Genomic DNA, 115,343 nt, shown 5'->3' with positions numbered 1-115,343 from the left:
ACAACGCGAGGTATTAAAGAAAATGGACAAAGATCCCGAAAAGAGAAATGAAAGTGAAGACTATTCGAGGGAATCACTTTTAGCCCAACAGGAGCAAAAGAGTGACTAGAAATTCGTAAAGCGAAACGGTGATTGACTCCTATGCGCTTCTAGATGCTATACAATTATGTTGTCCATAATAAACCAGAATATACCCCGTAACCTTGTCTGTATCGGCAGGCGATGCTATGGGGTATATTCTTGTTCAAATTGATTCGAAAGCTACTGTGACATCAATTCTCAAAGCATTGCCTTTGCTTCCAAAAGCCTTGATTGATTTCATTCTCTACGTTTAGCGTAATTAAAAAAGCTACAATCACAACTATAACAATAGCGATTGTGAGTCTCACGCAACACGTTGAATTAGGCTTGTGATCTTAAACAAACGATCCCAATTATTGAACAAATTCATGATTAATTAAAAAAAATGGTATAGCTGGTGGTATTCCTGCTTCGGGCAGAAGAAATATGAAAATCGTAAAAAGAATTAATATAAATGAGAATAATAATGTAAAATAAGGTGTGATACAAATTCTTTCTCCAATAATTGATAAAATTGATAGAATAAATCCCCCCACAGATAGGAAAACACATAATAAAAATGCGTACCACTCACTATAGTTCGCTATTCTGGTTAAACCAGTTGATAGAAATAAGATAATATAAACGGATACGAGCACGATACCTATAACTGAAAGCAATCGTGCATTTCTTTTCTTCAAACAAAACACCTCACTTTTATCCACTCTGCTCATCAATCTTGCTTTTTTGTTGAATAACGGATCAGTAGACCCTTTATTTAAATCAAATGTTTTTCTAAGTTGAATTAATTCTTATGGAGACTTAATTATATTGCTTTTTTTCTATATTAATTTAGGAAAACTAGTGCTCTTAATAAAATAGTCGCGTCCGTAACGGTTCTTGCCATTTATCCTGCCGTATCTTGAGAATAGGTGAAAGGGATTATACCGGTCCGGCTAATCAATCCAACGGGTGGTTTAATACCTACCACAAGAATTTGTAACCGCAGGGCTTAGAATAGAAGCATCTGTTTCAGTGCCTACAGACAATACTGTGAAATTAGCAGCAACTGCCACAGCTGAACCTAAATTTAAACCACCAACATAAGGTTGGACATCACCAAAAGGATTTAATACTTGGCTCCCTCTGGAACTATAGCCTCCCACATTGTATTTGACATCCCGTTAGCTAGTTCTGTCAAATTAGCCTTGCCTAAGTTTACAACTGCACCCGCGTCACGGAGCTTTTCAACAAGGAATGCATCATTTACTAATATGATTCTCTAATGCCTGTGTTCCTGCACTTGTATGCATTGAAGCATTTGTTTCAATACTGTCTTTAAGAACAACGGGTATACCGTGTAAAGGACCCTCTAACACCATTCGCCTTTCGTTCATGATCTAATGCTTCAGCAATGAATATTGAATCAGGATTTATTTTAAGAATAGAATTTATTTTCGGACCATCTTGGTCATACCTTGCTATTCTGTGAAGATAATACATAACCAACTCTTTGGAGTGTATTTCTCTGTTTTCATATGCTAGACATATTTTTCTAGTATGTATAACCGCATATAAAGATAACCATCCTCCATATCGTCTGTTATTTCAAAGCCTATGTTGCTCCAAAACTTTTGTGCGGTTATATTTTCTAATTTAACTGGTAAGGAAATCCTACTTGCATTGTATTCTTTCCACAAATATTCAACACAGAGCCTAGCCGCTGCTGATCCATAGCCTCTTTTTTGAAAACGGCTATCTATCATAAAATTTATGATTTGGGGGTTGTTTTCGCCAATATACATTAAAACATAACCCACCATCACATTATCAGCATAAATTGCAAAGGGGCGTGAGTCATTATAAAACACCCACGCTTCGGCTAAAGACAACGCTACAGAGTCTACAAAGTCCGCATTGGTATCAGCTGTATGCAAGTTTAAACACTCTTCATAATTGTCCTGATTAATTGTTCTTAACTCCACCAAAAACTATCACCTTCCAAACATAGTTAAGAATGTTTACACACAGGTTGTCTACTCTATTTTATCAAAGTGGATAATCTTCTAAGTTAGCGATTACATTCGCAAGACTGACAAAGAGTTCCCTTTGCTCAGTTCGTTTCCAGTCCTTTTCGACTTCAGCCATTAACCACATTACTTCGTCTAGAAAAACGTGTAATACGATAGCCTCCCATTGTGCACTCTCTTCTTCGGATGGCGTTTGATGTTTGAGATAGCCTGATAAAAAAAGGTTCCATTCATCCGAAGTAAATACTCTATTTGGCGCTGAAGCTAGTTCATTATGAAACAGTAGCATGACCAATGCCAAGTCAAATGCACGTGGGATCCATTTAGCATTATCCGGATCAATCAAAACAGGTCTTTTTTCTTTATAAATTAAGTTATTCGCTTTAAAATCATGTGGGGTATCGATCCAGGAGATAGTACTATTCCTAATAGAAACTTGGTTCTCCACTGCACGATTTAAAAGTGTTTTCAATTGAAGAGTGTCAATATTCACATGATAGAACTCGACGAACTTTTCTATTTCTTTTATATGCTCCTCCACTTCTTGATAATTAAAATCAAAAACATCATATTCTTCTAGTTGAAACCTATTCTCTATTGTCGATGAAGAATGGATCAGACCTAGCAGTTCTCCAGCTTGTATAATCTGTTCGTCTGATCCTTCATAGGCAACTCCCTCAATAAAAGGATAACAAACAAAACATTCGTCTTCGATTTGCTGAGGGTTATTGAAACTCAATTTGACTGGCGTTACGATGTCTATACTGCTTCTTTCGAGGTAAGTAATATATTGTACAAGGTTGAGTGCTCTTTCTATAGGAAACTGAGTTCTTTTTACGATGTAGTGATCTATCTTATAAACTGGAGAAAATGGATAAATACTCTTTTGTTCTGTTTCTATGTTAAAACCGAATCGTTTTAAAATGGGTATGCTACTCATACATGACTCTCCTTGTTTGAAGGACATTCCACTAACGAAAGAAGTCGTTTCTCTATCATTTTTCCCACTCGCTTAAATACATATTTTTTGTTATATTTCTGGGGTTATCGATTTTACAGATGAATTCCAAGCTATTTCCATCAGGGTCATTAAAATGAATTTTAGCGTGCCCAACTCCACCATTAGGCATGACAAACGGTTCGATGGGTTCAAAACCAAAGGCTTTCCTAGGCTTGATGCCCTTTTTGGTTAGCCAGTTTACGGAGTCTTTGAGACTTTCCAATGAAACCTCGAAAGCTATATGTCTAATTGAGGGATGATATTCTATTTCGACTTTATCTGAATTCCATAATCCCAACCAGCTTTTATCTTTTTCAATCCATAAAAATGCTAATCTTTCTTCAATTTTATGATCAAGTATCAATCCTAGACTTTCGTAAAATTGGATAGCCCTATTTAAATCACTTACCGGAAGGTGTGCTTCGTATAAACCTTTAATCAATGCAAAAAACCTCCTACAGTTTATTAGATATCTAGGTCTCATACATAGATCATTGATGCAGAAAATACTGCCGATTTTAGAAGGCCAATATATTACTTACTGCTAATATCTTCATGAATCAAATCATCAATTAGTTAGACAAAGTATACGGCCTTCTCTCTACCTCGAAATTCTTGAATGATGAAGCCTCTGGAATAATAATCTTAGGCTTCAGTTAGTTCAATAACATATCTACTGGCAAATCATTGCTTTTGAACTTGCTAATTAGGATTTCAATATTCTCTTGATTCTCTTTTTCAGTAGGCACTGCTTTTATAAGTTCATGTGGTGTATAGATAGCACCGCCTTTTACAATAAAGAAAATATCTTTTGAATTTGAAATCAGCTCAATCGGATTGCTGTTTAAAATGACTAAATCAGCTATTGTCCCCTCATTTATCCTACCTAAATCTTTTCGGTTCAAAGCATCTGCTGAAATAATTGTTGCTGCTTTTATTGCTTCAAATTCTGTGAATCCACTTTCAACAAATAATTCAAGTTCTCTGTGTAGCGCCATACCAGGGTATGTAAAAATGCCCGCAGGCGTATCAGTCCCACAAACCACCGTTCCTCCTAGGCTATGATAGGTTTTGGCTATAATTTTAATGAGCTTATGTTGAATACCAAATTTTTTCTCTACTTGACCCGATTTTAAAATGTTTTGCCATTGATTGAGTAACCCTATGTTCTCTTCAACTTTATCAGTTACGATATGATTAATACGCCATGCATTGTCACCTAAGTACGCCTGATCGTAAATCGTAATTGTAGGACAAATTTTCACATCATATTTGAATAATTCTTCACAGATTTGTTCGATATTTTCAAAATTAAAATTATTCCAATCAATTCTATCCCAATTTACGTCATCAGCCTGCATTGACCATTCAGGGTGAAGCATCTGCAAAATCCCTGATGCGTGCTCATTCCAACTTACACCTATTTTGGCAGCTTCGACTGCATTTACTTCCGAGGAATAAATTAAATCACAGCTAACTACTTTGTTTGCCATTCTTGCTTCGTCGCAAACGGCTTCCATTACGTTTGGTTTTAACCATCCATACACTTTTATTAAGTCTGCACCTAATTGCACTTGCCTTCTCACTTCGTTTCGAGCAATCTCGGTGTCGTCAGTATTGAAATTATATGGGCTAGTAGGACCCCATAATCCTGGAGGACCATCAATCATTCTATCTGCTGAGATAACACGTGGAGTCTTAGCTGCGTTGTCAGCATTCATCATATCTTCTAATTCAAATATACTCCCAGCCATATTTCTCACAGTCGTAACGCCTGCTGCAGTAAATAAATGTGCAAAGCTTTCTTTAATATGAACATGCATATCTATTAATCCTGGAAGAATCCATTTGTTCTCACAGTCAATAATTTGTGTGTCGGATGGGCAATCCATAATGCTAGGTCTAATACATTTGATTAAGCCATCTTCAATCAATACATCATTTTTCGAGATGCTTTCCGTATCTACGTGTATAACATTCGCTTTTTTTAATAAAATCCGCATATATAGGCCTCCTCCCTCTATCTAAAAAACTTCAAATGGAAATTATTGCTTTTCATTTCAAGAATGTCGCCCTTTTTGTGCATATTTTCCCGAACTACCGGGCTCAATCGCTTAATAATGGATGCACTTCTTATCCTTTCTTTGCACCCTTAGTTTAATAATTACTTTTACAAGACTATGTAACCACTATTTCTGGTTCTTAAATTCTTCTTCTATTTCCTTTTCAATTTCTTCATCACTAACTGTAACAACTTGATCTTTCATACCATAATTCGTTCTTATTAACTGACCAACCTGTGACTTATCAATTCCATCCTTTACTGCCGTGAAAATTACTACGTACAAAATAAATAAACCAATAATCCATAGTAAAATACTTCCCCATAACATTGGATATTACCTCCAATTAATTATTTCAATAAGGCCACATTAAACTGTATCTGTTTGAAAATAGTCCAAACCCATATGTTATACAACATATTATGGGATAAATATGCAATCATATCATTTGAATCCTCTTTTTGGACCATTCTTAAAATTAAGCTATTCGTTTCAATAATTGGGAAATCCCTTTTCACTATGAATTTCCCCATTCTTAAGTTTGATAGTGTACAAGAAATGATTTAACTGATGTGTTATGTAAGTAAATTGGGTCCTTCTTTAATCAATTAAAAGGGAAATTAAGCTTTATGGAAATACCAAAACGTTCATGCAACCAACCTAACTTTTGATTGAATCACTTACGAGCTATGTCGTTCACTTCAAACAGTTTCAATAGATTTTCTGGAACAAGACGAAGCTCTCCTGAACGAAACGTCTGTATAGGCAGACGCATCACTTTAAATAGTTCCCCGTTGTCTTCAATGCCTTCAAAAGTACTCGCTTTGTTGAACGAGTTATCGGTGAAAGATGCATCATAGACCCTTACAATCTCGTGACCTATATTTCCGTTGAAGCTGAATATATTTTCTAGCGTTCCTAAGTATGCAAGATCCGTAATAGACGTATCGAGTTCTTCTTTCATTTCCCTTATAAGTGCTTCTTCACTGCTTTCACCGAATTCGATTCCTCCACCAATTGGCCGGTAAAAGTAATCCTCTTTCAATGGATCATAACCTTCTGCGACAAGGATGGTATCCTCCTGTTGGAAAACACAAATAACCAGCGGCCGTATAATTCCTTCTCTCATTTCAATCCTCCCAATCACGTATCCATATTTTTTAGGTATACTTTACCTGTCTCATGACAAAATTCCAATTACATATATAACTCTTATAAAACTAGTAGTACTAGCTATTCAATTTAGTCAGTTATCCGTAATAAATCAAGAAAATACTCCAATGTATTGCCAACTTACTAACATCCGTGAGTCAATTCTGTAACATTGTCCTCCAAATTGCAGAAAGGATGTACATTGGAGATACGACAATTTTCTTGAGGTGCCTAATTATGAATAAAAAACGCTTATCCTGGGTGGATGGAGCAAAAGGATTTTTAATGATCCTTGTCGTTATTGGTCATTATCCCGGACAGCTTGATTTCCCACTCGTTAAGTATATCTATTGGTTTCACATGCCAGCTTTCTTTATTTTAAGTGGTTTATTTTTTAAACCTGTTATTGAAAAGGGCTTAATGAAACATATGATTCATAAAAGATTTATGCAATTGATAGTCCCTTATTTGTTTTTTTTAGGCAGCATTACACTCATCCGTTATGGGATTGAGCTTAGTTCTGGCAATAAAGATTTTTCCTGGTATGTAAACGATTTTTGGACACTTGTAGTCGGAGGTCGATTTGCACGTGGTGCGTACGGTGTTTTCTGGTTTGTCACTACGCTTTTCTTTACGTATTTGTTCTTCTTATGGATGACAAAATACTTTAGCCGCACGAAACAAATCATTATTTTGGCAATCTGTTATAGTATTGCCCATTATGAAAGTTTTTTTGCGATGAGCGTCATTGGAGGAAAACCTGACATTGCGTCTCAAACAGTCCCAATGATTTGGAACATCGATGTTGTGCTTATGGCAGTTATCTACTTTTCGCTAGGTTATTATTTAAAGAGTATTTGGATGTACGTTTCGAGAAGATGGTTAATCATTGGATTAATAGGTAGTATAACAGCCATTTCACTCAATACGAATCATGTAATTGACTACCATTTAAGTATGAAATTTTTACGCTATGATCATTTCATTTTAGATTTAATTATTCCACTTTCATTTACACTCGTATTAGTTGGCGTATTCCAGCTCATTGCTGCTGGACTGTCGGTAAAATGGTTGCACAAAATCGAGAAGCACTCCTTAACGATTATGTACTTGCACATCTTTACAGATATTTTGCTAAACGATTACTTCACATATGGCATTGTTGGCTTCACCGCATTCGGTTTGGTTGTTCCAATCATTTTTTCAATCATCATACAAAAATTTTTACCGTACGGAAAGTTGCTCCTTGGCGGATTTTCACAAAAAAAGCCCTCTACCAATCCAACGATTACCCAATAAACTCCATTTCAGTGTGCGATTTATAAAAGTACCTGTGTTCAAACTTTCATGGATGTTTAAACAATCATGTTTGGTTCTCTACCAGGTACTCTTCACACGAATACATTTTAAAAATCCACATAAAAAGGATGGGTATTTTCGTCTAAACAAGATTCAATTCTCTGTCTAAAGTTCGTAATTGTTACCATTTCCAATGCTTTCTTTACTGGGAAAAATCCTACCTCCAAACTCTCTGGACTCGTCGTAGGCTGCCCTCCGATCACTTTCCCCAAAAATAGGGTGTTACAAATGGATCGTTCTACATTCTGAAAGATTCCACAAAACTTGATAATCTCTATATCAATACCAGATTCCTCTTTTGTTTCTCGGATTGCTGCGTCCTTCAATGATTCGCCCTCTTCAACCTGACCACCGGGCATCTCCCACCCTCTTCGTGGTCCTTTTATTAACAAAAGCTCATTTTTGTCGTTTAAGACAATCGTGGCTGCTGAAACAATATGTTTTGGTGGTGTCATGCACTCCTCCCCTTCTTCAAATTAATGACAAAGATACTTAAAGAATCATTAAAATGAACTTTTTGTCCCTTTGCTTTCAAACCAATTCAATGCCCGTTCTTCCATTTCCTTTACGAAAGGTTTCTTCGCTTTACTGTATAACGCTGTATCGTCATATTGATCAGCTAAGCGTTCTTTGAAACATGTATAGCGTTTAACTTCGTCGGGATGAGTCCTTAAATAATCACGGAACACCAGATGGCGTCTAATTTGAGAATGATTATACGGATAAACATGAATATGATGGGTTCTATCATCTCCCCCTTTTCGGAATAACCGTCTGCCTGGTATCCCCCATTCACCAGCAACATCATACCCAAGTAGCTGCAACTGTGTGTTGAATAGGTCAATTTTTTCGATATCTTTAACGAGGCACATCATATCAATTACAGGCTTTGCCTTCATGACTGGAACAGCTGTACTGCCGAAATGTTCAAATTTAACGACTTCATCTCCAAAAATGCATGTTAAAAATTCAGCTTCATCTTCGAACATTTGAGCCCAATTCTCATCATACTCTGAGAGCCTAACTTTCAAATGATCGCCCCCTTCCTTAAACTCCGTATTCAAAAGTAAATTCAATTTCAAACCCAATCTGGCTAGTTCTTAATGAAACACTCTTATTCGGTAAGCGCTTCCCGTTAATAGAACAAAAATGAGAAGTGTTTTATAAATTTTTACTTAATATTTCCCCAGGTAAACCGTCTATCTCACAAACCTTTTGAGATATGAAACCAAGGTTACTTAATATTTTCCTAGAAGGGATATTCTCTGGGTCAATGATAGCTGTAAGGAACTTTATATCTAATGGTTTTGCCATCTCTACTAACTTTTTTGCTGTCGCAGAACCGTAACCTTGACCCCAATACTCAGGTAGCAACATGTATCCTATTTCTGCTTCACTACTTTTATCTTCACTTAACGTCAAATGCCCAAGACCAACGAATGTCTCGTCCAAATAATCAAAGATTTTATACGAACCAAATTCATCATGCTTTTCATTGCGAGTTATTAGTTTTTGGAAGCTTATTTTAGCTTCGTTATAAAGGAAAGCACGCTCAGTTATTTGCGCCATAATATCGTCATTCGATACAAGACTATAATACTTATCAAAATCAACTTCTTGAAATTTCAATAATCGTATTTCCATTTCTACCCCCAACTGTATCAATCCATTAGTCAAATCATTCAAAAAGACGGATTGACGCGCAGCACAAATCATTTGCCATACTAAGTTTATAATTGAAAAACCTGTAGCTCTGCTTGTGCAATTGCCTTATCATATATAACTAATAGCTATTACAATAAAAGCAAAAGTGAAGAAAACACCTCTTATTATAAGAGAGCGCCTTACATATAATTCATCTACTTCAATGAAACCGATATTGTATTAATTGGTCATCGACTCCTAAGTACTCCTCATTACCTAGTCTACCTATCTCTATGAATCCTATCTTTTCTAGCATTTTCCTAGATCGAATATTACCTTCATGTGTTTCTGCATTAAAAATGGTAATCCCAAATTTTTCAGAAGCATACTTCATCATACAGAGGATGGACTCGGTCCCGATTCCTCTCCCCCATACATTGCGTTCTCCTATGGCGATGCCTATTTCAGCTTCATTATTTTGAATATGAGCCAAATCCACATATCCAACCAATTGATCTCCCAGTAGGATTCCCCTACGAATAGAATCTTCAAATTCATGATTTACACAATGAAGCCACCATCTATATATTTCATTTTCAGTTCTATTTTTCTCCCATCCATTCGCTTCACAAAAAGTATCGTCTTTACTCCACTTCAAAACAGTTTCATAATCGTCTTCATGTATGTTCCTGATTTTTATAGGATGCATGATGCTTTTTTTATTATTCATTTCAACCTCCTATTTACTGCTATGGCCAGTAAATTATTCATACCTCAGATTTCTTGCAAAAGACTGATAGCGTATAAGTATATACAACGAACAGGTTAAGATTTATCAATAACAACAAAACGTACATTTTGCTCCGTGGTTTGACAACACGATGCGTTCTATTATTATTGTATAGGCTTAAGATTTACTCATCGGATTCTTTCAAAGTAATCTTTTTTTTCGAATATTGCTGTTGTACTTCAACAAATTTTTCTTTTTTAAACTCCGCCGCCAGCATTTTGTGCATGTCAGCTATCAAATATAAACCTCGGAGCATGGAACCAATAAAAATTACTGCAATTAGCCAGCCTCCGACCTCCAGACCAAAAATTAAGGTGGTTAGCCCCATGATGATCATCGTTAATACAATCGTACCGACTAAAGCCATCCCTTTGCCTCCTCGCCTAATCTTTTCATCTACATCGAACCTGCTTACGCAAATTGTCATTATAAATGAATGCCCCCATTGCTTGATTGGGTCATTGTGGGGGGGCTAGCCTAAAGAACTTTCAATAGTGGATATTCTGCAGGTTTAGATTTTCAAAAGTACTGTATCATTTAGGTTCAGCGTGCAGTTAACAAAAAAGAGGATCTTTAGACAATTCTATCCAAAGAGACACAACAACGCAATTTAATTTTTCAATAATTCTTAACCTTGTGATTAGCCCCTCGTCGATGTGCTATTGGGTCATATTGATCAATGAAAATACTATTTTTAAGCTTATAGTGTACACTCATATACATGAAATGAATTACCTTCGCCATAACCATTCGTAACTTCATGAAGTACAAACTTATTAATCCTATTAGATTTCAGAATGTTTTCGAACTCTCCTGGTTCATAAAGTCGAATGGGAAAATCCATAGTTTCAGATTTCTCTATTTGCCCATTAATAACTAATTGATAGTTCAACTTAGTGTTTTGAATCCTAGTTGCCATGTCATAATGGACTTTCTTATATTCAACAATTTCATGGTTATCAACGGATTGTCTATTCGTTTCAAGCCAATCAGGAATCTCTTCCACCGGCCCTTTGCGAGTCATTATAGTTAAAAGAATCTTCCCACCTTCTTTTAATACAGATCTCATGTTATATAGACTCGGCTTCACTAATTCATCTGGTAACAGTGAAAAAGAACCAAAGGGTATCAGGATCAAATCATAATTCGTTTCACTTCTGAATTCTTCAATTTTACCTTGAGAAATTTTGGGTTCAAGATCTAACTTTTGACCTTTTTTTCTACATAATCTAAGCATTTCATCTGAAATATCAAAGCCCTCAATGTTGATACCTTTTTCCATAAAAGGGATAAGCATTCTACCATTTCCACACATAGGTTCTAACACGTTCATATTCTTATCTTTCACAAAGGATAGATAAAACTCAAGCTCTTTCCCACTTGCTATAGACTTATCGATTTCATAAATTCGCGTGCAAAGTTCTCCATAATACTCATTCAACGGAATGCGCCCCCATACTTTTTAAATGCTTCGTATACCATGTTCACTAATAACTGCATTAATCTTATACTTCCTTCTCGACGATTTGTCTCAAACGGGTGAAAGCTGACCATCCCATGTTCCCCTTTCTTGCTTCTCTCAATTATGAGCCACTTATCATTTTTCCGTATTGCACCTTCACCATTCACAATTCAAAGTTCCTCCAGAATAATTATTTGCGCTATTACTACAAAAAACGTACCTATGACTTCTCACATTTAGAAAGCACACTTAAAACGCGCTGACAAGCATCCATTTTTGTTGTTGGATCTTCTTGAACATTTGTGTTGTCGGTTGTGAAAATTGTCATTAAATGATTAGGACGGTTCATCATAGTGTCTCAATTGTTCAACCACGTTTCTGTTCCCTTGTTCTATCGCCAATTCCATTGCAGTTTTTCCGTTATCTTTCGTTGCATGTACAGAAGCTCCATGTTGAATAAGAAGACTAATCAGTTCGGTATTATCTTCATGAAACGCAGCTGTATGAAGAGCTGTATGCCCATTGCTATCAAATATAGTTGTTGTAGCTCCAGTGTTTAGAAGAAGTTCAATAACTTCTAAACTTCGTGCTCCTGCAATTGCTGCATGAAGAGCAGTATTTGAGGGGATATACTCTATCTTAGAATGGGAAACGGCATCGATGTCTGCATGATGATTTAAAAGAACTTGAACAATACTTTTATCGCCAAAATGTGATGAAAACCCTAGCGGAGTTAAACCTTGTTCGTTTTCTATATTTGCAAAATGTGGGGAGGAAATAAGAGCCTTTTCTAATGCAACAGCATCACCTGACTCGATAAATTGAAATACATCAGTTACTTTTGAACTCACGATAAAACCCCTCCAGTAGTATTTTCATATTTATTCCATTTCTTCATACAAACCATTTACCTTTTTGCATAGCTTAATTTGGACTTATTAAAGTGCAGCCGCTAGAAAATCAAATATTATTAGCAAAAGGGGAGAAAATGCTATTTCCTTATCTTGCTTAGTTCTTCAACTATTTCAGGAAAAGTAGATAATTGATCACTTTGTGAAATGGATTGATAAGCTTCTGCATATTTCTTTTCTTTTATCAATTCATTGTAGTAAGAAATTTCATCTATCCACTTCTGATGGAATTTCCCGTCTTTCCGATTCTCTTTTTTGACTAACTCCAATGCTTTTTCCGCAGCATTTACAGCCTCTTGAGAGTCAATAACGGTTAGTAAATAGGAGAGGTACATGTAATTATTTGGATTATCCGGTTCAATGCTAGTGACTATTTGCCTAGCACTGATGGCTTCATCCCATCTTTTTTGCTTTTCTAGCATTAAAGCATATTGGTGCCATGCTAGCGGCTCACGTGGATGCTTCTTGAGAATCTTTTTATAGTACTCCTCAGCTTTTTTGAAATCAGACTCTTGCATGAGGATACGCGCTTCATCTAAATCTTCTTCCACTGAATGAATACTTGTAATGTTAAGTGTCTTTGGATCTAACCCTGTAAGTTGTTTAAAGGATTCATCAAACGTACCAGTTACTTTTGTATTTAAAACAATGTCTGACAAAATAATGGAATCGTCAGCGCTTCCTATAACATATTCAATTGTTTTTCCTGCAAAGTAATAGACATCAGATTGCGTTGCAGCGTCCTTCCATTCTTGAAGACTTTGTAAGTGGTCAAACGTTAAATCAGGGCTAACGTTTCCAGGGAATTTTAATTCCTTTCCTACTTGATTACCGATGTATTCGCTGATGCCTTCATGATACCAAGCAGGGACATCGTCAAACTTTATTTCCTTGTCGACTAAAAACATGTCCATCAAATAGTGACCATATTCATGACCAAAGATTCCCGACAAAGAAGGTTCATCACCATTTATATCCATTGGTTGCTCATATAAGATGGCTCTATTATCCATTCCAGTATACGATCCGGCCTCCCTTTCCCCTGCAGACGGTCTTGCTTGTATGTATTCATCATAGGTAGGCAAAATAATCACTTCTAGATTCTTCGTTTTAGGTAATTGATATCCGAAGATTTCTAGTTCGAGTTGTTCAATATCACCCATTTTGCTGATCATGTCATGGACTTTGTCCTCCGCATTCGGTGGATATTTAAATGTAATATTTCGTCTCTTTAATTCAGGATAGTCTTTTATAAGTTGTTGAATTTCCTTTTCGTTAACATCGGTCTTACCCAAGACGATATTCATTTTATCAAGCGGAGACAACGCCCCTAATTCATCAATTATGGCAACGTTAACTATCCATAATACCCCCAAAAGCGCACTAGTTATTACCAAGTATAAGGATTTTAATGAAAGTTGTAGTAAGCCGTTCCAATTATAAAACTTAGCCTGGTTCTTAATAAAGCTGATTAGTGCAAAAATAAATGATGTAAACAAGGTAATTAATCCTAGAATCAAAACAATCGTTCCCCATAGTTTGCTTGATAATAGAAAGACGACAACCAGCAAGATCGCTGTGAATAGTAAACCTATTAATGTAAAGAAGATATATTTAACGACTCGCAATTCGTGTTCCCCCAAGTTGACCCGAGAATATTGAAAAAAGAGCTACAAGTAATTTACATAACAGAGTCCAATATTATTGGTCTGGAATCTTTAGACACACCATTAGTGGGTATGCGAACTGGTTACAATTACTTCATACTTATCGTCTACAGTGATCTTCTCCTCATTTGCTAGTGTGATTTCAAGAGGAAAAATAGCGGAAATCTTATCTGAAAAAATCCACTTTCGCCCTGGTTGAACTAATAACACAAAAACTTCGTCTGTAGGATCGCCCATGAAATTAAGAGAAGTTGCACTTAATGGATCGTTGTCGCGTTCTTTTATACCCAACGCCATCAATTGACTTCCAACTTTAATTACATCAGGAACGGTGAGACTAATTTCACTAATATTTAGAATGCTTTTAGGGGAAAAAGGTTCGTCACTGGTGTCAGATGTAGAATGTCTAGCAATGAATTCTACAACATTACCAGATGGGTCATTAAAATAGAGCGAACGTGCTGATAAATGTGGGAAGTCTGCTTCGTCTGCTCCATCTTCTCTATTTAAACTAACTTTACCTTTAACCCATGACTTCGCTTCATTGAATTTGTTTCTCTGTATATTAAAGGCAAAGTGGTAATACGGATTAACTTTTGCATTTACATGTGTAAACTCCAATATACTTGAACCGACTGCGATACAAAACTTGTTTTCGGTGTCATCAACTAAATCTAACCCAAGTGTACCCGTATAAAAGCGTTTCATTTCATCGATGTTGGTGGTGTGTAATGTGACTTGTTTTATTTCCATTATTTCTCCTCCAATACTTTCTCTGAAGTTATGTCTGTCTTACAAACTCCGTCACTCCCCTCGAGTTTAATCCAATATTGATTTTTTTGTAAGTAAATTCCTTTCAGATGTGATTTACAGTTTAGATAATACCTCATCAGGATCATTCCATTCGTAAATCAGAAGGGTCAAATCAGTACCTGCTATCGTGGTCTTTTTAGATTGGAAAAGAATCGCACCATAATACTCATAGAAAAACCGTGTTTTATTCTCTTCTAATACTTCTACAAAAATTCTATGGACACCTAACTCCTCAAATTGAAGGAAAAGATGTTTCAATAATTGTTTACCTACGCCCATTTTTTGATAGTCTTCAAGAAGATAAATAGAGGTTATGTCACCAGAATTCTCAATAGCACTACCATATTTTTTACTGCAATCTGCAAATCCTATGATTTCTTTTTGATTATTTTCTGCGACAAAGATGTAGTTCGCCTCTTTAGATATGTTGCGAATCCACAAATCTGTTCGTTGGTCATAGGACAATGTTTCTAAAAACTCGTCTGGAATAATGTTTTTATAAGTGGATTTCCAACTATCAACGTGGACTTTCGCTATACCCTTCGCATCGGCTAAAGAAGCTCTTCTAATGTTCACTAAATCCCTCCAAAGATAAATTTCATTTTGGATAATTTAAGAGTGTAGCTCCTCCCATTGACTCAAATGAATTTTTTCAGATTGATCTATTTCTTTTGATAGTCTAGTGATAAGCTCCAGACTATTCCCATCGGGGTCATCAAAATAAATCATTGCGTGAGCTTGGTTCGGTACGACGATAGGTTCATGTGTTCCTTTATTAAACTCGTCCTTCACTTTTATTCCTCGTTCTTTTAACCATATCCTTGCGTTCTTAAGATCTTCTAAGTCTACAAGAAATGCTATATGCCTTAGTGAAACATGATAAGGAAGTCTTGATTCGGTACCTTCCCATAAGCCAATCCAACTTTTTCCTTCCTCAATCCAAAAAAAAGCTACTTTTTCATATCTTTTATATAAGGTCAGCCCCAGCTTTGTATAAAAATCAATGGATTGTTGTAAGTTACTAACAGGTAAATGCGCTTCATATAGACCCTTTATCATTGAATACCTCCAGTACATAAAATTCTATGTAATAGTCCTTTTCTTTAGGATACTTGCATCCTTGATTAGAGAGAACTTATTATAAATGGTGTAAGAAAAAGTAAAAATGCTAATGCTATAAGTGATAATGACACAGCACGTGTAAGCTTTTCTTTTCCTTTTCCGTTATACCATCCAGAAAACTGTAACTTGTTTCTGTATAGAACAAAGAATAATACAAGAATTGCTATTGCACCCATCCATATGAATTCAGGATCTACTTGATTCACAGAATAGATATTCTTTACTATTGCCCAACCCAAACTACCAAACAGTAGTAGGATTATGAATATGCGAAGTAGTTCTAATGATGCCCTCATTTTCATACTCCATTCTCTTTAAGTTTAAACTTTACTTGTACGTGTACTTTGGAATTAGGCTAGGATCATAAGGATGAACGAATAGTTAAAAAGCGTGATCATTTTTTAGTCTATGGTTAAATTGTTCCAGTAAGGAATTCAAATCTTCAGGGGTTGCGTGATTCATTGTTTGTACTTGAGTTAATGACTTCCAATAAGCATCCGCAATTAGATTATCTGGATACTGAATACCACTGTTCGAGCCAACCTTTTCCGCGCTAAAATAATATGTTTTCACTTTAATACCTTTACTAGTTGTTTCTTTAACTAGTAATGGTTCGGTAGAATTACAAATTCCATTCAAACCATCTTCCGTGACCATCCGTATCACCAATCGTATTTTTATATTCCAGACCATTCATATAGTAATCGACATGGAGTTGTCGATCCCACATGTTGTTGTAAATATGAAAAACGTCTCGTTTACTGCCGATCTTTGCTATCTTTTCTAATAGTTCATGCTTGGTTTCATTTGGAATTTGGTTTGCAACGTGTGTATGGAAAATACAAATCGTGGAATCTGTAGGAAGTGAATCTACTACGTCTGAAAGTAAAAGTACTCCATCGCCTTCCACTAGTTTTACTGGATTTTCCTTCAAGCATTCCGCAGCCTTGTCGAATAACTCCAATCGTTCCTGATGCTCGGGCCAAATGAGTGACTTTAACCATAAATAGTCTTCCGAATCAGATAGATTGCTTATATTGAGGTCTAGTCCGATTTTAGATGCAATGGGAGGGCTTTCAGAAAGCACTAACGGAAAGTGATCCCCTTTAACTTCCGAAGTAATATGAACCTTCGCATCTTTGTTTCCAAACGTTTCCCCGGTTCCGTACGAATAGCTATAGTGATCCCATAACAGCTGAAGACCCGCACTAGTTCCAATTTCAATAAGTGACAAAGGGTTTTCCACTTTGTTGTAGATCCAGGAAAAAACAGGGTAAAGGTAGCCACATCTTTTCACTTCATTTGTTTGAACCAACCTGTTTTCTAAAATTGGAATGATCTCTTCGCGATTGCTTTCACAGAAATCTTTAAAATATTCGAAGGTCGCGTTGTCTATTTTCTTTGGTGGATTTGTAACACTTCTATAATAGTCTTTTAATGGATGAATAGATCCTTTTAATAGCAGATAATGAACAGCGCCGAATAAAAGGTTAGGCACTGGCTGCCCCTTTGGAACTGCTAAGCATAAATCGAGCAGTTCAGCGTCTTCTGCAATCTTCATTGATAAAAACTCATACAGTTCACTGGAGCCCTTACATTCCATGTTTGCGAAATTCATAAAGCTTGTAGATACTTGAGAAAACTCCACTACTTTACCTCCTCTTCTGCGCTTCTTAAACGATTCCTACATTGCCAACCTAAATATCTAGCCAACGCTCTGTACAAATTACCTCTTTCGAATCTGCATCCAATTTAACCTTTTTCCCGATGGCTAAGGGATGCATGGGGTGAGTATGACATGTGTCGAATTCAGCTAAAATCGGTATCGGTAGACCATCCAGCTGTTCCAGCAATAAATCCAAAGGTAGTTTACCTGTCCCTAAATCATCATATAATTCATGTTTGCCCAAAATGATGCCAGCAACTTTTTCGAAGACCCCGTGTACTTTCAGCATGGCTAAGTTCTTTTCCACAATAGATGCCGTTTTCGTACAGTCTTCGATTAGTAAAATATCCCCTTGCCTGATCTCAGGGAAATATGAGGACCCAAGAAAGCCGTACATCGTGTTCAGATTTCCTCCAATAAGACGGCCTTCAGCTATACCACTATGACCCGTCACCCATTTGTTTGGATATAACTTTTTTTCTGTCGTCTTCTCTAACCAGTTGACCGGTTCATCTGACCAATATTCAGGCATAGGTACTTCATAAGGAACGACAGCTTCATGCATAAAATACTGTTCAAAATAATGATAGGTCTCATTGACAAGCGGATCGAATTCACCAAATGAAGGAACTAAAGCAGGACCATAATACGTTGGGATGCCTGTTTTTGCATAAAGTGAGAGTAATATCGCCGTTGTATCCGAGTAGCCAACTACAAGTTTCGGGTTTTGTTCATAAGCATCATAGTCAATATAGGGCAACATGCTGTTTGAATTGGTTCCACCAATTGTCGACATGATCATCGTGACATTCGGATCTCTCAGCAGCTCATTCAGTTCCTCTGCTCGCTCTTTAGGTGTGCCTGAACGGTACCCCTCGGCTTTCCCTGTTAAACTTCCCTCTTTCACAATGAATCCTTTCGATTCCAAAAACGCTTTTGCTCGTTTATAGCGTGGTTCCGCATTAACTGTTGCGGGTGATGATGGGGAAAAAATACCGATTGTATCCCCTCGTTTTAATCGTTTCATTTCCAGTACCCCTTTCTTTACATGTCGTTCATCTTATCTGCGATGGTCCGTAAGATCTGATTTTTCTCTTTCTGCAATTTAATGAAGGTGACTAAAAACCAGATGATGAACACAAATGGCACTAAGTAAAAAAGTAATGAAAGGATTGGGAGCAACGAAATAATCATACTCATTTCCATAAGAATGCCTACTTTCTAATTTATATTCACTCAAATACTCTGTCCTATGTATGAAGAAACGAGAACCAATTCACCGAATGTTAACTCTTTTGTTCCGGATAATTATACCATATTTCTACCTTATGTCACTTTGCGGATGGAAAATTCTGAAACTTCTTGTGCGTAATTTCATGCTAACTCCTTCTACTTTCTACACTAGTGAAAAAGAGCTGCAGATTACCATTTGTAATGCTGTGTTTATGTAGCGTTCATGTTGAGGGATTACACTAAGGGTATTCAATCACGGAGGTGTTGACCATGCAAATGGCGTGGAAAGAAGTTAAAAAAAGTAAAATGAAATTCCTGATACTCGGTTCGATCATCTTTTTGGTCAGTTTCTTGACCTTCATTATCTCAGGGCTTGCCAACGGGCTGTCTGAGGATAACGCAGCGCTCATCAAAAACGTACCAAACGGGCAGTTCTATTTGAATGAAGATGCAAAACAAACGTACAACCTTTCAAAAATCGATGTCGATCAACAAGACAAATTGCTCGCAGACTACAAAGGTGCAACTGCACTGTCTATCCAAATGGGATTTGTCAACGACGCTGATGACAAACAGCATAGTGTCGCGTTTGTGACATCTACTGATAGTGAGTTATTTCCGAATGTCAAAGACAATGAAGTCGTGTTAGACGCTTCCTTAAAAGACGATGGCATCAAAGTCGGAGATGTATTGACGAATAACCAATTCAGTGGAGCGTTCAAAGTTGCTGGATTCGCTGAAAAACAAACATATAGCCACGCACCTGTTGCGTTCATCAGCATGAAAAACTATCAAGAAATTTACCGCGTCATGGAAATGCAGACGGTTTTCATCCCAGGATCGGATAGTCCAGATTCCGTCAAGGGACTTGAATCATTCAATAACAAAGAATTCTTAAATACGATTCCGAGCTATGGCGCGGAACAAATGTCACTGAATATGATCATTTGGTTCCTCGTTGTCATCAGTGGTATGCTGTTTGCGATTTTCTTCTATATGATGAACGTTCAGAAAATCGGGTTGTATGGTATTTTGAAAGCAATTGGCGTAAAAACGAGCTCGCTGTTCAGCATGATGTGGTACCAAATGCTACTCATTACAGTCGTTTCACTCGTATTATCCGTTGGACTCAGCCAGTTATTTAGCTTGGTAGCACCTGCAGGCATGCCATTTAGCTTGCCGATTGAAACTACATTGCTTCTGTCCGTTGTATTCCTAGTCATTGGATTCATAGGAGCAACCATTTCCGGATTCCAAATCAAAAAAGTGGAGCCGTTGCAGGCAATCCAACAAGGAGAGATGTAAGATGGCGATTTTTACAATTGATGATGTGGAGAAAACATTCAAAAGTGGTGATGTCAGTGAGAAGATTTTAAAGGGCGTCGATCTTGAGTTGAACGAAGGCGAAATCACAGCCCTCGTTGGTCCATCTGGATCTGGTAAGTCGACTATTTTGACGATCGCTGCTGGACTGCAGAAAGCATCTGGCGGGCAAGTTCTCTTTGAAGGTCATGATATGACGCAAATGAGCCAAGAAGAAATTCGCAAAATCCGATCAAGCGAATTCGGATTTGTGTTCCAATCCTCGCACCTAGTCCCTTTTTTGACCGTGGAGGATCAGTTGTTGCTCATGCTAGATGTAGCAGAAACGAAGTTAAACAAAAAGCAGCAAAAGCAAGAAGTCGCTCAAGTATTGGAACTCGTAGGAATGGCACATCGTAAAGAAGCCTATCCTTCCTCCCTTTCTGGTGGCGAAAAACAACGTGTCGCCATTGCACGCGCGATCATTCATAAACCGAAAATGTTATTTGCAGATGAACCAACAGCGAGTCTCGACTCCAAACGTTCCAAGGAAGTGATGGAGATCATCCGTAACTTAACGAAAACACTTAAAATCACCACACTTATGGTCACGCATGACGAAGAAATGCTTCCTTATGCAGACCGAATTGTAACGATGAAAGATGGTTTGATTGATTAAATGAGTAAACCCCTTGTCCGTACGTTCAGGACGAGGGGTTTTTGGGTAGAATAGAAGTGAGAGCAAGAACGAGCAAAATCATACTACCTTCGACAAATATATGATAGTATGGCTTGCGTTATTTAAACGAATAGGAGGCCAACCAATGCGCAATATCTTCACAATTTTTAAGCGGGATGTGCGCAACATCTCGACAAACTGGGTCGCTGCTGTATTAATTGGCGGCTTGATTTTTTTGCCTTCATTATATGCATGGCTCAATATTTATGCTTCTTCAGATCCTTATGGCAGGACCGATAAATTGCCCGTTGCTGTTGTGAATGAAGACAAGGGAGCAGATGTGCAGGAGAAGCATATTGACACGGGTGCGGAAATTGTCTCCACACTCAAGAAAAATCCGTCCATGGAATGGCACTTCGTATCTCGAAAAGAAGCGATGGATGGAGTTGAGTATGGCGACTATTTTGCCGTCATGGTATTACCAGAGAACTTATCGGAACAACTTGCGTCAGTTGTCTCCGGCGATCCTCAAAAAGCAGAAATCGATTACTTTGTGAACGAAAAACTAAACTCCATCGCACCGAAAATCACTGAAAAAGGTGCCTCGGTAATTGTCGACAAGGTTAGTAGTCAATTCGTTTCCACTGTAAACGGTGTCATCTTTGAAATGCTCAACAAATTGGGGCTTGAATTGGAACAAGACTTACCAGACGTTCAAAGATTCGAAAACTATGTGTTTGAAGCCGAAAAAAGTTTGCCTGAAATATATGACCTTCTCAATAGGGGGTTAGGCGATGCGACAGATGCTCAAGCCATCATTCACGAAGCGCAAGGGAAGTTGCCCGAAGCGAAACAGATCACGAACGATGGTCTTGGTCAAATCAATCGAACCGTTAGTTATCTGGACCAAGCTGAACAGAAGTTAAACGAAATGTCCCCGAAAATTAAAGCCGATTTGAAAAAAGTTACTGATATTTCTAATGAAGCAAATGACTTTTTGAAACAGTTACAAGGCGTTCAGTTGGATTTCACGGAACTCGATGAGGCGAAAAAATCATTGGACGAACGGACATCAGCAAGTATTGAACGTGTCGATGGCGTCAAGCAAGATCTTGTTCGATTGAAGGAATTAGTGCAGCAGAACCCAGCACCGAACGAAACACCTTCACCTGGTGTGGATGATGATAGCGGACAACAACCGATCCCTTCCCTTCCACCGGCTAACCTTTCAGGTAATCTGGATGATGCGATTACAAAAACAGACAATCTGAAGAAGTTGTTACAAGAAGCACAGACGAATGCTCGTACAGTGAACAGCGTCGTTTCAGGCAAAGCGGAGGAATTGGACCAGGCAGTGGACGATTTACAAAAAATCGCCGGAAATACATCCGTTGAATTGGATGCGTTCATGAAAGAATATGTGAATACGATTGAACCGACTGTAAAAAAAGAAATCGCAACGGCAAAAGGTACGCTCGGGCAAGCGAAAGGACTTCTTACAGAAATTCAATCCACTCTTCCAAAAGTGCAAACGATTCTTGGTAACTCAGACAAGGAGTTAACGGAGGGAAAAGAGACCATTCAAAAGGCTGTGACCGAGTATCCTTACGTCTCTGAAAAAGTGAATCAGTTAGCGGAGAAAATTCGAAGTATTCAAGGTGAAACAGATATTAACAAGGTGATTCAATTGCTGCAGAATGATCCGAAAGCTGAAAAAACGTTCTTTGAAGAGCCGATCCAATTAAAAGAAAATCGATTGTACTCCATTGAAAATTATGGAACTGGCATGACACCGTTCTATACGGTACTCTCTCTTTGGGTGGGATGTCTCCTTCTCATTTCCTTACTGTCCACAGATGTACATGGAGAGGAGTTCACCACACGACAAGTCTATTTCGGACGGCTTCTAACATTTGGTTTGATTGGCTTACTGCAAATGCTCATCGTCGTTTTGGGGGATTTGTTGTTGCTAGATGTCCATATCCGTGAACCGTTTTGGTTTGTTGTGTTCGGAGTAATCATTAGCATTGTATTCATGTCAATTGTCTATACACTTGTTTCTGTATTTGGGGACGTTGGTAAAGCCATGGCGATTGTCATGCTCGTATTGCAAATAGCAGGGTCTGGTGGAACGTATCCGGTTGTCCTGTTACCCGACTTCTTTGGGATGATCAATCCTTTCTTACCCTTTACGTATGCAATTGACATCATGCGTGAGGCGGTTGGCGGTATCGTTTGGGAACGAGTGGCAAAAGACTTAACATTCCTAGCATGCTGTTCGATCGCATTTATCCTGTTTGGTGCACTGCTTAAAGAACGCATTAATAAAGGTACCAATAAACTCTTGAAAAAATCGAAAGAAGCTGGGATCTTCCATTAATTCGAAAAAAGCACTTCAGCCCTGTCACTTTGACAGCTGAAGTGCTTTTTGTATGGTCATATCTCATTTTTCAAATTTGAAGAAGGTGCCTAACACTGCCCCAAAGATTGCATGCCCCATTAACCAGTATAGAAGCGACAAACCATCCGTAATCTCGGGTGTGCGTTCGGATAACGCTGTTGTTGGGAATAATGCTAGCCCAATGACGACACTACCTACCGTACAAATCGTAATTGCACGTTGTTTCCAAGATGGTCTCAAATAGTACATCAGATAAAAACCAAGAGCAACCGCAACCGAGATGACAAGGTGAAAGAGTATTTCAATCCATTCTGGGAACCCGATATCCCCTACTCTAGGTATGTAATCGACATTCAGCAAGAACGTATATACTTTCTCACCGGTTGCAGACTCAATCCATTTAAATAGGAACGTTAGAATGAGTCCCCCAATCAGACCGTAGCCAGCTACCCAGAGAAGCCGCTTCAAGTGGACCCCTCTTTCTTTCCTTTGATGAGCGCATAGGCTTCAAGCGCGCGTGCTCGAGCTGCGGCATGGTCAACAATGGGCAACGGATAGGTGTCACCAAGAACAACCCCCGCTTCAGCTAAAGTTTCTTCAGGTGCCCGATGTGGTTCATGAAGAAATGAATCGGGAAGTGCGTCTAATTCAGGGACCCATCTCCGAATATAAGCCCCATTTTTATCGAATTTCTTACTTTGCATCGTGGGGTTGAATATTCTGAAATACGGTGCTGCATCAAATCCAGAGCCCGCTACCCACTGCCACCCTAACGTATTGTTTGCAACGTCATAGTCAACGAGCGTTTCGCGAAACCACTCCGATCCGATACGCCAATCAATGAGCAAGTGTTTGATGAGGAACGATGCGACGACCATTCGGACTCGGTTATGGATCGTACCGGTCTCCCATAATTCCCGCATTCCCGCATCAACGAGCGGATAGCCGGTTTTCCCCTTCTTCCAAGCAATCAATCCTTCTGGATCATCTCTCCAAGGGAAATGAAGAAACTCTGAACGCAGAGGACGTTCGGTAATGTGTGGAAAATGGAACAGTTGGTAGTACGAAAACTCTCGCCACGCGAGTTGTCTGAGAAACGGTTCTGGTTGAGGGGCAATCCCCTCTTCCTGCGCGCGTCTCACGGCATGCCAAAGAGACCGGATGCTCATATTACCGGACGCTAAATACCCGGAGAGCCTAGAGGTGCCGTTAATAGCAGGGAAATCACGATTGGTGTCATAACGCGTAAGCTTTTTGTCCCGAAAGGTTCCCCATTGTTCGAAAGAAGCAGTTTCACCTGGTGTCCAAGCTTCTTCAAGTGAGGCATCCCAGTCAATCGGAGAGCGTAAGCCTGATTGTTCCAATGGAATCGTTCCTGGATACACTTGAATCCAGCTCGTTAGTGACGTAGGCGCAGCAAGCGGCCAGGGAATCGTTTGCTGTTGAAGCGATTTCCAAAACGCTCCAAATACTTTATATGGTTGACCTGCTCCTGTTTTTAAACGGTTAGGATCCAACAGCATATTCGGTTCAAATCGTTGAATATCCACTTTGGATAAAGACTCAGATTCAAGAAGATCCATCTCTTGCTTTCGAGAAACAGGATCTATTTGCCCATTGAAAAAAAGGGAATCCGCTTGGGTTTCTAGCGCTAAGATCGATAGCCTCTTTGAGGGATTCCCTTTTAAGATAGTCAACGGAGTGCCTAACTCTAAGAGCTGTTGCTGAAGGAACTTTAGAGATTCATACAACCACCAATCAGTAGCTGTCACAGACGTATGGTCCGGAAGTATGAACACAGGAAGCACTTCACCGCATTCAGATGCTTTTTTCAATGCGGGATGATCATGCAGGCGTAAATCATTTCTGAACCAGACAATTGTTTTCAAAAAATCCCTCCTAAAAAAAGGACCGCACAAAGTGGCGGTCCTGAATTATTCCTATTATAACGGTGATGGGGCTGGTTTTCCAAAAAAGTAGCCTTGAAACAATTGGTAACCTTTCTCCTTCAACCACTGAAAATCTTCTTCCCGTTCGATTCCTTCAGCAAGAGGAACAGAACCACTCTCTTTCGCTTTCGTCAAGAACATCTCTGCATTCTCCTGTTTCTGCGTATCATAGGCAACACCATCTACAAATGATCGATCCAATTTCATATAATGAGGCTGTAAATCGGCCAACAACTCCACTGTGCTATAGCCTTCCCCAACATCATCGAGTGCATAATGGAATCCTTTATCACGATAATATCTTAGTATTTTTTTCAAATGCTCAACATCGTCGACTTTGTCTGTTTCCACAACTTCAAAGACAAGCTGGAATGGATCGATATGGAACTGCTCCGCTACTGCAACGGTCGATTGCAAACAAAACTCAGGTGAATAAATGGATGTAGGCACAAAGTTGATGAATGCTTTCTTATTTTTAAGTGGTGCTGCATGACGTACTCCAGTAATCCGACATAGCCGATCTAATGCATATAGTCTGCCACGGGCTCTCGCTGCTGCAAACGCTTCATCTGGATAAATCATCCGACCCTCAGGCGAATGGAAACGAGCCAATAGCTCGTAGCCGAAAACAGATCCTTCGGCATCCACAATCGGCTGATAATAGGAAATTACGCGTTCTTGTTGAATGAGGTCATCAATCCACTGTGAAGTAAAGACTTCATCCACTTCTGTGAGGGATCGCCAAGTAGGCTCACCTAATATACGAAAGGACAATTGTTTTACGTCCAAATAATCCTGAGCAAAGTCAGCTAAATCACGGAGACCCGCTTCAGTCACAGTAAATACTGGGCTATTTTCTACGTCAAAAGCCATTAGAACATGCAGACGTTCCATGTGCTCTGTTAGCATTCTTCGTTGTGTTAGGTCATCTACCTTAACTTCTATTTGTAAATCCGTAACGATACATGCATTTCTGCAAACCATTTCAAACCCTCCGCCCTATATCACATTTCGATTACATACAATTTGTACTCAATTATAATCGATTACTCCTAGTGATGGCAAGTAATAGACTACGAAATGCCTACGATAAATAGAAAATAACAGCATACCCCAATGTACTAAAAAGGGCATGCTGTTAACACCAACATATACATCTAATTACGTAGGGAGACCGGATCCTGGTGTTTCTGTATTCTTAGGCTTAGGTCGTTCAGTTTTAACTTCCAAGGTTGTATCTACTTCAGACTCAATTGTCTTTCCAAGTATATAATATTCCGTTTCTTCTTGACTAAGACTATTATATCGTTTTTGGATGACACTATAGAAGATACCACCAAGAATCGCCCAACAGAGCAGCAAAACGTAAGATGGTGTGGTAAGCGAAGCTGGAGACATTGGAAGGAGAAGCAATAATAAGAACACGATACTTGCTATCATCCCGATTAAAGCTAGCCCCTTTTTAACAGGAGCAATTTCACGATTGGCTTCTTCTGCTCCCCACGCCAATACTTTATATGCCGCGATGCACGTAAATAAATACGCTACAGATACTCCTGTAGAAGACATGTCGACAATCCATGAAAGAGCTTGACGGCCGAACCATGGAGTAGGAAGTGTAATGAGCGTCACAAACCAAATGCCCCATACTGGAGTTTGACTCTTTTTAGAAATTGTTCTGAACATATCAGGTAATGCTCGTGCACGCGCCATTGAAAACAGCAAGCGACTAGAAGACATGTAGAACCCGTTCAAACCTGTAAAGATCCCCATCATAATTGCTACAGCCATTACGATTAGACCTCCAAAACCGAGTGCTGAATTTACAACCTCACCCGTTAACCACAGGCTACCATCCCCGACATTCGCCCCGGTAGGAAAAGTCCAGGCAGTGAGCCCGATCATAACGGCGTAAATAAGAAACGAAGTGAATAGTGACGCGACAATTAGCATCGTCGCTTTGCGTGGAGAAAAGTTGAACTCCTCAGCTGCCTGTGGGACGTTATCAAACCCGACATAAGCCCATGGTGCAATCGCCAAGATGACTAAAATTGAAGTTAGTATGGTTTGGTTCCCACTAAAAAGTGGTTTCATATTTTCAAACGGAGACTCTGTAACTCCGAATGTAAAGGCACCTAGAAGTACGACACCGGCAACTAATAGAACACTAAAGTAAAACTGGATTCGTCCGGAAATACTTGTACCTGTAGTATTGATCAGCGCAAACAATAGAATGATGACGGAGGATATAATGACTTCCGGTAAATAGACATCCCAACCTGCAACGCTGTAAAGATAAAATTGCTTCATGAAGCCTGGTGCTAAAAACTTTAATAGTAGTGAGAATGCAGAAGCATTTAATGCGACAATCGATATGTATCCAAGTGATAAAAACCACCCGCATATAAAGGCCCATAATTTACCCGCTCCGATAAAGGCATATGTAAACCCGCCTCCGGATACTGGAAACTTCTTAATCATAACTCCATAGCTCGATGCAATCACCATCATCACTAGCGCTCCGATTAGCAAACCGATCATGGCACCTAGAGGACCAGATTCTCCAATCCAATCACCCGGAAGGATAAAAGCTCCCCACCCGACGGATGATCCTAGTGCAATCGCGAACACCCATGACGGCTTCAGCGTTTTCGTTAACTTCCTGCGCTTCTGATGCGCATCTGTTTGATCCATATGTAAGTTCCCCCTAAAAAATCGTTCTTCGAATTATTCCCTTCTCAACAAAACTAAAACCTATTTTGGGATAAAAAAATATCTATGCAACTACTTCATCTAAAGAAGCCCTAGAAAGATGTAGCTAAAAATCCGAAAAGGTTTCAGAAAAGTTGCCGCGGGTATTCTTCAGACTAGCAACGAAATCTAGCATTAAAAAATCCAGGAGGCGATTCAACATGGTGAAACGACAAGTAGTAGGATACTATGGCAGTGAAAATGATGCGATTCTAGCAATTGAAGATTTGAAACGACAAGGTTATTCTTCCGACGAAATTTCAGTGATTAGTAAAGAACGCGAACAAGTCGACACGGTTGTTGAAGAAACTGGAACACATGCAACGGACGGTGCAGCAACAGGGGCTGCGACGGGCGGTCTGTTAGGTGGGCTCGGTGGAGTTCTTGCAGGTATCGGGGCTCTTGCGATTCCGGGTATTGGACCAATTATTGCAGCTGGTCCGATTGTTGCAGGAATTACAGGTGCCGCAGCAGGTGCGGGTGTTGGCGGATTAGCAGGCGCACTTATCGGTATGGGCATCCCTGAAGAAGAAGCACGCCAATACAATACACATTTTGACCAAGGGAAAATTCTTGTACTTGTTGACGGGGAGTATCCACGCAGAGCTGGTCATGATTTGGATGAATACAACCGTACCATTTTATAATCAACGGACTCTCTCCCCTCACCCCACTTTTTGTGGGATGAGGGGTTTTTGTGTGAATATCGAAAAACAGCGTGAGGCGTGCTATACTAAAGGAACGGCATGGAAAGAACGGAGGCGGAATAGAATATGCAATATAACCAGCAAAAGATGGCACAGCTTGTGAAGAAAGAGCCTGAGCTATCGACACGGTTGACTCAGATAATGAAAGAGCACGAATTGGAGCGGCCTTTCGCGTTGAAGGCGCTATATCATGCGGAAGTTAAAGATAGTGGACGGTTTATGAAGCCATATCAGGAGTTGTAAGGCAAAAAAGCACGGACATCCCATTTTTGTCGGGGTGTCCGTGCTTTTTCAATGAGCAAATTTTTAATAGTATGGAGAGATTAAGAGATAGACTAGTACGCCTGTGAAGCTGACGTAGAGCCAGATGGGCATAGTGAAACGGACGATTTTTCGATGACGTTCGATTTCTCCGTTCCAGGCACGGGCTACGCTAGTCAGTGCTAGTGGCACGATTGCTGCAGCTAGAAGGATGTGCGTAATTAGTATGAAAAAGTAGAAACCTCTCATGAATCCGCTGCCGCCGTAGACGGTCGATTCTGCTAAGAAATGATACATAACATACGTGATCAGGAAGAAGAAAGTTGTCACGAATGCTGCGTAAACGAACCGCTTATGTACCTTAATATTACGCTTTTTAATAGCTATCAGTGCCCCAACTAGAAACAGGAACGTAAATGTATTGAAAATCGCATTGAGCATCGGAAGAATCGTTATATCAAATGCGTCAAAGTTTTTAGCTCCAGGTATCCCTGAAAGAATCCCGATTGCACCGATTAGAATGACCGATACAATGATAATGAACGGCTTATAATTCAGTTTTTTTATAGGCGTTTCAATTGTAGAAGACGCATTTTTCAACGATACCACTCCATTGCTAGCAAATTGTCGTACCTTTCCAGTTTACCATACGAGGAAAGGCAGAGCCACTTCACATTAGCCTAAAGTGCGCGCTAAAAATGCTTTTGTGCGATCATGTGTCGGATTTGTTAACATCTCGGTGGGCACGCCTTCTTCGACAATCTGTCCATCGGCCATGAACAACGCTTTCGTTGCGACATCTTTCGCAAACGACATTTCGTGCGTGACGACAATCATCGTCATATTCTCTTCTGCTAATTTCTTCATTACTTCAAGTACTTCCCCCGTCAATTCTGGATCGAGCGCAGATGTCGGTTCATCGAACAAAAGAATCTCAGGATCCATCATTAGTGCGCGTGCAATCGCAACTCGTTGTTTTTGCCCACCCGACAAATTGGCAGGATACGCATCGACTTTATCTGCAAGACCGACTTTTGCTAGAAGTTCTTTAATCCGACCAGCGAGTTGCTCCTTGGGCTCTCCCTTAACAAGTTTCGGTGCGAGTGCCAAGTTTTGCTTTACCGTTAAGTGTGGGAACAAGTTGAAATGTTGGAACACCATCCCGATCCTTCTACCGATTTTACGGATTTCAGGAGTGCTCGCATAGACTCCGTCATTTACAAGCGCTTCCCCGTCTATCAGAATGGTCCCCCCTTCAATTTCTTCAAGGTGCGCGAGACTTCTAAGCATCGTACTTTTACCGGAACCAGATGGTCCAATGACCGCTACCACTTCGTTTTTCTCAACTTGGAATGTGATCTGCTTCAAAACTTCTATATCACCAAATGATTTTTTCATATCGACTACGTCAATCAATGCCATTGCTTTTCACCTTCCTCATACATAATGGAATCGTCGTTCCAACCACTTGAACACGAGTGTCAAAACCGCCGTAATCAGCAAATAGATGACGCCTGCCATGACAAATGGAACAATCGTAAAGTCTCGGTTGACTGCCGTTTGTGCAAAGTGAAGCAATTCCGGAACAGCAACTGCATACAATAACGCCGTATCTTTTACGAGAGTTACCGATTCGTTTGCAAGTGCTGGAAGCGCAATGCGAATCATTTGTGGAATGACAATTCGTGTCGTTGTCTGCCACTTGTTCAAGCCAAGTACTTGAGCTGCTTCATATTGACCTTTATCAATAGATAACAATCCACCACGGAAGATTTCCGCGAAGTATGCTGCGTAGTTCAAAACGAAAGCAAGCGCAGCCGCTGCGAAACGATCCATGACGAGGTACTCCCCGATGACTGGAATGAGTGGCAATCCGAACACGAAGAACAATAATTGCAGCAACAGCGGCGTTCCACGCATGAGATAGATATACGTATTCGCTAACCACGACAGCGGTTTAAACTTGCTGTTAACCGCGAGTGTAAGCAAGAACCCGAGTGGGATCGAAGCAACGATTGCAATGACAAATAATAGAATCGTTGCCCTCGCCCCTTCGAGCATTGGTTTTAAAATCGATAACAAATAATCTGGCGACATTGTAACCCCTCCAACTTAACTAGAAACCGTGACTTACTTCAGTACTTTGTTTTCACCAAACCACGTTTCGGAAATTTTTGCAGCACTTCCATCTTCATTCATCGTATCTAACGCATCTTGCAGTTTTTTCAATAAATCCTCATTACCCTTTTTCACACCAACACCATATTCTTCAGGAGCAAGCGTTTCGTCGAGTACTTTGAACTTACCCTCTTCTTTAGACATGTAATAGTCGATTACGACTTCATCTATTATGACTGCTTCAACGCGCTTACTTTTCAAATCAGAAAGTGCTAATACATTATCCGCAAATTCCGTTGTGTTTTTCACTTTGTCCGCAATCGGATTCGCTTCTAGAGCATCAGCTGCTGAAGACAACGCTTGAAGACCGACAGTTTTACCTTCAAGATCACTAAGGGATTTAATATCGGAATCCTTAAGGACAGCAACAACTTGAGCGTTACTTAAATATGGTTTAGTAAAGAGCACTTTCTTTTTACGATCGTCTGTAATCGTATACCCGTTCCAAATAAGATCGATGCGTCCGCTTACCAATTCGGTCTCTTTCGCTTTCCAGTCAATTGGCTGGAACTTCACTTTCATGCCCATGTGTTCAGCTGCAGCTTTCGCATAGTCGATGTCAAACCCTGTAAGCTCATTCGATTCGTCTCGGAATCCTAAAGGAGCGAATTTATCATCAACTCCGATGACTAATTCTTTTTCACCATTCGCTGCTTCTTTAGAATTTCCACATCCTGCTAAAAGTGCTATGACGCCAATACCTGCTAACGCAAGTCTCATCTTTTTCATCTTCATATTATTTCCTCCACTTCATCGCTTTAGTCTGTTAAAGTATTAATAGAATATCATACAATTTGAAGAATGCAAAGCGTTATCTATTAAAAACCTGTTTATTTTTTTGAAACCGTTTCCACAGAAACTCGTATATACTAGAAGAAACAGGAAGGTGGTTTTAGCATGGATCCTTTTGATGATTCTTCCTTTGGTGGATTTCCAATCTTTTTCGTAATTTTCTTTTGTATTATAGTAGGAGTTATTCTTTTCACCGTTATTAAAGGAACAGCAGAATGGGGCAGAAATAACAATTCTCCTCAACTCACGGTTGCAGCGAGTGTGAAAACGAAACGCACGAAAACTTCTGGTGGAACTGGTAATACAGGAGCAAGCACTTCCTATTATGTGACGTTTGAATATGATAATGGCGACCGGCAGGAGTTTAAAATGAGCGGTAACCAGTACGGAATGTTAGCTGGAGGTGATAGTGGCAAGTTAAGTTATCAAGGTTCTCGTTTTCTTGGATTTGAACGAGTTTCTACTTAAAAAACGGCTCTCCGTCTACGAGGCTACTGAAAAACGTAAGCTTTTCAGTAGCCTCCCGTCTACTGGAGAACCGTTTTTTATTTTTTGTAAAACATTCGTTTAATTGGAAAACCAATGAGTGCTATGGCTTGGGCATGCGATTGGAAGTTCCCAAATCCTAATCCTAATCCGATAATAGCTCCTGCAACAAGGAAGATAATCCTAGTATGTGTTTGACTCAGAAGTAATAAACCACCTGCAAACAAATCTAAGGTTAGTACGACGACAAACGTTCCATTGTAAACGATGGAGATTCACAAATACATTCTGATTTATACAATCTAAAATAAGAGTTCTGATGACTATATGATGTGCAAAATTTGGAAAAACAAATAAAAAATCGACCTCCGTTTTAAGGAAGTCGATTTAAAACATAAACTGATATTAGTATGCAGACCAGCCATTGTCTGCTTGCATAATTACACCGTTGACATAAGATGATTCGTCTGATGCTAAGAAAAGGGCGATGTTCGCGATCTCTTCTTTCGTACCGGGACGGCTCAATTGACTGACGCCTTTCATGGCTTGCTCCATGCCATGCTGATCTGGTTGTACTAAGTTGTTCGTGATATTTGTCGGTACTTGTGCGGGAGCGATAGCGTTACAGCGAATGTTCAAATGGGCATAATGTGAAGCAACATTTTTAGTCATTCCAGCAACTGCGTGTTTAGACGCTGTATATGCAAGTCCGCCCCGTCCTCCTGTCACTGCAGAAATGGAAGCCATATTGACAATGACGCCAGATTTCTTTTGCTCGAAGATAGAAAGCGCTTTACGTGTCGCGCGCATGACACCTGTTGTATTAATCGCCAGTACTTTGTCCCAAACGTCGTCTGGAATCGTCGCAGCTGAATACATATTGTCCATAATTCCTGCATTATTGACAAGGATATCGAGTGTTCCGAATGTCTCGACAGCACTATCGATCATTCGCTGCACATCTTCCTCAGCAGTAACATTCGTTTTCACTGCAAGTGCTTCCCCACCAGCTGCATTGATAGTCTGAACGGTTTCTTCTGCACCTTCCATGTGCATGTCCGCAATGACAATCTTTGCACCTTCACGTGCATACAGTTCCGCAATTTCACGACCGAGTCCTGAACCTGCACCTGTTACAACTGCTACTTTGTTTTCTAGTCGTTTCAACAAAATCGTCTCCTTTAATTTTGATCGTATCTACATTCCCTAGCATACTCTTTAATGCTAAACTATTAAAACTATTGGATTGTCTCGAAAAATGAACAACGAGTGGTTGCTCATATTGAAAGTTTGCCGTATACTGATATAGTTAAATCCCAAAAGGTCTCAGTAGCTCAGGGGATAGAGCAACAGCCTCCTAAGCTGTGGGTCGCAGGTTCGATTCCTGCCTGGGACGTATTACATTAAACGCTATATCATGGGCTTTTCTTCTTTTTCAGAAGAAATTTTAAGCCTACTGATATAGCGTTTTGTGCCTAACTTTTATTTTCCTATGCAAAAACAAAAAAAGAGGAGGCCATGCCCACTCTTTTTTAAGAACTATACTATATTCTCGCTGTGCGTTGAAATAAAGATTAATTATTTCTGTTCAGGTTGGTTCATTATTTAGGTATGCCAGTTTTTTGTACTGGATAAAATCGGAGTTTTACTTCCCCGATAACCGAGTCGGTCGAAATAAAACCATAAGCTCTACTATCGTTACTTTTCAATCGATTATCGCCCAAAACAAAAAGATAACCATTTGGAACCGTTGTATGTCCAGTTAGTTCTTGCAACGTAAAGTCACCAGTAACTTTACCTAATTCAATTTCATTATCTCTTTTAACGTAAGGTTCCTCGTACTGTTTTCCGTTAATGAATAACACATCATCTTTCATTTCTACATTATCTCCAGGGAGACCAATTACTCTCTTAATATATTGTGTATCGACAGCATCAGGTGCTTTGAAAACAATCATATCAAATCTTTCCGTTGTACTTGTTTTACTTATTACAATCCTATTATTATCATCGAATGTAGGTTCCATAGATACGCCGTGAACCGTTAAGGGTGTAAATAGAAATTGACGGCACATAAAAGCAATAAATACTGCAATTGCAATTGATTTCATCCACGAGTAAACTTCTTTTTTTGTACTTTTTTTCAAAAGAATTCCCCCTATCCTCATTCTGGTTTTGATTTATGGCAATGCCTGAAGTGTTGTACTTAGTAAATCCAGTCAACAAGTACATTGTATCAAATTTTTCAATTAATTATCTTACTTTATTGAATATTAGCTAGAATACCCTATCCACGTTTTATGCACTCAATCTTATTGGAGCACAGAAATGATATCTGAGTGAGAGGTACTTGTGAAGAAAACCAACGTGTATGTTTAAACAAACAAGAAAGCTTCTTGCACACCTTAGTCTCAGTGTGCAAGTAATTTTCAAAGTGTCGGCGGTCAGCGGTGAACTGAAACAGCTTGACACCGATAGTCAACCACATCTATTTTTCTGGAAAGACGAATTGCCATCGTACCCGAATCACCGTCAACAATAATTTATCCGACAGTGGACAGACGAGGCAGAACTGCCGGTGATCAGCTGAGGCTGCTGACGTGCTAAAAAACATAAACAACGATCAGGAAAACAAAACGAAGAGAACTGAAAGTGTAACCAGCACGGTACCTTCCAATAAAAAAGCCTGTGTGAAAAACATGAATGCTGCAACCATCATGTTTTTCGCAAAGGCTTTTGTCAACTAGCGCGTATTTGTATCTTCGATGATCTGCACTTTGCCATCCAGGACACGAATGATTGCATTTGCCCGGGCAGCCAGTTGAGGGTCGTGTGTGACGATTATTAGGGTAGTGCCGTTTTTATGATGGAGCTGTTCGAGTAGCCCGATGATGATCTGACCGGTTTCTGAGTCCAGATTCCCGGTTGGTTCATCTGCTAGCAAGACACGAGGCTGGATACTCATGGCACGGGCAATGGCGACACGCTGCTGTTCGCCGCCAGACAACATACTGGGCAGATGGGAGAGTCTGTCTTGCAGGCCAACTTGCATGAGAGCATGTTTTGCATTTTCTTCGACTTCCTGGGAAGGAGTCATGGGAAGCAAAGGCATCATGACATTTTCAAGCGCAGTCGCAGTCGACAGCAACTGGAAGTTCTGAAAAATGTAGCCGATCTTATACGATCGCAGTTCGGCGAGGTCATCATCACACATTAAGTGGATCGGATCTCCGTCAACGTAGATTTCCCCTGCATCCACAGTCTCCAAGCCGCCCAACAGGTTCAGCAGGGTAGACTTTCCGGAGCCTGAAGGACCTGTGATGGCTATATAGCTGCCAAGCGGAATGGTGAGCGAAAGGTCTTTCAGTATCGGCTTGGCGTCCGTTTTCGTATGAAATGATTTTGTGACATGGTTCAATTCAATCATCTGCATGGTTCTCCTTCCGTTCGGCCAATCAGAGAGAATGGATTTTAGACAAGTTCCTTGTTATCAAGAACCGTTGTATACCGTATGTGAACAGGAGCTGCTGAAGAATCGGCAGCAAGAGGATCAGCAAAATTCCCCACAAGCCAACGGGGGGGGCAGTGAACAGCAGCCAGCTACCTGCTCCAAGGATGGCAGTCGGAAGAATTCCGCAAGCAGCGATGCAAGCTGCTTCAAGCTGCAGAAGGTGCTGGATTTTTCTGCGTGGCCAGCCGATTGTCCGGAGTACATGGAATTCCATCTGTCGTTCTGATAAATTCAAGTAGGTCAGCATGAAAAGATTCCCTGAAGTCAGTAGGATACCTAACAGCACGAACAGTCCTTGAATCCCTTTCAGATCGACAGCAATCTGTTCCCCCTTCAATGTCCTCTGCAGGTCGTCTTCTAGCATTACTTGCAGAGAGAGAGTCAAATAGAACATCAGGCAAGTCAGTGTAATGACAAATGACATGAGCAAGAACCGAGAAGGGCGCCGTAGCATTTGATTTGCTGCAAATGAGCGCAGCGATGAAATTTTTGAATATCGGCGGGCTTTTACACTTCCCGCTTCCCCCGCCAATGCTTGGCCAGGCGGCAATAGCAGCGAACGGCGACTGCCTGCGTAATAACTAATCGAGAGAATCGCAAACAAAACTAGGAAAACTGCAATTCCTTGACCGGCCCGGCCAGCCCCGAGCAGCTGATTAGCGATGAAAAAAGGCAATAGAGGAACTGCAGCCAATATGGCAGCTTCCATCATTATCATTTTTCGGAACATGGCCTTCTTCCAGCCGAACGAACGGAGGATTGCGAAGTCAACGGAACGCTTCAGAAGACTTTGCGTTACCAATGTGTAAATGAATATGAAACTCAGAAGCCCCAAGTAGGAAAATAGAATAAGGCTGCTGCGGTTCATCGTCCGCTGAATATCCCAGGAGAAACCAAGCTTCTGCCATGTTTCTGAGAGGATTTTCGGTTGTTTCCCAACCGCATCTGCAAGCTGGACATGGACAGCAGCGGAACTCGACCCAATCAGTAGCTCAGTCTGATGGCCGGTCAGGCGTCGTATTTCGTCTGCAATTGCCTGAACCTTCTGTTGGTTTTTTTCGTTGCGGAGGGCTGCCCCTTCAACAGCGACGCGTACCGATGAGATCACTGCAGGTTCTTTCGGCTGGATGGTTTCTGCACTGTCTAGAGAAATAACTACATCCGGTGCATGCGGGAAATAGGACAATCCTGTCTCAGTAGGAGACAGCCAGGCGTCAGCGTATGCCTGGCCACCCGCATCTTCCAATATTTTAGGACGCAGCGGGTTCCAGACCTCCAGAAAACCGCCTGCTGGATAGGCAGACTGCAGGACAGGCACCATTTTGGCAGGGTGATAGAATGCTATCGGCTGAAATTCAATCGCCTGGCCGCCGCTCCTTCTTGCCTCTCCGAGTCGGGACGAGCTATGGGCGACTTGCAAAAGAGGTGGGGCTGTTTCCGTCTGCGGCTCCAATTGTTTGTACGCAATCGGATCGGTCGGATAGAATTCTGCGGATAGAATCGGCGGCCGGTGCGCAGCTTCTGATTTCATTGTTTCGATATCCAGGGTGAGGGCATCATATTTGTAAGCTGGATTTCTAGGATTGACGGATTCGGAAATCACTTTCTTTTTGGGTGCCGTTTTATCGAGAAAGCTAATCATGTTGCGTTCATTCTTCTTGAGCAACTCTGTATCCTCTGGAACATTCACTTCCTCAATCGTGACAGAAAAGTCAACTTGGTCAATCGTCTCACCGAGAAGCAGAGCAGGCACGGAGAGAGGATCCGGTGAACTTTCTTCCGGAGGATGAGACTTGAATGTCTTACCGGTCAGCTCGGGGAGCGGCCTATGCAGATAAGGAGATAAGGCTTCTCGGAACTGGTAAAGCTTTTGCTCCTCTTCGAAGTCGATAGCGGCGACCGAAATGTACTGCAACTGCATACCGGCAATATAAGCCTGCTCGTCAAACGATCTCGTATTACCGTTGATCGCTTTTGACAGTAGGTTGGCGCGTTTCGAATATCTGGCAGGGTCAAATTCATATGCAGTATCTTTCCCGGAAGGGATTTCGTAATATCCCCAAGTTGTAAAAGGGCGGCTGGATAGCCATTGAAGACCGTTAAATTCCTTATAGGAGGTGGTGATTTTGTAGACGGTGTCCTTCTTAGGTGTAAACGTCAACGACAGGTTATCGAAAGCGATATAGCCAAGATTAGCAATGGGCGCCGCAGCCTGGACGCCGTCTATATTCCGTATACACTGCCAATCGTCCATTGAAATGCCGCCGGTATTCATGATAGAGCTGTTTGGAGGAAGGAAGTCTTCTTTTTTCTCAGAATAGCTGGTACCCGATTTCGGAAGCACCAAAATGTCATAATCATACCGCCAGTTTCCTTCCAGTCCGGCCTGCACGACTAAATCTCTCTTTTCAGTAATCTTTACAGCGCCTAAATAACCGACTACCAGTAAGGAAAGAACGAGACAGATAATGAGATAGAGCGTTTTCCGTTTTCGCAGGGATAGCGTTAAGTAGAGTTTCAAGGGCCGACTCCTAATTTGTAGAGTATACTCAGGTGAACTCTTTTATTATTTGTTTATTGGATATTAACTTGGTAGCTCTGAATTCTGCAACCGCTACCAATCAATATAGGCTTAGTCCAATATGTTTCTGTAAGAATCTTGCTCCCAACTACTGTTCCAGAAGAGTTATAGGTCTCAACTAGTGTTTTCTTTTCTCTAAATTCTCTCTGATAAGTTTTGTTATCTGAACAATACGTTTGCACTTGTACTAACTTATCACTCAGTACAGTTCTCTTTTCGGAACTTTGAGTAATTAATGTATCATCTAAAGCAGAAGCATCGGAAACAATCGGAGCTATCTGTATTACGCAAAAAACGATTAAAACTGAGGCGATTAATTTAAAATATCTCATTTTGGTCTCCTTTTATTCACCTGAGTATGTTAAATTTACCATATCTATAAATATTGTCAATAATATTTAAAACAATTAGTATATTAAGTGTTTTCTGAGCAAACTAAACCATGCTATTCAAAAGATGTATTTCATTAACTTGTGTCGCATTAAATTAAAACTCTATCTCATACAAATTAAATTAGAATTACCTGTGCGTGAAACAAACGTGAATGGTTAAACAAACACGATAGTTTTTGCTCAGATCTTCATAATGACAAACTCTGGTTCAAAAAGCGCGACGATAATTCAAGATTATTTTAGTAGCTTCTTCCGCCACTGCCACCATTTGTTGCCTATTACTTTCTCGACAAATAGTATCTTGCATTAGCAAAAAATACACCTCCTAAGAGGAAAAGCATGACTATGGCCCAACTGGCAATAGCTGAATACTCACCCTTAAAAATAAACTCACTGATCAAATTCACAGCTACCATTATAGCCATAACAATATACAAACCCGTTACGTACTTCATATTTCACCTCTTCACATAAACCCTCAATTTGGCCAAAGGACATACTAATCGAGTTCAAGTATTCTAATCAATTGTTCAACTTTTTCATCTTCACCTAGATCAACTGATCTTCGTTCAGTATCCTCAATAATTTTTTTATAAAATTCTTCACCAGCCGGATTATGACCATCCCAACGCTTAGGAACATTATAAATATTAATCGTTCCATCTCCATTGCTACTATAAGTTACCACGCCATCTACTAAGCGAGTTCCCGATAATTGAACAACATCTTCTGGGTAATTAACAGTCGATTCATCATTAGAATTTAGCGGTTTACCCGATGGGATATGTTGAGCGTATATCCGATCAACGTCTTGATTTGCACCAAACTGTAACCAAATACGGGCAAATTCAATCTCTTTAGAAGAATAGTCAGATAGTGGAGTGTTTACTTTGTTGTTGGTATCATTAGTTTCTTTTGAGGAAGTTTCATTAGAACTACTAGTATCGCTTCCCGACTGGTCAGAATCTAACTTTGCTTCTACTTCGGCTTTGTGGTCTACTTTGTCTAAAGAGTCATTTACTTTCGTACTATCCTGATTTTCAGTAGATTGGTTCTCTTCGACTCGATCACTGTCATCATTTTGCTTGGGAGCATCTGCGCAACCTGCAAGAAACAATGCTGTTGTAAGTAAAAGTATGATTGGAACTAATTGCTTTCTCATTTAAAAAGTTCTCCCTCTCTTTTCAACTAAACTTCATGTTAGTTGAAGACCAAAATCTATCTCCATCGTACCATAATCACCCAATTGGGAGTAATTAAAAAACACCTATATAAGGTGTTTTGATAAGTTATGGTCAGGATGCGACACAATAAAAGCTTCAATAGAAAGGGCTTTGTTTTGTCATGAAACATATCCGTTTGCACATAGACTAATATGAAGGTTGTGTTCATCAGACAGGAAGGTTGTCCCTGTCACCAAGGACACCCTTATGTTAAGCTACCTGTTACTTCCGCATTCACTCACAGTGCGGTACTTACCCCTATAGACTCCGCATGTGATTTTTCCACTTTCTTTAATTTAAACTTTGAATTTCCTGACTTCGTTCTGAAGTTTTTCAGCAACCTGAGCTAAACTTTGTGCATTTGAGGAAATCTCTTCATTTACAGAAAGTTGTTCTTCAGTTGCAGCACTTACCGAGTTCGATTCGTATGAGGCTTGAATAGCAAGCTGTTCCACTCTTTTTGAACCCTCGAAAACCTCATCTGTCTTTGTGCGTACTTGTTCAATTGTTCTGCTAACAGCTGACAGTTTATCATTCATCTTAAGTGTTGCATCTTCAATGCCATAAAACACTTTCTCCGTCTCTTTTGACACGGATTGCCCTTTTGTAATTTGGTTTGATCCTTCTTCAACACTACCTACCGCGCTGTCCACTTTGTGAACCATATCATCAATCATCTTGCCTATTTCTTTCGCGGAACGTTTCGATTGTTCTGCAAGATGCCTGACTTCCTCCGCAACGACTGCAAATCCTTTGCCATGTTCACCCGCTCTTGCAGCTTCTATGGCAGCATTCAATGCAAGTAAATTTGTTTGTTCAGCAATTGTTGTAATCAGTGTTGTCACTTGCCTAATTCGTTCCGAATACATAGCCATTTCACTTATTGTTACAGAAGATTGCGAAATGCTATAACTAATTTTCTCCATTTGTTCTGTAAATTCTTTCACTCTTTTCCTTCCAGTTGATACGAGTTGAGAAACCGACTCGGAAGCTTGTAGCATTTGATTATTGTCTTCATTCATTTGAGATATCCCTTGCAGCATCTCTTCTATGTAGCAATTGGATTCGGTGACTGTCGTTACTTGGGAACTGCTCGCCAACCTATTTCTCTCTGTAATTTCCGAAATAGTATCAGAAGAAGCAAGACTTTCCTCAGAACCAGCAGATAAGTTTTCAGCTTGTTCTGCAAGCTGAGTGGCTGAGTATCTTACCATCGATAAAATTCCCTTTAAGTCTTTAGTCATTTTATTGAAAGCAATAGCCATTTCTCCAATTTCATCTTTGTTTCGAATTAGTAAGGCATCTGCAGTAAAATCTCCCATAGCAATCTTTTTCAATGCTTCTGTCATTTTCTCGACTGGTCTGGCGATACTTATACTGATTCTTTGAGCAACAACAATGCTTGCAATGAAAGCGATGATCATCAAGCTAGCTATTACAATTTTAATCCAATTTAAAACAGCTAGCAAAGACTGTTCCGTCTTCACTTGTTCTCTTTTTTGATGGTCAATTAGTTTTTTTAGAGTTACTGTAACGGAATCTTGATAATAGGCAGCTTCCTCCGCTAAAGCCATTGCACTTTCGATATTTCCTTCACTGACATCTCGGATAGTCAGTTCACTAATTTCTTCATAACTTTTTGAGGCTTCTATCACTTCCTTCAATAATTCACGTGCCGATGGCGTTCGAACAATTTTATTCAGTTCTTTCAATTTCCCATTAATTGAGTTCATGTTTTCCTTCCGTTGGTCAACATGTGACTCATCCTTATAGATGATATATCCACGGATATTTTTTGCTTCTTCGTTTTGTTCAGACAAAATCTGTTCGAATAATAGTACTTTCTTTATTTTATCATCAATTAAAAATCGATATTCGTTGTTTAATTTAGAAAGTGACAATATTCCTGATACACCGACAACCACTAAAATTGTTAGTAAAAGTAGAAAACCAAACCATATTCTTCTTCTGACGCTTAATCTCATACCTTTGGGCCCCCACTATTCATAGTCAATTTAGATTATAGACTATAGTGTTAAAATATGGTGTAAAGCTTTTGTAAAGAATGATGCAAACTACTCAATAAAACCATTTTGTAAAGAAATATGTAGTCCCTTTGTCCTTGATTCTACTTCTAACTTCGGAAAAGCTAATGAGTCATAATTCCGTTCTGTTCTTTTCGTCAAAAAAAGTATAGTGCTACTTTAATCCTTTTTCTGACCATTGTTTGTTAGGTAGTACGTTTGCCCCCCCATTCAGTCGATCATCTGGTTCTTCTCATACGTGAATAGGATCTCTGACAGATCTGTGTTAATCGCACGCTCTCAATGCATTACCTTGCGGATGAATTGAATAAGCGTTGTTTGACTGTATGCAGGCTGACGTTTGTCATACTCTAAAACAAAAAACATCGAGATCTCAGCCATAATCGGCTAAAATCTCGATGCGTTTTACTATAGGAACTGCTTTTTTTACATGCACCATCGGCATTAACGTGGTACTTTGATCGTTCCAGTATTTACAAAAAATCTATTACGCTTTTGGAGGTGTTCCTTCAGCGTTTCCTACAACTACATCGATTTGGATGAGTGCATCATTAGGTAAAGCTGACACGCCAACTGTTCTACGTGCTGGCACTCCGCCAGGGAAGAATGTTTTGTAAGCTTCATCCACCGCATCCATGTCTGCAATGTTTTTAACGAAGATATTTACTTTAACTACATCGTCCAATACGTGGTCAATGCTTTCTACAATTGCTTTGATATTTTTCAAACACTGTTCAGCCTGCTCTTTTACACCACCAGATACCAATTCACCAGTTTTTGGATCCAAAGGCAATTGAGCTGAGAGGTGATTGTAATGAGAGAATGCTACAGTTTGTGTAGATAAAGAACTCTTTGGTGCATTTTCAGTGTTTTTTGCCCATATAACGATTCCGTGTCTGTCTTCTATAGCTTGTGGTGGTGTACCGTCACCATGTGACACTACTGCTTCAATTTGCACCAAAGCCCCCATAGGTAAAGCTGAAGCTTCGACTGTTGTTCGTGCAGGTACATAGGCAACTGCTCTAGCGATAGCTGAGTCAGGGAAGAATGTTTTATACACTTCGTTTACCGCTTCAGTGTCCGAAAGGTTTGTAAGGAAGATATTAATTTTAACAATATCGTCTAAAGGAACGTCAATACTTTCTAAGATTGCCTTGACGTTTTTCAAGCATTGTCCAGCCTGCTCTTTTGCACCGCCTGTTACCAATCTGCCCGTTTTAGGATCGATTGGCAACTGAGCTGAAAGATTATTGTAATGAGAGAAAGATACAGTTTGTGTAGACAGAGCACATGTTGGTGCATTTGCCGTGTTATTTGTCAGCTTGATGAGATCACCTGCTTGTGGTGCGTTTGGAATTGACCCTTCGCCGTGTGTAACAAGTGCTTCTATTTGTACTAAAGCATCCATAGGCAAAGCTGCAACTGCAACAGTTGTCCGTGAAGGAACATAGGTTGGGAAGAATGTTTTATACACTTCGTTTACAGCGTCAACATCTTGGATATCCGTAACGAATACAGTGATTCTAACGATATCGCTCATCACGTGATCGATGCTGTTTACAATTGCTTCAATATTCTTAAAGCACTGTTCAGCCTGCTCTTTTATACCACCAGCCACCAATTTACCTGTTTTAGGTTCGATCGGCAATTGAGCTGAAAGATTATTGTAATGAGAGAAAGCTACAGTTTGTGAATATAAACCGTTACCATTTGGAGCTTTATCTGTACTTTTTGCGGATACTGCGTTGAAATTTGTCATGAAAGTATTCCCCTTTAATAATAGTTTTTTATACATATTTATTAACTCATGTTTCGCACCGTGAAAAACGGACTAAACAATGGTTCCGTGTTTGAATTTACGAAAAACGGAATAGATGAGAGTCTTGTGTTCGAACAAAGCCTCAACATCAGTATATTCTTTACCTTACCATGAAAGTTTCTATAATCCATTATTTTTACGAAATTGCAAGACTAACAAAACTGTTTTTAATGTTAGTGAAAGGTACTTGTGCAAGAAACAAACGTGAATGTTTAAACAAATTTGAAAGTTACTTGGGCATGAACCTTTTACTAAACTAATCCGCTTACGAGGGTTTAAGAAATAATAATTGACCCTCAGAAAAATCGTATTCGTTTTTCTTAATGCTCCCCTTGAATCTTTCTCCGATCATCAGAGTGTAATTTGCATATTAGAAAAATCGTTCCAACTCCCTCAATGTTCAGCCCTACTTGATCGCGGAGTGCTGTAACTCAAATGCTTGTCCCGTAATCATACTGTGTTTATCACATTTGCTTAGTATTCCCAGTTCTAAGCTAAAGATACTTAGGAAAGTTCTCGCAACTATAAACACGATTACTTCCGGCGTCATTAAACGCATATTTTTAGCTTCCTGTGTGTTCTTCATTCTAGAAAGTCTAATACACATACAAATATGTCCCGAAATAGTAATTGTCATTCAAAGTAACAAGCCTTTATTTATCACAACGTTTTGGTAACCACTTCATACTATAAGTTATAAGCCATTATTCAATAAAGGATGTGTAACCATTAATAACTTCAATAATAACCCAATGGATGTAGATGGTACTTCCCCTGAAATTTACGCTGCTAGAATTGGATTTATCGGAACATTACTCTCCACATTAGGCGATGGTCTTCAGTCAATTGGTGCAGGAATTGTACTTCAACAACTAGAAAACCAAAGTATTCTAGATGCACAAACCCAATCAGATCAATCAAATCAACTTGAATCTATGCAAAACAAATTGATCAATTAACTAAGAAACTAGAAACAATGGAGAAAGAAAGTTAATGTCTTTTTTCTTGCGTATGTAACACGATATTATTCAATTGTTATTCAAAAATCATGGTAAACACCACTACTACAAGCAATGCCAAATAGATCTTGGAAAATAATTGGTCGGGCAGACGATGTGCAACGCGCGTTCCAACAGGGACGCCTATAAATCCTCCAACAACAATGCCAATAAATGCCGGAATATAAACAAAGCCAAAAGACCAAGAAGGAAGATCGGGCTGCTGCAATCCATTAAATATAGAGGTTCCAGCCCCTAAGATTGCTATAGGTAGGCTTAATGGGGTCGCGAGCGAGACGGCATTGACCATTTTTAATCGACAATTTCGCAAGAACGGGATAGTCATCAAACTTCCACCAACACCAAGTAATGTGGCAATAAAACCAATCCCCACTCCTACAAATGATGTTTTGGTACGACTTGGCATCATAATGCTCTCCGTGTTAACCTCGATAAATGATCTTTTAAGTAGAGAAGATACTAGTGTATAAATAACAAGAAGTATAAATAAGTATCTGAGAACATCGCCTGTGACAAAGGGTGAGGAAAGGCCTCCGATTAATGCCCCTACTGCAATTGCGGGTGCTAGCTGGAAAAAGATGAACCATATAATATGTGCTTTACGATGATGGGATATTGTTGAGTTTATTGAATTGACAATCATGATAGCAAGCGACGTTCCTATTGCAACATGCATAACCAATGAGTCAGGTACATTCAGTTTCGGTAACAACAAATACAATACGGGTATTACAACTAGTCCCCCGCCAAATCCGAACATACTTGATAAAAATCCCGTCAATATACCAAACGCTAAAAAAATTATCATTAGATACACGAAAATCCCTCAATCTTGGCTGAATAAATACTGTTTACATGCCTTTTTATTTTTCTAACTATACCACTTTATTCAGTTGGTTTTCATGAAAGCTACCTGTGAGCTAAACATTTATGAAAGGTCTTGTGATAGAAGCTTTTTCAAGAATAACAAAAAAACCACTGAGAGTGGTTTTAATTGTCAGATACGCTGTGTGTGAAACAAACGTGAAGGTTTATACAAACATGTAAGTTTCTTGAGCAGCATTTAAACCGGAATGAATAAACGAGAAAGTCTTGAAATCTTTCTTTTGTAATCGACGGTCTGTTACGGTTATAAAGTCGATGTCACTAGAATCATCCATGGAAGCATTAAGTGCAATTGAGCAATGGATATACAACCCTTCCAGTTTGCCTGGTAAATGTGTGTCAAAGAGAATAATATACTCCACCAATACAGTTTCCACGGCATATGGTAGCTTCTTTAAATAATCTTTCCTCCCTCTCTGATTACTAACTAGTTTGGGAAAAAGGCAGGAATAATGTTTCTGATCATATTAATATAGAAATATATATCCATTTCCCTCCCCTCTCTTGATGTAGTCGTATGGAAGGTCCAACAACTGTATTAAATTGTTTACTAAACGATTCAATTACATCTACCCTATTATGCTGATTGATGAAATGATTATCAGACTGTATTTTAAAGAATATTAAAATACCTTATGATCAAATGGCCTTTCTTGTGGAAATATTTTTCTTATCCAATAGAAATGCCTAAAACCCATGCCTAGTAAATTTATTTACTAGGCATGGGTTTTAGTGATGAATTTCAAAAAGCGGATGCTACCGGTTCGTGAACTAACAGTGAATGTTTAAGCGTACATGAGAGTTTTGGTGCACAAATATCATCTTTATGAGGACGGTCTCTGTTTCCTATTTAATGAATGTGCTTACTTTTTATATATTCCATGCCTTTCTCAGTTATTGCTAAAACAAGATTCGCCGATTCTTTTCCAGTGTCCACTGCATATTCCTTATCGATAAGATATTCAATGGCCAATTTGCTATTTACGTCAGCACTTAGCATTGATTTAGGAAGAGTGTAGCTTTCTCCGTTATAGGCAAAGTGATAGTCATATAGACTTTGTAGCAGCATATCCGATAATTTGTTTTCGTCTTCGATTGTCATGAATAATCCCTCCTATAGTTTTACAATTCGATAAAAGAGGGATGAATCCTTCATTTAAAAACGTAAAGGAACTAGAGAATTGTGTCGATGTTCGAAACAAACGCGAAAGTTCCTTGCCCAGACACTTCTTACTCCTTTTCAAGACAATGGCCTAGTTGTGAATTACAATATTTATTATATAATACCATAATAAACCAATTAGGAGTATTTAAAGAGCAAGGAATATATGGTGTTGAAACGACAAGTTATCGTCCGGATTCGACATAAAAAGAGCATCAGTAGACGATCTCTTGTTGTTCAACCAAAGTCCTCGATTGTGTTATCGAAATGAGCCACATATACCAAAGAGGTTATTTTAAGGGGATTCATCCAATCGTTGTACGTGAATAAAATCTATTCTTTGAACGCCGATTGATCTGGCTTTTTATTAACATTTTTTTGTTGTAGTAAAAATAATGCTAGACCGATCAAAATAATTGCTATCCCCATTCCCTGTTGTAAAGAAATCACCTCATCCAAAATGAAATAAGCGAGTATGCAAGTGCCTATTGTTTCTCCTAATATACTCATTGAAATAACTGAGGTACTTATCCATTTCAATAGCCAATTAAAAATTGTTTGTCCTAATATGGTTGCAACAAACGCTAATCCAATAAAGGACCACCATGTATCTACGGAATAATCAAAGAAAGGTAGTTGCTGACTGAATGCAAAAGTTCCTAAAAATATCGCACTGCTTCCATACCCAATAATTGAATATAGAACAAGAGATATCTCTTTACGAATAAGCTGTCCAATGAAGAAGTATCCTGTAATGACCCCCGCCGCAATAAAAGCAAGTATATCGCCAAATAAGGCTTGTCCACTCATTTGAAAGTCTTGCCATCCAATAATAATACTTCCTAAAATTGCGACGAGACAGCCAATTACAGCCCCTTTTCGGAAGCGCTCCTTAAAAAGGAAATAGCCTCCAATTATTGAGAAAAGTGGCTGCAGTGTAACTATAACCGTCGAACTAGCTACAGAAGTGTAGTTTAATGATTCAAACCACAATACATAATGAATTGCTAGAAATCCGCCCGATAATACCCCAATTCCCCATTGTTTTTTTGATATTGAAAATAATTCTGTTCGGTTCTTTTTATTGAAGAACAAAAATGGTAAAAGTATTACTGTTGCAAAAAATATCCTATAAAATGCAGTAATTGTCGCAGGTGCATCTGCTAATTTCACGAAGATAGCTGAAGTAGATAAAGCAAATACGCCTAAAAATAAAGCCATGTAAGAAATAAGTGGTGATTTCAAATCTATTCTCCTCCTTGATGTGTGTTTACAATAATAAAAAATATGCGTTATAATGTACAGGTGCAGAGGCAAGTATAAAACAAAAATATCATCGATAACAGTGTTCATTCTCCATGTTTAGTAAGTAAGCACAAAAAGGGTTAAACATACATTATTTTAGAAAGGATTTTCGATATGAACAACCATCGACTCGGACAAACGGTCTTACAATATCGTAAAAAGACGGGTATGACAATTCGTGAATTCGCCGACTATGCAGGAATCAGTACCTCACTTATTAGCCAAATAGAAAGAGGACAAGCAAATCCATCGTTAAGTGTACTAGAACTGATTGCACAAGCATTAAATGTGCCATTGTTTACGCTATTCATTAATGAAATTGATATCGATTCACTCATTTCTAGAAAGAAAGATCGAAAGAAGGTGTATCGTGAAAATAACGACCATATTGTCTATGATGTTTTGACGCCAGATTTCATGAAAGCACGAATTGACCTCTTAATAATGGATTTAAATGCACATGCTTCCACTACGGAAAGCCACTTTTCACACGATGACAAAGAAGAAATTGCAGTCGTCATGAAAGGACAAGCTTATGTCGAACTTGAAGGTACCGAATACTTACTAAACGAAGGAGATGTTGTACGCATTCCACCAAATGTCAAACATCGATTTTTAAACAAAAGGGATGAATCCAATCATATTTTGTTTGTATTAACCCCAGCTTTAGTTTAAATAGACCAATCTTATAGTAGTGCTTAAAGCGAGCGTTATTTCAAACCATAAAAAGGGTTGTTCTAAAAATCGACTAATAATCGACTTTTAGAACAACCCCGTAATATGGTTTAACTTTCTATAACAAATGACCTTTCAAAAACATCTCGACAATTCTTCGACTTTGTTCTCAAACACTTTTAAATGGTATTATTCTACAATTATCTTCTGTAGCGTTGACCATATCTATTAACGCGCCCTACTCTTGAAGGCAGTAAAAACTATTAAAGTAAATTTAATTCATATTGACAAAATTCAGAGTCCCTTACATACCCATTCTTCTCATACAGTCTTTGAGCAGATAAGTTATCCAATGCCGTACTTAGACTTATACTTTTGGCACTTGTTTCAATAGCGAAATCTTTCGCCTTATGTAAAAGCATTTCTCCAATTCCTTGTTTTCTAGCATCAGAATCAATATATAAATCATTTAATATCCAAGCAGTTTTCATTGAGATTGATGAAAACGTAGGATAAAGTTGCGTAAAACCTAGATACTTTTGATCTTTTTTAACAACAAGTATTACGGAATCTTTATTTTCTAAACGCTCTTTTATATAAATTCTTGCTCCCTCTAAGTCTGAAGTTTTTTCATAAAACATACGGTATGAATTAAATAACTTTGAAACTCCTTCTAAGTCCTCAATCGTCGCTTGATATATTTCCATTTAAGTTCTCTCCTTTTAATGTCCTAAATTTTGAATCATTATACCTATATAAATTACGCTTTGGCATAGTGGTCGGTTTGCTGGGCGACAGGTGTTCAGTTAACGCCCTCGATTATATTAAAAAATACTTATGATAACTCTCTCCAGATAGTTAACGCAGCAGGATAGCTCTTTTCAATGATATATTCTGTGGAGTAAGTTAGACTTTTTCCAAGCCACTAACAAAGTTTTGATGTTGTATCTCTATCGATAATGGATCAACAGTTTTCATATCACTGAGTAGCTCTGCTATTTCTTTTACTGCCGGTGTGTATTCATCTTCGGGCTCTCCCATATTAAGAATACGTATAGAATCCCACTCATTGATGATTTCTTGAACAAGCATTTAATTTTTCAAAGATAAGTTTACTGCTTCCAGAGCATGTATATGGGTTGTATCAAATAGAGGAACCTCGGAATCACCTGGCTTTATTAATAGTCCAATTTCAGTACAGCCTAGTATAATCCCTTGGGCTCCAGAGATTATCAGGTTTTGAATAATACGTTTATAATACTCCCTGGATTCTTGATGAATCTTACCAAGGCATAATTCATCAAAAATGATCTTGTTTACAATCTCTCTTTCTTCCGCCTCAGGTACAATAACATTTATCCCCTTAGATTCGATCCGTGATTTATAAAAGTCCTGTTCCATCGTGTATCGGGTTCCAAGTAATCCTATATTTGTTATCTCTTGTTTGTTAATTTGTTCTGCTGTAGCATCAGCGATATGCAATATGGGGATATTGATTTTTGATTGTATGGCATCTACAACCTTATGCATAGTATTCGTGCATATAAGAATAAATTCTGCCCCGGCTTTTTCTAGTGAGCTAGCTGCGTCTCCTAATTTTTCACCAGCATTTTCCCACTCACCTTGGGTCTGAAAACGTTCAATTTCTTCAAAATCAACACTGTATAAAAGACATTTTGCTGAGTGTAATCCACCTAATCTTTTTTTAATTTCTTCGTTGATGATTTTGTAATATTCAGCTGAAGATTCCCAACTCATTCCACCGATAAGACCGATTATTTTCATGTTTGTCTCCCACTTTCTTTTCTCAGATCAACTTACTAACTTCTGAAGACATCAGCATCACTTTGACTATGAAATCAACTGGACCGCAATTGGAAGAACAGTATTTATCCTATCATACCATAATCGCCCAATTTTGATTAATTAGAAAGCACGAAAAGTAAGGTGTTGTAACGACACATCATATGTTTAGTGAGTTGCAAAAGTAAGACGAATCTCATTACTTTCCTACTTTTCACTTCACAGGTCAAACGCAAAAAACCACACCTTTTAATTAGAGCGACAAGGGTGGTTTTACATGGCATTAGTTTGAAAGACTAGATTTCATTATTTCTAATATTTATTTCCTGGAATTGTTCGAAGGAATTAGATAGTTATTATAGATTTCAAGAAAAATCATACTGAATAGCACGATATCCAATATCACTTCTCCAAAATACACCCTCTTCATGAATCTTTTCTAACTCCTTATAAACCAACGTCTGCGCAGTAAGAAGGTCCTTTCCCTTCGCAGTCGCAAGGACCACTCGGCTGCCATTTGTCACAAACTCTCCGTTTTCATTCTTCGAAGTACTAGAATGATAAATATCTAGATCAGCACTAATCGTATCCAAACCAACTAGCTGAGTTCCTATGGCAACTTCATCTGGATAACCTTCAGCTGCGATGACAACTCCGATGACAGATGCGGTATCCCATTCAAGTTCGTATGACTTACCTTCGAGTACAGCGAGGAGTGTTTCAACCAAATCATTTTTTAATCGCGGCAAAACGACTTGCGTCTCGGGATCACCAAAACATGCATGGAGTTCAATTACTTTCGGTCCTTTATTTGTTACGATTACTCCTGCGTAGAGAACACCTGTAAAAGAACGATCTTCTGCTACCATGGCGTACGCAGCAGGTTCTAAAATTAGTTCGATGGCGTCTGAAATTACGTATTTGGGAATTTGTGGAACTGGGGAATAGGCTCCCATTCCCTCTGTATTCGGACCGGTGTCTCCGTCAAATGCCCGCTTATGGCCTTGTGCGATCTCCATCGGATAGACATTCTTGCCATTCACAAAAGCCATTAATGAAAATTCTTCACCTTCCAGGAATTCCTCCATAATGACAGATGTCGAAGCTTCTCCAAACTTTGCTTGCACGAGCAATTCTAGAAGTGCTTCAACAGCCTCTTCTTTCGTGTGGGCAACGACGACACCTTTTCCATCAGTAAGTCCATCTGCTTTAATTACAATCGGAACGCCGACTTTATCTAAATGAAGCAAAGCGGTTTCAAAATCTGTAAAGGTTGCATAGGCAGCAGTTGGAATTCGATACGTCTTCATGAGCTTGTTTAAGAATGTCTTACTTCCTTCAATAATGGCAGCTTGTTTGTCAGGACCGAATACTTGTAGGCCCGCTGCTTTGAAATCGTCCACAATGCCATTGACCAACGGTGTTTCAGGACCTATGATCGTTAATGAAACGTTATGTTTTTTAGCGAACGCAATTAGTTCGTAATGATTTTCTTCTGAAATCGGAACTAGTTCTGCTACATCTTCCATCCCTGGATTGCCGGGTGCAACAAATACAGTTTGAACACGTTTACTCATCGAACATTTCTTCGCCAGCGCATGCTCGCGACCGCCTCTGCCAATCACTAATACGTTCATGGAATCACCCCTACGGTTAATGAAAATATGTACATCGTTTTAAATTTTGGAACCTAGTGTTTACAATGGCGAACGCCTTTAAACGCCATTGCAATGCCATATTCGGACGACTCGTAAAAATAGAAAAGAGCAGGGAACATTCTCGAAAAAGAGAAAGTTCCCTGCTCTGGATAAGTTACCTTTTACAAAAAAGGACAGACCTATTTTAAGTAAAGGGTGCACTTTCTCTCATAGTCCGATAATTTACGGTTATCGGGTAGAAACGTTCGGGCCATATTCCCGGAGATATATGAGAGATATAAGTAAGTTCGTAACCATCTTACCAATCTATTAACATTTGGTCAACATGAAACCGTACGTTTTAATGACATCGAATAAAAATGTTCGTTTTATGTGTTTATACGGACGTAAATCGCCCTATTTCAGTAGTCATATTAATCGTTTCGACAAAAAACGACAAATTATGTAGCGAATTATTTTACTGAATGGGCAAAAGTGTTTTACTCGATTATGAAACCCGCGAACAACTCTATTTCTTGATTAATAGAAACTGCCCGGCTTATATAGTATTATAATTACTTTAATCCCTATTGATCACTGAAGGAGTGTCACCCGTTGTCATGAAAAAACGTTTTAAACTCATCTATGAACTCTTTATGTTCTCACTAGCCATCCTCTCCGTTTCTTTTATCTGGATTCAAAATGAGTCTTTACAATATATTGATAAAATCGTTTGGTTCATCTTCTTTGTAGATGTATCCATTCGTTTCTTCAAAAGTAACAATAAATTAGAATTCATTAAGAAAAATCCATTTGATATTATTGCTATTATTCCGTTTGATTCGGTGTTCCAATTAGCTCGATTAGCCCGTCTAATCCGTGTGGTTCGAGCATTCACCATTGTGAAAAGGTATGCGAAACCTGCCCTTGCGATTTTAGAAATTAACGGATTACAACGAATTTTGACATTCACCGTAATCTTGATATTTGCAGCAGCAATTCCCATCCGATTTATTGAACCATCCATTACTACATATGAGGATGCATTGTGGTGGAGTGTCGTTACTGCAACTACTGTTGGCTATGGTGATATTTCAGTAGAAACTGGTTTAGGAAGAATCATTGCCATCGTCCTAATGGTCTTCGGTATCGGGCTACTTGGAATGATTACAGGTTCAATTGCCACGTATTTCATTAAAGAAACTGAAAGTGACGACCCTACTACGGCTTATTTAAAAGGTCAGTTAGACCGCTTGGACGAGTTATCTAAAAGTGAACTTGATGCTTTCATAGCAATTTTGAAGAGTAAGAAAGAACATGCGGAAGTTGTTGAGGAATTAGATGAGTAAAAGTGGTTAACAAAAAAAAGTAACCATCTTCCCCTTAATAGATGAGATGGTTACTAGTAAACACGTATTTCCTCTGACCAACAACGCATCTTGAGCAGCCACATAATTTGACTGAGTGTTGACGCACTTGGTCTTTTTTGTGTAGTTTTCTTAGTGCACTTAAGCTGCCAATAATTTTTCGAGCTGATCGCCCATCATCGTCCAGGAATATTTAGCACCCTCGATCGCCCCTTGGCGTGCTTTGGTTTCTTCACTAAATCCAGATTGTTCGAAATGTAGCTCTGTTCCTCCCTCTGCACTTTCTTTCAATGTCCATGTGACAGTTGTCGCTTCTCCTGCACTTACCCATGTATAAGAAATTGTATGAGGCTCCTCCACTACTAATACTTCACTATCTACAATCCCATTCCACCATTCGTTTGGCTCTGCACGGAATTGAAACTTATGTCCAACTTCTGCTTTAAAATCATTATCCCAGATCCATTTTGCCAGCTTTTCTGAATTGGTTAACGCATTCCAAACTTTATCGATCGAACTTTTATATTGAAAATCTAAAGATACATCAGGTTTCATAATTCTTCCTCCAATAATTTGTTTAGTTTTGCAAAGCGGTCTTTCCAGAATCCTTCGTAGAAGGTAACCCAATCTTGAATTTCTTTCAGCGGTTCCGCATTGAGACGGTACCTCGTTTCCCTGCCAACTCTTCGAGCATTCACGAGACCAGCTTCCTTAAGAATTGACAAATGTTTAGAAACGGCTGTGCGCCCCATTTGAAAATGAACCGTTATCTCATGCAGTGGCAGTTCATCAATATCAGCCAACAGTCTAATTAGTTTCCGCCTCGTCGGATCAGCAACTGCGCCATAAACGTCTGTCACTGAGTTTTTTTCGTTCAAGATCAACCTCCTCCTCTTTCAATTTTCCCTATCATTTGTCTTGTTATACGTCTAAAACATTAGAAAGAGACACCATTCAGTGTCATATTTATTATAGGACACTAAACGGTGTCTCGTCAAATATCTTTTTAAACTACACGTTTGTTATACATATATTAGAACAGTTCTGCTATACTAATAATAGAACAGTTAGGAGGCGACCAGTTGTTCATACAAATCGAACCAACTTCAGATATTCCAATTTACACACAATTAGCCAATCAGATCATTGAATTGATTGCACGGGGTCAATTAAAAGGAGGCGATGCGTTACCTTCCGTGAGGGCTCTTGCTTCAGACCTCAGTGTGAATATGCACACTGTCAATAAGTCCTATCATGAGCTGGTGCATAAAGGAATCATACGGATTGTCCCGAAATCCGGGGCTATCATTAATCCTATAGTTCAAGAAGGTATCACGAATGAAAATTGTCACAGGATTATCGAGCAACTTAAACCTATTATCGCTGAAGCTCTTGTGCTCGGTATGAGTCCTGAAGAGATTGGGCAGCATGCTTCATCTATTCTTGTAGATTTAAAGGGGGAATAACCACATGTCATTAGCGATTTTTCTAGTCACACTTGCTTTCCTGATTGTCATACAATCCGCTATTCCATTTTTGTTAAAGCGCACGATTGTCTTTGGAGTTACCATTCCCGAAGAGTATGCAATGGATCCATCTATTCTTTCGTTTAGACGCAGATACTCTGCACTCGTTTTTATAATAGGTACCCTTTCACTAATAGCGTTATTGGTATGGTCAACTACCACTTCCGTATCAGAGAACCAACTCGTTTTCACAGGATTAGCAATCCAATCTGGTCTGCTGTTACTAAGCATGGCGCTGTATCTCTATTTCCACGCAAAAACGATGAAATTGAAGCAAGTGAATAACTGGAATTCAGGGTTAAAACAAGTTCGAATTGCTGATCTGCAAAATCACGCAAAAGATTCCATGTTGCCGAATTTTATGTATGTGCTACCGATGTTCGTGACGATCGGACTGCTTGTTTACACAGCTAGCCAATACAGTTTGTTGCCTGATCAGATTCCGATGCATTGGGGCCCTGATGGTCAACCAGATGCATATAGTCAAAAATCACCATTCTCTTCGATTGCCTTATTGCTCATCCTTTTTGTAATGCAAGTAATGATGCTTGGAATTAATGTGGCAACAAAACTGTCAGGAATTAAATTGAATGTAGGCAAAAAGAAGTCTTCTCAACTTCAACAACTGGCATTCCGTAAGTATTCCAGCTGGTTTTTGTTATTAATAACGATACTATTGACAATTCTATTCGGATTCTTACAACTCACTACAATTGATGGTGCATTACAAAACGAAACGTTGATGATGGCAGTGCCTCTTGGTTTTCTAGTTCTAATATTGGTTTCTTCAGCAATCTATGCTTTTAAAGTTGGCCAAGGCGGTTCACGCATTGTAGTGTCTGTTGAGGAAAATGAAACCACCAGTGCTACAGACGATGATATGGATGACCATTGGAAACTTGGGGTCTTTTATGTCAATAAACAAGATCCTTCTATCTTTGTAGAAAAACGATTCGGAATTGGTTGGAGCATCAATTTTGGCAATCCAATCGGATATCTCGTCCTATTCGTACCTATAATAATTATATTGCTCATTTCTTTCTTTGCTTAAAGCCTATGTTACAAACTATGAGGAAATGCTGATGGACTCAACCACCGTTATACTGGGTCCATTAAACCGGTTTCTAACAATCTTTTTGTTCCTTAAAACTTTGAACAGTCCATTAAAACAGGAGGATCGAAATTCGTTTTAAACTATGAAGTTCTAGGAACAAGCTTTTTTCATCGAATTACATGTCACTATCAATATTCACCCCTTCTATCTAGATGACTATAACGATGAAACAGAAATTATTTTGATTGTGCTCGAGAAGATAATGAATCTCTAAAAGAAAATGGATAGGTGTGATCATATTGAAGAAGTTATACGTAATCAGGCATTGTGAAGCGCAAGGTCAAGAAGCTGAAGCACCACTGACTGAACTAGGCATGCAACAAGCTGATATGTTAGCTGAGTTCTTATCGACTATCCATTTTGATCGAATTATTTCGAGTCCATTCGAGCGTTCGATTCAGTCTATCTCCCCTTTTGCCAAAAGAACTGGAATTACAATTGAGACCGATGAACGGTTGACAGAACGAGTGCTAAGCACCGAAGATCTCTCGGATTGGTTAGAGAAATTGGAAGCTAGTTTCGAGGAGATGGAACTAAGTTTCGCAGGAGGGGAATCCAGCCTAGAGGCGACTAAACGAGTTGTTGAGGTGCTTGAGGAGATTAAAATGAGTGAAGCAGAGACATCTGTTATTGTGACGCATGGCAATTTATTATCTCTCGCGTTAAAGAATTATGACGAAAACTTTGGATTTGTAAATTGGAAGAAGCTCAGCAATCCTGACATCTTCCTACTTCAATTTGATGGGGGCCAAGAGGTTGTTGAACGAGTTTGGAACTCTGAAGAATAGAGAATCGTCAGCAATTAAAATTGTACAAGTGAGATACATGGAGAGGGTGAATACTCTATACAACAATATTTACTATTAAAAAAAGTAACCACACTCCGCAAACTGGGCAATAAAAAGGGTAACAAAACTTGATATAACTACTTCATAAAAAATAGAAGAGGCAATCTCAAATGGTGAAAACCTTTTGAGATTGCCTCTTCATCTGAAAACGTTCTTTATTATAATTAGATCCATATGAAAACATAGACTAAATAAAATTATGGGACCTCGAAGCCACTTATTCTCTTAATAACTCTACGTCTCCGACAGTTTCAATAACCAAGCTCAATTTTTCAGCATTTTTGTAAGAACTTATTGGGAAATTAACTTTTAAAAATGTTTGATGATCATTTTTGCCTATATTAAATGATTCATGATGATATTCGTTTCCTTCACTATCAACAATTTTCATAGAGTGAGCAAATGGAGTTTCATCTTCAAACACATCATCTACAGTAAATTCCAAATGCATAGAGGCTGGACTTGCCGTTGCTTATGTAACTTGAATAATAGATGCTGGATCATCCATGGTGTATGCAATTCAGGTACATCGCAAAAGACGTTACTGCATATATGCTTACATTACCATTTCACTAAAACAGATACACTGATTAGCTTCATAAATAGAAGCTAATGAGGTGAAGTTCGTTATTTTCTTAGAGAATCTCTTAATAACGTCTCTAGATAAGCCACACCCGTTATATTTTTATTGCATTCATGACTATCTGCACAAATAAGATTGCCAATGGATCTGAAATAATCAGGATTATTTTGATGTCTCTCCTTAGTTTTTGTAGTGAAATAGGTTACTTCAGACTGACATTTACATATGGAACACGTATTTTTCCTGGGAGATGGTGAAAATGAACACTCGATCCCAACTAATTGCATATCAAGCTCATAGAGTAAATACTTTTTGTTGGATCTGCTATCATTCCAACTTAAATATGTGACACACTTCAAGTCAACGCTACTCAAATCAGGTAGCTTCAGTTTTTTACTTTTTGGGAACAGTTTCTTAAGTTGTTGCTCTGTCACTGTCGGGAAAGGCATGCGATAGGCATCAAGCTTTTTAATGGCTAGGTCATACTCTTCTACTGTCTTCAGCCTAGAAAAATCCAATATTCCTTTTTGCTCTGCACTCATATCTGGGACACAGTTCATAATTTTTTCATTTGATACATCATAAACAGTGGCTAATACTCCGGGAGGAATATGTTGCTTCGTACTATCTTTAATGAATGCCACTTGTTTACAAATATAATTGAACTGCTCATTTTTTATAAATCTTTCTGTCATCTCTTATCACTCCTGAATTTTAGCTATACATTCTTTACAAATAGTCTAACGGAATAGTAGTTGCTGTGCTAGACCAAGAATGATTTAGAAATGTTTTCTACATAACAACCCCCCGTGCAAATGGTTAACCATTCGCACGGGGGGGGGTTCAACACTTATTTTTATGATAGGAGTAGACAATCTTTTTGATAGTTTCAACAGAGAGATAATACTCCTGAGCTAGATCCTCCATACAAGTCCCTTTTGTATAGGAATCTCGAATCGTAGCATTGCGGAGATCTAACCGGCGTCTGTTGCCACTAGAAGCTCCCCATTTTTGATGGTCATTTTCGTGCTTAGGAATGTAGAGCGTTTCCCCTTGCACATATTTTTGAATTTCATTTATAAGTTGTTTAGGTAAAATACTCTGTGCGTTAATATATGTCAATTTCACTCGCTCCTTATCTTGAATAGATAAACGTGAGCAAAGCCAATTGATCAGAAAATTTCGTAGCGATAAAATTAAATGATACGCCCCATGCAAAGTATCGCCTTTCTAATTACTGGCTTCGCATGAGTGTTTGAAGTATCAGACAATCGTAGATGATTCTCCAACTATAAGCACCCCCTTTAAAGTGAAATCCACTGATATTTTTTTACAGTCAATATCTTTCTCTCTTACTAATAGTCATCGTAACACGAATTGAACTCTCACAGGCAAAAACAAATGAGCACTCAAGAGTTAATAAGCAAATTGAGTTTACCTTTGATCATTTTTAGACAGGTTGTTTCAATTTCAGAAAACATCGAGACACTCTGATCATTTAACTGTATGCATGAGAAACTGCTTAACTTTTTGTTTGTATTCCTCGGGCTGCTTGGCATACGACTCTCCATGATTTGCCCCATCGACTAAGAAAAGCTCTGAACTGCTGGAGGTATTGTCGTATAATTCAATTGCATTCCTATACGGAACAAAGGTATCCGCTTTTCCATGGATGTACAATATCGGTACATCTGTTTTCCGCACAGCTTTAAGAGCACTTGCTTCCGTAAACAAGTAGCCCGCACGCAACTTCGTCACTAGACTTGTACTATCTAACAATGGAAATGCAGGAAGGTGAAACATCCGCTTCATTTGATAGGCAAACAATTGGTAGACCGATCCATATGGGCTATCCGCTACGATTGCTTTCACTTGTGTCGGTAACTCTTCTTCTCCACTCGCCATGAGTACTGTTGCAGCCCCCATCGATAATCCATGATAGACGACTTCCGTTTTTTGTCCTAATTTTCCTACCAAGGTATTCGTCCAGTCGATTAAATCTAGTCTATCCGGCCATCCAAAACCATAATAATCCCCTTCACTCTTACCATGACCACGAGCATCTGGCATGAAAATGTTATATCCTAGCTCCTGATAATAGAAAATACCAAATAGCCCCATTTGCTTTGCATTCCCTAAATAGCCATGAGTCAAAATGACAAGCTTATCGGTTGGGGTAGCAGCAGGTAAAAAGTAACCTGTTAATTTTAATCCATCTCGTGATTCCATCGTCAGTTCTTCAAAGTCCTGGTCGTTGACCCAGTCAATCCAATCCCCTTTTACATACAAATCCATTGTTTCATCGGCGACCTCTAAGTCTGCATTATTTTGTAAGAAGTCTTTCGGTCCCCTCTTAATGGCAAGGTCATAAAAAAATATTCCACCTATGACTTGGAACGCAACAAAAACAATGACAACAATCAGCAAATATTTCTTCCAATTTCTCTTTACCCTATTCATATGATTACCCTCTGTCCGTTACTATCTTTGTGACTATAAGTATACAGGAATTAGAACGAGAGTATGCGGACAAATCTTTTGAAAGAATGGAGATTATTTCTTGTAGGGCATTGGAAAATAAAAAAAGTAGTTCGTATGTAAGTTCGTAAAGGGGTAAAAACAGTATAAAAGAATAATCTGTTATCTAGTAGTAATTGCAAAAGTCGTAGGGAAACTCCGGACCTATATGTATGTAAAACAAAGAAGCGCCCCCTTTTACAAGAAGTCGCTCCCAAGTGGTCAAGCATTCAATCTTAGTTGTTCAATGTAACGTTTCTGCATTGGTATTGTCCATTAGTTCACTGACTGTAACAAATCGATATCCTTGCTCTTTTAGCTTAGGTAAGATCTTTTCAAGTGCCTGAACCGTTTGAGATCGTTCCCCTCCACCATCATGGAAAAGTATCACATCTCCTGGTTTTGTTCCAGTTAATACTTTTTCAACTATTTTATTAACCCCAGGTTTTTTCCAGTCTTCAGTGTCCTGGTGCCAAGACCACATAACGACTTTAAAGTTCTGCTTTACTGCAATATTGATCAGTCGGTCATTATAGTTTCCTTCAACGGGTCTGAAAAGTTTGGGATATGTCCCTGTGATGCCGTAAATTACTTCGTTCGTATCAATTAATTCCTGTTTGAATTGTTTAGCCGTTTTGAATCGTGAGTGTGAATACGTATGATTTGCTACCTCGTGCCCATCATTAAATTCTCTGAGTACGATGTCGGGATACTTTTCAGCATGTTGGCCCAGTGTGAAAAATGTTGCTTTTGCTTGATTCTTTTCCAAAACGTCTAAGATTTCCTCGGTATATTTAGGATGGGGTCCATCATCGAAAGTAATTGCTACAACCTTATCATTTGTTTTGATATCCCATAGCACATACCCCTTCTCTTCGTAATACGGTCGTCCTCTATCCGTGGCGAAGACATTGAATGTGAAAAAGATGATTGTTAAACCGCTAGCAATGAGTGCTAAAATGCCAATACGTTTCATGATGTTCTCCCCTCACATTTTCAAACCTTATTACTTATTATCTGCAAATGGATTTGATCTATACGCCATAATTTCTATCGCCACATTTAGAAAATACTTCCCTCAACTTTTATCGAAACTAAGTACCTAGATAAAAGTAATCTCCTCTCAATTATTACCTTGTAAATCTAAGTAAGACGAAAAATTCGTATTCGGAAAAATAATTAAAAATGAATTGCTATTTATAGGTTTTATGTATTTATATCAAGCAGTGATCAATACTAAACAATTCCACTCCAAGAACTATTGACTTGAAGTGATTACGAGAAAATAATGAAGGATTTTCCTAATGAAAGAATTTCACTTGTGTTTGAGGTTACACTACGGTCTCGACTAACAAGCAAACGACCAGTACGCTGTTTTCTAAAGAATTAATGCAAACCAATAGGCAAAGGTTACTAAACTGTAGTGTCATAAGGAACTCAACGAGGGCAGAACTCTCTAAATACTCCTACTTGGGAGTTCAAGCGATTCTATTGAATGTCATGTACCAATAAGAGGGGAATTCTGCATTTCAGGAGTCCATTAGTTGGGAACTTTTAATTTATTCTAAGTCTGTTTTCACAAGTTATTATTCAAATGATGGATGTGACCACCATTCATCAGCAACAATTGGTAAGTTCTCTTCTTTGAACTTCTTCCTATCTGCATTCAACCTTTCTACTGTAGAACCAGAGTAATTCGATTTAATGACATAACGATAAAAAGAATTTCCATAGTTATCTGTAAAGGGATATTTAACGTTTACCGAAATATTGTCAATGTTAAGACCGAGTTCTTTTATAGCATATACGGCATCACGTACTGTTAGTTGCATGCTTTTTATTGTCATTTTTTCTGAGAGGTTCTCTTTACCTTTGTATTCGATTTCCAAAGAATACGGTTCTTTTGTATCTAGCCCTTCTACGCTAACAAAATCGCCAAATTTAGTGTCTTTTAAGACGGATTCCACAAGTTTTTGTCGCGTTTCAGGATTTTTCTCTTTAGCAAAGGCTCCTGTTTTTAATTGACTTGACATGACCTCTTGTTTAGCTGTTCTTTCATTATTCAAGTCTTCGCGGTTTCCACATGCCGCCAGTAGCAAGACGCACATACCCATGTAAACTAATTGTCTCATGCTAATTTCCCCTCTCTATGCTTACAGAATGGCTCAAGCCACCCTGCTTCATACAGAAGTTTTGGATTAAAAAGAGGGATTCCAATAAGTTTTATGATTTTTCATTCAAGCAAGTAAAAACGTCTTTTCGTACTAGTAATTTGCTCCTCTTTTGGGTCCTCGCGAAAAAAGCATCCCGTTCAGCTCACCTTAAAAAGGGATGCTAAACGAGATGCTGATCCTCTTGTATGGACTCTTAGCATACAGAGGGATGGAAAGACAACATGTATATCTTGCGAAAAATAGATTCTTCCATTACTTTTTCCGTAAATGGCTTACTACGTAAGATATGATTGGAGGCAATATTGAAAGGACTATTACGGCCATGATGATCGTGGAGAAATTTTCTTTAACAAATGGAATATTTCCAAACAGATAGCCGACAATTGTGAAAAGACCGACCCAAAGAGCTGCCCCTAAAATATTGTAGGTGAGGAAATAGCGGTAATTCATTCGGCTGGAGCCCGCAATGAAAGGAATGAACGTCCGGATAAATGGCATGAATCGAGCAATTACAATCGTTTTGCCACCATGTTTGTTAAAGAACTTTTCAGCCTTATCAACTTTTTCCTGATTAATCAAACGCCCCATCCATCGTTTTTGGGTGACAGCGGTTCCTAGCGTCTTCCCGATATGATAATTGACAGTGTCACCGATAACTGCGGCAGTAAAGAAAACGAACAACAGCAGTCCTATGTTAAATACCTCACTAGCTGATGCCAGAGCTCCTGCTGCAAACAAAAGTGAGTCTCCTGGTAAAAACGGAAAAATCACGATACCTGTTTCCGTAAAAACAATTAGAAAGAGAATGACATAGGACCAAGTTCCAAAATTTTGGATGATTTCGATTAAATGTTCATCAATGTGTAAGATGAAACTGACTATGTTTTGAATGAATGACATGTAGATTCTCACTTTCATTACTTTATAAAGTCGTATTACTTCATAAACTGCCCACCTGTTGCCAGTCGAATCAAGTAACCTACATTATCATACTTCAATTTGTTTTGCTTGTCCTGCATGAACTCATTGAGTTTCAAAGTTTAAAAGTGACCTTTGTTAAGCAGAATCGTGATAGAGTGCCTGAATTTCAATTTCCCTAATTGCCAAATTAAGTAGTAGACTATTTCGATGGAGTACAGGAAACACACTAAATAACCAGCTTCACTACACCGAAATGTAGTGAAGCTGGTTAACTTTTTGAACCTATATGTAGCTCAGCATGGTCTGGCTGTTTTTGAATAGTGTTGTAGACGTTAAATTAAGGTGACATTAGTTAGGTTGCGGCACTACTAGGCAATCCCTAGTCGGAATAGGCTGCGTATTCTTTTCCACCTTCTGCCGAAAGTGCCCCAATCGCGGGACAGAGATGTGCCGCGCCTCTGTGATTAGTAGTATATGAAATGTTTCTATAATTTATACATAGTCATAGTAACAAATTTCGAGGCGTATTGTTAGACGTAAAGAAATGATAGGAAGGGAAGGCATGGATTGATTCATACAAAAAGTGCTTTGTTAACAAAAGAGGATTTGGAAACACGAGAGGATTTACCTGAGTGGTTGCTTTCTGAATACGAAACATTTAAAAATACCGTAACGGATAAGACGTTTCCGTGCTATTTTGGCATTAATGGCCAGCTTAAAGGTGAATTGCGTTATGCCTATATCACGCATAACGATTGGAGTAATCTTCCGTTGGCACTCATCGATTTCTTAGCTCTCTTTGAAGATCCTAAGCACAAAAGGCACGGATTGTTCGTTTTCGTAGAACCTTTTACAACAGAAAGAACACTCGAAGCCTATCGCAATCAGTTTTGGAGTATTCTCCAGTATTTACATGAGGTTGATGAAATTAAGTGGCCAAACGAAAGTCCACGGGACCCAGACCATCATTTGTGGGATTTCCGATTCCATGGCGAACCCATTTTCGCATTCGGCAATACCCCTGCTTATAAGCAACGAAAGACGCGAGACCTAGGAAATGCGATGGTGCTTGGATTTCAACCACGCAAAATTTTCAAAGGACTAAAAGGTACTGAGAAAGGCGGGATCATGTCACGGGATAAAGTTCGGGAACGTGTAGAGGCGTGGGATCATTTGCCGAAACATCCTGATATTAGCCACTTTGGAGATCCAGAACATAACGAGTGGAAACAGTTCTTCATCGGTGACGACAGCGATCCGATTCAAGGGAAATGTCCGTTTATGCATAAGGAACAGAGACAAAAGCCGTCCTAAACGACGGCTTTTATGGAATGGATCGTATTTCAATTACTTTCAAACACGATTATTGATGATCCAAAATCTCTTTTATGACAGCTGCCTGATTATGTTTTTCATCTTTCGCTGCAAACACAAGCGTAACCTTTTTGTCATGTTCCTTGGTCAATTGCTTTAACTTTTCCAATGCTTCTTTTTGTTCTTCGTTCTTTTTCAGCTCTTTCTTATATTTCACCTTGAAATCATCGTACTTGTCCGTGTCATGGTCAAACCACTGACGAAGTTCTTTGCTTGGTCCTACTTCTTTGACCCACTCATCTACATGTGCGTCTTCTTTGCTGACTCCTCGTGGCCACACCCGATCGACTAAAATGCGTACTCCATCCGACTTTTCCTTTTCTTCATAAATTCGTTTAATTTTTACAGGCATTGTTACTCCCTCCACTTTTTTGTTACTATTCTATTCCCCTTCTAGATAGATCTTAATCAGAGAAACATGAAGCTGATTTAAAAAAAGCCATCCAGATGGATGGCTTTTTGTCTGTAAAATGATTTTAATGTAATTCCATTCCTAGGTATGTTAACTTGCAGTAATTACAAAACTGTTCAATGAACGTTCTTCATCTTTACACTCATTCATTAACTCATAATAACTAGTTAAAAGGGTTTCCATTCTTGGAGCAGCCTGGACGAGTTCTGTGCGAATACTATTTGCATAGCCTTTTTCCCACTTTGCGTCAGGTAAAAATGTCGCATCTACTATCTTATCCTTTTCAATTTGGAATCCAGCTTGTTCAAGTAACTGCTGGATTTGGGATTTGTTAAATAGATTTTGAACATTACTCTCATTCTCCACAAATTGTGAGTAAAGCGCTAGAATTGAAACAGCAACGAAATGGGATCTTTGCGACATTTCTGTAAATTGAAGATCCCATTCTGCAAAGCAAATCCGCTTAGCTAGGCCGCGAACCCTTTTAAGGAATCCTAGAAGCTCAAATGGATTTTTAAAGTACCAGGAGCAGTGTGAAAATACGGCGACATCGAATGGAACTTCAACTTCGAAATTATTAAAATCCGTTTCTAAGTGAAATGTAATCCGTTCTCCTAAAGAGGATTGCAAAATGTGGTCGGTTGCTTGACCTAGCGTGAATGGAGATCCGTAATCCCGACTGGCATTGTCGATTGCAACTACCTTCCCTGTATGTCCAATTGAGTGAGCGATTGCCATTGTAGTATCTCCTTGGCCGCATCCTATTTCTAAAATCCTCCCTCCTTTTGGAAGGTTAAACGCTTCTACAAGACTTAAACGATGCTGGAGTTGAATTTGTTGAATTTCATCGTCTTGGAATAATTTGTGCTCATTTAGAAACTTTGTCGTTTGCTCATTGAGTTGGTACGTTGTCATTTGTTTTCCCCCTGATTCTATCTTGCCCCGGCTAGTTGTCTTTATTCTATCACTTCAACGCTATATAGTTCTTTCCGGATTGCTTCTCATAGGAAATCGAGACTGGAAATTTCACGGAATTTTCCATCAATCATCTGAAGAATATGATTATTTCAGAATGCAAAAGCAGTCATCTTCTCTTCCCTGTCAGTATCATCATACATTTCGATTTCGCAGCTCATCATAGGTGCTCCTTTGACTTCTCTTAGAGTCCTGTCACTCGATACCCCGAAAATTTAAATGAGCTGCTCCTTGATTAAGGGATAGTGGTTGTAATCCATCTGACGATCCCTAACTTTAACTTTTGTGATTTGCTTATCACAATCCTCTTTTTTAAACGCTTTAATAAAGGTTTTTTACTTTTACTGTAACTAAAAACGAGTAGAATGACAATAGTTTACTCACCATACTCCCTCCTCCTCTAGTACATAAAGTATAATTCATGTTAATAGTTCTATGTTGGTTAAACTGAAATTTTCACACTCCTTTTTGTACAACTAGTTTTTGGAATGGTAGACTTTAAAAATAGAAAGAGAGTTGAGTCTATGGAAGAATTAGTGGTATTTCCTAAAAGAGGAAGAATGTTAGGATTTGGTATCGTATGTATTTTGACATCCGCATTTGGATTATTTCTAACATTACTTTTAATCGTCGGAGAGGCTCCTATCTATATAGGGCTTATAGGAATTGGGCTATTTCTGGTTTGTGGTTTTAGTTCCATCTTTTATATTAAAAGAGTTATTATTCATCAACCTGCACTTATTGTATCTAACGAGGGCATTACCGATAATTCAAGTTATATCGGCGCTGGTCTGGTAAACTGGGATGACATCGCAAATATTGGGATGATAGAAGAATCGGGACAGCCATTTTTAGCAATCTATACATTTGACCCCGATCTAATTATAAATCGGACGGACACTACAAAAAGGATGGCAAATAAGGCTAATAAATATCTTCTTGCTTCTCAAGTTAACATCCCAGTTAATAATTTGGCTATCCCGCTTAACGAACTTCTTGAGAAAATCGCTGTTGTTTGGGAGAGACAAGCAGAAAAATCGGTATGAAAAATGGAATGCCGGCGAACTATCTAATAGATCGCTGGCATTCCATTTAATTTGTTCATTCTCTTTGTACTTTGACGTGTTTTATTCCTCTGACCAATTCCGTATTTTTTTTGAAAGAGAGGAATCCATCTGTCCAAATTGTATGACCCCAATTTTACCTTCTTTAGTAGAAAAGATTACCTTTCCTTCTAACTCATGAAGAGAAGGTTCTTCATCTGGTGAGGTGTACTCAACGGTAGCCTTCACATGATACTGATTACTTGCGGTATCAATTTCGCTCTGCTTCACTTCTGAATCTATCAGTTTAATTGCACTTTCAGAGTCAGGTTCGAATTGGGATTGGTACTGATACAACATATTTGTGCCCCGTGCTCGTTTTAAGCCTTCTTCCGTGTAATAGGGTAAAAACTTCTCTTTCATATAACTCTCTAGTTTCATTTCATTTTCTTTTTGCTTCACACTATCTAGTTCTGTTCCTCCCATAGCTGCTTCTGACAATTGTATATACAACTCATCAGGACCATTCAATTCTTCTTGCAACACCGCTTCTATGATTTTGATCTCTTTTTCCGTGTTTGAAACGGCGGCTGTTTCAGTTTTAGGTGCAGAAACAGTCTCTATCTTTTCAGTTGCAGATCCTTGTGTGCATCCTACAGAAATCATACAAACTAGAATCGTTGCAGTAACTAATCCGAAATTCTTTGTAGTTAATCGCCCCCTCATCACAATCCCTCTCTCCTATTTATGTATGAATTACTTATGAAAACGGTTTCTTTAGTAATTATACGTATTATCGCAGGATGGGTTTCAATTTTCTGTAATTTATATTTTAAAAAAGTCATGTGCCTAATCAGCACATGACTTTTTATTTACAATCCAACCACCCAAGTCACAAAAATGATGACAATGGCAGCTGGAACTATATATCGAACTAATGCTTTCCATAATTTATGGAGAGTTGGATTCATATCTAACTCATCCGAAGTGTCTTTCTGGCTAAGCACATATCCTGCGAAGATGGAGACCGCTAGTGCGCCGAGTGGCATGGCAATTCGGCTTGTGAGTAGGTCAGCGAAGTCAAATATAGAGCCGCCAAAGATTTCAATATCTCCAAGAACGCCAAACGATAAGGCACTAGGGATTCCAACTAAGAAAATCAGTCCACCAAATATCCAAGCTGCTCGTTTGCGGCGATCGTGTTTTTTTCGAATTCCAGTAGAAACAACAATTTCAAGCATCGCAATAGCAGATGTCAATGTCGCAAACAGCATGAGAATGAAGAACACAATCAAGAAAAATCCACCGAATGGGATTTCATTGAAAATTGCTGGGAGAACAACAAAAATAAGTCCAGGTCCTTCAGTTGGCGATTGACCAAGCGCAAATACAGCTGGGAAAATAACGATACCTGCGAGCAAAGAAATGACGATATTTAATATCGACACATTAAGAGCGGATTGACCGAGTCGCTCCTCTTTTTGTAAGTACGAAGCATACGTCATCATCGCTGTTACACCAACACTTAGTGAGAAAAATGCTTGACCTAGAGCTAAGAGAACCGTTTTTGGTGTCAAGTAGCTCCAGTCTGGTACGAATAAGAAGCGAATTCCTTCCATTGCACCGTCCAGGGTCAAAGAACGGACCGCAAGCAAGATGAAAAAGATGAATAGCAACGGCATCATCCAGCGACTTGCACGCTCAATTCCCCCTCTAATTCCACTTTGGACAATCCAAACGGTAATCGCAAGAAACGCAGCTTGTGCGATGAGCACTTCCGTTGGATCTGCAATAATGTCATTAAATAATCCACCAAAGTTGGCACCAGAAAGTCCCCCGGTCAATGAACGAATGAGATATGATAAGATCCACCCGCCAACAACGCTATAAAACGATAAAATGATGAAAGATGCAACAAGACCCATCCATCCGACCCAGTTCCAGTTCTTGCCTTTAGACAACTTCGTAAGTGACGTGACGACGTCTGCCTGACCCCGTCTACCGATGACGAATTCGGCCAGTAAAATCGGCAATCCGATTAGCAGTGTACTCACTATGAATAACAACACAAAAACGCTTCCACCGTTCATGCCCGCCATATAAGGGAATTTCCAAATAGCACCCAGACCAATTGCGCTTCCGGCTGCTGCTAATATAAATCCAATTTTAGATGTCCATTGTTCCCGTTCTCTCATTTCCAAACCCCGTTTCAAGCAAACCAAAAAGTTTACAAATCATTTAGTTGTTTCAGTTCACCTGTCACAGCATCTACACAATCCTCAGAATCCAACAATCCGCTAAGTTTGTATGTCCCGGATGCTTGATGGAACACATACTTCGGATCGATTGTAATCGACGAAACCATTATTTCAAAAGCTTCTACCTGAGAAACCGCTTCGGTGAGAGGTTGTGTGAATCCTTCGAAAAGTTGTGACATATCACTTGAATCCATGAAATTCATCACTTCATATGTATCTTTATTCAGCAGGATTAAAAGCTTTCTTCGAAGTGGACCCGCGGTTTCGCCTAATTTACGACATACGACTTCAATAATTCCCGGTCGCCGCATAATCCGATAAAGTTCCCATTCGCCTGATTCTTTTGGAAGCACGGAAGACAAAAACGATGTCGTAGATTGAATACAGCCTTGAAGATCTTCGTCTGTTACTCCACTAAAAGGTTGGTTGAGAACAGTAAATGCTTCTTCAGCAGTTAGTTCAGTTCCAAATGGTTGAATCGCCTGTCTTTCAAATTGTCGTTTTGAAGTCGATGCCCATTGTAAAACAGTCCGAGGAAACCTGGCTGACTGTTCTTCAGTGAAATAAGGTAAAATAGTTCCATCTTGAGCGATGAACACCTCATCGATTGCGTAGTAATCTGCAAATCGGGCTTCATCTTCAATTGGCAATCGAATTGGCGTGAGTTGCTGCCTTACAAGTGGTTCAATCGCTTCGAGGGTAAGAGTAAAAGGTCCTTCCTCAAACTGATTAGATGCAATAATTGGCAGGTGACACGTCATGATTCGACCAAGACTATCCCATTCGATCTCTAGGAATCCGTCCGTATGTATAGGAATATTGTTATGTACACTAGCACCTTCGATTCCATTTTCGTGGCGATTGGTTAGAACAAAATCTTCTCCACCGCGGAATCCTGTTTGTTGCTCCATCCATTGAATGAACTGCTCTTCACTTGAAGCGACAGAATCAGCAAAAGAGCGCTCCCCTTGTGTTACGGCAAAAAGCAATTGCTGAAAACGCAGAGAGTATCTAGTTGAAACCGTCCCATCTGGAAGCATGTCATCGTCCTCGGGGGTAGCAGTTGCAGGCGGAAGCCAGTCTGCAGTTAGCAAGATGTCAAATCCGCCAAATGCAGACACTTCTTGTGAAAGTGAGTGTGTATGAAGAACAAATTGCTGAAGACCCAGCGTTTTTTTTAATTCTTCTAGCACAGCTTCAATTCGTTTGTCCAAAGTGCTCGCCTCCTTTTGACTTACTCGAAAAAGACTTTGTCTGTATTGTATTTAGCTTCCATCGTATTAATGATGTACGTTTCGTAAATTTCACGTTCCATAGCATCTTCCACAGAGATTACAGCAATTTTGTTCACTTCATCGCGATGTGGTTTTAATGGAGATACGTTATCTTCCAAATGTTTTTTTACGCGGGGACGTAGCTTACGTGCTTTTCCGACAAACAACAATTCATCTTGTTTGTTGTAGAATAAAATGATTCCGCCTTTGTCACGGGGAATTTCGTGCAAGTCCACAAATCCGCATATTGGTTTGATCGGAACGATATTTGCAGATACTTTTTGAAGTCGTTGTTCAATTTTTACATCAATTTCAGGAATAGTAATAGAAATCATCAATGTCACGTCCTATCTAGTTTTGTTATAAATCCTACCACAGTTTGACACAGAATGCGATTTGTCAATATATTGAGAAAAAACCGCCCCTCATAAAAGGGACGGCTTAGCAGAATTATTTATTTTTCAAAGACTTCATGTAGCACTTTATCTGGAGTCGAGTTGTTTAAATTTTTATGTGTTACACTTTTAGGTTTCTGATTCATCGCTGAAGCGAACGATTGAGAAGACTCTGCTTCACCAATCACGTGGATCTCGTCCCAATGACGATCTTTTTTCATCTTATCTATATCAGAGGCCATGGATTTATAGAAGCGTTCTAAGTTTTCTTTTAGGCGCTGATCCAAGTCATCAACGTGGCTACCGCCTGTCCCTCGGTTACCTGAGGGGTTCATGCCTTTTTGTTCCCGCCACACGTCTAAACCTGAGTCGAAATAATAGACTAAATCATCAGCTACGTAGCCCATCGCAGTATCTAGGATCCGCACATTCCCTATACTTGGCATGATGATTCCTGAATTAGGATACGCTTTCAACATATATTGAAGTTCTTCGATTACAGGATGATCCTCCCAATGGAAGCTCGTCTTCACTGCAATCTGAACATAGTGGACAGACCATAGATCAGGATCGTCCGCTGCAAAAAGTATGACACCCTTTTTTAAGTCATTTTGATTTTTTTCAATTTCTTCTGTCACTCTAGCTTTCGCTTTTTTAAATGCTGCAAGTTCTTTGTCATTCGAAGCTTCTAAGTATTCCTCTAGGCGTTTTAACCCAGATTTCAAATGGATCTTCCAAGCACCTTTCTGCTGATCGGGATCAGCTGGGTTGGTATTCAAATACACACTTAGTACACACCTGTTTTCACAATGGTAATCTTTCAGAGTTTGAAGTTCTTCGTTTACTGTCATTATCGCTTCGACCTCCTCATGATCTGCTTCTCTTTTTGTGATACCCTTCCGCTCGAAACTTAAACGAATAAATGATTTATTTCTTATGATAAAAACAGAATTTCAGTTACCTCTCTATCGTGCCTTGAATTTTAATGAGAATGTACATCAAAAATTTGAAAGCTTGTTTTAAAACAGTCATGAGTGCTATACTTTCTAAAACTAAAATTGCAGACAGGTGATGATTGGATGAATTATGATGTTTTCTTTTTCGACTTAGACGATACGCTTTTAGAGTTTGATAAGGGCGAGCGGATTGCATTTCGTAGTGCATTTATAGAGGCAGGTCTCGAAGAGGGACTCGATAGTTATCGAACAGAATATCATGCCATTTGCAAGGTGCTTTGGAGACAATTGGAAGAAGGCACAACGACTATGGAAGAATTGAATGTAAGTCGTTTCCGTCAATTGTTTGACAAGTTCGGTATTGAGCTTGATCCTTTAAGCTTCTCTGAAACTTATTTAACATTGCTTGGTAAAGAAGCTCATCTAATAGATGGCGTCATCGATATGTTAGACAGCTTAGGCGATGTACGTCTTGCAATTGTAACGAATGGTTTCATCAAAGCTCAGATTGCTCGAGTTGCTTGTTCTTCGTTGAATAATCGCTTTGAAACGATTGTGTCCTCTGACGAAACCGGCTTCCAAAAGCCACGTCCTGAAATTTTCCAAGAGGCAATGGATCGTCTTGGGGTAACAGATAAGTCCCGTGTTTTGATGACAGGGGATTCCCTTACTTCTGACATTCGCGGTGGCGTTAACTTTGGGATTGACACGTGTTGGTATAACCCAAATGGCTTGGAAAATCCAACAGAAAACAAACCAACTTATGAAATTAGTAATTGGGATGAATTCAGGGTTAAAGCAAAAGCTGTATATTGAAGAAGAAAAGCTGCTGGATGTCAGGAAAACTGATATCCAGCAGCTTTTTTGTTTCGGGACTTGACTGATGACTTTGGGTTATGATCACTTTTAGGGATTTATGAGCACATTTTGTGATTTATGAGCACTTTTCTTGGTTTATGAGCGCTTTTTGTGAAATATGATCACTTTTCAAGATTTATGAGCGAGTTTCATAGTTTATGATCACTTTTCAAATTTTATGAGCGCTTTGTGCAGTGCATGAAGTCGATCTGAACGGTGGAGCATGACCTGTGCAATAAAAAAGCGTAGCGCTACCAATTAATCCCTTGAACTTTGCTGGATTGTATCAAACTTTTGATTAGTTTTCTTGAAGTGCCGATTCTTATCGTGATACTACTCAATAGCTGCCTTCATCGTTGTGATTTCCAATAACTTATGAGGTTTTTTTATGGTTTATGTGCGCTTCTTCAGGTTTATGAGCACTTTCAGAGTTTTATGATCACTTCTTGAGGTTTATGATCACTTCCAGAGGTTTATGAGCGCTTTCCAGGGTTTATGAGCACTTTCAGAGATTTATGATCACTTTCCAAGTTTTATGAGCACTTTCAGAGATTTATGAGCAATTTTCAAGTTTTATGAGCACTTCCCAAGATTTATGATCACTTCCAGAGGTTTATGATCACTTTCCAAGGTTTACAATCACCATCCAAGTTTTATAATCACTCCCCACAGTTTACAATCACTTTCACAATAAATCATTAAGTTACAAATAAAAGTCTTTAAACGAAAACCCCCTGCTCAAAATTGAGCAGGGGGTACATTTGTTTATGCGTTCGTTTTCAATTTTGCGTAATCCGTGATTCCGTTGTAATAGCGATTCAGCGAGGATGGAGATACCCCGAATTCATCGGCAATTGCTTTCACTGTGAGCTCAAGGGTTTTAAATAACGCGTGTTCTTGTCCATAACGGATTGCACCAGCTGCAATCGCGACATCCTTGCGGGCATTTGGCTGTTCCTCTACTAAATAATCCTCGATCAGTTCCAGGAGCTCATCCGATTTGCGATCGTTCGCTTCTAAAAACGAGGAAATCCTTGCGAGGACACCTTGTTCAAAATCAGTGAACTCTTCCCCTTTGTATCCATTTTCCGATAACTTTTCCCATAAGGTAACTGAGTGGTTTTTCATGTACGTTTCAGAATCTTGATCGACGTTGCTAAACTCAGTCACAAATTCATCAAACACAGAACTTTGATCGACTGGGAAAAAGATTAGTGTCGAGACTGCTAGAACTCCATCCACTCCATCTGGTAAAGTAAAGCACCAAAGATGAACGTCTTCAGGAACTGGTTTCTCAGACTCTCTGCGTAACAAAACGGTCTGATTATTTAACCGATCATACACAGTTAAATAAGAGTCCTCTGACTTAACAACTTGTCCTAGAAGTGTTTGTGGGACCGACCAGCTTTCAAGAACCTTGATAACGGAAGGGCGAACGATCTTCTTCAATTGCTTGCGCACAAATCCTTCCCAAATATCTGTCCGGTCATGGAAAAAGAACTCGTCTAGCGCAATAGCCTCGATCATTTCTTCCGAATAGGCTTTAGATAGGGGAAGTTTCCATTGAATAGCGAACTTTCGATAATCATCAAAGTCTTTTTGTTTTGGATATTCATCATAAAACGATTGTAAAACACGTTCCAATTCTTCAGCTTGCACGACTTCTACTGTCAGTTCTTCTTTACCTGCACAGCACTTCTTATATTTCTTTCCGCTGCCGCACGGGCACGGATCATTTCTACCAATCATATTCAACACCTGCTTCTTTTTGAGCTGTTGTCCAGTCTACCACTTTTTCAAGCTACATGGAAGTTTACCTACTAGTGATTGCCCTGTCATTCACATTGACCACCTTGTTACGACCTGTTTCCTTCGCTTGATATAGACATTCATCTGCTAGTTCAAGAAGTCTTAAGAAGTGTTCAGCGTGCTCTGGCATGCTTGCGACACCTGCTGAAAATGTGATTGGCTCTCCGATTGGACTATCTTCGTTCGACACGTCAACTCTGATTTCGTTTATCAATTCACTTGCTTGCTTATAGTCTATTAAGGGAAACAAGATCACGAACTCTTCACCACCAAAACGGTAGCACAATCCATTGTCATTTGTCTGCTTTGTTAACTTTTCTGCTAGATATTTTAAGACTTCATCCCCCATATTATGACCGTAAGTATCATTTACTCGTTTGAATCGGTCGATATCTAAAATAACCAAGGAAAAAGACACTTTCTGTTCTACTAGAATTCTCGCTTGTTCGTTAAGGGCTCGTCTATTTAATAAGCCTGTAAGTGCATCTGTAGATGATTCTTGTATGAAATGATCGACTTTATCCTGAAAACGGCTAAAGCTATCCGTCAAAGCGAGCTCTAGCTGAATGGCCTCGTGGTACCATGCACCGCTCTTGAGTGTTGCATGTCCATCTCTTTCTAATTGATCTGTAGCATAACTAGCCAACTTTTCAAGAGGTTTTGCTATTTTAGAAGCAAAATATAGAATGATAAGAGCAGATAGTAAAATGAAAGGAAGCGACTTCAAGATCATTTCTTTCACCATCACTTTTGACGATGCCAATGCGATTTCAGTAGGTCTTTGAGAAACAACACCCCATCTTGTCAGAGGGATTGAAGCGTAACCTGCTAACATATCTTGATTTTTGCTATTCAACAGCCTCATGCTGCCACTGTGTCCCTTCCTTAACTCAGAGATTACCGGGTTCTGTTTTACATACTCCCCTACTCGTTTTCCATCCAAGTGATACATCAGCATTCCATCTTCATCTACGACATATACGTAAGAGCCATCTTCATAAAAGTGTTGCCCCAAGAGATCATTCAGCACATTTTCTTCCTTCAGATAGATACTTCCACCGATTAGCCCAATCACGTGACCTGATGCATCTTGGATTGGTGTGGATATAAACACAACTAAGTTTCCAGTTTGAGCATAAAAAGGCTTACTGATGGCGGGCTTACCTGTTGTTAATGTGTCGATTCCCACATCATCTGAGATAGGTTGGCCTACAAGAGTCCTGATTTCTGAAGAAGCTCCTTGAATTATTCCACCTTTATCTGTAATGATAACTGAACTCAATGACTCGGTTTGGTGAAGTAATCGCTCTGCTTCGTAATTTAATTGTTTAAAATCGGCATAGTTCATATAGGTCGACAGATCGGTCGCTGAATAGGCTAGGATCGTTTCCGTTCTCAATAAATAATCTTCTGTCATTTTGGCAAGTTTCTGCGCATAGGCAAAGTTTGTTTCCAAAGTTGTTTTTTCAAGAGTTTGCTGGTCAGCACGATATCCGGCATAAAGACTGCTTGCTAATGTAAGCGTGATTGAAAGCCACGCGATGGCTAATAGCAAATGCTTTAAAGATATCTTCATACCGAACACCGCCCTTTCAGCTAAACAGTTACTATTACTTAAGACTATTATACCATTCATCGACAATAAACAACATGGTTAGTTGCTTAACTTTTCAAACAATTCTACGTATCATCGCTGTCTTTCCCCATTGTTTCAAAAAATTTGTGGCGGAGACTTCCCCGCTAATAACTAGAGTATCTTTTTGCTCATCGGTCAAATCGAATTGAACAGCGGAAATTCCATCAGTGGGAATAAATAGCACATCTTTTTCAAGTCTTTTGGAAACGTGTTTTTCATCGTGAGCATCCTTCATTGTTGTAAAAAGTGCTTCGTAAAGGCCTAATCCATTACGGATCACTGTTTTTTTCTTATCTTCTGGATTATGACTTAATTTCATACCGACGATCGGGCGTGTCTCTCCATTCTCAGGTTCATTAAAGACCCATAGAGGAAAATTACTAAGAACGCCCCCATCTACAGTGACAGAATTTCCAGCTAATGAATGAAGAATGACCGGTTCGAAAAAGAAAGGAATACTCGTGCTCATTCTTAACGCGCGTGCCACCGGGAAAAAATCTGGCCGTAACCCATACTCCCCTAAATCATCAGGAAGTACGATCAGTTTTCCGTTTGTTAAGTCGGAGACAATGATTTTAAGCGACCCTTCTGGTAGATCCGCAAAAGTATACACCCCTTTTTGGGCCATGATGTCACTAAACCAATTTTCCAGAGCCGTTCCTTGGTAGAGTCCCATACGCCAATAGAGCTGAATCCATTTCATAAATGGAATGGGTATAATTGTCTTTCTTGCATCTAGTAGTTCAGGAAAGTTTTGTTGTTGCATAATTTCTTCCATTTCCCTGGCCGTGTATCCCGCTGCTAACATGGCAGCGACAATTGCACCAGCGCTTGTGCCAACTGATCGCTTAAATGTGTATCCATTTTGCTCGAAAACTTTACACGCACCTACTAACGCGAGCCCTTTTAATCCACCACCTGAAAAGACGCCATCAATTTCCACTCATTCTCCACCTTTCTAAAGCCTTATAGCTTACTGTAAGAAATATCCCTTCCTTTTAGAACTAGTTAGCCCATTAAACCAAGCCTCCCTTCGACACAGGTTGACGAACTAACAATAAGATGTTATGATTACTAAGTTATAACCAGTTAGCTGATTCTTGAATACTGGCATTCTGCGGAATGTTTACCCATTATACGTATTCAAACTGGCGCGGCTATAGGGCCGCAAGGACGCAAAAGTAGGTAGGGTTTGCGTTGCTTATGTTAGGAAACAACTGCTGAACAACGACCGCGGCAATGATCGTTGTGAGTAAGTACACAATTCTTGATAAAAAAAGAAATAACTTTTTTCTGATATTCAATAATCGGCTATACAAAAAAACAAAGGGATGCCCCAAACGGGCATCCCTTTTCCAATTCATTCATTCTTCTCTATCCCCTATTAATATCGCCAAGAAGATCATTCCTAAAAATAATAGACCAAATAATGCGATTGTCACTTGATGATTTTCCGTGATGTCGTATAACATCCCGATAACTAACGGCAATAGCCCACCGATGATGTAACCCCCGGTTTGCATCATTGCTGTCCAAGAATTCGTTTCTACCGCATTTTCAGTCTCATCCAGCGGCAGCACGAGTGCGATTGGGAACATCCCGCCTAAAGGTACTCCCATTAAAAGCGCGCCTACCCACAAAAACGGTAAATGACCAGTTCCAAACATAGCCACTGCAACCAAGCCAATGAGGAGAATAAACAGCAGCCACATTTTTCTTCCTGGATACCGTTCCATCATAAGCGGAATCGTAATATTCAAGACAATTTGAACGACTGTCATGAGACTGACTAGTGTACCCGCCTGAACAATCGTCATTCCTTTCGACATTGCGATAGGTGCTAGCCAGATAACTATTGAGAAGAAAGCAGCAGACTGCAGTCCGAAGAATAAGAGGAACAGCCATGCTTTTCTGTTTTTCCAAGGCGAACGGAATTTGCTCAATTCTTCTCCAGATAATCTTTCCACTTGTTGTCGAACTACAAGCTGATCGGTTCCTGCAGCAAGCCATACTGCGATCCCAACAAAAGCAAGTACCGCCCATATACAGAGTGCGAATGGATAGGATCCGGTGACTTCATAGAAGTAAGCGGATAATCCAGTACTTACTGTTGCCCCAGCCCCGAGACCAAACGAATAGATCCCTATGACGGGCCCTGCCCGATGTGGAAAGTTTTGTTTGATCATCGCGGAAAGAAGTGGCCCAGCAATCGCAATCGCAATCCCCACTCCTATGGAAGAAAGTAGGAGCATGGGATACGTGGGTACGAATCCACGGAGTGCCGTCATTACACCAATAATCGCAACCATTACAATCATAGTTACATTTAATCCTAAACGACGATTCAATACAGGTGCAAGCGATGCGAATACGCCCATGCAAATAACCGGTAAGGCAGTAAGTAGACTAACTTGTGCATTCGTCAATGACAATTGTACCCGAATCGTTTCGAGCAGCGGACCGATTGACGTGATAGCAGGTCGCATGTTCAACGACACGGCAAAAATCGCAAAAATCATAAGAATTGTTTTTTTAGGAGTGAGGACGTTAGGATTCATAAGGATTCCTTTCTAAATCTAATTCATCGAACTTGCGTTTGTTTTTTTGAGGTCGTATAATTTTCTGTGAAAGGATGAAAGCCATGCAAATAATTCATTGGTCCTATACACGGAAGTATCAAGTAAAAAGTGTATTCGACTCGTTTCCTGACACAGTCGTTGTGTTCCGACAAATCAATGGGTACTACTTCATTAACACGATGAGCGGACTTGATCCCCAGTTGTTGCCCTCGCGGAAAGATTATGTCCAAATGGAGTATTTGATCAATAAAGAACTTGGTACGTTGTCAGCTTATAAAAATCGGAGAGCCCTTCAAAAGAAAGAAAGTTCTTGAACAATTTAGACGATATACTCATAGATGTATTGTAAGCTTGAAAATTGAATTTTGCCACTGTAATTTCCCCCACCCTAACGACAATACGTGCTATAATGGGCAAAGTGTGAATTTTAGGAGGTCAATTATGTTAGCAGTAAGTAATATAAGTCTTCGATTCGGAGACCGGAAACTATTTGAAGATGTTAATATACAGTTTAACCCAGGGAATTGTTACGGGCTAATCGGTGCGAATGGTGCGGGTAAATCAACATTCATTAAAATACTTTCCGGTGAAATTGAGCCGCAAACTGGGAATGTCATTTTAAATAATGACGACCGCCTGGCAGTACTCAAACAGGATCACTTCGAATTCGAAGAAGAGGAAGTTCTTGAAACGGTCATTATGGGACACAAGCGTCTCTATGATATTATGACTGAAAAAAATGCGATTTATATGAAAGAAGATTTTTCAGATGAGGACGGCATGCGCGCAGCTGAACTTGAAGGTGAATTTGGAGAGCTTAACGGATGGGAAGCTGAATCCGAAGCAGCAATCCTCTTGCAAGGCCTTGGAATTTCTGACAAGTTGCATACAATGAAAATGTCCGAACTTAACGGTTCTGACAAAGTGAAGGTCTTACTTGCTCAAGCCCTATTTGGTAAGCCGGACGTCTTGCTACTGGATGAGCCGACGAACCACTTGGACTTAAAAGCAATCCAATGGTTAGAAGAGTTCTTGATCAACTTTGAGAATACAGTTATCGTTGTATCTCACGACCGTCACTTCTTGAACAAAGTATGTACCCATATTGCGGACTTGGACTTCAGTAAAATTCAAATCTACGCAGGTAACTATGATTTCTGGTATGAGTCTAGCCAACTAGCGCTTAAACTATCCCAAGAACAGAATAAGAAAAAAGAAGAAAAGGTAAAAGAATTACAAGCCTTCATTGCACGATTTAGCGCGAACGCTTCAAAATCTAAACAAGCAACGTCACGTAAAAAGACGTTGGATAAAATTGATATTGATGATATTAAACCATCATCACGTCGCTATCCATATGTGAACTTCCAAATGGGACGTGACATCGGAAATGACGTCTTAATGGTTCGTGATCTATCTAAAACTCAAGACGGAGTTCAATTGTTGAAAGATGCCTCATTTACATTGAACAAAGAAGATAAAGTTATTCTTGTTGGGAATCCTCTTGCAAAAACAGCTTTACTTGAAGTTCTAGCGGAGAAGCAAGAACCGGATGCAGGAACTGTTAAATGGGGCGTTACCACTTCACAAGCTTACTTCCCTATCGACAATAGTGAATTCTTCGAAGGTAACGAGAAATCACTAGTTGAGTGGTTACGTCCTTATTCACCAGAAGATGAAACTGAGACGTTCTTACGTGGTTTCCTCGGTAGAATGCTCTTCTCAGGCGAAGAAGTGAACAAAAAACCATCTGTTCTATCTGGTGGAGAAAAAGTTCGTTGTATGCTTTCTAAAATGATGTTGACTCATTCAAATGTCATCTTATTAGATGAGCCGACAAACCACTTGGATCTCGAATCGATTCAAGCGTTAAACAACGGGCTAATTGCTTACAAAGGCGTTATGATATTCACTTCTCATGACCATCAGTTCATCCAAACAATTGCCAATCGCGTAATTGAAATTAATGATGATGGTACCATTTTCGATAAGATGATGAGCTATGATGAGTATTTGGAGTGGAAAGAAGCACAGCCTTCTGTGAAATGATTTCCTGATAGTTCTCTACTTTAAACAAGAAGCAACTGCTATTTTAGCGGTTGCTTTTTTGTTTTCCTTCTAAAATTTAATGAAATCCTCATGCACATTCTTTTCTAGAATACGGCAATACTATTCGAAAAGGAGTGGTTGACTATAAAAAGGTTTCTGTTTTTAATGTTCTTACTCATTAGTCTCCTTATCGTCTCCGCTTGTTCCAAACTGAATGGTGAAGATGTCACTGCACCTGATAATTCCGGGAACAGCGGCCAACAGAATCCCCTTGATAAAACCGAAACGGATGCCGGTGGAGAAATAAAAGACAAAGATCACGACAATGATGGCGTTGAAGAACTGGATGATCCTACTGGTAAAATTAAAGATCCCGCCATGCGTGACTACTTGCTCCCTGACAGTTCAAAAGCTCATTATGAAGGAGATGGAAATGAGTTTGCGGAGCTGGATGTTCAGGTTTCTCATCCATATGAAGACTACGTGATGATTTACGAGAACAACGGTGCAGCAATAATACGAAAGCTATACAAAGTGGAAAAAGATCGAATCTTGATTTTAGAAGAAAAACATGTCGATGTAGAAGAGAATGCACCTCCAGTAGCAGCGATTAAAAAAATGGAAGTGACTGGTGTTTATTTGCAAAAGCCTTTCGAAAAAGGGGCTACTTTCGGGAAATGGACAGTTGTCGATACCGACGCTACTGTGGAAACTCCCTATAAAAAGTTTGAACACGCGATTGTCATTGAAGATAAGGGAGACACTTATAGTAACCGTAAGTATTTTGTAGAAGGGTTCGGAGAAGTGAAGCGTGAATCCGTCATGAAGGTAAAAGGAAAAGAGGATTTAATCGTCACTTCCTCCATGGAATCGGTTACGCAGCCATAAGGCATAAAAAAGGGAACCCACTCAGATAAGTGGGTCCCCTTTTGTTTGTTATTAGATTTTAGAAACGTTTGCAGCTTGTAGACCGCGGTTACCTTCAACGATTTCGAACTCAACCTGCTGGCCTTCGTCCAAAGATTTGAAACCTTCTCCTTGAATAGCTGAGAAGTGTACGAATACGTCGTCTTCTCCGTCAACCTCGATGAAACCGAAACCTTTTTCTGCGTTGAACCACTTAACTGTACCTTGTTTCATAAATGAAAACCCCCAAATAATAATTGCTAATACATGAACCAGCTACAAAAAAAGAAAATTCACGTATTACAAAAAGTACCGACGCTGCCGATTACTTTTTGTAATACGTGAATACGTCTCTCGTCGCGAGCACTTGCTATTAACCTTACTTCCACTATAACATACCACTTTAAATTGTCAAATATATCTAATGAAATATTCTAATTATTTTTCTTTAACAAAACAAAAAGGCTTTTTGTCGTGTAACATAAAGACACCGTGATACAACTGCATATCATCGTCACACCCATCACAATACGTACTCTCGCCTGGATTCCAAAAAGCAGTGAAAGCCTCTTTACGAGTCTTTTCCTTTGAAAAACATCCACGCATTTCATCCATAATTGAGTTTGCAAATGCGATTGCTTCTTCTAATTCCTCAAATGATTGCCTTAAGCGAACCATTTCTTCCCATCCTTCAAACATCCACCAAGGTTCATAATCCGCTTTCATGTAAATCACTTCATACATGCTAAGACCACTCCTCCTATACAGTTGACAATTATACAAAGCATCAACAATTTTTCCAAGCAATCCGAACTAAACAGTATTTCAATTGTTCGTCTGAACGGACTTAATACGGTATACTAGAGAGAGATTAACGAAACGATGAAACTTTTGCTCCCACTTACACGTAATAAAGATATAAACACTAACGACTAAGGAGGGCTGACCGAAGATGAAAAAACTCAAACAGTTTTTTATGCGGCACTTCATCGTGGCGCCCGTCAGTTTTGGAACCTATCTCTTTTTGTTACTCGGAACTGGCCTCAACCCATTTGCGGCAACTGGTATACTCATCGCTATGTACCTTGGTGGTACTTTTGCGATTAAACAAGTCCAGTTAAGCTCATCAGTGAAAGAACTCGGGATGACACGCTCTGAATACCGACATATTGAATTACAACTCCAAGAAGCCAAGAACAAAATTAAAAAATTGAATAGTCTATATGGACAGGTTCGCTCGGTCCAGGCTTTCCGTCAAGTATATGAGTTGAGTAACCTATCTAGAAAAGTGCTCACGATTGTACGAAATGATCCAAAGAAGTTTTATCAAACGGAACAATTCTTTTATGCGCATCTGGATTCTGCCGTTGAACTAACATCTAAATATGCTCTACTTGCCAACCAACAATTGAAAGAAAAAGAAGTTCGTATTGCACTTCAACATACTCGAGAAACAATTACAGATGTCACCCACCAGTTGGAAAGTGATTTGCAAGATGCACTAGCAACTGATTTAGCAGCCTTACAACTAGAACTCGACTATGTTGATATTACAATGGCACGCAAAAAATCCTTGCCTCACTCGAAAGGAGAACTACTCGATGACCGAAAATCAGCCAATGAATAATGATGTAAAATCTTTTGATGATTTACTCAGTAGTCCGTTTGATAGAAGCGAACCGATGTTACCTAAAGAAATGCAAACAGAACAACCCGAAAACAATGCATCTGTCGCTTTAATGGATCGCTTATCTCCAGAAGAACAGCAAAAAGCTAAGGAACTCGCCGATCAGATTCCTGTGGGCGATTATGAAGCAATTTTAACCTACGGTGCTACAGCACAAAACGAACTGTCGCGTTTTTCTCATAAAATGTTGGACCACGTCCAAAGTAAAGACATTGGTCCTGTTGGTGATGTATTGAACGATTTGATGGGGAAACTTTCAGAGATCGATCCGGACGATTTATCTGAAAAGAAAAAGACTGGCCTAAGTCGCCTCTTTAACAAAGCCTCCCGTTCTATTCAAGAAATGATGACGAAGTATCAAAAACTCAGTACTCAAATCGACCGGATTGGTGTACAACTGGAACATTCCAAAAGAGGTTTAATAGAAGATGTGCATATGCTCGATAATTTATACGAACAGAATAAGACCTATTTCCAAGCTCTTAACGTCTATATAGCAGCTGCAGAAATAAAGCGCGATGAACTAGCAACTATCACGATTCCGCAGATGCGCGCAGATGCACAGAGTTCAAATGATCAGATGACCATCCAAGAAGTAAATGATATGAGCCAGTTTCTCGATCGGCTGGAAAAACGTCTATATGACTTGCAATTGTCTCGTCAGCTTACCATCCAAAGCGCGCCTCAAATCCGTATGATTCAACAAACGAACCAAACGCTTGCAGAAAAAATTCAATCATCGATTATGACGTCAATTCCGTTATGGAAAAACCAGATTGCAATTGCCTTAACATTGAACCGCCAAAAGAAAGCTGTTGAATCCCAGCGACTTGTTACAAAGACTACAAATGATCTACTGCTTCGTAATTCTGAAATGCTGAAATTGAATTCAATTGAAACCGCAAAAGAAAATGAACGCGGCATTATTGAAATTGATACGTTGAAAAAGACTCAGGAAAACTTGATCCAAACAATCGAAGAAACTCTTGTCATCCAAGCTGATGGTCGCGTGAAGCGAAAAGAAGCTGAACGTGAAATCGGTAGAATGGAAGAAGAGTTAAAACAACGTCTTCTTAATATCCATGAGAAAACGCAAAACCGCCCATTATAAGGTGGTTTTGCGTTTTTTATTGAGCTGCAATCGCGAGCAGCTTTCTAAGGATACGTAGCGTTTGGCTGGCGAATTCTTCTACTGAATCAGACGCAGCGGTTTTGTTTCCAAACATCGTTGCGAACAACGCTTTTTGGTCTTCAGTTGGTTGTTGTGTTGATAAAAACAAATGCACGACTGATATCCCCCGCTTCTCCGTCTCCCAAACAGCCTCTGCAGTATCGACAATTCCATTACGATCGTATCCAAATGCAGAGGGTTCACCGTCAGAGAATACGAGTAAGAACTTATGCTGTTCAGGTCTATTTGCGAGTCGATTAGCCATCCATCGAATCGCAAATCCGTCTCGGTTATCTTCGTGAGCTTCAAAATTCATGATTGCTGGACCACTATCGATATGTGTTTCATCGAACGAGTGCATCACTTCGAAAAAGTTTGGTTGCTCTTCTTTGGATGATTCAAAGGCATCTTCGTAATAGGTAGTAATTTCATGAGATACACGAAGTTTCCGTAAGACGTCATGAAAAAGGATGACTGCTTCTTTTGTCTCCTCCACTTTGTCGATCATGGAAGCTGAGCCATCTACGAGTAAGCCGAATACCGCATCAAGCTCTGGTGAAGGTGCTTGTTTACGATAGAATGGTTTAGGGCGATCATCCGTTAGCATGGTCGTTAGCTTTGAAGAAAGGCGACCTTTCGTCAAGTTTTCACGTTTTTGTTGCTTTTTTCTTTCCAGTCTTTTTTTCATCTCAGTAACAAGACCACGTACAATTGGTAAATGATTATTTCGCCACTCTGTTAGCATTCTAGTTGATGAAGCTTTTTCGATATTCGGCATTTTCGTTACACTGAACATGACCCGTGTATGGGCTGGACCGTAATCCGAACCGGCTTTAACTGAAGGTCGTTCTAAACGGTCACCGTCCAAGTCAGTTTGCTGTTTTGGCATTCCTTCTTTATCATTCGCTTCCGAGCTCCCCAACCCGAACGCTTGAGCTTCTGCATTCTCATCCCCTGGTGTTGCTCCTGAAGCATCTGCAGCTCCTTGTTTGCCTTGTTGGAGTTCAAATTCCAGATGTGTCCCCTTGTCATCTTCAGTTTCCCGATGCCAGGCACGAAACTCCTCTTCTATTGTTTCCTTCACGTCCTGGTTTTCTGGATCTCCTGGATCAGACATCGCCCTAACATCTATATTCATCTTTTTGTCTTCTTCGAAGAATTCTCCGAACGTGTATAAGGGCAGAATAATGTCTCCTGTTAGTTGTTCTTCCACTAGTTCTATAATTCTTTTTGCCAGTACACCACTCTGTGAGGTTGTTTCTATCTCATATGCCCGTTGTGTTACTTGCCGGATACGATCCATAGGATACTGTTCGAACGATTCATGCGGAGAGGTTGTCATTCCTAAATGGATATCCAAAAATAATTGGTTAACTAACGCATCTGCCAGAAACCCTCGCTTGGCATTCGATAAAAGTCGGTCTTTATGGAATTCCGCGTACACTTTACTGCGTACCTGGAAGGCTCTCTGCGTTCCGACACGCGTTCTTTGTATGGATTCCATCAATCTGAATTCTTCAAACATCATCATTAATTGACCGGCTAATTTGGGATGATGACTTGACTTCATTACCAAAGTGAAAGATTTCCATTCTGCTAAGTCGAAGTGTCGGTAAAAGCCTGCAGCAAGTAAATAGATGTCGGAAAGACGCCCTAAATGTGTCACCTGCTCAGGACGATGTCTCCAAAACACGCTCATCGCAAGTGTCGCATCTTTTGGCTGATATTCGATTAATTGACGCTCGGTTATCTTCACAAAAGGTGCATTCGCCAACGATTGAGCAATCTTTTCATAAAGTAGAATTTTACGTGTCTCAACGGATTCGTCATTAAACTGTATGAACCGATTGACCTTATCCATCACGATCCCTCATTTCACCCAAGTAGCTGTCAATTCGTTCACCAGATAGCGTTCCAATTTGTCTTCTAGAAGCTCAGCAATTGCATAGGTCACAGCTCGTTCTACCGGCATGTGGACTGCGAGTTGAAGGGCATCGATTAGACTTCTAACGGAAGCTGCTTCGTCAGCCAGCAAGCCGTTAGCAGTTTGTTTCGACAAATCTCCTGAAATACTCATAATCGTGTCAACGATAGATATTTTTGCTTCAGGCACTGCATTCTCCAATACGTTTCGTAATTGCTGCGCTTCCAAATAAGGTATCGAAAATGATACAAAGCGGTTTTTGAGTGCTTCATTCATTGGCGAAGTTCCGATATAGCCTTCATTAATTGCTGAGATTACCGTAAAGTCTTCATGTGCCACGATGACTTCTCCTGTAAATGGATTCGTAATCATTCGCCGATGATCGAGAAGGCTATGCAGGATCGGTAACGTTTCTGGCTTGGCCATATTGATTTCATCAATATATAAAATATGACCGCGTTTCATGGCTGTTACGACAGGGCCATTAACAAATTCAATGACGCTCTCTCCATCTTTTGTCACAATCGTTTTGAAACCTAGTAACGCTTCAGCATCCAGATCCACCGAACAGTTGACACTTTGCATCGGCTGTTGGAACAGTGCCGAAATACTTTGAGCTAGACGGGTTTTTCCGCTGCCTGAAGGTCCTTTCAGTAAAACCGGTTTTTTCAATGAAAGAGCAATTAGAATATCATCAAACAAATTAGGTGTCGGGCTTACATACCCTCCCTCTTGAATGAGCAGTTGCTCTTCTTCTGAATGCACCCTCGTTGTACGTAGTTCTTGGATTTGTTTGGTTAACAAGTTCATAATCTCTTGTCTCCTCCTATATAAAACGACCTGATGCTCTAACCGCATCAGGTCGTTTTAGTCATCATTAGTTTAACTTACAGCTACCTGTATGTCACTCGAAATAGGTTTTGTAATACCCGCCAACGTGGCCTGTGTTGTCAACGACGAAAAGAAACTCTTCTGTTTCGTTTTTCACATCATAGGCCTTGCCTGGTGTGAGTACGTTTGTCACTAAGTATTTTTCTGCATCTGCATGTTTGCAAACGACCTGCCGGATTGCTGGTGCATGAAGCCAATCTTTGAACGAAGACATTAATGGATCCCGCCTTTCCTAAAGAAAAGTGTAAGACTAAGTCCCCCCTCAAACAGCGGAGGGCTCAGCCTATCAATTATGATCCAAGAAGAAGATCTTCTGGATTTTCGATCAATTCCTTAATCATTTTCAAGAAACCAACTGAATCTTTTCCATCGATGACACGGTGATCATAAGAAAGCGCCACGTACATCATTGGACGAATTTCAACGTTATTACCGACAGCAATCGGACGTTTTTGAATCGTGTGCATTCCAAGAATACCTACTTGAGTCCCGTTAAGGATTGGTGTAGATAAAAGTGAACCGAATACTCCACCGTTTGTGATTGTGAATGAACCGCCTGACATGTCAGCAAGCGTCAATTTGTTGTCGCGTGCTTTTTTAGCAAGTTCCCCGATAGTCGCTTCGATTTCAGCGAAGTTTTTACGGTCTGCATCGACAACGTTTGGTACAACTAGTCCGCCATCTGTAGATACCGCGATACCGATGTCGAAGTAGTTTTTCATGATCAACTCATCGCCATCAAGCTCAGAGTTGACTTTAGGATATTTCTTAAGCGCAGCGACAACTGCTTTAGTGAAGAATGACATGAACCCTAGACGGACATCGTTCTTATCAAAGAATTCGTCTTTCTTACGTGAACGAAGTTCCATTACGTTCGTCATATCAATCTCGTTGAATGTTGTAAGCATTGCTGTGTTTTGCTTCACTTCAAGCAAACGCTTTGCAATTGTTTGACGACGGCGGCTCATTTTCACGCGCTCTACACGGCCATCATCCACTTTTGCTTGTTGTTTAGGAGCAGCTGCTGGTGCTGCTGGTTGTGCTTTAGGAGCAGTACCGTGTGCTTCCACGTCTTGCACGCGTACACGACCCATAGGATCTACTGGCGAAATGTCAGCTAAGTTAATGCCTTTTTCACGCGCTAGTTTACGAGCCGCAGGACTTGCAATCAAACGATCTCCTGATGATGCTTCAGCCGGTGCTTGCGCAGCAACTGGTTCAGATGCTGCAGGTGCAGGTTGTTCTTGTGCAGCTTGAGCGGGTGCAGTTGGTTGCTGAGCGGGTGCTCCAGAACCTGCTCCAACAATTGCAATGACTTGACCGACTTCAACAGTATCGCCTTCAGCCGCCATTAGTTCTTGAACAGTTCCGGCTTCTTCTGAAATTACTTCCACGTTTACTTTGTCTGTTTCAAGTTCAACGATGAATTCACCTTTGTCTACTGATTCACCTGGTTGTTTTAGCCATTTTGCAATTGTTCCTTCGGTAATCGATTCTGCCAGTTCAGGTACTCGGATCTCTGCCACAATAATTTCCTCCTCTTATATCGTTCAATCGTTCAGGAATTACTTTGTATATTGATGTAAAAATCTCCACGAGCTCAGACATATTAGTTGTTTGAAGCGGAAAGCGTCCGCCTAGAGCGGAAAACAACGGCAACTGGTCGGATTGTTTAATTCAACATATATAATTAGTTTTTAAGCGCTTCTTCAATGATACGTTGTTGTTCGAGTTTGTGCATTGTGCCGTTTCCTTCAGAAGGACTTGCACGATGAATACGCCCTGTGTAATTCACTTTCAGTCCTTGAGAAATCTCATGTAAATAAGGTAGCGCGAATGACCATGAACCCATATTCTTCGGCTCTTCTTGGACCCAAACAATCTCTTCAGCGTTCGGGAATCGTTGAATGATTGCAGACAATTTGTCAGATGGGAATGGATACAATTGTTCCACACGTGCAATATGCAAGTGGTCGAATCCTACTCCACCCTTCACTTTCTCTGCCAAGTCAATTGCCATTTTACCACTAGTCAAAATCACTTTCTTCACGCTATCTACATTTTTTCCAGTATTCGGTTCTTCCAATACTGTTTCAAAATGACCTTCCGTCAGTTCGGCAAGATCAGCACCCACTAGTGGATGACGAAGAAGTGATTTAGGTGTTGCAATAACGAGTGGACGTTCAGCTTCATCTCCAAGTATCGCTGCTTGTCTGCGAAGTACGTGGAAGTAGTTTGCTGCACTTGAAATGTTCGCAACTGTCCAGTTGTTTTCAGCACAAAGTTGCAAGTAGCGTTCGATACGGCTGCTTGAGTGCTCCGGTCCTTGCCCTTCGTAACCGTGCGGCAACATCATGATCAAACCGGATTGTTGACCCCACTTCGCGTTACTGGATGAGATGAATTGGTCGTACATTACTTGAGCCATATTGGAGAAATCTCCATATTGCGCTTCCCAAACTGTGACTGTCTTCTCTTCTTCTAGGTTATAACCGAACTCATACCCTACGACACCCGCTTCAGTCAAAGGACTGTTGTACGCAACAAATGATGCGTTTGAATCACTGATGTGATGTAGTGGTACAAATTCTTCTCCTGTTTTCTCATCGTGTAACACAAGATGACGGTGTGCAAACGTACCACGCTGGATATCTTGGCCAGACATCCGGATTGGTTTACCGTCTTGAAGAATTGATCCAAATGCAAGCTGTTCCGCATGTGCCCAATCGATTTTCCCTTTTCCGTTAAACGGATCTTGGCGACGTTTCAAAATGCGATCCAATTTCCCGAATACATTGAAGCTTTCAGGATAAGAGAGCAATTCTTCATTCATCCGACGAAGACGTTCTTCTGATACACCTGTTTGAAGATCTCGCGGATATCCTGCGAGTACTGCATCAGGAGTCGCATCGGAATTATTGCTCGTATCCGACGAAGTCTCTTTCACTTTGTCATAAGCACGTTGCATTTCTGCAAATACCTCGGCATCTAATGTCTCAACGTCTTGGGTAGTCAAAATACCTTCGTTCGCTAACTTTTCGCCATACAACTGACGAGCTGTCGGATGGTTGTGAACATCTTGATACATGACAGGGTTTGTAACCATCGGTTCGTCCATTTCATTGTGACCGTAACGACGGTAGCCGATTAGATCTATAAGAATGTCCTTACCGAATTTCTGTCGGTAGTTAAATGCGAGTAATGCTGCGGCGATAACATCTTCAGGACTATCTGCATTTACGTGCAGAATCGGTATTTCAAATCCTTTTGCCATATCTGAAGAATAATGTGTGGAACGCGAATCGTAGTACTCCGTCGTAAACCCAATCATATTATTCGCAATGACGTGAATAGATCCACCAGTCTGGAATCCGCGAACGCGACTGAAGTTGAAAGTTTCCTGTGTAATTCCTTCACCAGGGAACGCAGCATCTCCGTGGACCATTACTGCATAGGCAGCATTGGTATCTTGAACTGGAATACCTGGGTGATCCGTGTTCTCTTGGGCAGCTCGTGTTTGTCCTGCGATTACAGGATTTACGACTTCTAAGTGAGATGGATTGTACGCAAGAAAACGATCCATTCCTGTTTGGCCTTTGTACAAAGCACCAAGGTGATACTTTACATCACCAAACCAGCCACGAGTTACTTCTACTGAACCATTTTCAGGTAAAAATGGCCCTGATGGGACGCCTGCAAACTCTGCGAACATCATCTCATAAGGTTTGTTGAGGATATGCGTAAGAACGTTCAGACGTCCTCTGTGCGCCATACCAATCAACATTTTTTTCGTTTGTGCTTCTTCAGAACGTAGCACTAGTTCGTCGAGGAATACGACAAGCGTGTCAAGTCCTTCAATCGAGAACCGTTTCGCGCCTACAAAGGTTCTGTGGATGAACTTCTCAAAACCTTCGATTCTAGTCAGACGGTCTAACAATTGTTTTTTATCATCTGCAGTAAGGGAAATCGCTAACTTTCCAGATTCAATATTTTCTTGAATCCATTGCTTTTCCTCTTCTTCAATCAAGTGAGCGAATTCATAAGCGATTTTGCCCGTGTATAAGGATTTCAAATAGTTCACTGCATCTAGTGCATTCTCCACTTGAGAAGGAACTTCTTTTAAGAAGAGTGAAGCTGGCATTGCCTCAAGATCACGTTCAGATAGATCATAAGCTGAAAGTTCAATTCTTGAAGCGTCTTTTGGACGGTCATTCAGCGGGTAAATATCAGCGTTTAAGTGTCCGTATGCCCGAATTGCATCCATGAGTTTGTATGCGGAAAGAACTTTACGGAAATCTGCTGGACTTCCTTTAGCTCCATCTTGTTTTGCTAGATTTGAGAGGCGATCGTCTCCACTTTCAGGTGTACCGTTTCGCTTGAAGAATTCTGCAAGCTCCGGATCGATGGATTCTGGTGCATTTTTGTAAAGCTCATACATTTCCATTACATAACCAAGGTTCGGACCTGAAAAAGCTGCATACGGTGAACGCTCGAAACCAACACTGTTCGACATGAGTTATTACCTCCACATTTGCCTTTTGGCATGTTGCGTAAATTTTTATATCCTTTACTATGTTACCATGCAAACACTTGAACTGAAAGGGTTTCGTTCTAGTATCAACATGTATTATCCGCGGACTAGTTTACACCTTGCAGACTCGCTATGCAAGAGTTAAAAAAACGCAAGTGTCCATTTTGTGGATAATCGGTTTTATGAGTTCGTTCTACATGAGAGAATTAGATTCGCCATTTCTTCCGGAGTTTTGGTTGCATCCGTTTGATCCATTGTCGAAATGATGTTCTTTTTGTCTTCTGCAAGGTCAATTAGACCAGCTAATAATGACGCTACAGTGATGTCTTCCTCATTAATGACATGTGCAAAACCAAGTTTCTTAAAATGTTTAGCATTCAGAATTTGGTCACCACGGCTTTTTTCCGCAGACAACGGGACAAGAAGCATCGGTATACGAACTGCGAGCAATTCAAAAATAGCGTTTGAACCTGCACGGGATAGCGCTAATTCAGAAGCAGCCATCAAGTGAGGTAATCCCTCAGTTACGTATTCAAACTGGACATACCCTTCTGTTTGGTCAAGTGACTCATCTAAATTCCCTTTTCCACATAGGTGAATGATTTGAAAGTCTTGTAAAATAGTTTGCAGGTTTCCTCTTAGTGCATCATTGAGTACTGCAGAACCTTGGCTGCCTCCCATTACGATGACAACTGGCTTCTCTTCAGTCAAACCAGACATGCGAAGCCCAGTCTTTCGATCTCCTTCAAATAGTTCGGGACGGATAATCGCTCCCGTACAAGAAGATCTATCAGAAGGGACATATGAGAGCGTTTCTTCAAACACAGTAAAAATATGCTTCACAAATGGAAGCGCTATTTTGTTGGCGAGTCCAGGAGATACATCTGATTCGTGAGCGACGACAGGAATACGCGCTAGCTTAGCAGCAAGCACAACGGGTACTGAAACAAATCCTCCCTTAGAGAAGATGATTTCAGGCTTTAATTTACGCAAAATTGAATACGCCTGTAAAACTCCTGCACCTACACGAAAAGGATCCGTGAAATTTTTCATTGAAAAATAACGTCTTAGTTTACCACTATCAATTGCATGGTAGGTCACTTCTGGATGACCTGTGCCGATTAGGTCTCGCTCAATTCCTTCATGGGATCCGATATAGTGAATCTCGTATCCTCTTTCTAAAAATGCAGGGATAATTGCTTCGTTTACGGAGACATGCCCTGCCGTTCCTCCACCTGTCAATACGATTACTGGCCGTTTCATTAGGGCCGTTCACCTCTTCTATCGTTAAAAAATAAAGTCAATCTCATCTGTTTCTTTTGATAGTATACCAAAATAAGCATGATACAATAAGGGTTGAAATAAAAAAGGAGGGAAATCCGTGGAATCTTCTCTTCCTGTGGAAAGAAAATCGTTCCATTTTGCCAAAATTGTCATGCCGATTTTAATTACACAGGTGGCTTTATACTTAGTGACATTCTTTGATATTCTTATGACTGGAAGGTACGATACATACCATTTAGCAGGAGTCACAATCGGATCATCATTTTGGATACCCGTTTACACCGGTCTTGCTGGAATCCTTATGGCACTTACACCGATTATTGCTCAGCACGTAGGTGCTCGACGTACCGAGCGCGTTCAACCGTCTGTGCAACAAGGACTCTATGTATCCATCGCTTTAGCAACTGTCGTTTTCGGATTCATTTTATTGGTCTTCTTCCCGATTATTAGGACCATGTCACTGGAAGCACCAGTGAGTGGTGTAGCGATTGACTATTTAAAAGGAATGAGCATCGGTCTAGCACCATTATTCGCATACACCGTATTACGATCATTTTTTGATGCACTTGGTTCTACTCGTGTATCAATGTTCATCATCCTTATTTCCGCTCCAATCAATGTGTTATTGAACTACTTATTGATCTACGGTCATTTCGGATTCCCTGAACTTGGTGGAGCTGGCGCCGGTTATGCGTCTGGAATTACATATTGGATTGTGTTTGTCATTGCTGGTGCTGTTGCGGTGGCTGGTAAACCCTATCAAAAGTACGAGTTATTGAAGCACTGGCAGTTGCCGGTCTGGTCTTATTGGAAAGAGATTTTGTTCATAGGAGTACCGATCGGGATGTCAATATTCATCGAAACAAGCATCTTTTCAGTAGTTACGTTATTAATGAGTTCGTATTCAACTGAAGTAATTTCTGCGCATCAAGTAGCATTGAACTTCACATCACTGTTGTATATGATTCCACTTAGTATTTCAATGGGAGCGACCATATTAGTGGGGCAATCGATTGGTGCTGGCCAGTCTGAGGATGCGAAGAAGTATAGCTTGCTCGGCATTAGTTTTGCCGTGATTTTCAGCTTTATAGGCATCGCAATATTACTAGTATTCAGGGAATCAATCGCTTCGTTGTATACCACTGACCGTTCAATTATTACACTTGCTGCCCAGTTCTTCATTTTCGCTTCGTTGTTTCAGTTATCGGACGCTGTTCAAGCGCCTATACAAGGGGCGTTACGAGGTTACAAGGATGTCAACATGACTTTCCTGATGGGCTTTATATCCCTATGGGTGATTGGACTTCCCGTCGGCTATGTATCCGCAACCTATACCGAACTTGGTCCCTTCGGATATTGGGTAGGTTTGATTGCAGGGTTAACAGTTGGTGCAATTGCGTTAAGTATTAGACTAAGAGTTATTCAGAAAAAACATGATCTTTCAATTTGATAAAAAAAAGCCGGTTCAGCAATTTTCTTTGCTAAACCGGCTTTTTTTTATTTTTGAATGAATTGTTGTGTCCAATAGTTACCTCTTGCATCGTAACCGATTCCGATGTGCGTGTAGCCAGGAGTCAAGATGTTTTCACGGTGTCCTGGGGACGCCATCCAACCTTTAACGACTTCTTCTGCACTTCGTTGACCCATTGCAATATTTTCAGCAGCAGCGCGGTATGTGATACCGTTCGCTTTCATCTGATCAAACGGTGAGCCGTATGTCGGGCTCGTATGAGAAAAGTAGTTTTTAGATGCCATGTCTGCAGATTTTGCACGTGCAGTCTGCATCAATTTCTCATCCATTTGAAGAGGTTTCAATCCTGCTTTTTGACGTTCTGCATTTGTAAGCGTCAAAACCGCTTGTTCGATTTGACTCGCAGAAACTTGACCTTGGTCAGGTGTTTGATCAGGTTTTTCTTGTGGTGCCGGCTTAGCTGGTGGTGTCGGAACTGGAGTGGTGTCCGGCTTTTGCTCTGGCTTTGGTGTCGGCACTGGCTTTTCAGTTGCTGGAGGCGTTGGTTTTTCCGGTTTCACTTCAGGCACCGGCTTCTGGTCTGGCTTTGGTGTCGGCGATGGTTTTTCAACAGGAGCATGCGGCTTTTCTACAGGTTTTTGTTGTGGTTTTGCATAGTGTTGCATAAACCAACTAGCTAACCCATTGTAGTAAGCTTGTAGGTCCTCCTTATTGTATTGAAGCTGTGTTGGGAGTTGTTGCAAATTCCCCTCCACTGTTATTGTTTTTACTACTTTGTTCACTTGGACAGAGTCAAGAGTAGAAGCTTCTGCCTGGCTAGTGTTCGGCAATACGAGTGCCGAACCGAGTAAGATGACTGCTATCGATTTTTTCATCTTGTACGCCTCCCTTCGGAAACTATCGTAAACGAAGAAGGAGGATGTAAAATTGGAACACCTTGGATACATCTCCACTCCCTATCTCTATGTCTTTAAAAATAGAGTTGAAGAAAGATCTCTATGGATATCTATGGGTATGGGATGAATTATTGGATAACAAATCCTATTGACAAGGCATCATAAAGCGTCTATTTAATGAATCCAGTCAATTTGGTCAATGCCTTCACCAATCACAACAAGGCGCTCGGGCATCCTAACATATTCCGGCATCCAGTTCACCATACCATAGGCATATTGGAACAGCATTGGATTTTTCACACCCTCAATTGGGATATATCCCTTCATGCGATATACGGTATCAGGAAGTAAAGCCGTCCATGCCTCTACATCCTCTTTTTTCACTGGATTCAGAAACGTAATGACTTTCGATGAAAGCGGTAAGTTCTTGCCTGAAATAATCGGCTGCTGTGCAGACTTCTCGGCTGACAATGTTTTTTCAATGAATGAGAAATCTAATTTCCCTTGGACTGTCTGTACAATAGGTGCAGACGTGTTTAAGTTCGCTAGCTCCATAGAGATTGACGCTAATTGAGACTCAGTCACCAAGTCAGACTTGTTTAAAGCAATAATATGAGCATGGCGAACTTGTTCCAACATCAATGAGTGAATTCTAGGTGAAAGCTCTTCACGATGGAGCCAGCGTGGTGCATCCGCCACTGTTACAATTCCTTTCACTTGAAGTCGATCTGCAAATAAAGGGGAATAGACAGCGTCTAATGCCTCCACAGGGTGTGCAGCACCGGTTGTTTCTATCAAGATGACATCTATGCCTTCATAGTCTTCTAGAAGCGCTTGTAGCTGCGCTTCCGTCTTTTCAGACCCCGTACAGCAAATGCACCCACTCAATAATTCTTTTAACGGCACTTCCCCTGATGCTGATACGGAATCTGAGTCCACGGGTAGCTCCCCGAACTCATTCATCAAAACAGCCGGCTTCTTCCCTGCTGCTTTTAGTTGCGCAATAGAGTTTAGCAGAAGTGATGTTTTACCGCTCCCTAAAAATCCGCTATATAAATACACATCAATCATAATTACCATTCCTTTCTAGTAGAAAAGGCGTCCAATCCGGTTGGATTGGGCGCCTTTAGCTCATTTACCGACTTTGTCGAGCACAACTTGTTTCGCTTTCAACAACTGTGGATCGTCTTTTTCGATTTTTTCGCGGAGTTTGTTCATGAGACCAATTGCAGTATCTCCTGTCAAAACACCCGTTTCCTCAAGTTTAAGATCTGCTTGAAGTTTTTTGACAGCTTGTGTCGTTTTCTCATCGAATAAGCCATCAATTTTTCCAGCGTCATAGCCTACTGCCTTCAACATTTCTTTAGCAGTCTCTGTATTAGCTGAAACATGTCCTTCCTTCATCTCTTCAGATGGGTCTAGGAAAGGTAGCATCGCATAGGATGGATAGTCGACTTTAACATCAGGCTCAATTCCTTTTTTATGAATCCAATTGCCATCTGGTGTTAACCATTTTGCAGTTGTGATCTTCAAGTTTGAACCATCTTTCATATCTAGAGGAGATTGTACTGTACCTTTACCAAATGTCTTAATACCGACGATTGGAATATCTGAGGATTCCTTTAAAGCGCCCGCTAAAATTTCAGAAGCAGATGCACTACCATCATCGACAACGAGTGCAACAGGTACTTTCACTTTACGTCCGCCAGATGCGGGGTAGAGTACTGGTTTCTTCCCTTTTTCTTGCGTTTGAAGGACTGTTTTTCCTTTATCCAAAAACAGATCGGAAATTTTCAGTGCGCCATCTAAGACACCGCCTGGATTTTGTCGTACATCTAGTACGAGTCCCTTCATTCCTTTTGCTTCCATATCGTCTAACGCTGTTAGTAACTCGTCGTACGTATGCTCCGAGAATGTTGTCATACGAATATGTGCAATTCCTCCATCCAGCATTTCTGTATAGACGGTTTCAATCGGAATATCGTCACGTTTAATCTTCACTTCGAAAGGTTCTGCTTTTTCTCCGCGCTTTATCGTTAACGTAACAGTCGACCCTTTTTCACCACGTATGAGCTGGACAGCTTCTGAAGAAGACATGCCTTGAATGCTTTTGCCATCGACCGCCTGAATCAGGTCATTTGGCAATAAACCTACTTTTTCAGCAGGTGAATTTTTAATAGGGGATACAACTTTGATATAGCCGTCAGCTTCTTGAATCTCAGCACCGATACCTTGGAAGCTGGATGAGATGTTCTCCATAAGATTTTCAGTTTCCTCTGTATTCAAGTAATCTGAATACGGATCATCTAAAGCATCTACCATTCCATTTATCGCGCCATCCAATACAACTTTGTCGTCAATATCTTGAAAATAGTTTTTCTTAATTTCGTCATAGGCATCATAAAACTTTTGGAATTCTTGTCGATCGATTTTTTGAGGACTTACGACTTCGACAACTTTGTCATCACCAAACGTAAGGGCAAAGAACGTAATTCCTGCAGTAAGAATGACTAATGTGAAAATCAACATGACGAAGGAGAACGGTTTTATCTTAAAATATCGATTGTGAGCGGAGTGTTGCTCTGGCTCTGGTGCCCGGTTCTGCTCATTTTGTTCATTTTCGTCCATTCGCGATCCCACTTTCTACTTCGTAATGCGTATTTAGTCAAAAAAGGGCCGCTAACTTGACCGCGGCCCTCATTTGGATTATTCCTGAATTGCAGCTTCTAAAGCGACTTCAATCATGTCATTGAACGTAATTTGACGTTCTTCAGAAGTTGTTGCTTCACCTGTAAGAATGTGATCGCTTACTGTAAGAACAGAAAGAGCTTGGCAACCATGCTTAGCTGCAAGTGTGTACAATGCAGCTGTTTCCATCTCAACAGCTAAAACTCCATATGATGCTAGTTTTTCGTGTTCTGAATGCTCGTTATAGAAGAAGTCTTCCGTGAAGACATTCCCTACTTGAAGATGTAAGCCTTTTTCTTTTCCTGCATTATAAGCTTTCAAAAGCAAATCAAAGTTTGCTGTTGGTGCATAGTCCACACCATTGAAGAACGTGCGGTTAATAGGTGAATTCGTTGTAGCACTTTGAGCAAGGATGACGTCACGTACTTTAACGTCTTTTTGAATAGCGCCACAAGTTCCAACACGAATCAGTTTCTTTACGCCGAATTCTTGCATAAGTTCAGTCGTATAGATGGAGATAGATGGAACACCCATTCCAGTTCCTTGAACAGAAATTCGCTTCCCTTTGTATGTCCCAGTATAACCGAACATGTTACGCACTTCGTTGTATTGTACAACGTCTTCAAGAAATGTTTCAGCAATATACTTCGCGCGGAGAGGATCTCCAGGAAGCAGGATCGTATCGGCTACATCGCCTTTTTTCGCATTAATATGTATACTCATCTCTACATAGCACCTCTTTTTCATTTTCTGTACTTATCATACAGTTAAACAGGCGGTATTGCAACGGTTCCACCGCCCATTTAAAGGAATCGATCTTCAAAGTGCCGATACAGTTCGTCAAACAGAATTGATGGCATTTGAGGATCGGCTTTTTCTTCGATATACCGTGACAGTGGATCAAACGATCTCTCATACCTTGGAAAACTGTGATCATTAAACATACGTTCTGCAAATATTGCATGTGGATCATGTTTTTCACCACCGCGATATGAACATACAAATTGATAAAAGGAACGGTCCATCCACGGACCTCCTTTCTTATTGGAATTGAGCTTTGTAGTCGCCCAGACCTTCTTCGTCAAACTTTTCAAGAGGAACAAAACGGAGCGCAGCTGAGTTAATGCAATAACGCGTTCCAGCTTCCCCGGGACCATCCGGGAAGACATGTCCTAAATGAGAGTTTGCAGTTTTACTACGTACTTCAGTTCTACGCATCCCGTGAGCCGTGTCGAAGTGCTCAGTCACTTCTTCTTTTTCAATAGGTTTTGTAAAACTTGGCCACCCACATCCTGCATCATATTTATCTTTAGAACTAAATAGGGGCTCTCCTGAAATAAGGTCTACATAGATTCCATCTTCAAAATGGTTGTCGAACTCATTACGGAATGGGGGCTCAGTACCTTGTTCCTGTGTGACATGATATTGCATTTCGGTTATTCGATTTTTCAAATCCTCTTTCATGATCACTCACTCCAATTCTCTGATTTAAAACTTTCTCTACCAGACCCAACTGAATAGCGTTTGTAATGCCCTGGATTTTTCTTATAATAATCTTGATGACCCTCTTCTGCCAAATAAAACGATTTAGCCGGTAAAATTTCTGTCGCGATTGATTTTGTGAATTTCCCTGACTTTTCTAGTTCTAGCTTGGATTGTTCTGCTTCCTTCTGCTGGTCAGCTGAATGATAAAAAATAGCGGTTTGGTACGACTCGCCCCGATCGAAAAATTGTCCCCCACTATCTGTCGGGTCAATCTGACGCCAAAAAATATCCAATAATTCCCGATATGAAATGACTTCGTCGTCAAATTCGATCTGAACTGCTTCCCGATGACCTGTTGTTTCTGAACAGACAAGTTCGTAAGAGGGATTTGGGATGTCTCCACCTGTATAGCCAGAAACTACTGAAAGCACGCCATCGTACTTATGAAAAGGCTTTACCATACACCAAAAACAGCCACCTGCAAACGTTGCATATTGTTTCATGACGTAGACCACTCCTTATTTTTTCAGGATGGATACTTCAAGTAAGATTTCATCCTTTTCTAGGTTGAACGATTTTGCTCGTACCGATACATCCTTTGAGACAGGAACTTTCGATAAATCAATGAAAAGCTCTTCTTCTTTAGGACGAACGATCATCCAAGAAGGTAACTTCACTGAATCACGTAAAACTTTTAAAACCGTGGATGGCGGAATGTTTAACTGACCTAATTCCATGGAAGACTGTTTCAAAATCAAGTTTCCATCTTTTTGTACAATGGGATCGAAGTGCATAATCACGGGGAGAGTAAACGAAAAGACGGTTAGCTCCGAGTAGAGAATCACGTCATCCTTCACTTTCATTTGGACAGGTAGTTTCTCGCCTTTCATTGCTTCACGAATATATGTGTTCGCGATTCCTTCAAAATCTTTCTTAGTCGTTCGCACTGTTAGGATATTAGCATCCCCATCTTCAAACACTTCTGTTGAAGGTAAAGGATCTGAAGTTCCTGCCGATCCTAATAAAAAGAGAACGCCTGCAAATCCTGCTGCTATCATTCCTGATAATGTAAAAAACGCGATTTTCCATCGGTTCAAGCGATCATCTCCTACCTGTCCATTTCCCCTTGGAGTGTTTCTTGCAAACCACATTCCTCCAAGTATTTTAAATAGCGTTCTTCCATCAACGTATAGCCTTGAGCATTCGGATGAAAAAAGTCCGTATGATAGACAACATTTGTATTTTCTTCAAACAAATCAGCAACGGGTACAAAACAGCTGTTTCCGTCCAATTCAATTCTTGCTTCAATTACCGCATTCCAATCATCAATGATTTCATCAAACTCTTTCACTTCATCCGTAATGAGTAATATTGGATTGTACAGTCCCGACATGATAATTGGAGCGTCAGGATTGAGTGCACGAATCGTTCCAAAAACCTCATCTAAACGCTGTTCGTATTTGTCCATTTCCTTATAAAATGGTTTTGTTTTCAGTTTGAACAAATTGGCTTTCAATACTTTCATAATATCGTTACCACCAATGGTAATAAAGATTATGTCTGCATCTTTAATGGACGCTTGAATATCTGTTTCTTCAAGTTGTTTGGCAAGTTGGTCACTCCGGCGACCACGTTTTGCCAAGTTCTCTGTTTCAACAAAAGAAATTCCTTCCCATTCAGTCAGGTCTGAAGCTACCCGTTCAAAATAACCGCCCTTTTTCTCTTCATCCCCCACACCTTGTGTCAACGAATCTCCCAACCCCACAACATGTAAAGACTTCGGCACAAAGTTTGTTGGAATATCCCAATTGGAGAACTCTATGTCTCTTCTTTCGGTAAAAGGTTCTGCATTATTTCTGAACACCTGATCACATCCCGTTAGCACCAATGAGAAGGCAAGTAATAGTATCCATGCTCTTCTTCTCATTATCAAATTTCCTCATTTCGTTTTAGTTATCAGACTCTTAAATCCCCCATAGAGTTAAAGGGTTATTCAGTGTAGTACATAAATCCAATTGCTCCGGCGCCCGTGTGCGTACTGACGACAGGTGACGTAAAAGAAAACCTTATATCCGTAAAACCACTCTCTTCGATAAGGCGTTTCAACGGTTCTGCCATCGCTAACCCTTGTGCGTGCGAAATTCCTACACCTTTTACTATTTTCCCTGCTGTATCTTCTTTAAACGAGGAAAAAAGTTGTGAGGCAACTTGCTTATGACTTCTCGCCTTTCCGACAGGCGTATAGACACCGTCTTGAAGGGATGCAATTGGTTTAATGTTAAGCAAAGAACCAATAAACGCTTTTCCTTTTCCAATTCGTCCACCTTTTACAAGGTTATCTAATTTGTCTACGACTACGTAAAGCATGGTTTTTGCCCGCACTTCGTTCAAATGAGCAACAATTTCACCCATAGTTTTTCCTTGTTGAGCGAGTTTAGCGGCTTCGATTACTTGAAAAGATAGTGCATGAGAGATATATCGCGAATCTATAACAGTTACAGGAGTGTCCGTCATTTTAGCTGCTGCTTCAGCCGATTTCACCGTTCCACTCATTCCACCAGTCATATGAATGGAAATCACTTCACTACCATCCTCACCGAGTTCGTTGTACAACTCAGTAAAAGTACCAGATGAAGGTTGTGAGCTTTTTGGTAATTCATCAGCCGCTGCCATCTTTTCTAGAAATTCTAAAGGTTGGATATCGATTCGATCCTGATAGACATCTTCGTCAATATGAATCGATAATGGGACAACTTGGATTCCATATTCACTGATTTCTTCTTTTGTAAGGTCTGCAGTTGAATCCGTTACGACTTTGATTTTGCTCATTTCTCTCTCTCCTCTGTCAGTGGAAACTGTGTTTCTATTTTAGTATAATTAAAGAAAAGGAGGCACTCGCCAATGGAAAGCGCGTTCGACTATAAAACCCGTAAAGAGGAACGATGGAATGCCATAACACATGGCTTTGGAGTACTCTTAAGTATTCCGGCTCTCGTTTTTCTCATTTTAAAAGGAGTTCAACAAGGAAATACCCTCGCGCTCGTCAGCTACATTATATTCGGTGTTTCGATGATTTTGTTGTATACGATGAGTACACTTCTCCATAGTTTACCGGAAAAATTTAAGAAACTTTTTTCGATATTCGATCACTCAGCGATCTACTTTTTAATTGCGGGTACGTATACCCCACTTGTTTTGCTCGCAATTGGCGGTAGGTTTGGCTGGACGCTTTTTGGTATCGTTTGGGGATTAGCGATCTTTGGAACGCTCTTTAAAGTATTCTTCATCCACCGTTTCGAAGCTGTTTCTCTCATCCTCTATATCGTGATGGGATGGCTGATCATTATTGCTATAAAACCATTATACGCTACACTCACTGGAACTGGTATTGCGTTGCTTGTTGTGGGCGGTGTATTGTATACGCTTGGTGCTTTAGTGTATGCATGGCGCAGTCTTCCATACAACCACGCCATTTGGCATCTGTTCGTTTTAGCAGGCTGTGCTTGCATTTATTTTAGTGTTTTGTTCTTTGTATAGGTAAGAAGGCAGCCTTGTATCGGCTGCCTTTTTTACGCTGCTGTTTCGCGTTCATAAATATGATAGGCATATGCGAGACCGTCTTCTGTACGATGGTCTTTAGATTCTGAGATGAGTTTCCATCCCACGCTGTATGATGGGAAAAACGTATCCCCCTTATATGTACGACGAATAATCGTCGTGTAGAGTCGGTCAGCGTAAGGCATGGCCATCTCGAAAATTTGAGCGCCTCCAATTATCATGACTTCCTCTGCATAGCTTTCTGCACGAGCAATTGCCTCTTCCAACGAATGGACAATGACAGCACCTTCAGCTTGATAGTTCTTGTCGCGCGTAAGTATGATGTTCAGTCTTCCAGGTAGGGGTTTACCAATCGATTCGAACGTTTTCCTACCCATAATAATTCCTTTTCCCATCGTTTTTTCTTTAAAATACTTCAATTCCTCGGGGATATGCCATGGCATTTTGTTGTCTACCCCAATGACACGGTTCTCATCATGCGCTGCTAATAATGAAATCATAGTACCTCTCCTTTTTTAAACAGCTATCGGTGCTTTTATTTTTGGATGTGGATTGTAATTCGTCAAGACAATGTCAGATGTCGTTAAATCGAATATCGACTTACCTTCCATGTTGACGCTTACTGTCGGTAACTCTCTAGGTTCTCTGCTCAATTGCTCCTTCACCTGATTCACGTGATTGGAGTAAATGTGAGCATCCCCTAATGTATGAACGAATTCACCTGGGATCAGCCCTGTCTCGAATGCGATTAAATGGATCAACAATGCATAAGAAGCAATGTTAAAAGGGACTCCAAGAAAAATATCTGCACTCCGCTGATACAGTTGGCAAGACAATTTGCCATCTGCTACATAAAATTGGAACAATGCGTGGCAAGGTGGTAGGGCCATATCTCCAATTTCTGTAGGATTCCATGCGGTTACAATGTGTCTCCTTGAATCGGGATTGTTTTTTATACCTTCGATCAACTGAGCAATTTGATCAATTGGTTGTTCTCCTGACTCAACGGATCCAGTCCCCCAACTACGCCATTGTTTCCCGTAAACAGGGCCAAGGTCGCCATAGGTTTCTGCAAATGATGGGTCTTCTAGTATTCGTTTTTTAAAGTGTGCCATTTCAACTTCATACTGAACTCGGAATTCTTCATCCATAGGAGCACGTCTTCCGAAGTTCGTCATATCCGGCCCAGTATACTTTTCACTGTTGACCCATTTTTCAAACGCCCATTCGTCCCAAATGGGGTTTTTTTCTTCTACTAATGCGCGGACGTTAGTATCCCCTTTTAAAAACCAAAGAAGTTCTGATACGATCAGGCGGAACGCCGTCCTTTTAGTAGTCATTAAAGGAAATCCTTTTTGTAGGTCGTATCGCATCTGATAACCGAATACACTTAATGTACCGGTCCCTGTGCGATCTCCTTTTTGAACTCCTGTATCCAATACATGCTGACAAAGATCTAAATATTGTTTCATCGTACAGCCCTCCTGTTACTCTCTAGTCTTACTATACCAAGTGAAGGTTACCTATTACAAATTCCAAGAAGTCAACAAAAAACCACCAAGACAGCTGTTAGGACAGCCACTTTGGTGGTGTGTTTTTAGACCAGTAGACATCTCCAAGTGTATGGTGTGTTTGATAATCGTCTTCGGATAGGTGGTAATGGAAGTTAAAGAAATATCCGTCTTGCGGACGTTTCTCTGTTCTCACGTGGAATAGAAGCAAATTTTTATCTGCATCGACATCTTTAATATTAAATATTTTTTCAGCAGTTCCACCAGAAGGATGTTCGGAAATGGCTAGTTTACGGTTCATTTGCACATGTGCACCAATTTTATCACGAATAACTTGCTCGATTTGAGGGAAAATCACTTCGTCGAATTCATCTTCAATAAATGGGCCAATTTTTGAACCGAATTTTGTGAATGCGAGTGTGTGTGCACCATTTACAAGGTCTTCTTCCGTAAGAAAATCTTCAGGAGCATCCAGTCTATTAAAATAAGGGTCGTCGAAATGGACGGCATACCGTGTTGAATGCTGTGATTGATCAGCTTCTTTTACATCTTCCTTTTCATGAAGGGTCGACCAGATTTCATGACTTGGAGAAATGACACCAAATGTCACAAAAGCGACTGATATGATCATCAGTTGCTGTAACCATTTTTTCATATCCCATCACCTACACTTATGTATTTTAAAACTACCGCTTTCTGAACAGTACGAATAATAACCGAAAAGGTTCCCTCTTTTCTAATTTCATTGTACAATAAACTTTAGAGTACGTGTATGTTTTTTTAAGGAGGTTACTCAGATGGATGTTCAATTAATCGCCGGAATCGGCATGCTGGTATTCGTCCTATACTTAAGCTCACTCAATTTCACGCATTAATCTACAAAACGCCAATCGGTTTCTTAAGAGACCGATTGGCGTTTCATTTTTCTATATACCCGAAATGGAACTTCGTATTGGGCCGTTTAATCTGTGTGAAGCCGAACTGGTCAAACACTGGATCGCTGAAGTGGGCTTTCACCACGACTCGTTTTCTGGCAACTCTTTTTGCCTCGGAAACCCATTCCTCTGTCAAACCTCCGTGAACTGCTACTTGCCGCAGTGGTGCAAAGCTACTCGACTCTTTGATGGCTTGTGAGAACATGGGATCCAAATACACCATGTCCCATGACTCATCAGATACCCCTGTTAAAAATGAAGCCGCTGAATCTTGTATTACAGAAATTCTACGCATAGCGTCTTCTAGTTCTTGAAATTTAGGTTCAAATTGTGACAATCCTGTAGCAGTGATGAATGCGACATCAGGATCCGCTTCAATCCCCATTACTTTTCCTGTTGCTCCAACTGCGAATGATGCCACAATACTATCTGTCGCTAAACCAAGAGTGCAATCCAAAAATGAGCTGCCGGGTTCCAATTGACAAGTGGTAATGAGTGGATCCGATTCCCCTTTCATCAGTCTTTTCAGTCGGAAAGCGGCAGTATCCGGATGAAAGAAAAAAGGCTCACTCATTGCCTGTCTGTACAACTCATAACGCTCTTTACCAACTACTAGAATATCGCTCGAATAAGTTGCTAAGAGATTTTTTACAGACCGTTTGTTGCGTGGGATTCGCTCATAACCGAGTGCTTCTTGAGCTGCAAAAGCACGAGCTTCGGTTAGCGCATCAGGTCGTCCAGCGGTTGTAATTCGCACATGGTTCACGCCGTTGTAACTTGGTTCAGTGCACCCGTGAGGTGATCTCTTACTTGTTCCATTTCATATCCTTCGATTTGCTCCCGAGGGATGAAGTAGGCAAGTTCTCCATTCTTGATAATTGCAATAGAAGGTGAGCTTGGCGGTACTTCAGAAAAGTAATTACGCATGTGTGCAGTTGCTTCTTTTTCCTGTCCTGCAAATACGGTAAACAAGTGGTCTGGTTGATGATCCGCTAGACTGAGAGCTTCACGTATAGCAGGTCTAGCAAGACCTGCTGCACATCCGCAAACTGAATTGATAACGACGAGCGCAGTTCCTTTGTGGTCCTCCATTGCAGATGTAACATCGTCTTCGGTTAGCAGTTCTGTAAACCCACTAGCCACCAACTCTTGGCGCATTGGTTGAACAATGCCTTGCATGTATTCTTCATAAGCATTCATAGTAAAATAGCCTCCTTCAAGATGTGTGGTGTCTTATACGATACACCGCTTATTCCTATTCTACATGGAAAATGCACGAATGAAAACGAACGGCATTAGAAACCAGAATAGGTTCGTGGTGTGATACACTACATACAGACTTTACATGCAAGGAGAATCATCATGGATATCAAACATCAACAACTTATTGCTTATTATTATCAACGCTTCAACCAACGAAGTTTTGACGAAAAAGATGTGCTAGGCTTTTTATCCGTAGCTGGTACCAATCCTCAGTTTGAAGTGTTGTATGCGCTAAAGGAACTTGTAACAACACGCGATACGGAAGCAAACTCGGTCAAATCTTATTTCGGTCGTGCACATAACGTCATCAGTCGTCTTGGTTCAGGGGGACAGAAGGAAAAAATCGAACTTCTGTATTCCTTTAAGGAGATCCGAAATGGACTCAACCATTACTTCACGAACAACGGATTCGACAAATTGGAGACAGGATCCATTAGCGACTTATTACTTTGTTTCATTTCACTTCTACAAGGAATACAGATTCATAGTGGGAAAAACCGTCGCGTAGCCGGCAACTTGTGCTTCGGCGCTTCACACAAAGAGCTTCTTCTGATGGGTACTATCAAGACGACGGTACGCGGTCGATCCGTTCCCGTCACATTCCCAATACTCGCTGTTAAGAACGAGTATGAAAACGTACAGAAGCAAGATGACGCGGACAGTCCGTACCTTTTTGAAACAACGATTGCCGAAATCGTTTCAAACGAAGGCAATCTTGTCGTGACCTTCCCAGAAATTCCTTCCCATTCATAAAAAAAGCAGTGCCCACCGAATTCACTTCAGTGGGCACTGCTTTTATAATTACGCGTTTGTCGCTTGTTGCTCGGCAATTAAATCTTCAAGACGCTCTTTTTGTTCCATTAAATCTTCAACAGAAGGCTGTGCCATTGATGAAAAGCCACCAAATCCTTGTGCCATGGAAGCTGCTTGCTGAGGAGCCTGCTGAATCAATGATTTCAACTGATCTCCATTCTGCTCATAAAGTCGGTAACCGACTGCACCTACTACTGTTCCTGATACGAACCCCATTAAAAAGTCTTTGTTAAGTGCCATTTTTGTTTCCTCCTTAATATAATTAAAAAACGAATTTTGGATCTGCAGAACCATTACGAATTTCACTCATTACTTCGATTAAGTTAACAATCCAAGTCAGAAGAGAAACTTGTAAAATCTTTCGAGAACCTAATGATGCCATTGACACGATGCCCGTCAGCACATCTGGGTGACTGATTTTGTTTTCTCCATGCGTCAGCACGGTAAACGAAGTTGAGATGACGACTAAGTAATCGAATAAATCTGGCATCGGGTTTTTGGTTTTACGTATAAACGCAATTAACAGCAAAACACCGGTTACCATTGACTTAAGTAAGTCTTTTCGTGTAGTTGCAGATTGATTTTGAAGCATACGGAAATCGTCTGCATTTTGATGAAAAAACAGACCAATATTACGAATCAATCGATCAGGGCACATGTGTATAGAGTCATAGTCTATAATCATCGCACCAATCTTAGGTTCTATTCTAACATTTTGAATCCCTTTAATCGACTGAAATAATTCACAAATTGATTCTTGGTCATCCGTATATTTGAGTACTGGGACATACAAGCGCATTCTCCCTGGGATATGATGAATGATTTTATGTCTGAAATACATTTATGACCCTCCTTTCAGAAGTAGTTTTGCGCTGTTTGCGACAACTCCGATAGTTGCTGCATTATGAACAGCTGCACCAACGACTGGTGGAATCATTCCGAATGTGCCAAGTAAAATGGCTCCCGTGTTGATAACTAGCGTAATCCGTATATTTTGACGAATGATTCTCATAGCTTTCCTAGACAATTCACCGGCTTCATCGATAAGAATAGGATTATCTGAATGGATTACGACATCTGCAGTTTCCATAGCTATGTCTGTCTTTTTGCCACCCATCGCAATTCCTACATCTGCTGTAGCAAGAGCTGCCGCATCATTAATGCCATCACCGATCATCATAACAATTTTCCCATTTTGTTTCAGCCGATTAATCATTTCTGCTTTATCTTCAGGCATCTGATTTGCTGAATAGTGGTCGATGAACGAATTCTCCATCACTTGTTTGGCAGCACTTTCATTATCTCCTGTTAGCATAATCCGTTCTTTGATCCCATTATTTTTCATCTTTTGTAAAAGATCATTCATACCCGGGCGTATTTTGTCTTGAATCTCAAAAATACCTACCAGGCGATTTCCTACCCCGAGATATATTCCCTGGGGAATATCTCCATCCAAAGCAATGCCTTGTTCTTTTAAAAATTCCAGACTTCCAGCAAAAACAGGTTCATCATCCACAATGACGCTCACTCCGCGTCCTACATGATTTTCCATAGTTTCATCATCATGAGGTTTTGACTTTACATTTAACCGCGCTGCTTCTGTAAGAATCGCACTTGCTAATGGATGGGTAGAATGTTCTTCAACAGAAGCTGCATAACTTAGAACTTCCTCTTTTGACCATCCTTCATATGTGTGAATTGCAGTCACAATTGGTAATCCTTCTGTAATTGTCCCTGTTTTGTCTAGAACAACGGTATCAGCTTTCGCCAACTTCTCAATCGTCTGTCCGCCCTTCATCAGTATCCCTTGTTGGGCTGCATTTCCGATTGTCGCAGAAATCGCAGTTGCAGTCGATAACTGAACACCACAAACGTAGTCGATTACAAGCATATTGAGAACACGATTCCAGTCTCTTGTGATGAAGTAGATGGCACCTGCCAGTAAAAAGGACATCGGTACAACTTGTTTAGTAAAGTTTTGAGAAGACAGCTGAACGCTTGACTGCTTATCTTGCGCTTCTTCAATCATCCGAATCATCCGACTGACAGTTAAATCTTCGCCAGTACGTTCAACTCGTATTGCGATTTTACCTTCAGTTACAACACTTCCAGCAAACAAAAAACAGCCTTTCTTTATATGTACCGGCAAGTACTCACCAGTAATCGCTGATTGATCGACCTCTGCTTCATGAGCAATCGCTTCGCCATCAAATGGAACTTTATCCCCTTGAAAAATCATTACTGCATCGCCTGGTACAATTGTTTCAGATGGCACTTTCACTTCAGTTCCATCATCTGTGATTTTCCAAGCGAATGTCTCGCCTATTTCCATCATATCGCGAATAAACCCGCGAGTCTGACCGATTGTATACTCGTTCAGCAATTCACTGACTGCGGACATTCCGAAAATCACAATCGCTGAAAAGGGAGTTCCTTTCAACAGGGATGCACCAATCGCAGCTGTTGTCAGTGTATCTTCGTTAGGTTTCAACACTGAACGCAATCCGTTAGAAATAATGTCCCTACTTGCGTAAATGAGGGATAGTGAGGTCGGTCGTAGTAATGACCGTAATCCACCAGACGCAGGACCAAGCAACATTCTCTCAACAACTAATGCTGTTAGAGTGATCCCTAATTCTTTCACCTTAGGATGCTTCATTGCCGAAGTGGTTCTTCGTTTCAAACGCGACGGTTCAGCTAGTGCGCGATTCATGAACAATTGAATAATTTCTTTGGGCAATTGTTCAGTTTCATGATAAATTACTACGGAGTTAGAATCCCGTCTGACATTTGCTGAAATGACTTGAGTCATATTTCTAATAATCGCTTCAAGTAAGGAGGGATTTTCAATTCGAATAGTGCATTTCACTCGTGTTCTGCCAGGAATAGCATGCACGATTTCTCCTATTGCGCTCATCTTATCGCTCCTTCTGCAAATCAGCAATTTGTATTCATTTTGTTGATTTGTTCGTTATAAGGGAGTATGCCCAATAGAGCATACTTGCACCAAACGCAGGGTTTACAGGTAGTTTGCTAATTCCACCGAATAAAAGTGCAACGGAGAGAATGGCATCCAGGTCCAAACTTCCTGCGCTTTGACGCTTAAGTGTATGGTCAACCGTAGAAACCGTATTTTTTAACACGGTTTCTAGCGATGAAGGTAATTCTTGATAGGTAGCTGCAGACACTTCTACAGCATATTGAACAATCGTGTCAAATTGCTCCTGAGTCAATGTTGGGGTTGTAAATTCCAGCAACAGGCTTCCTGTGATTGGAGAGGCTGAGGACCGTTGCACGATTGCTACTTTCCGAAAAGCCATTTGCAAATTCGTAGATGTTGGTACGTTCTTCCACTTGTCGCACTGTAACCTAAGACGTCCCGGCGATGCATGAAGAACTGTTACTTTTTGATCAGTCATTCTTTTGAAAATTGAAGGAGTGATCATTGTGGCGCCAAAACCTATCATTGTGTTCATCATAGGCTACCCACCTGCTCTGCAAAATATTTGTTTCCCATTTCAAGCCATCGTCTTTGTGTTTCCTGATCGGAGTGGGAACTTTTTGCATAATAGATGAGAATTGACCCAGTTTCTGGCGTGAAGTGGACCTCTTCGATTGCAGGGTCATGTTTCACTTCATCTAGAAGTTTATTAAACAAATCTTCGTGCTTTTGCCAGCCTGCAATTTTAATACGGACTCTGCCTGGTGTATGATGTACGACCGTTACTCCATACTGAGATAATAGTTTGTTGATTTTATGTTGAATGACTCGCTTTTTTACGTTCGTTAGCATAATGGACCACCTTCACAAAGGATTAGGCTTATTTTGGAGTGCTTCTCAATTCCGTCATCTGCTTCCAAATGGAGCCTTTTGCGTCTTCACCTTCTTCAATTCGCTCGATAGCCATCTTGATTTGCAATTTCACTTCAAATTCAGGATCTTCAGCGGCTTCTCGCAGTGCGGACAACGATTCTTCTGTTCCCGTTTCATATAAGAACATTGCTGCACGCCAGCGTACAAGTTTGTTTTTGTCCTTTAACAGTTCCATCGCAGCACGTTCAAATTCAGGGAACCCCAAATCACTCATACAATCCCCTGCTGTTCGACGTACAGCCCAACTTTTATCATGCAATGCTTTCTCTATATAAGGAACAACTTCTATCGACTCGATCATTCCTAAGTAAACAGCCGCGAGTCGTCGGATTGACATTTTTTCATCTGCTAATGCAAGATCGAGCAATGGTAACTCTTCAATCGTCGGATCTTCCATTTGGTCGAGTAACCGGAATCGTGTTTCCCACTCGTCCGTTTCAAATTCAGCTAATGACACCTTTTTACGTTCATGGCTTCCTTGCGAATTTCCTTGAAGTGAGTTATTCACGACTGCAGACAAACGCTCATCAGGATATGCGGCTTCGACTTCTTTCACTACAGTTTCTCCAATTTCTTCCTTACTACCATAACGGATCCCGTAATCCGCCCACTTACGAAGAAGGATATAGTTCTCGACATCAGCGCTATGGACTTTCTCCATAGCTACTTCGAATCGTTCGCTTAACGCAAACCGCTGTTCGCTTTCACTATCGAACACTTTGACTTGAAGCGGGATCCCCTTATAGGTTTGGACATGCACATAGACTTCACCAAAATGTTCAGTGGCTTCGGACTCAGCTTCAGTCTGTTCAGAAGTCCCTTCACTGAAAATATTTCGAACTTCCGCTAAAATTGTTTCCCATTGGACATTTCCAGCTCGTTCAATCGCCATAAAATTCATGACGTGATAAATCCCTTTGATTCCAGCAATTTGTAATAATTGAGCAACTGGTTCTGGAGCAGTTGTAGCATCCTCTTTTTTATAATTGTGAGTTTCCAACATTGGGAGCTCTGTATCAAGCACAATCTTCATCGAATTTGGGCTTGGAGTTGGTTCAATCGATACTATATTCATAATTGGCTGCCTCCTTTAAGTTTTCATCAAGTCTTCTAAAATCGACCATCGTTCAATTAAGTATTCGTATCGTTCATTAAGCGTGTTCAGTTTTTTTGTCAGATCACTTAACTTATCGTAATCCGCACCACACGTACTCATTTCTGTTTCAGTAGTACTGATGGCTTCCTCAGTTTCTTCAATTTCTTTTTCAATGGTTTCCCATTCACGTTTTTCGTTATAGGTTGGTTTCTTCTTATCCGCTGTTTCTTTTACGGGTTCAATGGGAATCTCTTCAGTTACAACTGGCTCAGAGACCTTTTTTGGGGTTTCCTTGAACCGTGCGTTCTCTAAATAATCCGTATATGACATGAAAACAGTTTCTATATTTCCCATCCCGTCAAGAACCCAAAGTTTCGTTGACGTTCGATCTAAGAAGAACCTGTCGTGGGAAATGGTCAAAACGACTCCGGGAAAAGTATCTATGAACGTTTCAAGAACGGATAACGTTTCCAAGTCCAAGTCATTCGTCGGTTCATCCAACAACAAGACATTGGGCTGTTCCATGAGCAACTTCAATAAATAGAGGCGTTTTCGCTCGCCTCCTGAAAGTTTTCCAATAGGCGTCCCGTGAGCAGATGTAGGGAATAAAAAACGTTCCAGCATTTGTGAAGCAGAGATTCGATTCCCTTCTCCATCCTCGATATCATTGGAGGTATCCCGAATAAATTCAATAATGCGTTGGTTTTCTTTCATTTCCGGTAAATGCTGTTTGAAATACGCAATCTTCACCGTCGTTCCTCGTTCGATAATTCCTTTGTCTGGTTCCAACAAGCCATCAAACATATTGACTAATGTTGTTTTTCCGGCCCCATTCGGACCGACAATGGCGATCCGATCTCCAGATTGAAGAATCGCAGAAAATCCATGGATGACTGTGTTTCCGTTGAACGATTTGGAGATCTCTTTCGCTTCAAGTACTTTCTTCCCTAAACGTGAAGTTTTAAGCCCCGCATCCATCTCTTCTTTTGCGGATCCACCCTTCACCTGTTGTTCAAGTTCTTCAAATCTCCCGATGCGTGCTTTTTGTTTTGTAGAGCGTGCCTTTGCACCGCGTCGAATCCATTTCAGCTCGGACCGATAACGATTTTTAAGCTTATCTTCTGTTGCAGCGTTCATTTCTTCACGAAGTGCTTTCGCCTCGATATAATCTCCATAGTTGCCTTTATGGGCATATAACGTCTTATCTGCAAGTTCGAAAATTGATGTTGAAATTGCATCCAAGAAATACCGATCGTGTGTAACGAATAATACTGCACCCGACAAATTCTTAATGTAGTCCTGCAACCAGGTGATGGACGCAACATCTAAATGGTTGGTTGGCTCATCAAGGAGCAGGAGGTCTGCTGGTTCTATGAGAGTTTTTGCAAGCATCACACGCTTTCGTTGACCACCAGAAAGTTCTTCCATATTTTTGTCGTACGTTTCAATTCCAAGCTTAGATAGAATCATTCTTGCTTGGGTATTAATATCCCATGCATTTTGCTCGTCCATCTGCATTTGATACTTACTAAAATTCTCCTGGTTTTCTTCTGAGTCAGGGTTTTCAGTGAGAGCTTGTAAGGCATGCTCATAATTCAAGTTCAACCTGATGACCGAAGCATCACTTTGGAATACGGCTTCTAGTACAGTTAAAGACGGATCGACTATGGGATCTTGTGGCAGATAAGCGATGCGGTACGTATTTGGGTGGTCTATTGATATTGTATCTGCATCCTCTGTGCCGGCGATAATCGAGAGCAGCGTAGACTTTCCCGTTCCATTTATGCCAAGTAGGCCAGTTTTTTCTCCTGACGTAATGGTGAATTCGATTGCTCGAAATAAAGTTTTCTCGCCAACCGTTTTTGTTAGATTTTCAATAATCATTTGACTCATGACAACACTTCCATTCTATAACCTGCTGTCTTCATAATACCTTATCTTCGTCCTCTTTTGTAGGAAAAGCCTTATTGTTAAAGTGTTATAAAGGATTCTTTCGGGGTAGATTAATCGAAAGAGAGAAATTGACAGTTGTTATTATCCAAGAATAACAACGAAAACTAATTCGTTCTATTCAAATAAACATACAAGTCAATGAAATCAGCATTATAAGACTTATTTAATTTTCGAATATATTATTTTCAGACTACCACTAAAAG

At 40.1% G+C, this 115,343-nt stretch carries 117 protein-coding genes, 1 tRNA gene, 2 pseudogenes and 1 riboswitch; of the genes and pseudogenes, 25 read left to right on the top strand and 95 right to left on the bottom strand.

What is annotated here, in order from left to right:
• Window positions 1-1,037 precede the first annotated feature (1,037 nt).
• From DVB69_RS10835 to DVB69_RS10805, 7 genes and pseudogenes are all read right to left on the bottom strand, one after another.
• Window positions 1,038-1,442 (bottom strand): annotated as a pseudogene (locus tag DVB69_RS10835) (amidase family protein).
• Window positions 1,443-1,601: 159 nt separating this feature from the next.
• Entirely contained in the window at window positions 1,602-2,045 is a 444-nt protein-coding gene (locus DVB69_RS10830; RefSeq protein ID WP_199562850.1) for a GNAT family N-acetyltransferase, read from the bottom strand.
• A 64-nt stretch (window positions 2,046-2,109) separates the two neighbouring features.
• Window positions 2,110-3,030 (bottom strand): phosphotransferase, encoded by a 921-nt coding sequence (locus tag DVB69_RS10825; protein ID WP_116019118.1) that lies wholly within the window; start codon window positions 3,028-3,030, stop codon window positions 2,110-2,112.
• Between the two features lie 55 nt (window positions 3,031-3,085).
• On the bottom strand, window positions 3,086-3,532 hold the full coding sequence (locus DVB69_RS10820; RefSeq protein WP_116019117.1) for a VOC family protein: 447 nt from the start codon (window positions 3,530-3,532) through the stop codon (window positions 3,086-3,088).
• Window positions 3,533-3,746: 214 nt separating this feature from the next.
• Window positions 3,747-5,093 (bottom strand): amidohydrolase family protein, encoded by a 1,347-nt coding sequence (locus DVB69_RS10815; protein WP_116019116.1) that lies wholly within the window; start codon window positions 5,091-5,093, stop codon window positions 3,747-3,749.
• A gap of 186 nt (window positions 5,094-5,279) precedes the next feature.
• Window positions 5,280-5,483, bottom strand: coding sequence for a hypothetical protein (locus DVB69_RS10810; protein ID WP_116019115.1), 204 nt, complete (start codon window positions 5,481-5,483; stop codon window positions 5,280-5,282).
• A gap of 346 nt (window positions 5,484-5,829) precedes the next feature.
• Entirely contained in the window at window positions 5,830-6,282 is a 453-nt protein-coding gene (locus DVB69_RS10805) for an NUDIX hydrolase (protein WP_116019114.1), read from the bottom strand.
• A 260-nt stretch (window positions 6,283-6,542) separates the two neighbouring features.
• On the opposite strand from DVB69_RS10805, the gene DVB69_RS10800 reads away from it, so the two are divergent.
• A complete protein-coding gene (locus DVB69_RS10800; protein WP_116019113.1) occupies window positions 6,543-7,604 on the top strand; it encodes an acyltransferase family protein in 1,062 nt (353 codons plus the stop codon).
• Window positions 7,605-7,711: 107 nt separating this feature from the next.
• Here the strand turns inward: DVB69_RS10800 and DVB69_RS10795 are convergent, their stop codons facing one another.
• The 15 genes and pseudogenes from DVB69_RS10795 to DVB69_RS17575 form a co-directional block, all read right to left on the bottom strand.
• A complete protein-coding gene (locus tag DVB69_RS10795) occupies window positions 7,712-8,119 on the bottom strand; it encodes an NUDIX hydrolase (RefSeq protein ID WP_116019112.1) in 408 nt (135 codons plus the stop codon).
• Between the two features lie 48 nt (window positions 8,120-8,167).
• Window positions 8,168-8,695 carry a GrpB family protein gene (locus DVB69_RS10790; RefSeq protein ID WP_116019111.1) on the bottom strand — a complete coding sequence of 176 codons (528 nt, stop codon included), beginning with the start codon at window positions 8,693-8,695 and terminating at the stop codon, window positions 8,168-8,170.
• Between the two features lie 130 nt (window positions 8,696-8,825).
• Entirely contained in the window at window positions 8,826-9,308 is a 483-nt protein-coding gene (locus tag DVB69_RS10785) for a GNAT family N-acetyltransferase (RefSeq protein WP_116019110.1), read from the bottom strand.
• Between the two features lie 220 nt (window positions 9,309-9,528).
• A complete protein-coding gene (locus DVB69_RS10780) occupies window positions 9,529-10,038 on the bottom strand; it encodes a GNAT family N-acetyltransferase (RefSeq protein ID WP_116019109.1) in 510 nt (169 codons plus the stop codon).
• 184 nt (window positions 10,039-10,222) lie between these two features.
• Window positions 10,223-10,465, bottom strand: coding sequence for a hypothetical protein (locus DVB69_RS10775; RefSeq protein WP_116019108.1), 243 nt, complete (start codon window positions 10,463-10,465; stop codon window positions 10,223-10,225).
• 333 nt (window positions 10,466-10,798) lie between these two features.
• The gene (locus tag DVB69_RS10770; protein ID WP_116019107.1) at window positions 10,799-11,539 is read right to left on the bottom strand and encodes a class I SAM-dependent methyltransferase; all 741 of its coding nucleotides are present in this window, start codon (window positions 11,537-11,539) and stop codon (window positions 10,799-10,801) included.
• A 116-nt stretch (window positions 11,540-11,655) separates the two neighbouring features.
• Window positions 11,656-11,730, bottom strand: a pseudogene (locus tag DVB69_RS17945) (DNA mismatch repair protein MutT); the annotation flags it as partial.
• A gap of 165 nt (window positions 11,731-11,895) precedes the next feature.
• Window positions 11,896-12,411, bottom strand: coding sequence for an ankyrin repeat domain-containing protein (locus DVB69_RS10760; RefSeq protein ID WP_370452961.1), 516 nt, complete (start codon window positions 12,409-12,411; stop codon window positions 11,896-11,898).
• A gap of 140 nt (window positions 12,412-12,551) precedes the next feature.
• On the bottom strand, window positions 12,552-13,991 hold the full coding sequence (locus DVB69_RS10755; RefSeq protein ID WP_147300774.1) for a tetratricopeptide repeat protein: 1,440 nt from the start codon (window positions 13,989-13,991) through the stop codon (window positions 12,552-12,554).
• A 210-nt stretch (window positions 13,992-14,201) separates the two neighbouring features.
• The gene (locus tag DVB69_RS10750; protein ID WP_116019104.1) at window positions 14,202-14,891 is read right to left on the bottom strand and encodes a VOC family protein; all 690 of its coding nucleotides are present in this window, start codon (window positions 14,889-14,891) and stop codon (window positions 14,202-14,204) included.
• A gap of 114 nt (window positions 14,892-15,005) precedes the next feature.
• Complete coding sequence (locus tag DVB69_RS10745; protein ID WP_116019103.1) at window positions 15,006-15,527, bottom strand: GNAT family N-acetyltransferase; 522 nt, start codon at window positions 15,525-15,527, stop codon at window positions 15,006-15,008.
• A 36-nt stretch (window positions 15,528-15,563) separates the two neighbouring features.
• Window positions 15,564-16,010, bottom strand: coding sequence for a VOC family protein (locus DVB69_RS10740; RefSeq protein WP_116019102.1), 447 nt, complete (start codon window positions 16,008-16,010; stop codon window positions 15,564-15,566).
• A gap of 685 nt (window positions 16,011-16,695) precedes the next feature.
• The gene (locus tag DVB69_RS10725; protein ID WP_116019274.1) at window positions 16,696-17,691 is read right to left on the bottom strand and encodes a DUF2332 domain-containing protein; all 996 of its coding nucleotides are present in this window, start codon (window positions 17,689-17,691) and stop codon (window positions 16,696-16,698) included.
• A gap of 79 nt (window positions 17,692-17,770) precedes the next feature.
• On the bottom strand, window positions 17,771-18,766 hold the full coding sequence (locus tag DVB69_RS10720; protein ID WP_116019100.1) for a S66 family peptidase: 996 nt from the start codon (window positions 18,764-18,766) through the stop codon (window positions 17,771-17,773).
• 17 nt (window positions 18,767-18,783) lie between these two features.
• Window positions 18,784-18,945, bottom strand: coding sequence for a hypothetical protein (locus tag DVB69_RS17575; protein ID WP_158541078.1), 162 nt, complete (start codon window positions 18,943-18,945; stop codon window positions 18,784-18,786).
• A gap of 297 nt (window positions 18,946-19,242) precedes the next feature.
• Here DVB69_RS17575 and DVB69_RS10715 point away from each other — a divergent pair, with 297 nt between their 5' ends.
• From DVB69_RS10715 to DVB69_RS10705, 3 genes are all read left to right on the top strand, one after another.
• On the top strand, window positions 19,243-20,277 hold the full coding sequence (locus tag DVB69_RS10715; RefSeq protein WP_116019099.1) for an ABC transporter permease: 1,035 nt from the start codon (window positions 19,243-19,245) through the stop codon (window positions 20,275-20,277).
• Window position 20,278: 1 nt separating this feature from the next.
• A complete protein-coding gene (locus DVB69_RS10710; protein ID WP_116019098.1) occupies window positions 20,279-20,953 on the top strand; it encodes an ABC transporter ATP-binding protein in 675 nt (224 codons plus the stop codon).
• Window positions 20,954-21,098: 145 nt separating this feature from the next.
• The gene (locus DVB69_RS10705) at window positions 21,099-23,333 is read left to right on the top strand and encodes a YhgE/Pip domain-containing protein (RefSeq protein ID WP_199562849.1); all 2,235 of its coding nucleotides are present in this window, start codon (window positions 21,099-21,101) and stop codon (window positions 23,331-23,333) included.
• Window positions 23,334-23,396: 63 nt separating this feature from the next.
• On the opposite strand, the gene DVB69_RS10700 is transcribed toward DVB69_RS10705, so the two are convergent.
• The 4 genes from DVB69_RS10700 to DVB69_RS10685 all read right to left on the bottom strand — a co-directional run bounded on the left by DVB69_RS10700 (window position 23,397) and on the right by DVB69_RS10685 (window position 27,997).
• Complete coding sequence (locus tag DVB69_RS10700) at window positions 23,397-23,822, bottom strand: hypothetical protein (RefSeq protein WP_116019097.1); 426 nt, start codon at window positions 23,820-23,822, stop codon at window positions 23,397-23,399.
• Complete coding sequence (locus tag DVB69_RS10695; RefSeq protein ID WP_116019096.1) at window positions 23,819-25,243, bottom strand: cryptochrome/photolyase family protein; 1,425 nt, start codon at window positions 25,241-25,243, stop codon at window positions 23,819-23,821. Before DVB69_RS10695 ends, DVB69_RS10700 begins: the two co-directional genes overlap by 4 nt.
• 54 nt (window positions 25,244-25,297) lie before the next feature.
• Window positions 25,298-26,287 (bottom strand): EAL domain-containing protein, encoded by a 990-nt coding sequence (locus DVB69_RS10690; protein ID WP_116019095.1) that lies wholly within the window; start codon window positions 26,285-26,287, stop codon window positions 25,298-25,300.
• 177 nt (window positions 26,288-26,464) lie between these two features.
• On the bottom strand, window positions 26,465-27,997 hold the full coding sequence (locus DVB69_RS10685; protein ID WP_116019094.1) for an APC family permease: 1,533 nt from the start codon (window positions 27,995-27,997) through the stop codon (window positions 26,465-26,467).
• A gap of 218 nt (window positions 27,998-28,215) precedes the next feature.
• On the opposite strand from DVB69_RS10685, the gene DVB69_RS10680 reads away from it, so the two are divergent.
• Both DVB69_RS10680 and DVB69_RS17695 read left to right on the top strand, forming a co-directional pair.
• A complete protein-coding gene (locus tag DVB69_RS10680) occupies window positions 28,216-28,701 on the top strand; it encodes a general stress protein (RefSeq protein WP_116019093.1) in 486 nt (161 codons plus the stop codon).
• A 126-nt stretch (window positions 28,702-28,827) separates the two neighbouring features.
• Window positions 28,828-29,004 carry a hypothetical protein gene (locus DVB69_RS17695; protein ID WP_199562848.1) on the top strand — a complete coding sequence of 59 codons (177 nt, stop codon included), beginning with the start codon at window positions 28,828-28,830 and terminating at the stop codon, window positions 29,002-29,004.
• Between the two features lie 63 nt (window positions 29,005-29,067).
• Here DVB69_RS17695 and DVB69_RS10675 read toward each other — a convergent pair whose 3' ends face one another.
• The 4 genes from DVB69_RS10675 to DVB69_RS10660 form a co-directional block, all read right to left on the bottom strand.
• Window positions 29,068-29,622: a DUF420 domain-containing protein gene (locus tag DVB69_RS10675; RefSeq protein ID WP_199562847.1), complete on the bottom strand. Its 555-nt coding sequence runs from the start codon at window positions 29,620-29,622 to the stop codon at window positions 29,068-29,070.
• A gap of 75 nt (window positions 29,623-29,697) precedes the next feature.
• Window positions 29,698-30,444 carry an amino acid ABC transporter ATP-binding protein gene (locus DVB69_RS10670; RefSeq protein WP_116019092.1) on the bottom strand — a complete coding sequence of 249 codons (747 nt, stop codon included), beginning with the start codon at window positions 30,442-30,444 and terminating at the stop codon, window positions 29,698-29,700.
• Between the two features lie 15 nt (window positions 30,445-30,459).
• Window positions 30,460-31,119 carry an amino acid ABC transporter permease gene (locus DVB69_RS10665; RefSeq protein ID WP_025784421.1) on the bottom strand — a complete coding sequence of 220 codons (660 nt, stop codon included), beginning with the start codon at window positions 31,117-31,119 and terminating at the stop codon, window positions 30,460-30,462.
• 33 nt (window positions 31,120-31,152) lie between these two features.
• The gene (locus tag DVB69_RS10660) at window positions 31,153-31,929 is read right to left on the bottom strand and encodes an amino acid ABC transporter substrate-binding protein (protein WP_116019271.1); all 777 of its coding nucleotides are present in this window, start codon (window positions 31,927-31,929) and stop codon (window positions 31,153-31,155) included.
• Window positions 31,930-32,097: 168 nt separating this feature from the next.
• Between DVB69_RS10660 and DVB69_RS10655 the strand changes: the two genes are divergently transcribed.
• The gene (locus DVB69_RS10655; RefSeq protein ID WP_116019091.1) at window positions 32,098-32,460 is read left to right on the top strand and encodes a DUF2500 domain-containing protein; all 363 of its coding nucleotides are present in this window, start codon (window positions 32,098-32,100) and stop codon (window positions 32,458-32,460) included.
• 423 nt (window positions 32,461-32,883) lie between these two features.
• On the opposite strand, the gene DVB69_RS10650 is transcribed toward DVB69_RS10655, so the two are convergent.
• On the bottom strand, window positions 32,884-33,645 hold the full coding sequence (locus DVB69_RS10650) for a glucose 1-dehydrogenase (protein WP_116019090.1): 762 nt from the start codon (window positions 33,643-33,645) through the stop codon (window positions 32,884-32,886).
• Between the two features lie 156 nt (window positions 33,646-33,801).
• On the opposite strand from DVB69_RS10650, the gene DVB69_RS10645 reads away from it, so the two are divergent.
• Window positions 33,802-33,874: transfer RNA gene (locus tag DVB69_RS10645), tRNA-Arg, on the top strand.
• A 205-nt stretch (window positions 33,875-34,079) separates the two neighbouring features.
• Here DVB69_RS10645 and lepB read toward each other — a convergent pair.
• From lepB to DVB69_RS10610, 7 genes are all read right to left on the bottom strand, one after another.
• Window positions 34,080-34,625 (bottom strand): signal peptidase I, encoded by a 546-nt coding sequence (gene lepB, locus DVB69_RS10640; RefSeq protein ID WP_304466157.1) that lies wholly within the window; start codon window positions 34,623-34,625, stop codon window positions 34,080-34,082.
• A gap of 596 nt (window positions 34,626-35,221) precedes the next feature.
• Complete coding sequence (locus DVB69_RS10635) at window positions 35,222-35,905, bottom strand: ABC transporter ATP-binding protein (protein ID WP_116019088.1); 684 nt, start codon at window positions 35,903-35,905, stop codon at window positions 35,222-35,224.
• A 28-nt stretch (window positions 35,906-35,933) separates the two neighbouring features.
• On the bottom strand, window positions 35,934-38,150 hold the full coding sequence (locus tag DVB69_RS10630; RefSeq protein ID WP_158541077.1) for an FtsX-like permease family protein: 2,217 nt from the start codon (window positions 38,148-38,150) through the stop codon (window positions 35,934-35,936).
• 413 nt (window positions 38,151-38,563) lie between these two features.
• Window positions 38,564-38,902: a hypothetical protein gene (locus DVB69_RS10625; protein WP_116019086.1), complete on the bottom strand. Its 339-nt coding sequence runs from the start codon at window positions 38,900-38,902 to the stop codon at window positions 38,564-38,566.
• 559 nt (window positions 38,903-39,461) lie between these two features.
• Window positions 39,462-40,124: a hypothetical protein gene (locus DVB69_RS10620; RefSeq protein ID WP_116019085.1), complete on the bottom strand. Its 663-nt coding sequence runs from the start codon at window positions 40,122-40,124 to the stop codon at window positions 39,462-39,464.
• Window positions 40,125-40,481: 357 nt separating this feature from the next.
• Window positions 40,482-42,170 carry a methyl-accepting chemotaxis protein gene (locus DVB69_RS10615; protein WP_116019084.1) on the bottom strand — a complete coding sequence of 563 codons (1,689 nt, stop codon included), beginning with the start codon at window positions 42,168-42,170 and terminating at the stop codon, window positions 40,482-40,484.
• A 547-nt stretch (window positions 42,171-42,717) separates the two neighbouring features.
• On the bottom strand, window positions 42,718-43,989 hold the full coding sequence (locus tag DVB69_RS10610; RefSeq protein WP_116019083.1) for a RidA family protein: 1,272 nt from the start codon (window positions 43,987-43,989) through the stop codon (window positions 42,718-42,720).
• A gap of 812 nt (window positions 43,990-44,801) precedes the next feature.
• Between DVB69_RS10610 and DVB69_RS10605 the strand changes: the two genes are divergently transcribed.
• Complete coding sequence (locus DVB69_RS10605; protein ID WP_116019082.1) at window positions 44,802-45,008, top strand: hypothetical protein; 207 nt, start codon at window positions 44,802-44,804, stop codon at window positions 45,006-45,008.
• A 76-nt stretch (window positions 45,009-45,084) separates the two neighbouring features.
• Here the strand turns inward: DVB69_RS10605 and DVB69_RS10600 are convergent, their stop codons facing one another.
• The 4 genes from DVB69_RS10600 to DVB69_RS10585 form a co-directional block, all read right to left on the bottom strand.
• The gene (locus DVB69_RS10600) at window positions 45,085-45,876 is read right to left on the bottom strand and encodes a sulfite exporter TauE/SafE family protein (RefSeq protein WP_233505379.1); all 792 of its coding nucleotides are present in this window, start codon (window positions 45,874-45,876) and stop codon (window positions 45,085-45,087) included.
• A 223-nt stretch (window positions 45,877-46,099) separates the two neighbouring features.
• On the bottom strand, window positions 46,100-46,330 hold the full coding sequence (locus DVB69_RS10595) for a hypothetical protein (protein WP_116019080.1): 231 nt from the start codon (window positions 46,328-46,330) through the stop codon (window positions 46,100-46,102).
• Window positions 46,331-46,803: 473 nt separating this feature from the next.
• On the bottom strand, window positions 46,804-47,055 hold the full coding sequence (locus tag DVB69_RS10590) for a hypothetical protein (protein ID WP_116019079.1): 252 nt from the start codon (window positions 47,053-47,055) through the stop codon (window positions 46,804-46,806).
• A 393-nt stretch (window positions 47,056-47,448) separates the two neighbouring features.
• Window positions 47,449-48,360 carry a DMT family transporter gene (locus DVB69_RS10585; RefSeq protein ID WP_116019078.1) on the bottom strand — a complete coding sequence of 304 codons (912 nt, stop codon included), beginning with the start codon at window positions 48,358-48,360 and terminating at the stop codon, window positions 47,449-47,451.
• 174 nt (window positions 48,361-48,534) lie between these two features.
• Between DVB69_RS10585 and DVB69_RS10580 the strand changes: the two genes are divergently transcribed.
• Window positions 48,535-49,095, top strand: a complete 561-nt coding sequence (locus DVB69_RS10580; RefSeq protein WP_116019077.1) for a helix-turn-helix domain-containing protein — start codon at window positions 48,535-48,537, stop codon at window positions 49,093-49,095.
• Window positions 49,096-49,358: 263 nt separating this feature from the next.
• Here the strand turns inward: DVB69_RS10580 and DVB69_RS10575 are convergent, their stop codons facing one another.
• From DVB69_RS10575 to purD, 3 genes are all read right to left on the bottom strand, one after another.
• Window positions 49,359-49,802: a GNAT family N-acetyltransferase gene (locus DVB69_RS10575; RefSeq protein ID WP_116019076.1), complete on the bottom strand. Its 444-nt coding sequence runs from the start codon at window positions 49,800-49,802 to the stop codon at window positions 49,359-49,361.
• A gap of 385 nt (window positions 49,803-50,187) precedes the next feature.
• Window positions 50,188-50,880 (bottom strand): aspartate/glutamate racemase family protein, encoded by a 693-nt coding sequence (locus DVB69_RS10565; protein ID WP_116019074.1) that lies wholly within the window; start codon window positions 50,878-50,880, stop codon window positions 50,188-50,190.
• A gap of 383 nt (window positions 50,881-51,263) precedes the next feature.
• Complete coding sequence (gene purD, locus DVB69_RS10560; protein ID WP_116019073.1) at window positions 51,264-52,535, bottom strand: phosphoribosylamine--glycine ligase; 1,272 nt, start codon at window positions 52,533-52,535, stop codon at window positions 51,264-51,266.
• 211 nt (window positions 52,536-52,746) lie between these two features.
• A riboswitch (purine riboswitch) is annotated at window positions 52,747-52,848 on the bottom strand.
• Window positions 52,849-53,155: 307 nt separating this feature from the next.
• Here purD and DVB69_RS10555 point away from each other — a divergent pair.
• Window positions 53,156-53,884: a potassium channel family protein gene (locus DVB69_RS10555; RefSeq protein WP_116019072.1), complete on the top strand. Its 729-nt coding sequence runs from the start codon at window positions 53,156-53,158 to the stop codon at window positions 53,882-53,884.
• 159 nt (window positions 53,885-54,043) lie between these two features.
• Here the strand turns inward: DVB69_RS10555 and DVB69_RS10550 are convergent, their stop codons facing one another.
• Window positions 54,044-54,457: an SRPBCC family protein gene (locus tag DVB69_RS10550; RefSeq protein WP_116019071.1), complete on the bottom strand. Its 414-nt coding sequence runs from the start codon at window positions 54,455-54,457 to the stop codon at window positions 54,044-54,046.
• A complete protein-coding gene (locus DVB69_RS10545) occupies window positions 54,454-54,780 on the bottom strand; it encodes an ArsR/SmtB family transcription factor (RefSeq protein WP_116019070.1) in 327 nt (108 codons plus the stop codon). Before DVB69_RS10545 ends, DVB69_RS10550 begins: the two co-directional genes overlap by 4 nt.
• Before the next feature lie 204 nt (window positions 54,781-54,984).
• Here DVB69_RS10545 and DVB69_RS10540 point away from each other — a divergent pair, with 204 nt between their 5' ends.
• The 3 genes from DVB69_RS10540 to DVB69_RS10530 all read left to right on the top strand — a co-directional run bounded on the left by DVB69_RS10540 (window position 54,985) and on the right by DVB69_RS10530 (window position 57,330).
• On the top strand, window positions 54,985-55,368 hold the full coding sequence (locus DVB69_RS10540; RefSeq protein ID WP_116019069.1) for a GntR family transcriptional regulator: 384 nt from the start codon (window positions 54,985-54,987) through the stop codon (window positions 55,366-55,368).
• 4 nt (window positions 55,369-55,372) lie between these two features.
• A complete protein-coding gene (locus DVB69_RS10535; protein WP_116019068.1) occupies window positions 55,373-56,479 on the top strand; it encodes a DUF1648 domain-containing protein in 1,107 nt (368 codons plus the stop codon).
• Between the two features lie 293 nt (window positions 56,480-56,772).
• Complete coding sequence (locus DVB69_RS10530) at window positions 56,773-57,330, top strand: histidine phosphatase family protein (protein WP_370452956.1); 558 nt, start codon at window positions 56,773-56,775, stop codon at window positions 57,328-57,330.
• Between the two features lie 277 nt (window positions 57,331-57,607).
• On the opposite strand, the gene DVB69_RS10525 is transcribed toward DVB69_RS10530, so the two are convergent.
• The 7 genes from DVB69_RS10525 to DVB69_RS10495 all read right to left on the bottom strand — a co-directional run bounded on the left by DVB69_RS10525 (window position 57,608) and on the right by DVB69_RS10495 (window position 63,564).
• Complete coding sequence (locus tag DVB69_RS10525; protein ID WP_116019066.1) at window positions 57,608-57,841, bottom strand: hypothetical protein; 234 nt, start codon at window positions 57,839-57,841, stop codon at window positions 57,608-57,610.
• 176 nt (window positions 57,842-58,017) lie between these two features.
• Window positions 58,018-58,668, bottom strand: a complete 651-nt coding sequence (locus DVB69_RS10520) for a FusB/FusC family EF-G-binding protein (RefSeq protein ID WP_116019065.1) — start codon at window positions 58,666-58,668, stop codon at window positions 58,018-58,020.
• A gap of 148 nt (window positions 58,669-58,816) precedes the next feature.
• Window positions 58,817-59,095 (bottom strand): CD3324 family protein, encoded by a 279-nt coding sequence (locus tag DVB69_RS10515; RefSeq protein WP_116019064.1) that lies wholly within the window; start codon window positions 59,093-59,095, stop codon window positions 58,817-58,819.
• 372 nt (window positions 59,096-59,467) lie between these two features.
• The gene (locus DVB69_RS10510; RefSeq protein WP_116019063.1) at window positions 59,468-60,433 is read right to left on the bottom strand and encodes an alpha/beta hydrolase; all 966 of its coding nucleotides are present in this window, start codon (window positions 60,431-60,433) and stop codon (window positions 59,468-59,470) included.
• A 301-nt stretch (window positions 60,434-60,734) separates the two neighbouring features.
• Complete coding sequence (locus DVB69_RS10505) at window positions 60,735-61,466, bottom strand: polysaccharide deacetylase family protein (protein WP_116019062.1); 732 nt, start codon at window positions 61,464-61,466, stop codon at window positions 60,735-60,737.
• 610 nt (window positions 61,467-62,076) lie between these two features.
• On the bottom strand, window positions 62,077-62,622 hold the full coding sequence (locus DVB69_RS10500) for a hypothetical protein (RefSeq protein ID WP_116019061.1): 546 nt from the start codon (window positions 62,620-62,622) through the stop codon (window positions 62,077-62,079).
• Between the two features lie 294 nt (window positions 62,623-62,916).
• Window positions 62,917-63,564, bottom strand: coding sequence for a DedA family protein (locus tag DVB69_RS10495; protein ID WP_116019270.1), 648 nt, complete (start codon window positions 63,562-63,564; stop codon window positions 62,917-62,919).
• A gap of 588 nt (window positions 63,565-64,152) precedes the next feature.
• On the opposite strand from DVB69_RS10495, the gene DVB69_RS10490 reads away from it, so the two are divergent.
• Window positions 64,153-64,899 (top strand): YqcI/YcgG family protein, encoded by a 747-nt coding sequence (locus DVB69_RS10490; protein ID WP_116019060.1) that lies wholly within the window; start codon window positions 64,153-64,155, stop codon window positions 64,897-64,899.
• A 49-nt stretch (window positions 64,900-64,948) separates the two neighbouring features.
• Here the strand turns inward: DVB69_RS10490 and DVB69_RS10485 are convergent, their stop codons facing one another.
• Entirely contained in the window at window positions 64,949-65,311 is a 363-nt protein-coding gene (locus tag DVB69_RS10485) for a DUF488 domain-containing protein (RefSeq protein ID WP_116019059.1), read from the bottom strand.
• 150 nt (window positions 65,312-65,461) lie between these two features.
• Complete coding sequence (locus tag DVB69_RS10480) at window positions 65,462-66,286, bottom strand: SAM-dependent methyltransferase (protein WP_116019058.1); 825 nt, start codon at window positions 66,284-66,286, stop codon at window positions 65,462-65,464.
• Window positions 66,287-66,870: 584 nt separating this feature from the next.
• On the opposite strand from DVB69_RS10480, the gene DVB69_RS10475 reads away from it, so the two are divergent.
• Window positions 66,871-67,392, top strand: a complete 522-nt coding sequence (locus DVB69_RS10475; RefSeq protein ID WP_116019057.1) for an STM3941 family protein — start codon at window positions 66,871-66,873, stop codon at window positions 67,390-67,392.
• Between the two features lie 81 nt (window positions 67,393-67,473).
• Here the strand turns inward: DVB69_RS10475 and DVB69_RS10470 are convergent, their stop codons facing one another.
• From DVB69_RS10470 to DVB69_RS10450, 5 genes are all read right to left on the bottom strand, one after another.
• Window positions 67,474-68,118, bottom strand: a complete 645-nt coding sequence (locus DVB69_RS10470) for a hypothetical protein (protein WP_116019056.1) — start codon at window positions 68,116-68,118, stop codon at window positions 67,474-67,476.
• Between the two features lie 143 nt (window positions 68,119-68,261).
• Window positions 68,262-69,584, bottom strand: a complete 1,323-nt coding sequence (locus DVB69_RS10465; RefSeq protein WP_116019055.1) for a sodium-dependent transporter — start codon at window positions 69,582-69,584, stop codon at window positions 68,262-68,264.
• 32 nt (window positions 69,585-69,616) lie between these two features.
• Window positions 69,617-70,861 carry a hypothetical protein gene (locus tag DVB69_RS10460; RefSeq protein ID WP_116019054.1) on the bottom strand — a complete coding sequence of 415 codons (1,245 nt, stop codon included), beginning with the start codon at window positions 70,859-70,861 and terminating at the stop codon, window positions 69,617-69,619.
• A gap of 20 nt (window positions 70,862-70,881) precedes the next feature.
• Window positions 70,882-71,256, bottom strand: a complete 375-nt coding sequence (locus DVB69_RS10455; protein WP_116019053.1) for a nucleotide excision repair endonuclease — start codon at window positions 71,254-71,256, stop codon at window positions 70,882-70,884.
• Window positions 71,257-71,375: 119 nt separating this feature from the next.
• Window positions 71,376-72,167: a VLRF1 family aeRF1-type release factor gene (locus tag DVB69_RS10450; RefSeq protein WP_116019052.1), complete on the bottom strand. Its 792-nt coding sequence runs from the start codon at window positions 72,165-72,167 to the stop codon at window positions 71,376-71,378.
• Between the two features lie 228 nt (window positions 72,168-72,395).
• Between DVB69_RS10450 and DVB69_RS10445 the strand changes: the two genes are divergently transcribed.
• Window positions 72,396-73,088: a YjjG family noncanonical pyrimidine nucleotidase gene (locus DVB69_RS10445; protein WP_116019051.1), complete on the top strand. Its 693-nt coding sequence runs from the start codon at window positions 72,396-72,398 to the stop codon at window positions 73,086-73,088.
• 807 nt (window positions 73,089-73,895) lie between these two features.
• On the opposite strand, the gene DVB69_RS10440 is transcribed toward DVB69_RS10445, so the two are convergent.
• The 4 genes from DVB69_RS10440 to DVB69_RS10425 form a co-directional block, all read right to left on the bottom strand.
• On the bottom strand, window positions 73,896-74,879 hold the full coding sequence (locus tag DVB69_RS10440) for a YecA family protein (protein WP_116019050.1): 984 nt from the start codon (window positions 74,877-74,879) through the stop codon (window positions 73,896-73,898).
• Window positions 74,880-74,943: 64 nt separating this feature from the next.
• Window positions 74,944-76,515, bottom strand: coding sequence for a sensor domain-containing diguanylate cyclase (locus tag DVB69_RS10435; RefSeq protein WP_158541076.1), 1,572 nt, complete (start codon window positions 76,513-76,515; stop codon window positions 74,944-74,946).
• A 94-nt stretch (window positions 76,516-76,609) separates the two neighbouring features.
• Window positions 76,610-77,518, bottom strand: a complete 909-nt coding sequence (locus tag DVB69_RS10430; protein WP_116019048.1) for a patatin-like phospholipase family protein — start codon at window positions 77,516-77,518, stop codon at window positions 76,610-76,612.
• Between the two features lie 421 nt (window positions 77,519-77,939).
• Window positions 77,940-79,133 (bottom strand): MFS transporter, encoded by a 1,194-nt coding sequence (locus DVB69_RS10425; RefSeq protein ID WP_116019047.1) that lies wholly within the window; start codon window positions 79,131-79,133, stop codon window positions 77,940-77,942.
• 83 nt (window positions 79,134-79,216) lie between these two features.
• Between DVB69_RS10425 and DVB69_RS10420 the strand changes: the two genes are divergently transcribed.
• The 3 genes from DVB69_RS10420 (at window position 79,217) to DVB69_RS10410 (ending at window position 82,091) form a co-directional block, all read left to right on the top strand.
• The gene (locus DVB69_RS10420; protein WP_116019046.1) at window positions 79,217-79,468 is read left to right on the top strand and encodes a hypothetical protein; all 252 of its coding nucleotides are present in this window, start codon (window positions 79,217-79,219) and stop codon (window positions 79,466-79,468) included.
• Window positions 79,469-79,595: 127 nt separating this feature from the next.
• The gene (locus tag DVB69_RS10415; RefSeq protein WP_116019045.1) at window positions 79,596-81,203 is read left to right on the top strand and encodes an ABC-F family ATP-binding cassette domain-containing protein; all 1,608 of its coding nucleotides are present in this window, start codon (window positions 79,596-79,598) and stop codon (window positions 81,201-81,203) included.
• A 165-nt stretch (window positions 81,204-81,368) separates the two neighbouring features.
• Window positions 81,369-82,091 carry a hypothetical protein gene (locus DVB69_RS10410; RefSeq protein ID WP_116019044.1) on the top strand — a complete coding sequence of 241 codons (723 nt, stop codon included), beginning with the start codon at window positions 81,369-81,371 and terminating at the stop codon, window positions 82,089-82,091.
• A 51-nt stretch (window positions 82,092-82,142) separates the two neighbouring features.
• On the opposite strand, the gene DVB69_RS10405 is transcribed toward DVB69_RS10410, so the two are convergent.
• Together DVB69_RS10405 and DVB69_RS10400 are read right to left on the bottom strand one after the other, a co-directional pair.
• Window positions 82,143-82,343, bottom strand: a complete 201-nt coding sequence (locus DVB69_RS10405; protein ID WP_116019043.1) for a cold-shock protein — start codon at window positions 82,341-82,343, stop codon at window positions 82,143-82,145.
• A 204-nt stretch (window positions 82,344-82,547) separates the two neighbouring features.
• A complete protein-coding gene (locus tag DVB69_RS10400) occupies window positions 82,548-82,853 on the bottom strand; it encodes a DUF1033 family protein (protein ID WP_116019042.1) in 306 nt (101 codons plus the stop codon).
• A 208-nt stretch (window positions 82,854-83,061) separates the two neighbouring features.
• On the opposite strand from DVB69_RS10400, the gene DVB69_RS10395 reads away from it, so the two are divergent.
• Together DVB69_RS10395 and DVB69_RS10390 are read left to right on the top strand one after the other, a co-directional pair.
• Entirely contained in the window at window positions 83,062-83,736 is a 675-nt protein-coding gene (locus tag DVB69_RS10395) for a 5-bromo-4-chloroindolyl phosphate hydrolysis family protein (protein WP_116019041.1), read from the top strand.
• Window positions 83,711-84,907, top strand: a complete 1,197-nt coding sequence (locus DVB69_RS10390) for a toxic anion resistance protein (RefSeq protein ID WP_116019040.1) — start codon at window positions 83,711-83,713, stop codon at window positions 84,905-84,907. The genes DVB69_RS10395 and DVB69_RS10390 overlap by 26 nt, the downstream gene beginning before the upstream one ends.
• Window positions 84,908-84,923: 16 nt before the next feature.
• Here DVB69_RS10390 and DVB69_RS10385 read toward each other — a convergent pair whose 3' ends face one another.
• The 6 genes from DVB69_RS10385 to DVB69_RS10360 form a co-directional block, all read right to left on the bottom strand.
• Window positions 84,924-86,828 (bottom strand): vWA domain-containing protein, encoded by a 1,905-nt coding sequence (locus tag DVB69_RS10385; protein ID WP_116019039.1) that lies wholly within the window; start codon window positions 86,826-86,828, stop codon window positions 84,924-84,926.
• A gap of 9 nt (window positions 86,829-86,837) precedes the next feature.
• Window positions 86,838-87,701 (bottom strand): ATP-binding protein, encoded by an 864-nt coding sequence (locus DVB69_RS10380; RefSeq protein WP_116019038.1) that lies wholly within the window; start codon window positions 87,699-87,701, stop codon window positions 86,838-86,840.
• Window positions 87,702-87,795: 94 nt separating this feature from the next.
• On the bottom strand, window positions 87,796-87,996 hold the full coding sequence (locus tag DVB69_RS10375) for a DUF6501 family protein (RefSeq protein WP_116019037.1): 201 nt from the start codon (window positions 87,994-87,996) through the stop codon (window positions 87,796-87,798).
• 76 nt (window positions 87,997-88,072) lie between these two features.
• Window positions 88,073-89,308 carry a 2-oxoglutarate dehydrogenase complex dihydrolipoyllysine-residue succinyltransferase gene (gene odhB, locus DVB69_RS10370; protein WP_116019036.1) on the bottom strand — a complete coding sequence of 412 codons (1,236 nt, stop codon included), beginning with the start codon at window positions 89,306-89,308 and terminating at the stop codon, window positions 88,073-88,075.
• A 164-nt stretch (window positions 89,309-89,472) separates the two neighbouring features.
• Window positions 89,473-92,295 (bottom strand): 2-oxoglutarate dehydrogenase E1 component, encoded by a 2,823-nt coding sequence (locus DVB69_RS10365; RefSeq protein WP_116019035.1) that lies wholly within the window; start codon window positions 92,293-92,295, stop codon window positions 89,473-89,475.
• Window positions 92,296-92,493: 198 nt separating this feature from the next.
• Window positions 92,494-93,576 carry an undecaprenyldiphospho-muramoylpentapeptide beta-N-acetylglucosaminyltransferase gene (locus DVB69_RS10360; protein ID WP_116019034.1) on the bottom strand — a complete coding sequence of 361 codons (1,083 nt, stop codon included), beginning with the start codon at window positions 93,574-93,576 and terminating at the stop codon, window positions 92,494-92,496.
• Window positions 93,577-93,694: 118 nt separating this feature from the next.
• Between DVB69_RS10360 and DVB69_RS10355 the strand changes: the two genes are divergently transcribed.
• A complete protein-coding gene (locus tag DVB69_RS10355) occupies window positions 93,695-95,047 on the top strand; it encodes an MATE family efflux transporter (RefSeq protein WP_370452953.1) in 1,353 nt (450 codons plus the stop codon).
• 47 nt (window positions 95,048-95,094) lie between these two features.
• Here DVB69_RS10355 and DVB69_RS10350 read toward each other — a convergent pair whose 3' ends face one another.
• The 10 genes from DVB69_RS10350 to DVB69_RS10305 form a co-directional block, all read right to left on the bottom strand.
• Window positions 95,095-95,943 (bottom strand): CAP domain-containing protein, encoded by an 849-nt coding sequence (locus DVB69_RS10350; RefSeq protein WP_233505368.1) that lies wholly within the window; start codon window positions 95,941-95,943, stop codon window positions 95,095-95,097.
• A 195-nt stretch (window positions 95,944-96,138) separates the two neighbouring features.
• Window positions 96,139-97,035 (bottom strand): CobW family GTP-binding protein, encoded by an 897-nt coding sequence (locus tag DVB69_RS10345; RefSeq protein ID WP_116019033.1) that lies wholly within the window; start codon window positions 97,033-97,035, stop codon window positions 96,139-96,141.
• 60 nt (window positions 97,036-97,095) lie between these two features.
• Window positions 97,096-98,592, bottom strand: coding sequence for a lmo1851 family serine protease (locus tag DVB69_RS10340; RefSeq protein WP_116019032.1), 1,497 nt, complete (start codon window positions 98,590-98,592; stop codon window positions 97,096-97,098).
• 78 nt (window positions 98,593-98,670) lie between these two features.
• Window positions 98,671-99,375: a purine-nucleoside phosphorylase gene (gene deoD, locus DVB69_RS10335; protein ID WP_116019031.1), complete on the bottom strand. Its 705-nt coding sequence runs from the start codon at window positions 99,373-99,375 to the stop codon at window positions 98,671-98,673.
• 80 nt (window positions 99,376-99,455) lie between these two features.
• Window positions 99,456-99,677: a YozE family protein gene (locus DVB69_RS10330; protein WP_116019030.1), complete on the bottom strand. Its 222-nt coding sequence runs from the start codon at window positions 99,675-99,677 to the stop codon at window positions 99,456-99,458.
• Between the two features lie 16 nt (window positions 99,678-99,693).
• A complete protein-coding gene (gene msrB, locus DVB69_RS10325; RefSeq protein WP_116019029.1) occupies window positions 99,694-100,116 on the bottom strand; it encodes a peptide-methionine (R)-S-oxide reductase MsrB in 423 nt (140 codons plus the stop codon).
• Window positions 100,117-100,118: 2 nt separating this feature from the next.
• Entirely contained in the window at window positions 100,119-100,640 is a 522-nt protein-coding gene (msrA, locus tag DVB69_RS10320) for a peptide-methionine (S)-S-oxide reductase MsrA (protein ID WP_116019028.1), read from the bottom strand.
• A 15-nt stretch (window positions 100,641-100,655) separates the two neighbouring features.
• Complete coding sequence (locus tag DVB69_RS10315; protein WP_116019027.1) at window positions 100,656-101,234, bottom strand: YpmS family protein; 579 nt, start codon at window positions 101,232-101,234, stop codon at window positions 100,656-100,658.
• Window positions 101,235-101,245: 11 nt separating this feature from the next.
• A complete protein-coding gene (locus tag DVB69_RS10310; RefSeq protein WP_116019026.1) occupies window positions 101,246-102,064 on the bottom strand; it encodes an SGNH/GDSL hydrolase family protein in 819 nt (272 codons plus the stop codon).
• Between the two features lie 62 nt (window positions 102,065-102,126).
• Complete coding sequence (locus DVB69_RS10305; protein ID WP_116019025.1) at window positions 102,127-102,966, bottom strand: DegV family protein; 840 nt, start codon at window positions 102,964-102,966, stop codon at window positions 102,127-102,129.
• Window positions 102,967-103,038: 72 nt separating this feature from the next.
• Here DVB69_RS10305 and trhA point away from each other — a divergent pair, with 72 nt between their 5' ends.
• Window positions 103,039-103,674 (top strand): PAQR family membrane homeostasis protein TrhA, encoded by a 636-nt coding sequence (trhA, locus tag DVB69_RS10300; protein WP_116019024.1) that lies wholly within the window; start codon window positions 103,039-103,041, stop codon window positions 103,672-103,674.
• A 32-nt stretch (window positions 103,675-103,706) separates the two neighbouring features.
• On the opposite strand, the gene DVB69_RS10295 is transcribed toward trhA, so the two are convergent.
• From DVB69_RS10295 to DVB69_RS10275, 5 genes are all read right to left on the bottom strand, one after another.
• Entirely contained in the window at window positions 103,707-104,195 is a 489-nt protein-coding gene (locus DVB69_RS10295) for a dihydrofolate reductase (protein WP_116019023.1), read from the bottom strand.
• A gap of 15 nt (window positions 104,196-104,210) precedes the next feature.
• Complete coding sequence (locus DVB69_RS10290; RefSeq protein WP_116019022.1) at window positions 104,211-105,167, bottom strand: thymidylate synthase; 957 nt, start codon at window positions 105,165-105,167, stop codon at window positions 104,211-104,213.
• Window positions 105,168-105,264: 97 nt separating this feature from the next.
• The gene (locus DVB69_RS10285; protein ID WP_116019021.1) at window positions 105,265-105,861 is read right to left on the bottom strand and encodes a YpjP family protein; all 597 of its coding nucleotides are present in this window, start codon (window positions 105,859-105,861) and stop codon (window positions 105,265-105,267) included.
• Window positions 105,862-106,124: 263 nt separating this feature from the next.
• Window positions 106,125-106,898, bottom strand: a complete 774-nt coding sequence (locus DVB69_RS10280; protein ID WP_233505367.1) for a class I SAM-dependent methyltransferase — start codon at window positions 106,896-106,898, stop codon at window positions 106,125-106,127.
• A 5-nt stretch (window positions 106,899-106,903) separates the two neighbouring features.
• Window positions 106,904-107,341 (bottom strand): BrxA/BrxB family bacilliredoxin, encoded by a 438-nt coding sequence (locus DVB69_RS10275; protein WP_116019019.1) that lies wholly within the window; start codon window positions 107,339-107,341, stop codon window positions 106,904-106,906.
• A 162-nt stretch (window positions 107,342-107,503) separates the two neighbouring features.
• On the opposite strand from DVB69_RS10275, the gene DVB69_RS10270 reads away from it, so the two are divergent.
• Window positions 107,504-108,157: a hypothetical protein gene (locus tag DVB69_RS10270; RefSeq protein WP_116019018.1), complete on the top strand. Its 654-nt coding sequence runs from the start codon at window positions 107,504-107,506 to the stop codon at window positions 108,155-108,157.
• A 48-nt stretch (window positions 108,158-108,205) separates the two neighbouring features.
• Here the strand turns inward: DVB69_RS10270 and DVB69_RS10265 are convergent, their stop codons facing one another.
• Genes DVB69_RS10265 through DVB69_RS10235 form a run of 7 tightly spaced genes read right to left on the bottom strand, consistent with a single transcriptional unit; the run spans window position 108,206 to window position 115,080 of the window.
• Entirely contained in the window at window positions 108,206-108,457 is a 252-nt protein-coding gene (locus DVB69_RS10265; protein WP_116019017.1) for a hypothetical protein, read from the bottom strand.
• A gap of 22 nt (window positions 108,458-108,479) precedes the next feature.
• A complete protein-coding gene (locus DVB69_RS10260; RefSeq protein WP_116019016.1) occupies window positions 108,480-109,058 on the bottom strand; it encodes an HMA2 domain-containing protein in 579 nt (192 codons plus the stop codon).
• The gene (locus DVB69_RS10255; RefSeq protein ID WP_116019015.1) at window positions 109,059-111,134 is read right to left on the bottom strand and encodes a heavy metal translocating P-type ATPase; all 2,076 of its coding nucleotides are present in this window, start codon (window positions 111,132-111,134) and stop codon (window positions 109,059-109,061) included. It abuts the gene before it with no gap.
• 34 nt (window positions 111,135-111,168) lie between these two features.
• Window positions 111,169-111,696 (bottom strand): HMA2 domain-containing protein, encoded by a 528-nt coding sequence (locus tag DVB69_RS10250; RefSeq protein ID WP_116019014.1) that lies wholly within the window; start codon window positions 111,694-111,696, stop codon window positions 111,169-111,171.
• A complete protein-coding gene (locus DVB69_RS10245) occupies window positions 111,693-112,010 on the bottom strand; it encodes an HMA2 domain-containing protein (protein ID WP_116019013.1) in 318 nt (105 codons plus the stop codon). The genes DVB69_RS10250 and DVB69_RS10245 overlap by 4 nt, the downstream gene beginning before the upstream one ends.
• A gap of 28 nt (window positions 112,011-112,038) precedes the next feature.
• A complete protein-coding gene (locus DVB69_RS10240; RefSeq protein ID WP_116019012.1) occupies window positions 112,039-113,166 on the bottom strand; it encodes a virulence factor in 1,128 nt (375 codons plus the stop codon).
• A gap of 15 nt (window positions 113,167-113,181) precedes the next feature.
• Window positions 113,182-115,080 carry an ABC-F family ATP-binding cassette domain-containing protein gene (locus DVB69_RS10235; RefSeq protein WP_116019011.1) on the bottom strand — a complete coding sequence of 633 codons (1,899 nt, stop codon included), beginning with the start codon at window positions 115,078-115,080 and terminating at the stop codon, window positions 113,182-113,184.
• Window positions 115,081-115,343 lie beyond the last annotated feature (263 nt).

This window comes from Sporosarcina sp. BI001-red, from assembly GCF_003384035.1.
In the GTDB taxonomy this organism is placed as follows: Bacteria; Bacillota; Bacilli; order Bacillales_A; family Planococcaceae; genus Sporosarcina.
Note: the sequence above shows the minus strand (reverse complement) of the source record. Positions and strands in the feature narration are given on the sequence as shown.

Coding starts and splice junctions, on each gene's coding strand:
- DVB69_RS10410 (WP_116019044.1), top strand. CDS start 81,369: ATGTTCTTACTCATTAGTCTCCTTATCGTCTCCGCTTGTTCCAAACTG.
- DVB69_RS17575 (WP_158541078.1), bottom strand. CDS start 18,945: ATGGAAATGAGTATGATTATTTCGTTGCTCCCAATCCTTTCATTACTT.
- DVB69_RS10415 (WP_116019045.1), top strand. CDS start 79,596: ATGTTAGCAGTAAGTAATATAAGTCTTCGATTCGGAGACCGGAAACTA.
- DVB69_RS10260 (WP_116019016.1), bottom strand. CDS start 109,058: ATGTATTTCAGACATAAAATCATTCATCATATCCCAGGGAGAATGCGC.
- DVB69_RS10495 (WP_116019270.1), bottom strand. CDS start 63,564: ATGTCATTCATTCAAAACATAGTCAGTTTCATCTTACACATTGATGAA.
- DVB69_RS10405 (WP_116019043.1), bottom strand. CDS start 82,343: ATGAAACAAGGTACAGTTAAGTGGTTCAACGCAGAAAAAGGTTTCGGT.
- DVB69_RS17695 (WP_199562848.1), top strand. CDS start 28,828: ATGCAATATAACCAGCAAAAGATGGCACAGCTTGTGAAGAAAGAGCCT.
- DVB69_RS10785 (WP_116019110.1), bottom strand. CDS start 9,308: ATGGAAATACGATTATTGAAATTTCAAGAAGTTGATTTTGATAAGTAT.
- DVB69_RS10810 (WP_116019115.1), bottom strand. CDS start 5,483: ATGTTATGGGGAAGTATTTTACTATGGATTATTGGTTTATTTATTTTG.
- DVB69_RS10715 (WP_116019099.1), top strand. CDS start 19,243: ATGCAAATGGCGTGGAAAGAAGTTAAAAAAAGTAAAATGAAATTCCTG.
- DVB69_RS10565 (WP_116019074.1), bottom strand. CDS start 50,880: ATGAAAATAATCGGTCTTATCGGTGGAATGAGTTGGGAATCTTCAGCT.
- DVB69_RS10580 (WP_116019077.1), top strand. CDS start 48,535: ATGAACAACCATCGACTCGGACAAACGGTCTTACAATATCGTAAAAAG.
- deoD (WP_116019031.1), bottom strand. CDS start 99,375: ATGAGTATACATATTAATGCGAAAAAAGGCGATGTAGCCGATACGATC.
- DVB69_RS10290 (WP_116019022.1), bottom strand. CDS start 105,167: ATGAAACAATATTTAGATCTTTGTCAGCATGTATTGGATACAGGAGTT.
- trhA (WP_116019024.1), top strand. CDS start 103,039: ATGGAAAGCGCGTTCGACTATAAAACCCGTAAAGAGGAACGATGGAAT.
- DVB69_RS10710 (WP_116019098.1), top strand. CDS start 20,279: ATGGCGATTTTTACAATTGATGATGTGGAGAAAACATTCAAAAGTGGT.
- DVB69_RS10240 (WP_116019012.1), bottom strand. CDS start 113,166: ATGAATATAGTATCGATTGAACCAACTCCAAGCCCAAATTCGATGAAG.
- DVB69_RS10670 (WP_116019092.1), bottom strand. CDS start 30,444: ATGGCATTGATTGACGTAGTCGATATGAAAAAATCATTTGGTGATATA.
- DVB69_RS10420 (WP_116019046.1), top strand. CDS start 79,217: ATGCAAATAATTCATTGGTCCTATACACGGAAGTATCAAGTAAAAAGT.
- DVB69_RS10720 (WP_116019100.1), bottom strand. CDS start 18,766: ATGAAACGATTAAAACGAGGGGATACAATCGGTATTTTTTCCCCATCA.
- DVB69_RS10365 (WP_116019035.1), bottom strand. CDS start 92,295: ATGTCGAACAGTGTTGGTTTCGAGCGTTCACCGTATGCAGCTTTTTCA.
- DVB69_RS10795 (WP_116019112.1), bottom strand. CDS start 8,119: ATGACACCACCAAAACATATTGTTTCAGCAGCCACGATTGTCTTAAAC.
- DVB69_RS10525 (WP_116019066.1), bottom strand. CDS start 57,841: ATGCATTTGGAATTTACTGTAGATGATGTGTTTGAAGATGAAACTCCA.
- DVB69_RS10590 (WP_116019079.1), bottom strand. CDS start 47,055: ATGACAATCGAAGACGAAAACAAATTATCGGATATGCTGCTACAAAGT.
- DVB69_RS10375 (WP_116019037.1), bottom strand. CDS start 87,996: ATGTCTTCGTTCAAAGATTGGCTTCATGCACCAGCAATCCGGCAGGTC.
- DVB69_RS10520 (WP_116019065.1), bottom strand. CDS start 58,668: ATGACAGAAAGATTTATAAAAAATGAGCAGTTCAATTATATTTGTAAA.
- DVB69_RS10390 (WP_116019040.1), top strand. CDS start 83,711: ATGACCGAAAATCAGCCAATGAATAATGATGTAAAATCTTTTGATGAT.
- DVB69_RS10725 (WP_116019274.1), bottom strand. CDS start 17,691: ATGAATTTCGCAAACATGGAATGTAAGGGCTCCAGTGAACTGTATGAG.
- DVB69_RS10600 (WP_233505379.1), bottom strand. CDS start 45,876: ATGATAATTTTTTTAGCGTTTGGTATATTGACGGGATTTTTATCAAGT.
- DVB69_RS10660 (WP_116019271.1), bottom strand. CDS start 31,929: ATGAAAAAGATGAGACTTGCGTTAGCAGGTATTGGCGTCATAGCACTT.
- DVB69_RS10310 (WP_116019026.1), bottom strand. CDS start 102,064: ATGAGAAGAAGAGCATGGATACTATTACTTGCCTTCTCATTGGTGCTA.
- DVB69_RS10800 (WP_116019113.1), top strand. CDS start 6,543: ATGAATAAAAAACGCTTATCCTGGGTGGATGGAGCAAAAGGATTTTTA.
- DVB69_RS10805 (WP_116019114.1), bottom strand. CDS start 6,282: ATGAGAGAAGGAATTATACGGCCGCTGGTTATTTGTGTTTTCCAACAG.
- DVB69_RS10510 (WP_116019063.1), bottom strand. CDS start 60,433: ATGAATAGGGTAAAGAGAAATTGGAAGAAATATTTGCTGATTGTTGTC.
- DVB69_RS10250 (WP_116019014.1), bottom strand. CDS start 111,696: ATGATGAACACAATGATAGGTTTTGGCGCCACAATGATCACTCCTTCA.
- DVB69_RS10425 (WP_116019047.1), bottom strand. CDS start 79,133: ATGAATCCTAACGTCCTCACTCCTAAAAAAACAATTCTTATGATTTTT.
- DVB69_RS10330 (WP_116019030.1), bottom strand. CDS start 99,677: ATGGACCGTTCCTTTTATCAATTTGTATGTTCATATCGCGGTGGTGAA.
- DVB69_RS10345 (WP_116019033.1), bottom strand. CDS start 97,035: ATGATTGATGTGTATTTATATAGCGGATTTTTAGGGAGCGGTAAAACA.
- DVB69_RS10265 (WP_116019017.1), bottom strand. CDS start 108,457: ATGGCACTTAACAAAGACTTTTTAATGGGGTTCGTATCAGGAACAGTA.
- DVB69_RS10450 (WP_116019052.1), bottom strand. CDS start 72,167: ATGACAGTAAACGAAGAACTTCAAACTCTGAAAGATTACCATTGTGAA.
- DVB69_RS10485 (WP_116019059.1), bottom strand. CDS start 65,311: ATGCCTGTAAAAATTAAACGAATTTATGAAGAAAAGGAAAAGTCGGAT.
- DVB69_RS10445 (WP_116019051.1), top strand. CDS start 72,396: ATGAATTATGATGTTTTCTTTTTCGACTTAGACGATACGCTTTTAGAG.
- DVB69_RS10750 (WP_116019104.1), bottom strand. CDS start 14,891: ATGGAAATAAAACAAGTCACATTACACACCACCAACATCGATGAAATG.
- DVB69_RS10500 (WP_116019061.1), bottom strand. CDS start 62,622: ATGAGACAATTAGTTTACATGGGTATGTGCGTCTTGCTACTGGCGGCA.
- DVB69_RS10550 (WP_116019071.1), bottom strand. CDS start 54,457: ATGAAACCTGATGTATCTTTAGATTTTCAATATAAAAGTTCGATCGAT.
- DVB69_RS10575 (WP_116019076.1), bottom strand. CDS start 49,802: ATGGAAATATATCAAGCGACGATTGAGGACTTAGAAGGAGTTTCAAAG.
- DVB69_RS10555 (WP_116019072.1), top strand. CDS start 53,156: ATGAAAAAACGTTTTAAACTCATCTATGAACTCTTTATGTTCTCACTA.
- DVB69_RS10255 (WP_116019015.1), bottom strand. CDS start 111,134: ATGAGCGCAATAGGAGAAATCGTGCATGCTATTCCTGGCAGAACACGA.
- DVB69_RS10535 (WP_116019068.1), top strand. CDS start 55,373: ATGTCATTAGCGATTTTTCTAGTCACACTTGCTTTCCTGATTGTCATA.
- DVB69_RS10380 (WP_116019038.1), bottom strand. CDS start 87,701: ATGAACTTGTTAACCAAACAAATCCAAGAACTACGTACAACGAGGGTG.
- DVB69_RS10360 (WP_116019034.1), bottom strand. CDS start 93,576: ATGAAACGGCCAGTAATCGTATTGACAGGTGGAGGAACGGCAGGGCAT.
- DVB69_RS10780 (WP_116019109.1), bottom strand. CDS start 10,038: ATGAATAATAAAAAAAGCATCATGCATCCTATAAAAATCAGGAACATA.
- msrB (WP_116019029.1), bottom strand. CDS start 100,116: ATGAAAGAGGATTTGAAAAATCGAATAACCGAAATGCAATATCATGTC.
- DVB69_RS10610 (WP_116019083.1), bottom strand. CDS start 43,989: ATGACAAATTTCAACGCAGTATCCGCAAAAAGTACAGATAAAGCTCCA.
- DVB69_RS10480 (WP_116019058.1), bottom strand. CDS start 66,286: ATGACAACGTACCAACTCAATGAGCAAACGACAAAGTTTCTAAATGAG.
- DVB69_RS10385 (WP_116019039.1), bottom strand. CDS start 86,828: ATGGATAAGGTCAATCGGTTCATACAGTTTAATGACGAATCCGTTGAG.
- DVB69_RS10350 (WP_233505368.1), bottom strand. CDS start 95,943: ATGAAAAAATCGATAGCAGTCATCTTACTCGGTTCGGCACTCGTATTG.
- DVB69_RS10775 (WP_116019108.1), bottom strand. CDS start 10,465: ATGGCTTTAGTCGGTACGATTGTATTAACGATGATCATCATGGGGCTA.
- DVB69_RS10340 (WP_116019032.1), bottom strand. CDS start 98,592: ATGGACGAAAATGAACAAAATGAGCAGAACCGGGCACCAGAGCCAGAG.
- DVB69_RS10440 (WP_116019050.1), bottom strand. CDS start 74,879: ATGATTGGTAGAAATGATCCGTGCCCGTGCGGCAGCGGAAAGAAATAT.
- msrA (WP_116019028.1), bottom strand. CDS start 100,640: ATGAAACAATATGCAACGTTTGCAGGTGGCTGTTTTTGGTGTATGGTA.
- DVB69_RS10400 (WP_116019042.1), bottom strand. CDS start 82,853: ATGTATGAAGTGATTTACATGAAAGCGGATTATGAACCTTGGTGGATG.
- purD (WP_116019073.1), bottom strand. CDS start 52,535: ATGAACGTATTAGTGATTGGCAGAGGCGGTCGCGAGCATGCGCTGGCG.
- DVB69_RS10475 (WP_116019057.1), top strand. CDS start 66,871: ATGGAAGAATTAGTGGTATTTCCTAAAAGAGGAAGAATGTTAGGATTT.
- DVB69_RS10245 (WP_116019013.1), bottom strand. CDS start 112,010: ATGCTAACGAACGTAAAAAAGCGAGTCATTCAACATAAAATCAACAAA.
- DVB69_RS10705 (WP_199562849.1), top strand. CDS start 21,099: ATGCGCAATATCTTCACAATTTTTAAGCGGGATGTGCGCAACATCTCG.
- DVB69_RS10825 (WP_116019118.1), bottom strand. CDS start 3,030: ATGAGTAGCATACCCATTTTAAAACGATTCGGTTTTAACATAGAAACA.
- DVB69_RS10455 (WP_116019053.1), bottom strand. CDS start 71,256: ATGATTTCTATTACTATTCCTGAAATTGATGTAAAAATTGAACAACGA.
- DVB69_RS10275 (WP_116019019.1), bottom strand. CDS start 107,341: ATGAATGCTTATGAAGAATACATGCAAGGCATTGTTCAACCAATGCGC.
- DVB69_RS10295 (WP_116019023.1), bottom strand. CDS start 104,195: ATGATTTCATTATTAGCAGCGCATGATGAGAACCGTGTCATTGGGGTA.
- DVB69_RS10305 (WP_116019025.1), bottom strand. CDS start 102,966: ATGAGCAAAATCAAAGTCGTAACGGATTCAACTGCAGACCTTACAAAA.
- DVB69_RS10270 (WP_116019018.1), top strand. CDS start 107,504: ATGGATATCAAACATCAACAACTTATTGCTTATTATTATCAACGCTTC.
- DVB69_RS10435 (WP_158541076.1), bottom strand. CDS start 76,515: ATGAAGATATCTTTAAAGCATTTGCTATTAGCCATCGCGTGGCTTTCA.
- DVB69_RS10285 (WP_116019021.1), bottom strand. CDS start 105,861: ATGAAAAAATGGTTACAGCAACTGATGATCATATCAGTCGCTTTTGTG.
- DVB69_RS10680 (WP_116019093.1), top strand. CDS start 28,216: ATGGTGAAACGACAAGTAGTAGGATACTATGGCAGTGAAAATGATGCG.
- DVB69_RS10690 (WP_116019095.1), bottom strand. CDS start 26,287: ATGGTTTGCAGAAATGCATGTATCGTTACGGATTTACAAATAGAAGTT.
- DVB69_RS10605 (WP_116019082.1), top strand. CDS start 44,802: ATGGATGTAGATGGTACTTCCCCTGAAATTTACGCTGCTAGAATTGGA.
- DVB69_RS10620 (WP_116019085.1), bottom strand. CDS start 40,124: ATGAGAAAGCAATTAGTTCCAATCATACTTTTACTTACAACAGCATTG.
- DVB69_RS10635 (WP_116019088.1), bottom strand. CDS start 35,905: ATGATTGAATTGAACCATGTCACAAAATCATTTCATACGAAAACGGAC.
- DVB69_RS10655 (WP_116019091.1), top strand. CDS start 32,098: ATGGATCCTTTTGATGATTCTTCCTTTGGTGGATTTCCAATCTTTTTC.
- DVB69_RS10665 (WP_025784421.1), bottom strand. CDS start 31,119: ATGTCGCCAGATTATTTGTTATCGATTTTAAAACCAATGCTCGAAGGG.
- DVB69_RS10465 (WP_116019055.1), bottom strand. CDS start 69,584: ATGAGAGAACGGGAACAATGGACATCTAAAATTGGATTTATATTAGCA.
- DVB69_RS10615 (WP_116019084.1), bottom strand. CDS start 42,170: ATGAGATTAAGCGTCAGAAGAAGAATATGGTTTGGTTTTCTACTTTTA.
- DVB69_RS10685 (WP_116019094.1), bottom strand. CDS start 27,997: ATGGATCAAACAGATGCGCATCAGAAGCGCAGGAAGTTAACGAAAACG.
- DVB69_RS10505 (WP_116019062.1), bottom strand. CDS start 61,466: ATGAAACGTATTGGCATTTTAGCACTCATTGCTAGCGGTTTAACAATC.
- DVB69_RS10235 (WP_116019011.1), bottom strand. CDS start 115,080: ATGAGTCAAATGATTATTGAAAATCTAACAAAAACGGTTGGCGAGAAA.
- DVB69_RS10815 (WP_116019116.1), bottom strand. CDS start 5,093: ATGCGGATTTTATTAAAAAAAGCGAATGTTATACACGTAGATACGGAA.
- DVB69_RS10625 (WP_116019086.1), bottom strand. CDS start 38,902: ATGAGATATTTTAAATTAATCGCCTCAGTTTTAATCGTTTTTTGCGTA.
- DVB69_RS10395 (WP_116019041.1), top strand. CDS start 83,062: ATGAAAAAACTCAAACAGTTTTTTATGCGGCACTTCATCGTGGCGCCC.
- DVB69_RS10740 (WP_116019102.1), bottom strand. CDS start 16,010: ATGATAAAGGGTCTATATGAAGCGCATTTACCTGTTAGTAACTTACAA.